Origin of the sequence: Streptomyces sp. NBC_00286, from assembly GCF_036173125.1 — a bacterium.
Classification (GTDB): domain Bacteria; phylum Actinomycetota; class Actinomycetes; order Streptomycetales; family Streptomycetaceae; genus Streptomyces.
Genome location: NZ_CP108054.1, coordinates 7057756 through 7173098, shown reverse-complemented (window position 1 = coordinate 7173098; position 115343 = coordinate 7057756). Strand labels below are relative to the sequence as shown.

The window sequence follows — 115343 nt, the reverse complement described above, 5'->3', positions numbered from 1 at the left end:
TGAGGTGGTCGCCGGTGGGCTGGACGATCACGCCGAGGTCGAGCATGCGGTCGCAGAGTTCGGCGGTTTCTTCTGTGGCGGGTTCCAGGCCGACGTGGTCCCGTACGAGTTCGAGGCCGAGGTAGAGGCCCGAGCCGTGGACGGCGCCGATGATGCCGTAGCGCTCGGCCAGTGCCTCGAGCCGGCTTTTCAGGCGGCCGCCGACGCGCGCCGCGTTGCCCTGGAGGTCTTCGTCGCGCAGGGCGTCCAGGACGGTGAGGCCCACGATGCTGGAGACGGGGCTGCCGCCGGTGGAGGAGAAGAAGTAGCCCTGGTCGCGGTACCGGTCCGCGACCGCCTTCGACGTGATGACGGCGCCGAGGGGGTGTCCGTTGCCCATGGCCTTGGCGACACAGACGATGTCGGGGACGACCTGCTGCTGCTCGAAGCCCCAGAACCAGTGTCCCAGGCGGCCGTATCCGACCTGGACCTCGTCGGCGACGGCCAGGCCGCCGTGACGCCGTACCGCCGCGTACACCTGGGCGAGATAGCCGTCGGGAAGGGCGACTCCTCCGGCGTTGCCGTAGAAGGTCTCGCCGATGAACGCTCCCGGCGGGCGGCCGGCCGCGGCCAGTTCGTCGATCACCGCGACGGCCTCGGGTGCGTAGCGCACGGCGTCCGGCCCGCGGTGGCGGCCGCGGTAGGAGTTGGGCGAGTCCACGGTGTGCACCCAACTCGGGCGGGTGGCCAGGGCGTTCGGGTTGTCCTGGAGCGAGGTGGAGACCGCGTCGGAGGCGTACGTCCAGCCGTGGTACGCCTCGCGCAGCGCGACGACGTCCTGCCGGCCAGAGGCCCCGATGGCCAGGCGAAGGCCCAGATCCACCGCTTCCGAACCGGAGTTGACGAGGAACACCGTGTCGAGAGGTTCGGGGAGGAGGGCGGCCAGGCGCTCGGTGAACTCCACCACGGAGGCGTAGTGGAAGCGCGAGTTGGTGTTGAGCCGCCGCAACTGCCGGGAGACCGCTTGCTCGACGCGGGGGTGGGCGTGGCCGAGTGGGGTGACGTTGTTGACGATGTCGAGGTACGACCGGCCGTCGGTGGACAGCAGATGGTGGCGCCAACCACGTTCGATACGCGGAGGATTGGCGTAGTAGTGCTCCTGCACGGTGGCGAACGCGGCGTCCCGCCGGTCGAGCAGGTCCCTCTCGCGCGTACGGTCGGAGTCGGCCGGGATGCCGAGGAGCGGGGCGGGGTCGGCGGTGAGCGCGAGCCAGCCGGCGGCGTACTCGGGACGGACCAGGCGCGGGACAGCGGGGCCGTCGGCGTCGCGCAAGGCGACGTGGACCGAGGCACCGGAGCCGAGGTGGGTGATGTCCTCGCCCGCCTGCACCGTCGCGCCGGTGGTGACCCGGGGCTGGACCGCGCGGGGGAAGGACAGCGTCAGCGTCTGCGCGCCGTAGGTGAGTTCCACGTGGCCCGGCGCTGCGGCGAGGACCTTCCCCGCGGCGGGCGCCTGCACCACGGCATCCCGGCCGAGCCAGAGGTCGATCCCGGTGGGCACCGTGGCGGTGGACACCGCCGACAGCGCCGGTGTCCGAGTGAGTCGCGCATGGGCGTACCGGGTCGCGACGGCGGCCGCTCCGTCCGCGAGCGCGGAGGCCACCAGCCGGGACTCGGTGCCGGCGTCCAGCCAGGCTCCGTGGTCCATGGAATCGGCGTCGGTGGACAGGTCGAGGAGGGTGATGTCGTCGGCGGCGAGGTCCCGCAGGAGAGGGCGCACCGGCGCATCGGCCTGCGCGGTCCGGGCGGTCCGGGCGGTCCGGGCGGTCCGGGCGGTCCGGGCGGTCCGGGCGGTCTGAGCGGTCCGGGCGGTCTGAGCGGTCTGAGCAAGCATGTCGGCCATGCCGGTCGCGTCCCTGATGAGGCGGGTCATCACCGGGAGGGGCAGCCAGGTGGCCTGTTCGAATATGCGCCATTCGCGGTCGAGGGCGGCCTTGGCGTAGACGTTGTCCTCGTCGACGGCGGCCTGCTGCCGCCCGCTGGCCACCAGGACGGCGGCGCGCAGGACCACGATCGGCCACACCGCCTCGGCTTCCTCGGCGGAGAGCGGCCGAACGGCGTGGAAGGCGCGGACGGCCGGCAGCACGTGGTGAGGCTCGACACCGTCGTGGTGGAGCATCGAGGACAGTGACACGGCGAGTTCGCCGACCGCCCAGCTCGTGGTCACGTCACCGAAGTCGATGACCCCGTCCGGCATGGGCGGACGGCTGTCGGGACGGCGGATCAGATTGTCGTCGGTGAGGTCCAGGTGCACGGCCTGCGACGGCAGTGTGGCGGCGAGCTTCTGGACATACGCCCAGGCCTCGGCGGTCGCGGCCAGGACGGCGGTGCGCCGGTCGGGTTCGTCGATGTGCCCGGCGAGCTTGGCGACGACGCGATCGGCGTGCTGCGGGTCCCACTGGAGTACGCGGTCGAGGCCCGGGTGCCGGAAATCGCGCAGGGCGGTGCTGACCTTTGCGACGAGCGTGCCCATGCCCGCCACGCTGCCGGCGGACAGGTGCCGTGGTCCCGAGAGCGTGCCGCCGGGCAGGTAGCGCAGCAGGCGCGCGACGGCCGGACCGTCCTCGGTGTCCACCGTCGTGCGCCGCGGGGAGCCGTCAGGGCTGCGCACGACCGTGGCGATACGCAGTTCCGGGCGGGCCGAGGCGATCAGGTCGGCCGCCGCGTCCTGGGCGTCGATCTCCACCGTGCCGAAGGCGGGGTTGGCGATCTTCAGAATCGCCGCGGGTGTCCCGTCAACGGAGTGCAGCAGGAAGTTGGCGTCCTGCTGGCTGCCCAGCGCCTGCGCGCGAGCGGTGATGCCGAGATGTTCGGCAGCGATGAGCTCAGCCTCGGTCGGCGTCATGCGGGGTGCGGGAAGGGCGTCCTCGGTGAAGAAGTCGATCGTGCGGTGCTCGTCGGGCAGCATGCGGGTTCCTCGGCTGGTGCGGGCAACAGGGGGCTGGTGCGGGCGAACAGGGCTCGGACGCTCCGACGCTCGGATGCCTCAGTCGACGTGCCACAAGAAGCGGTGCGTGTGGATCGCGAAGTAGGGGAAGCTCTCCACGGATGCGACACCCTCGACGGGCCGCACGACGTCGTTGATGAAGTCCAGAAGATCCCGGGGCTGAGGGCACACCACCTCCGCGAACAGGTCGAAGGCGCCGGCCGTCAGGACCGTGTACACGACCTCGTCGTGCCGGGACAGTTCATCGGCGACCGCCCGGGAATCGCCGTCGGTGCGCAAGCCCAGGAGTGCCATCGTCTGCCGGCCCATCGTCATCGGGTCGGTCACTCCGACGACCTGGACCGCCTTGGTGTCGATCAGCCGCTGTAGCCGGAGCCGCGCGGCCGAGGGTGACAACCCCACCTTCGGTCCCAGATCGGCGTACGGGATCCGGCCGTCGACCTGCAGCTCCCGCAGGATGGCCCGGTCGATGTCGTCCATGCAGCACCTCTCCCTCCTGCGTGAACGGCAGACGTTGCGCTTGTTTCAAGCACGATGCCGGACCTGCGTGCTCGATTCAAGTGTGGGGACGATGGAATCGAGCGAGTCGGGGGTGTACGCGCTCCCGTGCGCGCTCGAGAGTCCTGACGTTGCGTGAAGTGCTGCGTAGAAACCCGGAAGTGGACTCAGGAGTCCGCGAGGAGGCCGTCGTCCAGGAACTCCCGTACGTGGCGCAGGACTTGGACCCGGTCCGTGCCCCGCAGCCCGATCGCCACATGCACGGAGAACCCGTCGAGCAACGCCCGCAGCCGGGCGGCGAAACGGTCCGGGTCGACCGGCCGGAACTCGCCCCTCGACACCCCCTCCGCCAGCAGTGCCACCAGGTCGCGGTGCCAGGCGCCCTCGATCGCTGCCTGGCGGTCGCGGGCCGCGTCGTCGGCGTTCTGCGAGCGGTTCCAGACCTCCAGCCACAGCGTCCAGTGCGGGTCCCGGTGGCCGTCGGGCACGTACAGGTCGACGTACGCGTCAAGCCGCTCACGGGCGGACGTGGTGCGGGTCAGCAGCCGGCCGCGCTCGGCGCCGAGCCGGCCCTCGCTCCACTCCAGGGTCTGCAGCAGCAGCTCGTCCTTGGAGTGGAAGTAGTAGAGGAGATGGCCGCTGCTCATCCCGACCTCGCGGCCGAGCGCCGCCATCGTGAGCTTCTCCAGACCGCGCTCGGCGATCATGTCCATGGCGGCGGCGAGTACGTCCTCGCGGGGCGGGGCGGGGGTGCGCCGGCGGGTGGTCACTCGGCGGCCTCAGCCCGTACGGCGTCGGGCAGGAAGTGGATCTCGTACGGGACGTAGCAGTCGCTGAACAGGGTCGCGACCACCGCGCCGCAGCTGCCGCACACCTGGTTGGGCCCGTCCTGGCCAGCTACCCCGCAGCAGCCGGCCTCCGACAACTCGGGGTTGCGGGACAGCCGCCCGTCGGTGTCCTCCGGGTGTGTCACCAGGGTGTCGCGCGGCCCGGCGGACATCAGGCACCCGTCGCCGTCGGGGTCCGACATGGACAGCCCTGGGATCGCCGCTCCCTCCCACTCGGGATCCGGATGCGGCACGAAAGGCGCCCCGGACGGCTCCGGATCCACGGCGTACGTGCCGCGCGGCACCGTCGGCGGGGCGTGCCGGGAGCCGTCCGGGCCCGGCAGCCCGTCGAAATAGGGGCGCTCCGGCAGCTCGGACAGCCGGCGCAGCGGTTCGGTGAGGGGATGGCCGCAGGCCGTGCAGAGCAGCAGTACGTTCACCCGTACGTTCTACCTGACCACGACCTTCGGCTGCTGCTGAGTAATGCAGTGGATGCCGCCGCCGCCCGCGAAGATCGGCCGCGCGTCCACCAGTGTCACCGTCCGCTGCGGGAACAGCCGGCGGAAGATGTCGGCCGCGGTCTCGTCCCGGGGGTTGTCGAAGCCGCACAGGACGACGCCGCCGTTGCAGAGATAGTGGTTGATGTAGGAGTAGTCGGCCCAGTGGCCGTCGGTCTCCAGGACGGTCGGGGCGGGTACCTCGACGACTTCCAGGCGGCGGCCGCGCGCGTCGGTCTGCGCCTTCAACAGGCCGACGACCTCCTGTGTCACCTCGTGGTCGGGGTGGGCCGGGTCCGGCTGCACATGGGCCACGACCACACCGGGCCGGGCGAACGCGGCGACGATGTCCACATGGCCGAGCGTGCCGAAGCCGTCGTAGTCGCCGGTGAGGCCGCGCGGCAGCCAGATCGCCTTGCGAGTGCCGAGATGGGCGTGGATTTCGGCCTCCACCTGCTCGCGGGTCCAGTGCGGATTGCGTTCCGGCCCGAGCTGGACCGTCTCCGTCAGCAGGACCGTGCCCTCGCCGTCGACGTGGATGGCACCGCCTTCGTTGACGAGTTCCGAGGTGTACGTCTTCGCCGAGCCCGCGAGGTCGGAGACGTACTCGGCGATCTTCGCGTCGTGCTCCCAGCGCGCCCACGCCTGGGCACCCCAGCCGTTGAACGTCCAGTCCACGGCGGCGAGTTCACCGGCATCGCTGGTGAGGAACGTAGGCCCGATGTCGCGCATCCAGGCGTCGTCGAGGTCCCGCTCGACCGTGTCGATGCCGTGCCCGAGCAGAGCGCGCGCCTCGACCGACTGTCCGGGGCCGCACACCACCGTCACCGGCTCGAAGCGGCGCACCGCGCGGGCGACCGAGGCCCAGGCGACGCGCGCGGCGGCGAGGCCCTCGGGGTCGTCGAAGGTCGGATTCGGGCCCGGCCACGCCATCCAGGTGAGCTCGTGCGGGGCCCACTCGGCGGGCATGCGGAAGCCGTCGGCGGCAGCAGACATGAAGCGTCCTTACGTCCTTACGTCCTTAGAGGAAGTACAGGCGGTTGAGGGAGACGGACTCGGCCGGTTCGGAGCGCACCGGCTCTCCGTCGAGCGTGACCAGCCCCGTGCGCTGGTCCACATCGACCGCTCCGGTACGGGAGTTGAGGCGCAGGTCGGCCGGCCCGATGCCGCGCGTGCCCCGTACGGCGACCCTGCGGCGTCGGGTCGGCATCGAGTCGTCGCCCTGGTCGACGGCCGCCTGGGCGACGAAGGCGACCGAGATGTCGGCGGGCGTGGCGCCGTGGGCCCCCAACTGCGGGCCGAGGACGAGGGGTTCGCAGGTTTCGGTGGCGGCGTTCGGGTCGCCGACCACGCCGTACGCCGGGAAGCCGGACTTGAGCACCAGCTGCGGCTTGGCGCCGAAGTACTCCGGCCGCCACAGCACGATGTCGGCGAGCTTGCCGACCTCGATCGACCCCACTTCGTGCGCGAGGCCGTGTGCGATGGCCGGGTTGATCGTCAGCTTGGCCATGTAGCGCAGGACGCGCTCGTTGTCGTGGTCCTCGTCCGGGGCGCCGAACTCGGCCTTCATCTTCCCGGCCATCGCGAACGTACGGCGGACGGTCTCGCCGGCCCGCCCCATCCCCTGCGCGTCCGACGACGTGATGCCGATGGCGCCCAGGTCGTGCAGCACGTCCTCGGCGCCCATGGTCCCGGCGCGGATGCGGTCGCGGGCCATGGCGGCGTCGCCGGGCAGGTCGGTCTTGAGGCCGTGGGCGGAGACGATCATGTCGTAGTGCTCGGCGACGGCGTCCCGGCCGAAGGGGAGGGTGGGGTTGGTGGAGGAGCCGATGACGTTCGGGACGCCGGCCATCTTCAGCACGTTCGGTACGTGTCCGCCGCCGCAGCCCTCGATGTGAAAGGCATGGATGGTGCGCCCGTCCAGGACCCTCAGTGTGTCCTCGACCGACAGACACTCGTTCAACCCGTCGCTGTGCAGGGCGACTTGGACGTCGTGTTCCTCGGCGACACGCAGGGCGGTGTCCAGGGCGCGCGTGTGGGCGCCCATGTCCTCGTGCACCTTGAAGCCGGACGCGCCGCCCTCGGCGAGCGCCTCGATCAGGGGCGCTTCGTGCGAGGACGAACCCCGGCCGAGGAAGCCGATGTTGACCGGCCACGCGTCGAAGGCGTTGAACGCGTGCCGCAGCGCCCACGGCGAGTTGACCCCGACGCCCCATACGGGCCCGAACTCCTGCCCGATGATCGTGGTGACGCCGGAGGCGAGCGAGGCTTCCATGATCCGCGGCGACAGCAGGTGGACGTGGGTGTCGACGGCTCCGGCGGTCGCGATGAGCCCCTCACCGGACACGATCGAGGTCCCGGTGCCCACCACGACGTCGACCCCGTCGAGGGTGTCGGGGTTCCCGGCCCGCCCGACCGAGCAGATCCGGCCTTCCCTGACGCCGATGGAGACCTTACGGATCCCCAGCGCCGCGTCGATCACGACGACGTTGCTGATGACCAGGTCACAGGTCTCCCGGACGGCGGCCGCCTTGAGGTGCAGCCCGTCGCGGGCGGTCTTGCCGAACCCGGCGAGGAACTCGTCGCCGTAGCGCTGGGAGTCGGACTCGACGCGGATCGTCAGGCCGGAGTCGCCCAGCCGGATCCGGTCGCCCGCGCGCGGGCCGTGGGTGGCGGCGTACTCGTACGGGCCGAGGCGGCGGGCCGCTGCGGGGTGGCCTCCTGGGCGGCTCATCGCTCGACCTCCTGATCAGGTGTCTCCGGTATGCCGAGGTAGCCGCAGGCGGCGGCGCGGCGCAGTGCCTCCTCGCGGGCGCCGGGCGCGTCCAGTGCCCCGTCGACCAGACCGGCGAACCCGATGGCGACCCGGTCGCCCCCGATGGGCACCAGCCCGACCTCGAAGCTCTCCCCCGGCCCGAACCGCACGGACGACCCGGCGGGTACGGCGAGCCGCATCCCGTAGGCCCTCTCCCGTGCGAAGTCGAGCCGCGGGTTGGCCTCGAAGAAGTGGAAGTGGGAGGTGACGGAGACCGGCACGGTGGCGGTGTTGATGACCGCCAGCCGTACGACCGCCTCGGGCTCGGCGTGCTCGGGCCCCGGCAGCAGCGCGCCCGGAGCCCGCTCACCGAGACTCCCGCCGATCGGGTCGCTCACGACCGCGAGCCGCGACCCGTCGTCGAACACCGCCTCGACGTGCACCTCGGTGACGACGTCCGCGACACCCGGCAGCACATCGTCCGGGCCGAGCACGGATCGGCCGCGCTCGACGGCCTCCACGAGCCGGACACCGTCGCGGGCGGCCTCGCAGACGGCGTCCGCGATCAAGGCGGTCGCCTCCGGCACATTGAGCCGCAGACCGCGGGCACGGCGAGCGCGAGCCAGCTCGGCAGCTCCGAAGAGCAGCAGCCGATCACGCTCCGTGGGAGTCAGCCTCATGCCGCGGGCACCTCCTCGCTTCACTCACATTAGAGCAACACTCTAAGCATGGAATGCCTGGAGGGAGAAGTACTGTCTCAACCAAACGGATGCCAACATTGCACGTCGCTCTAATCGTCTGGACACCTCGGGCGGCCGAGTGGTGGGCACCCTGGCCGGCACAGCGCCTCGCATTCGAGATCGTCGACGTTCCGGGCTGCGTCCGCAGGTAGGTCTCGATGAGATGCCTCCGACCTTTCGGTCGGGGGCATCTTGCTGCGTAACCCGCGTCGTTAAAGATCTCTAGCAGTGATAACCATCAGGGCACTCAGCGAGCAGTACTCCGAAGATCCAGAAGAAGAGGACTGGCACGCTGGACACCGCTCCCATGACGGCGAAGCGCCGGCAAGCCTGCCGTCGACGCCCGACCCTCAGAGCCACGGGGGTGCCTGATGGTGGTCGGGTTTGTCATCGTCGGTACGTTGCTGGTGGCTGTCGGGGGCTGGGTCGGGGCCCAGTTCCAGGCTGCTGCCGGGACGGCGCTGATCGCCATGGGCGCGGCGATGGTCGTCGGCGCCATCGCCCGGCACCGGGGACAGCGCGCCCTCGAGGCGCAGCAGCGAGCACACCAGCCGCTGCTCAACCCCCTGGGCGGGCCGCCGCCCGCGCCCGCGTACGAGGACGCGGGCGAACTGAGCGGCTCAATGCTGGAATTGTATGGCGGCGACCGGCCGGACCCGGGTGTTCTGGAGCGCTCATTCTCTCCCTCGCGGCCGCGTGACGGGAGCCCCGAATACCTGGCGTACACGGACGGATTTGTGGTCGCGACCGACACCGGGCGGCTCGTGATCCCCTGGGATGCCATACGAGCCGTATGGCATCGCCGGGAGTTCACCGTCCCTGGGCGGACCCTCCCCGGCGTCGGGGCACGGACCCTACCCGCCCTCTGCGAGCTGGCCCTGGAGGGCACGGAAGACCGGCTGGCGCTCAGCGGATCACCCCAGCAGGAGGAGCTGTCAGCCGTGATCGTGGACCGCACCCGCGAGCGGATCGTGCGGCGAATCCGCGAGATGTTCGACCGGGAGGGCACGGTGCGGTTGGGTGAGCTGACGCTGACGCGCGAGGGGGTGTACGACCGGGAGGGCGGGCATCTGCCGTGGGGCGGCGACTGGCGGATCGACGGGCTGCCATTCCCGACGGGCGAGGGTGAGCGCCCCTGCTACAACACGGTGTACGTACACAGCGCCGACAGACGGACGTTGGCCGCGCAGGTACCAGAGCTGACCGTGGCGACCGGGGTGCTGGAGGAACTCTCAGTCTCCCTCGCCTCCTAGGCGTCTCATAGACTGCCACGGTGACGTGCACTGCCGATCCTCGCCGTTCGGCCTGGTCGAGGGCCTGGGCTCCGAGAGTGGGAGGCCCTGGAGAGCCTTCCGCTCACAGCACTTGGCCCTGCGGGGGCAGGCCAGGTAGTAGCTCTACCTTGGTGCAGCGTTTGTTGTCCCGTGCCGTTTAACCGCGGTGGGGACGAGTCGCTGCTGGACGGCTGTTGGAGTCCCGGTCCGACGTGTTGCGACGACCCCTTGAATCCGCCGATCGCGGGGGCCGTGGCCCCATTCGAGGGACGCTACTTGGCGAGCCAGACGGCGTGTTCGGGTTCCAGCTGCCTGTCCGCGACGGAGCCGCTGGCCAGCAGGATCGCGATGTGGTCGGGCAGCTGGTACGCCTCATCCGAGAGGTTGACGACACAGAGGAAGCCGGGTTCGCGGTGGAAGGCGAGGATGCCTGCGGGGGCGTCGAGCCACGTCAGGGTGCCGTCACCGAGGGCTGGGTGGTCGCGGCGTAGGCGGAGGGCGGTGCGGTACAGCTCCAGCATCGAGGTCTCGACGCCGGTCTGTGCCTCCACACTGCGCTCACCCCAGTTGGCGGGCTGGGGCAGCCACGGCTCGGCGGAAGCGCCTGCAGGACTGAAACCGAACGGAGCCACCTGCCCGGACCAGGGGAGGGGGACGCGGCAGCCGTCGCGGCCTCGGTCGGTGTGGCCGGAGCGTTCCCAGATGGGGTCCTGGAGGACGGACTCGGGCAGCTCCTCGACTTGGGGCAGGCCGAGTTCGTCGCCCTGGTAGATGTAGGCGCCGCCGGGCAGGGCGAGCATCAGGAGGGCTGCGGCGCGGGCGCGGCGGGTGCCGAGGTCCAGGTCGACGGGGCCCTGGGGCTGGTAGCGCTCGTTGGGCACCCACCGTGCGACAGTTCTGCGAGCGTAGCGGCTGGTGTGGCGCATGACGTCATGGTTGGACAGAACCCAGGTGGCCGGTGCGCCCACCTCCCTGAGCATGGCGAGGGAGTCGTCGATGACCGCGCGGAGGTCCTTGGCGTCCCAGCTGGCCATGAGGAAGTCGAAGTTGAACGCGGTGTGCAGGCCGCCGGGGCGGACGTAGGCGGCGAGGCGTTCGGGGGTGTCGGCCCAGGTGTCGGACCAGGCTTCGGCGACGAAGGCGCGGTCGCCGTCGAACTCGTCGGCGACCTTGCGCCAGGTGCGGTAGATGTCGTGGACCTCGTCGCGGTCCCAGTGCGGGTGTGCGACGTACTCCCGGGTCTGCTCGCCCGCCGACTCGGGCCGCAGGTCGGGCAGTTCGGGGTCCTTGGCGAGTCCGTGGGCGACGTCGATGCGGAAGCCGTCGACGCCCCGGCTGAACCAGAACCGCAGGATGGACTCGAACTCGGCGTGCACGTCGGGGTGTTGCCAGTTGAGGTCGGGCTGTTCGGGGGCGTACAGGTGGAGGTACCAGTCGCCGTCGGGCAGGCGGGTCCAGGCGGGGCCGCCGAAGCAGGAGACCCAGTTGTTGGGCGGCTCGGCGCCGTCGGGGCCGCGGCCGGGCCGGAAGATGTAGCGGTCGCGTTCCGGGCTGCCGGGGCCGGCGGCCAGTGCTTCCCGGAACCAGGCGTACTGGTCGGAGGTGTGGTTCGGGACGATGTCGGGGATGACGCGGATCCCGTACTCGTGGGCTTCCTCGATGAACTGCTCGGCCTCGGCGACCGTGCCGAACAGCGGGTCGATGGCGCGGAAGTCGGCCACGTCGTAACCGCCGTCCGCCATCGGAGACTTGTACCAGGGGGTCACCCAGACGGCGTCCACGCCGAGCGACTTGAGGTACGGGAGCCGGGAGCGCAGACCTGCGATGTCGCCGACTCCGTCGCCGTTCCCGTCGGCGAAGCTGCGGATGTAGACCTGGTAGATGACGGCACTGCGCCACCAGGGCGTGGTGGGGGACATGGGGCTGAAGGATCCTTTGTGAGTGGGGGAAATACGGCGACCGGTGGTTACCCGGCCACGCCTGGGGACTACTTGGCCGCGCCCGCGGTGAGTCCGGCGACGATGCGGCGCTGGAAGAGGAGCACCATGATCACCAGGGGGATGGTGACCAGGACGCCCGCGGCCATCTGGCTGCCGAAGGGGACGTCGAACTGGGTGGCGCCGGCGAACTTGGAGATGGCGACCGGCGCGGTCTGGATGCTGGGCCGGTTGGTCATCGACAGGGCGATGAGGAACTCGTTCCAGGCGGCGATGAAGGTGATGATCGCGGTGGTGAAGATGCCCGGTGCGGCGAGCGGAACGATGATCTTGCGGAATGCCTGGCCGCGGGTGCAGCCGTCGATCATGGCGGCCTGTTCCAGTTCGTCGGGCATCTGCCGGAAGAACGTGGTCAGGTTCCACACCGCCAGCGGCAGGGCGAAGGACATGCTCGGCACGATCATCGCCTGGTAGGTGTTGATCCAGCCGATGTCGGTGAACAGCTTCAGCAGCGGGACCACGATCGACACCACCGGGAACATCGAGGTGGCGATGATCAGGGTGAGGATCAGCCGCTTGAAGCGGAACTCCAGCCGGGCCATGGCGTAGGCGGTGAACGTGGCCAGCAGCAACGCCAGGACGGTGGTGATGCCGGAGACGATCAGGCTGTTGAGCAGGGCGCGGCCGAAGCCCTGGGAGGGGTCGAACACCGCCCGGTAGTTGTCGAACGACACCGGGGAGGGCAGCAGTGTGGTGTCGAAGATGTCGGAGGTGCGGCGCAGGCTGGAGACCAGCATCCAGTAGAAGGGGGCCAGGCAGTAGGCCACGACCAGGGCAACTCCCGCGTACACCAGCCAGGTTCGCCACTTCGCCGGGGTGGTCATGGTCGTCTTGGTGGTCGTGTTCGCTGTAGTGGTCATGCTGGCACCTCCGCACCGCCGGGCGCCGGGGCGCGCCGGAGCCTGCCCTTGCGCTTGGACTTGCGTGCGGTGCCGGCGCCGTCTCCGACGACGTCCGCGCCCAGCAGTCGTACGAATCCCAGGGCGATGAGGAAGACGTAGAGGAAGAGGATCACCGCGTAGGCGGCGGCCGGTCCGAAGCGGACGTTGGACGCCTCGTTCTGCGCGAGCATGGACAGGGTTTCCACCGAGTTCTTCTGGGCGCCGACGAGGAGGTAGGGCAGGTCGAACATCCGCAGTGCGTCCAGGCAGCGGAAGAGGACCGCCACCAGCAGGGCGGGCTTCACCAGCGGCAGGGTGATGTGCCAGAACTGGCGCACGGGGCTCGCCCCGTCCATGCGGGCCGCCTCGTAGACCTCCTTGCCGATCACCTGCAGGCCGGCCAGGACGAGCAGCCCGATGAAGGGGGCGGTTTTCCACACCTCGGCGATGATGACGGCGATCTTGGCGTGGAAGCCCTCGGTGGTCCACAGGACCTGGTGGCCGATCAGCGCGTTGGCGATGCCGTCGCTGTTGAAGATCCACCGCCACAGCAGGCCAGAGATGGCCGTGGGAACCGCCCAGGGGATGAGGATGCTGGCCCGCACCAGGGCGCGGCCCTGGAACGCCTTGTGCATGATCAGCGCCATGGCGACACCGATCACCGTCTCCAGTCCCACCGTGACGACGGTGAAGAAGGTGGTGTTCCAGAAGGCGTTCCAGAACCGGTCGCCGGCCTCGCCGAAGATGTCGGCGTAGTTCTGCAGTCCGACGAACGGCTCGGTGTCGCTGATGAAGCCGGTGTCCGGGTCCAGTCCCTTGGCCCCGTACAGCGATTCCCGCAGGGCCATGATCGTCGGGTAGAGCACGACGACGGTCAGCACCAGCAGGGTCGGGGACACCAGCAGGGCCGCCATCCGGCCGGAGCCTGCAGTTGCCCGTTTCTGCCTGCCTCGGGGGTTCACCGGCGCGGCGGGCCGTCTGGTGCGGCGGTCTGCCGCACCAGACGGCCGTGCCGCGGCCGTGTCGGGTGGGGTCTTGGCGTCCACCACGGCCTCCTCCTCACTTCGTCGCGAGCTTCTGCAGCTCGGACTGCAGGTCCTTCAGCGCCTGTGCGCTGGACTTGTCACCGTTCAGGGCGGCGTACGCCTCCTGCTGGATCGCGGAGGTCGCGTCGCCGTACTGGACCACCTGGGGGCGGGGCACGGCGTTGAGGATCGACTCCTTCAGCGCGGCGAGGTACGGGTACTGCTTGACCATCGCCTGGTCGCCATAGAGGGCGTCGTACGGCGGTGCCATGGAAGCGTCCTTGAGGAACGTGCTCGCGCTGTCCTGGCTGGTGAAGAACTTCATGAAGTCCAGCGCCGTGGCCTTGTTCTTGGCGAAGGAGGACAGGGCCACGTTGTGGCCGCCCAGGGTGGAGGAGCCGGCCCCGTTCAGGCCGGGCAGCGGCGCGACCGCGAACTTGCCCGCGACCTTGCTCTTCTCGGCCTGGGCGTATACGTACGGCCAGTTGCGCAGGAAGACCAGCTTGCCGGACTGGAACGCCTGGCGGCCTTCCTCTTCCTGGTAGGTGATGGCCTCCTTGGGGATGGTGCCGTCCTTGAAGGAGTCGACGAGGAAGTCCAGGCCCTTCTTGGCCTCGGGGGTGTCGACGTTCGGCTTGCCGTTGGCGTCGGTGATGACACCGCCGGCGGAGTTCACGGCCTCGGAGAAGTTGACCGTGAGGCCCTCGTACTTCTGGAACTGGCCGGCGTAGCAGTCCATGTCCTTGGCCTCGGGCAGCTTCTCGACCTTGGCGCAGGCGGCCTTCATCTCCGCCCAGGTGGCCGGCGGGGCGCTGACGCCGGCCTTCTTCAGCAGGTCGGAGCGGTAGTACGACACGCCGCCGTCGGAGTGATGCGGGACCGCGTACAGGCTGTCGCGGTACTTGGCCGTCTCCACCACCGGCTTGAGCATCTTGTCCAGCGGGAACTGCGCGGCAGGCAGCTGGTCGATCCACTGGTGGGCGGCGAACTCGGAGGTCCACACCGCGTCCAGCCAAAGCACCGTGTAGGCGTCGGACTTCGTCTCGGCGTTCTGGATCATCTGCTGGCGCTGCTGGTTCACGTCCGCCGGCAGCTGTATGAACGTGACCTTCTCCTTGGGGTGTTCCTTGTTCCAGCTGTCGATCACCTTCTGGACGACGCCGGAGCTGTCCTTGGCGGCCGCGAACGTGATGGGGCCGCGGCCCGAGAACGACGGGGACTTCTCCGAGGAGCTGCTGTCGTCGGAGGAGCCGCAGGCGGTGAGGACGAGCCCGGCGGCGACGAGCACGGCCGAGCACTGAAGGGCTCTGGTGGTTCTGGCGTTCACTGTCTCTCCTGGACGTGCGGAACCGAAGTCTCGGCGTGGTCGCCCGGTAGGGAGCAGCTGCCGAGATGCCTCTGGGATGGCTCTGTTGCGAGACTGTGCTGTCATTGGGTTCTGTAGATCAAAAGCGCAGTTCAAAGCATCGAAGGGTGACTTCGAAGTGACGACTTCGACTCCGCTGAGACAACGCTTGCACCGTAGGAGTGCACTTACTGGAAGTCAATGCGTAACGTCGCAGCAGCGAGGATGCTTTACGCAACTCTCGCCCTCTCTGTACTGGGTGTAACAGGCATGCCTTCCTCGAAAGCCGCTGAGACAGCGCTGTCACGAGGGGTCCCGCTGGAGGCTCAAACTGTGTTAACTTCCGCTCATGTCACCAGCTCAGCGGCACCCCACGTTGGCCGACGTCGCCGAACGGGCGGGGGTCTCCCCGTCCACCGTCTCGCGCACCATGCGTGGCCTGACATCGGTCTCGCCGCAGATCCGTGAGCGGGTCGAGAAGGCCGCCCGTGAGCTGAACTTCGCGATCTCGCGGCAGGCGTCGAGCCTGGTGACCGGTCGGACCGGCGTCATGGCGGTGCTCGTGCCGACGCTCGACTCGTGGTTCATGGGAGCGGCGCTCTCCAGCCTGGGCCCGCTGCTGCGCGGCGCGGGCATGGAGATGACCGTCTACGTGGTGCCCGACCTGGCCGAGCGGGCCGCGTTCTTCGAGCGGCTCCCCGCCCGGCGCAACGCGGACGCGCTGCTGGTCTTCTGCTTCGACCTCAACAAGGAGGAGACCGCCCGCCTCGACGAGCTGGGCATGCCGGTCATCTACATCAGCCAGCACGTCGAGGGCCGCCCCAGCGTCTACGTCGACGACGTCGCCGCCGCCTGCAAGGCCACCCGCCACCTGATCAACCTCGGACACCGCCGGATCGCCTTCGCGCACACCGTCAACGCCCGCGGCTTCAGCTTCAGTTCACGCGATCGCCTCCTCGGCTACCAGCAGGCGCTCACCGAGGCGGGCATCCCCCTCGACGACGACCTGGTCGTCACCACGCCGCCACGCGACAAACGCGGCACCACCCAGGCCGTCGGCAACCTGCTGAGCCTGCGCGAACCACCCACAGCGATCTTCGCCGAGCAGGACGATCTCGCCGCCTCCCTCATCCTGAGCCTGCGCACCGTCCAGATCGAGGTGCCCGAACGGATCTCCGTCCTCGGCTTCGACGACCAACTGATGGCCGAATGGCTCGACCTGTCCACCGTGGCCCAGTCCCCCTCCGACATGGGCCGTATCGCCGCCGAACTCGCCCTGGAACTCATCAACGACTCCGACGCGGACCTCAGCCGGCACATCGTCCTGCCCACACACCTGATCCCACGAGGAACCACGGCCCCGCCGCCCGCCCTTCAGGGTGAGCGGGAGGGCAACAGTCCTGCTGAAGGCCGAGACGCCTGAGCTTCGCAGCAGGCCCGAGGAACTCAAGGCAGCTTCGATCTGGCGAGGTGCGGCCGCGGGCCTGTCGTACGTTCCGGGTGAGCCACGGTGCGACACCGATGGGAGACCGCGAGGACGGAGTTCAGATCCAGGTGTCGAGCCACATTCGGGTGTGCCAGCTGGGATACGGAATCGTCAGGCCCGTGCAGATCGGGAAGAAGTAGATGAAGTTCCAGGCGATGAGCAGGACAAGCGCGCCTGCGGTCACCGCACCTTGGGTGCGGCGCTTGTGAGTTACTCCCGGCGGCCCCAGCAGGGCCCCCAGCATCATCGTCACGGCCAGGCACAGGGTCATGAGCCGCCGGGTGCGCCGGAGGACGTGCCGAACCCTGGCTGGAAAAGCGGGTGTTTACCGCGACGCCACCGATGGCGACGACAACCAAGATCACGATTGGAATCTGGTCTTGCTCCCGCCGATACGGGTTCGTGAGCCGCGTTCCGCAGACTGTGCGGTGCGACCTCGGATCTGCCCGGAGACTCTTCGAAACATTCGAAGCCCAGGCCCTCGAATTTTCTCCCAAGCACCCTCTGATCGGCGACCAAAAACCCTCTATTAAACGCTTGAAGTCTTCGAAATATTTCGTAACTGATACCGAAAGTATTGACACTTGACGAGAGCAGGCCAACACTGCGACCCACCTCCCGGAGAAGAGAGAAGGAGCCCTCGCATGGACCTCGTACCCGCACACCCGACGACCCGCAGGGCCGCCTGCGCCATGCTGTTGGGCGCCGCGTCGGCGCTGGCCCTACCCGGTACCGCCCGCGCCGCCACGGTCATCAACACGAACCAGACCGGCACCCACAACGGCTTCTACTATTCGTTCTGGACCGACGCGCAGGGCACGGTCTCCATGACTCTGGACTCCGGCGGCAACTACAGCACGAGCTGGAGAAACACCGGGAACTTCGTCGCCGGCAAGGGCTGGAGCAACGGCTCACGCAGGACCGTGAGGTACTCGGGCACCTTCAATCCCTCCGGCAACGGCTACCTGTGCCTCTACGGGTGGACGTCGAACCCGCTCGTCGAGTACTACGTCGTCGACAACTGGGGCACCTACCGGCCAACGGGCACGTACAAGGGCGCTGTCAGCAGCGACGGCGGCACGTACGACATCTACCAGACGACGCGGTACAACGCGCCGTCCGTCGAAGGCATCAGGACCTTCAACCAGTACTGGAGCGTGCGGCAGTCGAAGCGGACGGGCGGCACCATCACCACCGGCAACCACTTCGACGCCTGGGCCCGCGCAGGGATGCGCCTCGGCGACTTCAGGTATTACATGATCCTTGCGACCGAGGGTTACCAGAGCAGCGGGAACTCCAACATCACGGTGGCGGGATGAGCACCGCCCGACCGCGTCCGACCACACGCCCCTTGGCGACGACCCTGGCCGCGCTGGCGCTGGCCGCCACCAGTACCCTCACCGTCCACGCCGGCCCTGCGCAGGCCGCCGGCTGCAACGGATACGTCGGACTCACCTTCGACGACGGCCCCTCCGGGAACACGCCCGCCCTGCTGGGCGCGCTGCAGCGGAACGGGCTGCGGGCGACCATGTTCAACGAGGGGCAGCACGCCGCCGCCTACCCGGCCCAGGTCAAGGCCCAGACGGCGGCTGGCATGTGGGTCGGCAACCACAGTTACACCCACCCGCATCTGACCCGGCTCGGCCAGTCGCAGATCGACTCGGAGATCTCCCGAACCCAGCAGGCCATCGCGGCCGCGGGCGGCGGCACGCCGAAACTGTTCCGGCCGCCGTACGGCGAGACCAACTCGACGGTCAAGGCGGTGGCGGCCAAGTACGGTCTGACCGAGATCATCTGGAACGTGGACTCGCAGGACTGGAACGGCGCCAGTACGGATGCGATCGTGCAGGCCGCCGGGCGGCTTACCAACGGTCAGATCATCCTCATGCACGACTGGGCCGCCAACACGCTGGTCGCGATCCCTCGCATCGCACAGGGGCTGGCCGCCCGCGGTCTGTGCGCCGGCGCGATCTCCCCGCAGACGGGCCGCGCGGTGGCGCCCTGAGCAGCCGACCAGGCGTTACCTGAGGGCTTCGGCGCACGCAGCTTCGCCGTGGACATCACTGACCAGGAATCCACAGCCCAAGCCCTCACCGCCGTCCGACGCCTACGGCACCATCAGCGTCATGGAGCTCCTTCCAACGCACAGAACCTCCGCTCGGTACTCGGGACGCCGTGCGTCCGGCACTCGGGGCAGTGCCTCCGCCGGATGTGTCAGGCCGGCTGCGCGGCGGAGTGCAGCACCTGGGTGATGGCCGGCGCCGGGGCCTCGGGAGTGTGAGGGCAGGCGGCCGAGAGCCCTGAGAGGAGCACCAGTCGGCTCGGGGTGCCGGGGCACCCACGGCGGAGCAAGTCCATGACACCGCCGAAAACGACGCCCTGACCCCCGTGGCCGGCCGTCAGCCGTTCGCCGCAGCCTTCTTGATCGCTTCGCGGATCCGGGAGTAAGTACCGCAGCGGCAGACGTTCTCGATGTCGGCGATGTCGGCGTCCGTCGGTTGGGGCGTCTTCTTCAGCAGGGCCGCCGCGGCCATGATCTGGCCCGGCTGGCAGAAGAACGTCCGCCACCGCGGTCAGCACCTCCATGGGGGCGTGGCTGACGAAGGCGAACTCGAACTCGCCCTCCGTCTGCGCCGATCCGCGCGGCGGGTTTCCGAGCCGTGGGACGGCGGCCCACAGCCGCGAGCGGATCGCGACATCGGAGAGCGAGGCGAGAGGCCCCGGTGCCCAGGTGATCCGCAGGGCGTCCCTCGCCTTGAAGGCGTGGTGGAAAGACTCTGCCACCACGGCGACCCCACCGGCGACCTTGACGACGGCGTGGACGCCCGGCATCGCGCGTGCGACCCGGGAGTCGACCGAGACGAGCTTCCCGCCGAGCGTCGGCGGCCGGGCCATCACGGTCGGTTTGGCTCCGGCCACCGCCAAGTCCCCGGCGTACTCAGCCTTGCCGGTGACGATGTCCAGGGCGTCGAACCGGGTTGTCGGCCGCCCGATCACCCGGTGCCGGGACGCGAGCTTGGGTTTGCTCGACACGGCCGGCCGACGGATCCGGGCGGCGCTCGCGGTCAGTGAACCGAAGGTGGCCGAACGCCCGTCCGGTGCGATCACCTTCGTGTTCCGGGTGCGCAGGGACCGCGCGGGAAGGTTCCAGCGCCTGGCCGCCGCGGTCACCAGCTTGGCACGCGCCAAGGCGGCCAGCGCACGGGCCGGACCGTACAGCGAACTCACCGAGCTCGAACCGCCCGTGAACTGGTTGCCCTTGGCACGGGCGTCGGCGAGCGGGATGTCGACGTCGGCGAGCCGGGCATCCAGCTCCTCGGCGATCATCATGGCGACCGCGGTGGTGACGCCCTGGCCAACCTCGACACGCGGCAGTCGTACGACGACCTTGTTGGCTTCGGTGACTTCGAGGACCAGCATCTCCCCGTCGGTGCCGGTCACCAGGACGTCGGACGGTCGGCGCGTCGTGGCCGCGGTGGGCTCGGCGCGTTCCGCCGTCGCCGCGTCACAGCCGAGCGGCGCGGCTACGGTCAGAGTGGATGCCGCGAGCGAGTAGACCACAAACTTCCGGCGAGACCACTGACGGGCCAACGGACGCTCCTCCCCGAGCACCACGGTGGTTCGACTGGTATGAGGGGTCAGCACTCTTCGGGGTTGCCTGCGGGAGCCAAGCCGCCTGGGTGTGTTCCGCCCTGCGGTCGCTGGAGCTTCACCGCCGCCTTCCATGGCCGCCTGCTCCAAGGCCGTACGCGGGCCCGGCCGTTCTTCACCACGGAGGTGGTGTCGAGACGGTCGAGGCTGACAGTAACCGTGCCCGTGTTGCCATTGCGCCCGAGCAGCAACTTCGCCTGGAAGTCGAACAGGTTGGCGCCCGACACCCAGTTGGCGCGCAGACCATCGACTCCGGCGTGCGAACCCACCTACGCCGGCTCGGTGAACTGGTCGAACACCATCACGGCGGCCCGGGTGGCGAGGGACCAGCCGTCTTCTCCTTCCGGGTCCTCCAGGTTGGGGTGTCCGGCGATCCAGCGCATATGGAAGCCGTCGAGCAGGGCGGCGATGGTGGTGGCGAGGTGTTCGACCTTGTAGGGCGCGCGCATGCGTAGCCCGTAGGCGTCCAGCAGCGTCTGGTACGCCTCGCAGGCGACCTCGCTGAACGACTCGCCGTAGTGCCCCAGGGCGTCGCGGACGCGCGGGTTGGCGGCGCTGGCGTAGAAGCCGAGCAGTACGCGGTAGATCGGGTCCACGCGGTGGTTCTCGTGGTTGTCCGTCAGGACGTCGTTGAGAGCCTCCTGCCAGGTCGTACCGCTGTCGACCGCCTCCTTGAAACGGCGGATGCTCTCCGGCAACCCCGGGACCAGTTCGGCCTGTCGGCTGGTGAGGTGGAAGAGGAGATCTGCCTGGAAGTCGGCCTGCGCGGGCCAGATCTGGTAGATGGATCCGGTCGTGATCGCCGGTGCCGTGTCGTCGCCCAGCCTCTCCCGCATGATGCGGGTGGCTTCCTCGGTGACCCGCTTGACGCGGATATGAGCAAGGGCTGCGGAGACGGCCGCCTCGCTCGTGTCAAAGGCGCCGGCGCAGACGAGCTTGGTGGCCGCTTCCAGCATGAGGGCCCGGGTCTCTTCGGGTGAGCGCCGAGGGAGCCTGCGTCTCACGGCGTGCGCCGTCATGTCCTTCCCTCCCATTGCATGATCGTTAATTCGGTGTGAACCGGGGCGTTGACAGAGCGCAATCGTACACCTAGATTCCCGATCCGTAAGAAAGTTACGAAACTCGAAAGTGCCGATCACCTGGCCTTTCGAAGTTCCTCGGGCTGGTCCGAGGCACCGGTCACCCCGGGTGCACCGTCCTGCCTTCCTTCTGCCTTCCGTGCTCTCCCCGCATGCCGTCCCGGGCACCGCCCTGCCGTTTTCCGATCCTGGAGGATCCCGCATGCCCGCAACCTCACGCCCCCTAAGACTCGGCCTCGTCTCCGCCGCCATGGCGCCCCTGCTGGGCATCGCCGCATGCAGCGGATCGGGCACCAACGCATCCTCATCGACCGGCGCCTCCGGGGGTGGCTCCTCCGCGAGTGCGGACTCCCGCCCGGCGAGTGACGTCGTGACCGACTACCTCGGCTACGTCGGCGGAAAGGCGGGCAAGGCCGACGCCGGCCTCGAACCGGTCACCCTGGGTTGGGTGAACGTCGAGGGCGGCCCCGGCGGCAACCCCGAAGCCACCCTGGGTGCCCGTGCCGCCGTGAAGTACGTCAACGACAGGATGGGCGGCATCGGCGGGCACCCTCTGAAGCTGAACGTCTGCACGGTGGTGTCCGCCGAGGAGGAGGGGCAGAAGTGCGGCCAGCAACTGCTCGGCGACAAAGAAGTCTCCGCCATCGGTGCGGGCAACCTCTACCTCGGAGATGCCTCCTTCAACTCCGTGATCGCGGGGAAGAAGCCCGTGCTGGTCGGAGTGGCGACGGGCCCGACCATGCCCACCGCGAAGAACACCTTCAGCACGTTCGGCGACCTGCCGCACATCTTCGGTACCTGGGGCACGTACGCCCGTGATGTGCTGAAGGCGAAAACCGCGGCGGTGATCCACACGAACACGCCTGGCGACAAGATCGCCTCCGGGGCAGCGGTGAAGGGCCTGGAAGCCGCCGGTCTGAAAGTGAAGTCCGTCGGATTCGACGCGCAGTCCACCGATCTGATCGGCCCGGTCACCGCAGCCGGGGCGAACACCGCGGATGTCGTGGTGCCCATCTCCATCGGTGGCGGATGCGTCGGGATCGCCAAGGCACTGAAGCAGCTCAATGTCACCAAGCCGGTGGTCTCCACGCCACTGTGCATGTCCCCCGATGTCGCCCAGGGGCTCGGAGGGGACCTGCCCACCTGGACATACGGCGTCGCCCAGACGCTGCCGATGGACTCCTCGGCCGCCGACTCCAAGGCGTTCCTGAAGGCCTCGGCGCAGGCGGGGCTGGACAAGGACGACCAGTCCAAGGTCTTCGCGCCGCTGGGCTGGAGCACGGTCCTGACGTACGCGAAGGTGCTCAACGCCATCGGCCCTGACAAGATCACTCCCGCGTCGGTGACCGAGCAGCTCAAGAAGTTCACCGGGCCGGTCATCATGGGCGCCGCCGAGGTCAAGTGCGGCAAGTACCCGGACGCCCCCGCCGTCTGCAACGACCAGGCGAGGTTCTACCAGTACGAAGGCAAGGGCCAGTTCAAGCCCCTGACCGACTGGATCCGCCCGCCCCAGTGAGCCCCGCCCGCCCCCGCCACCACCGCCGTTGAGGCTGCACGCCCTCGCAGGACGCAGCCTCAGCAGCGCGGACTCGCGGACTCGCGGACTCGCGGACTCGCGGATTTGCGGACCCATGACAGGAGTCATGAATTGGAACAGATCCTGCTCTTCTCCGTGCTCGGCCTCGGTCAGGGGGCACTGATCGCCGGCATCGCGCTCGGCGTCGTGGTCACCTACCGGGGCTCGGGCATCATCAACCTGTCCACCGGCGCCGTCGCCATGGCCTCGGCCTATGCCTTCTGGGCCCTGACCACCGGCTTCTTCGGGTTCACGCTGCCCGTCGGGCCCGCTCTCGCCGGGGCCCTCGCGGTCGCGCTCGCCGTCGGAGTGCTCACGGAGGTGGCGGTCTTCAAGCCGCTGCGAACCGTCTCACCCCTGGCCAAACTCGCGGCCTCCCTCGGCATCCTGCTCACCCTGCAGGCCACCGTGCTCCTGGTCTTCGGGGTGCAGCCGCAGCAGGCACCGAGCATCCTTCCGGCCGACACCGTCACCATCCTGGGCGTCACCACACCCTCCGACCGCTTCATCCTGGCCGGACTGGTCGTCGTGATCGCCCTGGTCCTCGGGGCCCTGTACCGGTGGAGCCGCTTCGGCCTGGCCACCCGCGCGGCCTCGGAGAACGAACAGGCCGCTCTTCTGGCAGGCCTGTCACCCAACAGCGTCTCGATGGCCAACACACTCCTGGCCGCCCTGGTCGCCGGGCTGCTCGGTGTCCTGGCCGCGCCCATCGTCCAGGTCGACTCCATGACGCTCCCCCTGCAGGTGGTCCCGGCCCTGGCCGCCGCCCTCTTCGCCGGGTTCACCTCGCTGTGGATCGCCTGCACCACGGGCATCCTCATCGGAGTGCTCCAGTCGATCGTGTACTACCTGTCCACGCAGAGCTGGTTCCCGACCGACAACGGCAACGCCATGCCCGGGCTCCAGCAGCTCCTCGTCTTCGCCCTGATGGTCGTCGCCCTGTACGTGCGCGGCGCCGGCCTGCCGCGCCGCGGTGAACTCGTCGAAAAGCGGCTGCCCGCGGTGCCCCTGCCCGAGCGGCTGCTACGTCCCGCCTTGATGGCCGCCACGGTCGCCGTCGTCGCACTGATAGTGCTGCCGTTCGACTTCCGCCAGGCACTCACGAACTCGATGATCGGCATGGTCATCGTCCTGTCCTACGTCGTCATCACCGGCTACGTGGGACAGATCTCCGTGATGCAGCTCGCGCTCTCCGGAACCGCGGGCTTCGTCCTCTCCCACCTCTCGATCGGGTGGGGGATCCCGTTCCCGTTCTCCGCCCTCGGCGCGATGGTGCTGGCCACACTGCTCGGAGTGGCCGCGGGCGTCTCCGCCCTGCGGGTGCGGGGTGTGAGCCTGGCAGTCGTCACCCTGGCCGCGGCCCTGGCCATGGAACAGGCACTGTTCAACAACACCTGGTTCGGCGGAACGGCCGGAGTGTCCATACCCCCGCCGCGCCTGTTCGGGAACGACCTCGGACCGAAAGCGGACTTCCGCGGCCTGGACGGCAACGAACCCAGCCCCATGTTCGGCTTCCTCGTCCTGGCCGTCACTGTCGCCCTCGGGCTGTACGTCGCCCATCTCAGGCGCACCGGACTCGGCCGGCGGATGCTCGCCGTCCGCTCCAACGAGCGCGCCGCCGCGGCAGCCGGTGTCGACGTGCGGGCCGTGAAGATCGCCGCGTTCGCGATCAGTTCCTTCATCGCCAGCGCCGCCGGCACCCTCTACGGCTACAACTTCGGCTCGGTCAGCGCCGCCCGGTTCACCGCGCTGGCCGCCCTCGGCCTGATCGGTTTCGCCTACATCGGCGGCATCACCATGGTGTCCGGAGCCGTGATCGCGGGGCTGATGTCCACCGAGGCGCTGCTGCCCCACGCGCTGGACAAGTGGTTCGGGATCAAGGGGACTTGGGCCCTGCTCTTCGGCGGCGTCTCCCTGATCGTGACGCTGATCGCCAACCCCGACGGCATCGCGGGCGCCGCCCACCGCCGGAGGACGGCGAAGAGGGCGAGACGCGCGGCGGCCACGACGGGACCACCGGCCGACAACGCATCCACCGTCGGCTCCCCACATATCCACCTCGGCCGTACCACTGCCGACGCCAAGGAGGTCGCACCGTGAACGTGCTCTCTGTCCAGCAGTTGGGCGTCAGCTACGGCGGCGTCCACGCACTCAGCGATGTCTCCCTGGAGGTCGGCGAGGGCCAACTCGTGGGGCTCATCGGCCCCAACGGGGCCGGCAAGACCACCTTCGTGGACGCGGTCACCGGCCTCGTCGCCGCCCGAGGAAGGGTGGAACTGGACGGCAAGGACCTGACCGGACGGCCGCCCCATATACGAGCCCGCCGAGGACTCGCCCGTACCTTCCAGAGCAGCGAACTCTTCGAAGACCTCACGGTCGCGGAGAACCTCCAGGTCACGGCGGACCCTTCGACGTGGTGGACCGCACTCGGCGAGACCTTCGGCCGCCGCCCGTCCCCGAACCCCGCTGTCCCTCAGGCCCTTGCGGCCCTGGGACTCGAGGACCTGGCCGACGCCTCGGCACACGAACTGTCGCAGGGCAGACGCAAACTCGTCGGGGTGGCACGGGCCTTGGCAGCCCGGCCCCGCATCATCTGTCTCGACGAACCCGCGGCCGGCCTGGACACGACTGAGAGCGCCGAACTCGGACGCAGACTGCGCACGGTCGCCGACGCCGGCACCGCGCTGCTCCTCATCGACCACGACATGAGCCTCGTGATGGGCATCTGCGACCACGTCGTCGTCCTGGAGTTCGGCAAGGTGATCGCCGCCGGGACGCCGGCACAGGTCCGAACCGACCCCGCCGTCGTCGCCGCCTACCTCGGGGCATCCACCGTCGAGCCTGCCACCGCGTCCGGCACTTCGACCGGTGGCTCCGCCAAGGCCCTCACCACCACACCGGAGACACCATGAGTACCCCAGTCCTGAAGGTGGCCGGACTCACTGCCGGATACGACGGAGCCCCCGTCATCCGCGGCATCGACCTCCAAGTGGGCGCGGGAGAGGTCGTCGCCCTCCTCGGGGCCAACGGAGCGGGGAAGACCACCACGCTCAAGGCCGTCTCCGCGCTGCTGCGCCCCCTCGCCGGCACGATCACTTTCAACGGAACGGACCTCGGCAGGATCCCGGCAGCGACCCGCGCCCGCCTCGGCATCGCCCACGTTCCGGAAGGACGAGGCATCTTCTCCGGCCTCACGGTGGCGGAACACCTGCGCCTCGGTCACCGGGGCGAGCGCCTGGACCAGGCGGCCGCCCAACGTTACTTCCCCGCCCTGGCCCGCCTCCAGGACCGCAAGGCAGGCCTGCTCTCCGGCGGCGAGCAGCAGATGCTCGCCATGGGACGAGCCCTGGCCCGCGGCCCCAAGCTGCTCCTGCTCGACGAACTCAGCCTCGGCCTGGCACCCATCATCGTCGAGGAGTTGCTGCCCATAGTCAGGCGCTATGCCGACGACACCGGCTGCGGGGTGCTGCTCGTCGAACAGCACGTCGGCCTCGCCCTCGACATGGCCGACCGCGGCTACGTCCTGTCCCACGGCGAAATCACCGCGCACGCCACGGCCCAGGAACTGAGGGCCGACCAGTCCCGGATCATCGCCGGCTACCTCGGCGAACAACACGCCTGACCCGGCCGGGCGGCCACAACCGCCGTACACCACAACCACCGTGAGCCTGAACCGCTCGGGCCGGCCCACCCCCTGCACCTCGGCCGGACGCTCAGGGCTGCCCGCGTACCCAAACGCAAGACAAGGAGTCCGATGTTCACCTTCGACAGCAAAGACGGCGTCCAGATCCACGTGCACGAATGGAATCCGGACACCCCACCGCGAGCCGTCGTCCAGATCGCCCACGGCATGGGAGAGCACGCCGGCCGTTACGCCCCACTCGCGGCAGCACTGACCGCTCAGGGCTACGCCGTCTATGCCAACGATCACCGCGGACACGGGCTGAGCAGGCACGCCGAGCCCGGTCATCTCGGGGAGGACGGCTGGAACCGACTCGTCGGTGACATGGTCACCCTCTCGGAGACCATCCGCGAGCAGCACCCCGGCCTGCCCCTGGTGCTGCTCGGACACAGTCTCGGTTCCTTCGCCTCGCAGCAGTACGTCCTGGACCACGCCCACCTGATCGACGCACTCGCCCTCGCCGGTACTACCGCGGTCGACGTCATGCTCGCGGCGCAGGCGCAGGAGGCCGCGGAGGGAGGAGACCCGTTGCTCGCGCTCAACCAGGCGTTCCAGCCCATCCGCACTCCGTTCGACTGGCTCAGCCGGGACGAACCGGCCGTCGACGCCTACCTCGCCGACCGCATGTGCGGCTTCAGCCTCGACGCCCAGGGCATGGCCGACATCACCATCGCCTCGGCGTCACTTGCCCAGCCCAGGGGCATCCCGGCGGATCTACCCGTCTGCATCCTGGTTGGGGATCACGACCCGCTGAACGCCGAACTCTCACTCAGCAACCTGCTTGTCGAACGCTACGGCGAGGCCGGCCTCATCGACGTCACCTATCTCAGTTATCCCGAAGCCCGCCACGAACTGTTCCACGAGACCAACAAGCAGGAGATCGTCAGCGACCTGCTGGCCTGGCTGAACCGCGTCCTCGCCCGCTGACCCCGGCGCTGAGGACAGCGTCCCCAAGACCGCGACCGGTTATGGGGCGGGCGGCTGTTCTCGTCCGTTGTGCGCTTGGCGAGGTTGTCGATCGAGGCGATGTGGATCATGGCTTCTGAGCTGGCGGGGAGGGGCTCATAGTCGCGGGCCAGACGTCGGCGGAGCATGATCCATCCCAGGCTGGTCGCGGGCCTTGGTCGGTTACTGCGTCCTGGCGAAGCCGCCGGTGTCGATCTCGGTGAGGATGCGACACCAGAACCACTCACTCACGAACCGCTCTCTCAGCCGGGCGGCGGCGGCAGCCCAGTAATCCACAAGTCGCCCAGTATCCCGGTGGCCCACCACCACACCGCACCGACCCGCCGCCCACGGCCAGAGCAGCGTAGGCGCAGGTTCCCAGGCAGCCACTTCCGATTACCTGCGTCCTGCCAGCGTCCCGAATTCAGCGTCCAACCGCTCGCACAGGCCACTTGCGGCGGCTTGCCTCGGCGGTGGGCTAACACGTCTGCGCAGGTCAGAGAAGTTCGAACCAACGCCGATGGCAACACCATTGAACTCACGAGCAGCGGATTCAGTCCGTCCACCCAAAGTCCTGAATCCGCACGCCCGCTGAGATGTTTCCGCAGGTCACAGACCTGCACAGTGGGGCGGGTGGGACTCGAACCCACGGCCGACGGATTATGAGTCCTTTGAGGATCTTGGCGGCCCTTGCCGATCAACGCTCATTCATGACGTTTTCGCAGGTCAGATGGGGTTATCCATGCAGGTGCTCCTCAGTCCTTGTCAGTCTGTTCCTGTCCTTGTGGCCCCAACTCGGCCTCAATGAGGCCCGGCAGGATCGGACTGAAGGTACAGAGGACGATCACGCCGGCTCAAGGACGAGAATCGAACCCGCGCAGCGGATTTCCGTTCCAACGCGCAGAGCCCCTCCCCCGCGGGCAGAGTTTCGCGGCCGGGTCTCGCAGGCCGGAATCTCAACTCGCCAGCCTGGTCCGCGGCCGCCCCTTCGACATGGCCCACCTCCCGCAAGACAGTGCCTGTGCTGCCTGAATCCGCACATGGATGAGGGAATCGCGGCTGTCATAGCCGTCGGGATCGGTGCCCCGGGCGCTCTGATCTGGGCGTATCTCGACTATCGGGTGGGTCGAGCACAGGTTGACGCCACTGTTGAGGCAGTTAACGGACGGCACTGAAAACGCAGGGCTCAGGCGTCTGCAGCGCGGACGCGGTCGGCACCGTAGGCATCAGACCGCCTCGGTCACCGTCATCCAGCGCCACTGGGTGAACTGCTCCAGGTTGGCGGTGCCGCCGATGCGGGAGCCGTTGCCCGATGCTCCCATTCCGCCGAAGGGGGCGCTCGCGGCGTCCTTGGCGGAGACGTCGTTGAGGTGCACCATGCCGGTGCGCAGCTGCTCGGCGATGGCCGCCGCCCGCGCCACCGAACGGGAGTGCACAGCCGCCGTCAGGCCGTATTCGGTGTCGTTGGCGATCTCGACGGCCTCCGTGTCGGTACGGAACGCGACGACGGGGGCGACGGGCCCGAAGATCTCCTCGGTGAAGGCGGGCATGGTCCGCTCGACGTGGTCCAGGACGGTGGGCGGGTAGAACAGCCCGTCGCGGCGTCCGCCGGCCAGCACCCGTGCCCCGGCGGCCACGCTCTCGTCCACGATGCGTTCGATCCTCGCGGCCTGGCGCTCGCTGATCACGGGACCGAGGGCCACACCCTTCTCTCGGGGGTCGCCGACCCGCAGCGCCTTGGCCTGCCCGATCAGTGCCTCGGTGTACGGCTCCACGAGGTCGGCGTGCACCAGATGGCGTCCGGCGGCGACGCAAGCCTGCCCCTGATAGCCGAAGGAACTCATCGCCCCGGCTGCCGCGGCGGCGTCGACGTCCGCGTCGTCGAGCACGACGATCGAGTTCTTGCCGCCCAGTTCCAGAGCCACCTGCTTGAGCCCGTCGCCCGCGGCGCGGGCGACCGCCCGTCCTGCCTCGGTGGAGCCGGTGAACGCGACCATGGCGACGTGGGGATCAGCCACGACCGCCTCACCTGTGCCGGTGCCTCCGGGCAGGACGTGGAGCAGTCCTTCGGGCAGTCCGGCATCCTCGAACAGCCGCGCCACGACGACGCCGCCGGACACCGGTGTGTGGGGATCGGGTTTGAGCAGGACGGCGTTGCCCAACACAAGGGCGGGCGCGAGGGCCCGCATGGCGAACAGCAGGGGGGCGTTCCAGGGGTTGATGACGCCGACCACACCCAGCGGTACCCGCCATGCGTAACTGGCCTGGCCGGGTGTCGGCGGGCTCAGGATCTCGCCGCGAGGCAGCGAGGCGAGCCCGGCGGCCTGCGCCAGCTGGCTGAGTCCGGCCGCGATCTCGTAGTCGCCCTTCGCCGGGACGCCTCCGGACTCCCTAACGATCCACTCGCGGATCGCCCCGCTGTTGTCGCGCAGTACCCGGGCGGCACGAAGCAGGACCTCGGCGCGCCCCTGGGGTGCCACCTCGGCCCAGGCCCTCTGAGCCCGGGCGGCCAGGGCCCCGGCCCGGGCGACATCCGCGGGCGCCGCCACACCCACCGCCGCCAGCCGCTCTCCCGTGGCGGGTTCGTTCACCGGCTGGGTCCCGCCCCCGGACTGCCGCCAGCCCCCGCTGTAGATCTTCCCGGTCCATTCGGCCGCGTCCGGCCACGTCCCCTCGTCGGTGGCAGTCATGACACGGCCCTCCGCCATCGATACATTGATACCCTTTTTTACTCATATACCTTTATAAAACCTACATGTCCAACCACTCCCCCGGTTGCTCCTGGCCGGGCCGGGACGCACGGTGGAAAGACCAAGGTGAGGGCGGACGAACGTGATGACGGGTTCTGAAACCGCCGACGACGACCGGGCGGCGTGCCGGCCGGACGACCTCATCGACGAGTCGGACACGGCCAGAGCCACCGTGGATCCGGACGGCATCGTGACCGGGTGGAGCGAGGGAGCACGGCGACTGCTCGGATACCGGACCGCGGAGGTCATCGGCCGACCCGCGGCGCCGCTGCTCGCCGGGGAGCCGCCCTCCGAGACGCTGCGCTCCCTGCAAACGCTGCCGAGGTGGAACGGGACGGCGACTCTCCTGCACCGGGACGGCCACCGCCTCGCGGTGAACCTGCTGGCCCACCGCCGGGAGCCCGACTGCGAGGACAACGGGGGCGGCGAGTGGCTCCTGGTCTCCCCGCTGGCCCGGCCGTCGTCGCCTCTCCAGGACGACGCACTGGTGATGTGGGCGTTCACCCAGTCCCCGTCCACTACGGCGCTCTACGACACAGGCCTGCGGCTGCGGCGCGCGAACGCGGACATGGAACGTGTGATCGGCCTGCCCGAAGAGGCAATGCAAGGGCTGCGCGTGTCAGAGATCGTGGCCGACCCGGAGGGCGACCGGACGGAACAGTGCATGCGGCGGGCGCTGGAGACCGGCGAACAGCAGCATCTGCAGCAGATCCTGCACCTGACGGGCCACGAGCGCGAGAGCATCTGGACGACTTCACTCACCCCTGTGCGGGACGCGGGGGGAACGGTACGAGGAGTGCTCCTCTCCGCACACGACATGACCGAGGAGCACCTGGCCCGGGGACGTCTGGCCCTGCTCAACGACGCCAGCGTCCGCATCGGCAGCACTCTGGACCTCGCCCGTACCGCGCAGGAACTCGCCGACGTGGCCATCCCCCGGCTCGCGGACTTCGTCACCGTTGACCTGCTCCCCGCCATCGAAGGCGGAGACGACCCGCCTGCCGGGGCGCCGCCCAGCCCTGTAATGCTGCGGCGTGTCGCCACCCAGTCGGTCCTGGAGGGCCGCCCCGAGGCAGTGGTCGAGTACGGAGCGGTCGCCGCCTACCCGGACGAGTCGCCTGCGGCCGAGTGCCTGACCACAGGCCGGCCGCTGATCCGCAAGGTTACCGAACGTGCGATAGACAAGTGGGCGAGCCAGGTCCCAGCCCGGGCCGACCGGGTGCGGCGCTACGGCTTCCACTCGGTGCTGGCCGTGCCGATGCGCGCCCGCGGCATCACTCTCGGCGTGGCCACCTTCTCCCGCCACCGGCGCCCGGAACCCTTCGAGCGGGACGACCTGCTCCTGGGCGAGGAGATCACCGCCAGGGCCGCAGTCTGCATCGACAACGCCCGCCGCTACACCCGCGAGCGCCGTACCTCCCTCACCCTGCAGAGCAGTCTCCTGCCGCAGCGGCTGCCCCCGCAGTCCGCCGTCGACGTCGCCTCCCGCTACCTGCCCGCCAGCACGCAGGCCGGCGTCGGCGGCGACTGGTTCGACGTCATCCCGCTGTCCGGCGCCCGGGTCGCCCTCGTCGTCGGCGATGTCGTCGGCCACGGCATCCAGGCCTCCGCCACCATGGGGCGGCTGCGCACCGCCGTGCGCACCCTGGCCGATGTCGACCTCCCGCCCGACGAGCTGCTGACCCACCTGGACGACCTGGTCATCCACCTGTCCGCTGAGGCCGAAAGCGCAGCCGGCACCACCGGCGACATCGGCGCGACCTGCCTGTACGCCGTCTACGACCCGGTCTCCCGGCGCTGCACCCTGGCTCGCGCGGGTCACCTCGTACCCGCGGTGGCGACCCCGGACGGCGCCGTGGAATTCCCCGACGTCCCCGCGGGCCCACCGCTGGGGCTGGGCGGCCTGCCCTTTGAAGTCACCGAGATCGAACTGCCCGAAGGCAGCCTCCTCGCGCTGTACACCGACGGTCTCATCGAGGACCGTGGCCGCGACATCGACGAAGGCCTCGACGCGCTGCGCGAGGTGCTGGCCCGGCCGGCTTCGTCCTTGGAGAGCACCTGCGACACCGTGCTCCAGATGCTTCTCCCGGACCGCCCCGCCGACGACGTGGCGCTGCTGATAGCCCGCACCCGCGCCCTGGACGCGGCCCATGTCGCCACCTGGGACGTGCCGCCCGATCCCTCAGCGGTCGCCGAGACCCGTAAGAACACCTGCCGGCAGCTGGCCACCTGGGGCCTGGACGAGGCCGCCTTCGTCACCGAACTGGTCGTCAGCGAACTCGTCACCAACGCCATCCGCTACGGCGGCGCCCCCATCCAGCTCCGGCTCATCCGCGACCGCAACCTCATCTGCGAGGTCTCCGACGCCAGCAACACCGCCCCCCACCTGCGCCGCGCCCGCACCTTCGACGAAGGCGGCCGCGGCCTGCTACTCGTCGCCCAGCTCACCCAGGGCTGGGGCACCCGCCAGACGCACAACGGCAAGACGATCTGGGCCGAACAAGCCCTCCCCATCACCTGACAGCGGAGAAGCCGGAGCGACAGCGACAGCCCCTTTCGCAGACCCTTCCCATTCCCTACGTCCTGCCGACGTCCCGAATTCTTCGCGCGCCCATCACAAGGTCATTCCAGAGACGCCCCGCGAGACACCGGAGCCGAACCATCTGCGCAGGTCAGCTAAGCATCAATCCCGGTGCATGCAGACACCGTTGAACTCGCGAGCAGCGGATTTTGTCCGTTGAAGCGAAGTTGACGCTCCAACACCTCAAAAAGAACGTTTCCGCAGGTCAGAGCAACGTTTAAGGTGAGGCGAGTGGGACTCGAACCCACGGCCGACGGATTATGAGTCCATTCGGGATCTTGGCGGCCCTTGCGTTTCTCCGGCGCGGCCCGCGCTGTCCGTGGACCAGTGGCCGGCGGGGGTGATCGTCAACTTGCCGAGGTCCGACCGGAATTCACCGCCACTCGGGGCGGCCGGCAGCGGCTTCACGCGGTCCACCAGGCGGTAGGCCCGGTTCAACTCGTGCACTTTGAGCGAGTCGATGTGTGCGGTGCCGCCCTTGGCGTAGAAAGCCATGCCGTCGGCGTCCGGCCTGGGGTAGATCAGGCTCGTCACGGCTGCCTGTCCGTCCGCGCCGAATGCCTCGACCGACGACGAGTCGACGTACATGCGCAGGGTTACGCGTCCGTCGGTCGCCTTCATCGGTGCGGTGGTGCGGCCCGCGAAGTACTGCGTGAAGTCGCTCAGGCCCGATGCCGACCGGTCCACGAACAGTTCCTGCGCCTCCGCGTCGTATCCGACCGTCGTGTGCTGGTCGTCGCCTGCCCGGAGCCGGAAGCCGATCTCCGTGGCCGTGCCGACGGTGACTTCGGCCTCGATCTCGTAAGAGATGCCCGTGACACGTATGAGTGGGTTTGCGGAGTCGGGGCCGACGGTGACTTCCTTGCGGGTCGTCGTGGACGCGCGCAGGGCAGACAGCTCCGCGACCGGGCGCTGCACCAGGCGTACGCCGTCGGTGGTGGCCGTGAGGGTCAGTTCGCGGGGGCTGCTCAGCTGGCCCTTCCAGGCGCCGGTCGGGGCGCTGAACGGGTAGTCCCAATTGCTCATCCAGCCGAGCCAGACTCGGCGGTCGTCGGGCAGGCCGTAGAAGGACATGGCGGCGTAGTAGTCGCGGCCGGAGTCGGCGCGCAGGGCCGTGCCGGCCTTCTGGTCGGGGGTGTTCCTCCCCGTTGATCGGACAGGCCCTGGTCCACCGTGGGAGGCCGAATTGTGGCATCCCGCAACGTGGTGCAGCGATGCGACGTCAGTGGAGCCGCGCGCACCGTATGGCTACACCACGCGGTGGAGCGCCGCCGGCCGCATCGCGGCCGAGGGACCCGACGAGAGACGAGTACGTCCTGTATGGGCGCCGAGAGGCGTCACTGCCGGCCAGACCGAGCCCACCTGCAGCCCACCCAACCCTTCAACAAATGGCTGTGACCAGCACTTACGAAACACACCTAGTCGGCCTTCCGCCAGCGGGCGCGCAGACTGAACGCCGCGCCCTTCGGCCGACGTTCGCGGGTGAACACTCCCTTCTTGTTGCCGTCGACACGGAAGACACCGGGCGCCGTGGCGAAGTCGGCGAAGTTCCAGACCTGCTCGCCGACGACCGCGTCGACACGGTCGAACACCCGGTGATACACGTCGAGCAGTTCGGTCTGGTACTCCTCGGTCCACGGGCTGGGTACGACGCTGCGCAGTCCGGGGTAGGTGTCCGCTCCGTACTCGGTGATGATGATGGGCTTGTCGTGCGCGGCCCACTGCCGCAGTTCCGCCTCCAACTCCGTCTCGGCCGCCGCCAGGTCGTCGGGGCCGAAGTACCAGCCGTAGTAACGGTTGAGGAGCACGACGTCGAACAAGTCGGTGACCACGCACTCATCCGGTTTCCCCATGAGCGCGTTGACGTAGGCGACGGGCCGTGAGGGATCCAGTCGGCGTGCCTCGGCAGCCAGTGGTGCGAAGTAGTCGCGCGCCTCCGGTTGGACGTTGTCCGGCTCGTTGGCGATGGACCACAGCACGACACTCGGATGGTTCTTGTCGCGCGCCACGAGCTCCCTCACCGCCTGCAGGTGCGTGCGAAGTGTGCTCTCACCCACGGTGTCGGGCGAGAACGTGGACGCCTTCCGGCCGGAGCCGAAAACACCTCCCGCGATGTTCAGGTTCAGGCCGACGGCCGCCGTCTCGTCGATGACCACCACACCTTGTCGGTCCGCGTAGTCCAGCACCTCCTCGGCATAGGGGTAGTGCGAGGTGCGGAACGAGTTCGCGCCGGTCCACTCCAGCAGGGCGAAGTCGTGCACCATCAGGGTGTCGTCGTGAGCCCTGCCGCGCACGGCGGCGTCCTCGTGCTTGCCGAAACCCTTGAAATAGAACGGGACTCCGTTGATCAGGAATTCCTTGCCCCGTACCTCTACAGTGCGCACCCCCACGGGCTGCCGGTAACTGTCGACGAGGTCGCCGGAGGTGCTCCACAGCGTGGCCTCGAGTTCGTAGAGGTAGCCGTCTCCGGGCGCCCAGGGATGCACGTCCTCGATCCTGAGGGTCCCCACCGCCCCGGTGGCGGCATGGACCTCGACCCCGGAGGCATCGCGCAGCGAGACACGCACCACGTGCTCTTCGGCTTGAGCGGTGCTGTCCACGCGGTAGGCGACGAGGCCGGTCGTGTCCTTCAGGCTGGTGGTCACGGTGATGTCGGTGATGTGGACGGGGGGCGTGGTGTACAGCCACACGGGCCGGTGCAGGCCCGCGTAGTTGAAGAAGTCGAAGAAGTAGTGCTGCACCCGGCGGCCGTCCTCGCGTTCCTCCACTCGGCCGGGTGGTATCGACTCCCAGGTCAGTTCGTTGTTGACCACGACGGTGACACGGTTCTCGGCACCCGGCCGCAAGTGCGCCGTGACGTCGGCCTCGAAGGGGGTGTAACCGCCTTCGTGCCGGGCGACCTCGACATCGTTGACCCAGGCGGTGGCGCGATGCGTCGCGGCGTCGAAGCGGAGTACCGTCCGTTCCCCCGCCCACCCGACAGGAACCCATACCTGCGTCTGGTACCAGACGTCGCCGACATGGTCACGGACGGTCGTGTCCGGGAAGATGTCGTTGTAGCTGGCCGGCACAGGGATGTCCACGGCGCCCGCGAGCTGCGAGCGCCACCAGCCCGCGGCACGGCCGGCCCCCTCCGCGTCCAGGCGGAAGCTCCACAGGCCGCCGAGAGAGCGGCGTTCACGAGTGGGGCCGTCCTGAGGACGAAGCATGGTTGGTTCTCCTGTTCTGTTTGCGCCTGTCGACGCGGCGGTCGAATAGGTCGAATAGGTCGAATAGGCGGGGATGAAGGGCGCCCAGGGGACGGTCGGCACCCCCGGGGGCCGGTCGGGGCGGGCAGCGGTCCTGTCCGGGCGGGGCAGGCGGCGGTCCGGTCTATTTGATGCCGGTGTTGGCGATGCCCTGGATGAAGTGTCGTTGCAGGGCGAGGAAGAGCAGGATGATCGGTGTGACGACCGTGACCGCCCCGGCCAGCAGCAGGCCGTAGTTGGTGCCGTTGGCTCCCGTGGAGAAGAGGGCGAGGGCGACGGGCAGCGTGTAGTGGTCCTCGGTCTGCGCGATGACGAGCGGCCACAGGAAGTTGTTCCACTGCGCGAGGAAGGTGAGGATCGCCAGTGTCGCCAGCGCCGGCCGTGTCAACGGCAGGATCACCCTGAGGAAGATCCGGGATTCGCCCGCACCGTCGAGGCGCGCCGCCTCGACGAGGGCGTCCGGGATGTCCCGGATGAACTGCCGCATGATGAACACGCCGAACGGTGTCACGAGGAAGGGCAGGATGAGCCCGAGATAGGAGTTGCCCAGGCCCATGTTGCTGACGAGCACGAACAGTGGGACGAAGGTGGTGACGCCGGGGATGATCAGCATGGTGAGGACGAGGCCGAACAGCAGACGCTTCCCCGCGAACTCGATCTTCGCGAAGGCATATCCGGCCATCGAGCAGAACAGCAGGTTTCCCAGCACACAAGCCACCGCTACGAGTGTGCTGTTCAGGAAGTACAGTCCGAAGTTCTGCTTCGACAGCAGTTGTTCGAAATTGGCGAAGGTCGGGGACCGGGGGAGCCAGGAACTCGGGTGGGCGACGATCTCACCCGTCGGTTTCACCGAGCCGAGGAACATCCAGGCAAAGGGCGCCAGGGTCGCGAGGAGTCCGAGCACGAGGGCGCCGTAGAGAACGAGACGGGCCGTGGGGACTCGCCGGGACGGACGCCGGTCCTGGAAGGCTGGTCCTGTCGTTGTGGTGGTGACGGTCATGTCAGGCCTTCGCTCGGAAGATGCGGAACTGAAGAAGGCTCAGTAGAGCGATCGCGGTGACCAGCACATAGGACGCGGCCGATGCCAGTCCGTAGTTCCCGAAGCCGAATTGCTGGTAGGCGTAGTAGCTGATCGACGTCGTGCTGTCCAAGGGGCCGCCGCTCGTCATGACGAACGGTTCCTCGAAGAACTGGAGGTAGCTGATGCTGAGCAGGATGGCGACCACCAGCGTGGTGGGCCGGAGCAGCGGCAAGGTCACGCTGCGGAAGGCCCGCCAGCGGGACGCGCCGTCCACAACGGCCGCCTCGTGCAGTTCGGGCGGTATCGACTGCAGTCCCGCCAGGAAGATCACCATGGGGATTCCGAAGTGCCGCCAGACCGCCATCAGTATGAGGGCGGGCATGGACCAGTTGGGATCGTTCAGCCAGTCCGGCCCGGAGATTCCCGCTACCGACAGGACCGAGTTGATCATCCCGTCGGGCTTGTAGAGGTACCTCCACACGACCGCCACCGCCACGATGCTCGTCACGACCGGGGCGAAGTAGGCGACCCGGAAGAAGCCCTTCGCACGCTGGATCCCGGAGTTGAGTGCGACGGCGACGGCGAGAGAGAGCACCATCGTCAGTGGTATGCCCACGGCGACGAAATAGAGCGTGTTCAAAGCGGAGCGGACGAAGGTGGGATCGTCGAAGAGCGCGGTGTAGTTCTCCAGGCCGACGAAGTTGACGCTGAAGGGCGTCTGCACGTCCCTGCTGGTGATGTCGGTGACGCTCATCGACAGTGACGAGAAGACCGGCCAGATGCCGAACGTGGCGAACAGCAGGACGAAGGGTGAGCAGAAGGCCCAGGCGACCAGTGTGCGCCGCAGGTGTCCGGAACCGCGCCTCGACCGTTGAGCCGGCTGCCTGGTGGAAGACCTCTCGCGTGCGGGTTTCAGCGAGGTGGCCGTGGTCATCGGGACTGTCCCGTTCCGATCGCGGACGCTTTCGCCTGAATCCGTTCCAGGGCCGCCTTCGGCGACGAGACTCCCTTTGCCACCTTCTCGATCTCGGCATCGAGGACCGCGGAGATCTGCTTCCACGTGGTGACGTTCGGGCCGGGTAGCGCGGTCTGAAGCTGGGATCGGAAGACGGCCAGCGTCGGATCCGACTTGAGCTCCCCCTCACTCCAGGCCGGCTGCACGGCGGGAAGGTCTCCGGACAGTTCGTACCAGTCCTGCTGGACGTCGGGTTGGGAGAGCCACCGGATGAACTTCCAGGCACCGTCGCGGTTCTTCGCTTTCTTGAACACCGTCCAGTGCCCTCCCCCGATGAAGCTGGCGTTGGACTTCGGCCCCTTCGGGAGCATGGCGACCCCCACCTTGTCCTTGACGAAGTTCGCTCCGCCCGCGCCCTTCAGCAGTGCCGTTTCCCAGGGGCCGGAGATCAGTGCGGCGGTGGAACCGGCGACGAACTGCGGCTCGATCTCCCCCAGACTCACCGCCCCGTTGCGGGTCGCGGTCTTCGACGTGAAGAACGACTGGTAGTACTCCAGCCCCTTGAGTGCCTCGGGTGTGTCGAAGGTGAACTTGGTGCTGTCCTCGTTCATGAGACGCGCGCCGGCCTGCCACATGAAGGGCAGCACACCCTGCCAGCTCGCCGCCACGCCGGTGGGCAGCGCCAGGCCCCACTTCGCTCCCTGCTTCTGGAGGGCCTTGAGGAACGGGCCGTACTCCTTCCAGGTCTTCGGCGCCAAGACCCCGGCAGCCTGTGCCAGGTCCTTGCGGTAGAACAGGACGCGCGTGTCCACATACCAGGGGACGCCGTACGTACCCCCGTCGTAGGTGGTGCTCTGAGCGGCGCCTCGGTAGAAGGACGAGGTGTCGACGAGGCCGGCCGGCACCTGCTCGAGTCCGCCCGTCGAGGCGAAGTTCGTCAGGTCGGCGGATCCGACGAGCGTGGCGTCAGGCGTGTCCTGGGAGGCGATCGCCGTTTCGACCTTCTTGGCGTAGTCCTGCCACGGGATGGACGTGACCTTCACCTTCGCGTCCGGGTTGGCCTTCCGGAAGCGCGCGGCCAACTCGGGCAGGCGCTCGCCCTCGGTGCCCATGGCCCATACGTTGATCTTGCCCTTGGCAGGTGAGTTGCCGACGGGAGCGCCCGTGGCGCCCCCACCGCCTTGTGTATCGGACCGGCCGCAACCGGCCAGAACCAGTGTGGCGGCCAGACCGCCGATGAGCGCTTTCGACAAATGTGAGGTGGACATCCTTGTCCGTCTCCTCTCCACCCGGTGGATGCGTGAGCGGCTCTACCGCACGTCGTGGTGTGGGTCAGCGAGACCGTACAGCGAAAACCGAACAGCTGCCACACTTTCAGCAAGGGTGATGTTGGCGGAATATCGGCCGGACACTGCCCCGCGCCGCCCGCTTAGGGTTGGGGGTATGACCGAGAAGACGGCGGCCCGTCCGGCCACTCGCCGAGGCCCGTATGCCAAGAGCGCACAGCGCAGGGCCGAGATCGTCGCCTCGGCGACCGCCGTGTTCGCGGCTCGCGGTTACCGTGGAGGGTCCCTGAGGGAGATCGCCAAGCAGCTCGACCTCAGCCTGACCAGCGTCGTGCACCACTTTCCGAGCAAGAGCGCGCTCCTCGTGGCCGTCCTCGAGAACGCCGATTACGCAAGCATCGACTCCTTCGAGTCGGACAGCCGGGGAAAGGGTGTGGCCTACGCGGTCCTGCGGTACGTCCGCCGCAACCTGGAAAGACAGGAGATGCTGCGGCTCCTCGCCCTGATGGCCGCGGAGGCCTCGGCACCCGACCACCCGGCGCACGAGTGGTTCCGTGACAGGTACGAGCGGGTCGTCACCGCTTTCACGACCGCGGTACGCAGGGACCAGGACCTGGGTCGTATCTCGAACCGGAGGAACCCCGAGCTGATCGCGGCGGCCCTTGTCGCGATGTGGGACGGCCTCCAGCTCCAGTGGCTCATCGACCCGCGGCGTGATCTCTTGGCCGGGATATCGGCCGGCTTGGAGGATCTGCTGGGCGATCCTGCCATCGGCGACCGGCACCCGTAGCAGCACCAGGCGCTCTTCCCGACCAGACCGCCGCGCCCCCCGTCTTGTTTCACCGGTCAGGATCGGCACGCGACCGGCCACTGTTCGCGATTGCGAACTAGACCGGGATGCGGATGGGCGAGTGCTTCTCTCAAGCACTGCGACTGGCGCGTCGGCTACGTATCTCCGTACAGATGCATCGCTTCCCCTTGAGCGCGCAGGGTGGCGACACGTGTGCGGGACGAACAGAGGCGCACTGGATACAAGACCGTGCGTCCCCATCCGTGCTGCACATGGTCGCCCAGCTCACCACCGCCTGGGGCACCCGCCAGACAACGGAGGGCAAAACGATCTGGGCGGAACAGACCCTCCCTCCGTGCCCATCGGGTGCGTTTCTTCCTGAGTGAGGTTGGTGTGCCGCGGGCGCCATCCCTGGCCAGAGTGGCCCGGCGGTCTTCTCGGTCCAGCTCGGCATCCGTGGCCCCGCCCTCTTACTCCAATGCCGTTTTGCCGAGCCAGGCTGGCCTGCCTGCCAGCCCGAGTGCGGCCGCCGTGATGGAGACGAACGCAAGCACGGGGAACAGCACCGGGTAGCTGCTCAGCGCCTTCAGCCAACGCCCCCGGTGACAGGCGCCAGAGCTGAGGCAAATGCGGCCGCCGAAGCGCCGAGAAGTCCGGAGAGGTGGCCGTAGCGGGTGGTGCCTCAGCGGTCGATGACGGCGGTGGCCTGGAGCAGGGTGAGGTTGCCGCGCACCATGCCCGCGGCGATGGCGATCATCACCAGTAGCGGGAAGGAGCCGGGGACTGCCGCAAAACGCGACGGTGGTGGTCCCGGGCGAGGCCAAGGCAATCAGGACGAAGGTACGGGCGGTGACGCCGGTGTTGCGGGCGATAGTGGCGTACAGGGTGCGACCGAGGGGCTGACCTGCGCCGCTCAGGCCGAGGGCCCAGGCAACCTCACCTACTCCCCCGAACTGTTGGAGCGGATGGTCGAGCTCGGCTTCTGTCGGGGCCGTTTCCTTGGCTCCTAGGACCCTCGCCAGATGCACTCCTCGCAGGGCTACAGCCCCAGACGGTCGCCACCTGGAGCTCCTGAGCCACACGCAGACGACTCGTCGGAGAACGCCTCTCGGGTGCTCCCCCGGTACCTCCGGCCTCAGGGCGGCCTCAATACATGGCCATGTCGCAGCAGAGCCGAGCCGAATACGTCTCACCGGCTGCAGGTCTGCACGCATCCATGCAGGCCAGAAGGGCACCAGTCGACGCAGACGCACCTGGCGCCAAACCCGCGAACAGCGGATTCAGTCCGTTCAGGCAAAGTTGACGCTTCGACACCCGGAAATGAACGTTTCCGCAGGTCAGAGACCTGCACAGGTGGGGCGGGTGGGACTCGAACCCACGGCCGACGGATTATGAGTCCTTTGAGGATCTTGGCGGTCCTTGTCAGTCTGCGTCGATTCACGGCGTTCTTGCAGGTCAGGCGCGTGCATCTCTGTCGGTCTCGCACGGTCTTTGTCGGTTGGTTCCTGTCCTTGTGGTCCCTCCGTGGTCCCTGCCGCTCCTTGGAAGCCCGCCCCATACGGATTCCCGGACGTCGCTCCAGCTCAGCGGACGCGGTGGAACCATGGCGCAGCGGATTCCCCTTCCAACGCGCAAAGGCTCCGCCCCCGGTTACTCGGGGGCGGAGCCTCTGTGTGGCCATAGCCGCAGGCCAGGAATACCTACAAACAGGTTACCGACCGATGAAGGGCAAGGCGAGCGGCGCCTTCGGTGTCATCGTCGACGGTGCGGCCAGCACCGACGTCCGGCACGGGAGGACGAACGACTTCTTTCTCGTCCCCAGCTTCGTTCAACCCGGCAGCGTCTGCGCTCTCGGCGCGGCCCCTCGCGGGTGGCAGGCCGTTACCACTCCATACGTCGCTAGTGCGCTAGTGGATGCGATGATCGACACGGGCGCGCGATATCCCTGCTCGCGGGGCCAATTCATCAACTGGGCCAAGCAGGAGGGCCTTCTTTGAGACCTTTCTGTGCTCGGTTGGCTCGATCAGGCAGCTTTAAAAATAGGGGGTCTTCAAGGTTGAGCGGTGCGGAGGTGTCCGCGGGCTCGTCTTGTGGTGCCGCAACGTGTCCATAGCCGTTGGTTCTCTGCGTTGCGGGCCTCGAGCTGATCACGCGGTTAATGCCCACGCTCTTGGCGTTGTGGTGACCGGCGCGGATGAACGCTTCGATCTCGGGCCACCAGCGATCGATGGTGATGGCGAGTTGCCGGGCCTCGGGAATGTCGGAGTCCGCGCACCAGGTGAGGAACTTCCATCGGGCGTGGCCGACTTGGTGCCGGGCGGCGCCGGTTCGGGCCACGGCGAGGAGGCTGCGCAGGTTCTCCTCGGCGATCCAGGCCGTCAGCGGCTTCTGGCCGATCTTCCCCGAGCAATGCTCAAGGGATAGCCGAGGCACGCGAGTACGTCCTGATCGTGGAGCGCCACGGTAGCCCCGCCCTGCTACGTCGGATGCCGACGCTCCGCTTCCATGCTCCAGAAGGCAAGGCTGTTTTCTGTAGCCCGGGTCTCAGGGTGCTGCGGACCAAGCACACGCAATTGATCGGCGAGCAACTGGGCAAGAGCTGCCGCTGCGCCGGCAGGGTCGCCGATCCGGCCGGTCCAATGGGCGAGATGGTGGCGTGCTGAGAAAGTGTGGGGATGCTCAGGCCCCAGTACACGCAGTCGATCAGCCAGCAGTTCTGACTCTGCGACGACAGCACCTGCGGTATCCCCTGTCTCGGCCCTCCACTGTGCGAGGTTGTGGCGAGTGGTCAGTGTGTCGGGGTGGTCCTGGCCGAGGACGCGGAGCCTGTCGACCAGCAGCTCTGACGTGGCGACGACAGCACCTGCCGGATCTCCGCTCTTTCCCCGCCAGTAGGCGAGATTCGCGCGACTGGTCAGTGTGTCTGGGTTGTCTGGGCCCAGAACACGCAGGCGATCGGCCAACAGCTGCTCCAGTTCGCTGACTGCGGTGTGCGCGTCGCCGCCTTCCCCACGCCAGGACGCCAGGTCGTGGCGGGTCGTCAGCGTGTCTGGGTGGTCCTGGCCCAGCACTCTTAGTTGATCGACCAGAAGCTGCTCGAAACCGGACACAGCCGCCTCGGGATCCCCAGCTTTCCCACGCCATCGAGCCAGATCGTGGCGGGTACTCAGTGTCTGGGGATGGTCGGCTCCCACCACTCTCAGCTGATCAGCCAGGAGGTGCTCGAAATCGGAAGCGGCGCCGACCGGATCGCCTGCTTCGCCTCTCCAGATTGCGAGGTGGAGGCGGACCGCCCGGGTCTTGAGGTGGTCGGACCCCAGTAGCCCCAAAGTGTCGGCCAGCAACTGCTCGCACGCTGTCACGGCTTCAGCAGGATTGCCGGCTACTCCGGTCCAATGGGCCACGTTCAGCCGGGCGGTGAGGGTCTGGCTGTGGTCGGGGCCGAGAACCCGCAACGAGGCCTCCAGCACCCTTCTGGACGCCTCGCCGGCTCCGGTCGGGTCACCCGCCCGCCCCTGCAAGGCGGCCTTGTCGCCGCGGGTGGCCAGGGTGTCGGGGTGGTCCGGGCCCAGCACGCGTATCCGATCAGCCAGTAGCTCAGCGAAGCCTGCCTTGGCGCGGGTCAGATCTCCTGCCTCGCCCTGCCAGGTGATCAGATAGTGCCGGATGGTCAACGTGTCCGCGTGGTCGCGACCCAAGTGCTGGCAGGCTGCGTCGTAGAGATCTTGGAAGTACGTCCGTGCCGCGCTCGCCAAACCTGTCAGCCCCAGGCTCTCGCCAGTGCGAAGGAGCACGGAGTGACAGCCGGACATCCACAGCGCAGTGCCTGCGTGAGAGATCAGTGCTTCGGCGTTGGCGCGCAGGGTCTGCGCAAGGGCAGGGTCGCCCTCCGCCATGGGCCACACGGCGACCAGTGCTTCTGCACAGGTGACAACAACGGCGTCCTGTACGGAAGAAGGCAGAGTTTCACGAGTGGTGCGCTGGATGAGGCCATGGACACGGACTCGCTGATGGGGACTGTCGGTCGTGTGATCGGTCAGGCTGAGCCGGTCCAGGCACCGCAGTGCTCCGGCCGCGTCCTCCGCACTGACCGAGTCGGATGGTCCGTACACCCCCACGCGTCGGTGATCGGTGAGGTAGCGCAGGACCGGAGGGCTGGTTAGCACGGCCAAGGGGATTCCGTTGGCATCCATCACGCTAGCGAGGTGCAGCATCGGGCGGGCCAGGCCGGAAGGCCGTAGTCGATCCGCATGCTCGACGGAGAGGGACCACGTGGCTTGCAGAGCCACACGGTGATCGTCCGGCAGTCCGCTGTCGTCCGGAACCAAATCGGCGAGCCTCCGGGATCGGTCGGCAATCCGCGCACGGTATGCCGCGCAGTCCAGATCGAGATCGACGAGGTAGGCGGCTGCTTGGGCAAGGGCGAGCGGCAGGTGGCCCAAGTCTGCGGCAAGACCGGCAATCTGCACGGGGTCGTCCCGGCGGCCCAACGCAGCGAGCTGGGCGCTTAAATAGCTCGCTGCCTCGGCAGGGGTAAACAGACCTACGTCGATGCGGACGCGGCTTCGGCCGCGGAGGGCCGCGTCGCGGCGGCGGGTGGTGATCAGCACCTGGCCTCCGGGGTTGGCGGGCGGCCAAAGGCCACGGAGGTCAGCGGGGTCGGCCAGATCATCAAGAACGATCAGCCATCGGCGTTCGGTCGTCTCGGCCCACGCCAGGAAACGGGCGGCCGCTTGCTCGGGCTCCCGTGAATCCGCTGCCGCCACGTCTGCACCAAGTCGACTGTAAGAGCTGACGATTGACTCGCGGCTCGACGCAGTGACCCAGGCCATGAGGTCCACAGCCCTCTCTCGCCAAGAACGGCGAGCGTAGTGCGCGGCCAGCTGGGTCTTGCCGACACCCCCTGTCCCGGAAAGGACTTGGCACAGAACTGCCGTGCCCCCGCCTGCCACCGCACGCTCCAGCACCGCCACCGCGTCACGGTGTTGGAAGCACTCCGCTTGCCGCGGAACGACGCCGACGGCATGTGGCCACGTTGTCGGCGCTCGCGGCGCTGCGTAGTAGTCGAAGCGGTTGATGCTGTGCGCGGCAACGCTATGGTGGTGCGCATTGATCGAAGGGCCTGTGAAGTCAGGGATCGCCGGGATGGCTCCGGGAATCGTCAGTTGTGCCCCGGGCCCGGCCGCTGAGGGTTTCCGATCGTCACGTCGCCCATTACGCCGGCAGCAGCCGACCCCCGATCGGCGCGGATGTCGACTGTTCCCTCAACGGCGAGCCCGCCATCACTGGCAGACGCCCCACCGAACGGCCGCTGCCCATACCCGACCAGCTCGTTGAGATGCCGAACCAACTCCGCACGGTCCTCGTCGTCGGCGTCCTCCAGGAGATCGAGAAAGCGAGTCTGCCAGGCAGCCACCACCCTCACACGGGCTTGTTCCCTTTCCTCAGGTCCGGCGCGCTCCAACTCGACGACGGACCCGTCGAGTCGTTCCAGGAGGACCCTCCGTTCCGCCCCATCTCCACGGCCGAAGATCCGGGCCACGCGTTGGCGCAAGCCCTGCCAGGCATCCGTGCCAGCTGCGGAGGCCACGGCGCCCCCGGCCGCTGACGCCAGCGCAACCAGCGTCTGATCCAGCATGCTGTCCCCCTCGAAGCACACCGTAGTCCGATAGACCCGCCACCGAGCGTACCGATGCACCGGGCGTCAGCCCAGACGTCATTCACCCGTTGCCGACACCCCCACCGCTGTTGGCCGGTCCACCGTCGAAAGGCCGTTTTCTGTTCGGGCCGTTTCTGGACGTTGGGCTCGCTCGCCAGGGGCGTGATCGCGGAGCGGACAGTGGCAATCACAGGACCCCGGCGCATCCGACCAACAATGACCGGGATCGCCAATCAGCGCAGCAGCCTGCAGCACCGCGCCGCACTCACCGCTGGTGGTGCCACGTCGGCTCCAGCATCCGCTGCACCCCGTGAACGCGCGGCACCCCGGCCGAACGCGCTGCGGACGACGGCCCACATCCAGTGAATGAGTAGTGCCCTGATCCTGGATCCCACTCACGCGACGCATCAGAGCCGTCTTGGTCCCTGTCTGGTCCCTGGATCTTGGCGTCGAGCCGCAGCGCCAGACGTCCCGGAGGCCGACAGTAACCTTCACGCCTACTCCACTGCAGGTCAGAGCCGTCAACCCGCTTCCGAACGGCACGGCTCCCACGAGAAACCGAACTCGCGAGCAGCGGATTCAATCCGTTCAGGCCGAGTTGGCGTTTCCGCCCGCAACAAGGAACGTTCCCGCAGGTCAGGACGCTACTAAGGTGGGGCGGGTGGGACTCGAACCCACGGCCGACGGATTATGAGTCCTTTGAGGATCTTGGCGGTCCTTGCCAATCTTCGGCGATTCAAGGCGTTTTTGCAGGTCAGGCGCGTGCATCTCTGTCCGCCCTGCACGGTCCTTGTCAGTTGTTTCCTGTCCTTGTGGTCCCTGCATGGTCCCTGCCACCCCCTGAGAGACCTGCTCGACACGGAATCCTGGATGTCGCTCCAGCTCAGCAGACGGGGTCGAACCTACGCGCAGCGGAGTCCCTTACCGACGCGACGATGCTCCGCCCCTGGTCCCGGGGCGGAGCATCGTTTTCCTACGTCAAGAGGCGAGCTTGCCCCCGGGACTGCGCATGAACCTGGGTCACAGCTTGCCGATCGGGTCAGCCGAGGACGTAGGTCTCATCGCCGAAGTCAGCGACGATCTTCAGCTTGCCGCCGAGCGCCTTGACGTAGGCAGCGAGGGTGTCGACCTCGCTGCGCTCCAGTTGCCCCTTCTCGATGCGTGAGACGCGGGCCTGGGTGACGCCCATGGCTTCGGCAACCTGGACCTGTGTGGTGTGCTGCCGCTTCCGCAACTCGGCGAGGCGGTGCACACGGGAGGCCAGGACCATCGCCTGCGCCCCCTTCTGGATCTGGTCCTTTTCGGCATCGGTGAAGGCGAAATCCTCGGCCAGGTCTCCCCAGGAGACGGCCTGCGGGTCCTTGAGGTGATCAGTCATCGTGCCCCGTCCTCTCCATCGATTCGCTTCAGATGCTCCGCGTACGCCTGCTCTGCTTGGGGCACCGCGACGCGGTACCAGCCGGACCAGTTGCCCGCCTTGTCACCGCCGACCAGGATCACGGCCTGGCGGTCCGGGTCGAACACGAACAGCAACCGCACTTCCGTGGCCCCTGCCGAGCCGGGCCGGAGCTCCTTGAGGTTCGGCAGCACTGATCCCTTGATCGTGTCCACCAGGGGCCGACCCAGCGCGGGTCCTTCCTCCTGAAGAGCAGTGACAGCCTGGCTGACCTGAATCAGCGTGTCGCGGTCAGTGCGACGCAGTCCGTGAAGCCACGAAAGAGCCGGCTCGACCACGACGATCTTCCAAGCCATGCACGCGTCCCCCATCTGCGATTATTACACTGCCAGCATACACCACTGGCGTCATAATTGGAGTGGCTACCGTTTTCGCAGTGCGGACGTGCCGCCGCTGATCCTGCACGACGCCGGCGACCGCATCCTGCCGCTCGACGCCGATGTCGCGCAGCCCGAGCGGAAGCAAATACTTGGCTGGCCACATGTTTGCTGCTACGTTAATTCTGTGGCCAGCCACCTAAGTGGGTGGTGGCACGAGAGGAGTCGTCATGAAAGCCATTCTTTTCGACCGTTTCGGAGGCACGGAAGTGCTGCACGAGGCGGACATCGAGGTCCCGCAGCCCGGCCCCGGGCAGATCCGCGTCCGCGTCAAGGCGGCCGGGCTGAACGCGCTGGACGGCAAGATCCGCTCCGGGGCGCTGGAGGCCGTGTTCCCGACGCCGCTCCCCTCCGTCCCCGGTCACGAGCTCGCCGGCGTGGTGGACGCCCTGGGTGAGGGCGTGCGGGACGTGCAGGTGGGCGACGAGGTGCTGGGCTGGTCGGACACCGGCTCGTACGCCCAGTACGCGCTGGCCACCATCGTGGCCCCCAAGCCCGCCGGCCTCGACTGGCAGCACGCGGTCGCGCTGCCGGTGGCGGGCGAGACGGCCGAGCGGGTCCTGAACCTGCTGGGCGTCGCCGCTGGGGAGACCGTGCTGATGCACGGCGCGGCCGGAGCGGTCGGCACCCTGGCGGTCCAGCTCGCCACGGCCCGCGGAGCGCGTGTCATCGGCACCGCCGGCCCCGCCAACCAGGACTACCTCGCCTCGCTCGGCGCCACCGCGACCCTCTACGGCCAGGGCCTGGTCGAGCGGGTCCGGGCGCTCGCCCCCGACGGCGTGGACGCGGTGTTCGACCTGGCCGGGAAGGGAGCCCTGGAGGACTCCATCACCCTGCGGGGTGGCACCGAGCGCATCGTCACCATCGCCGACTTCCGCGCGCAGCAGCTCGGCATCACCTTCGCCAGCGGTGGCCAGGAACGCTCGGCCGCCCGCCTGGCCGCCCTGGCCCAGGACGCCGCGACCGGCAAGGTCGTCACCACCGTCAACGCCTACCCGCTCGCCCGGGCCGCCACGGCCCAGCAGGTCAGCGACGCCGGGCATGTCCGAGGCAAGATCGTCCTCACCCTCGACTGATCACACCCGCCGCTCCTTCCGCCACGCCCCGCTTTCCCGATCACCACCTGTTCATCACCGCACCGAAGGACCACTCATGCTGAACTCCCTGTGGACACCGACCACCGTCGGTGCCATCTCCCTCCCGCACCGCCTGGTCATGGCCCCCATGACCCGTGACCGCTCCACACCTGAAGGCGTACCGACCGAGCTGAACGCCGAGTACTACGCCCAGCGGGCCTCGCACGCGCTCATCATCACCGAGGGAACCCAGCCCTCCACCGACGGACAGGGCTACCTCCTCACCCCCGGCATCCACAATGACGAGCAGATCGCCGGGTGGCGCAAGGTCACCGATGCCGTGCACGCGGCCGACGGCCGGATCGTCATCCAGCTGATGCACACCGGACGCATCTGCCACCCCGACAACACCCCCCACGGGCGCCGGCCGGTCGCCCCTTCGGCGATCCCGCCGGAGGGCATGATGTTCACCGCGTCCGGGCCCCAGGAGATGCCGACACCCCGTGCTCTGTCGACGCAGGAGGTCGCGGCGACCGTCGACGACTTCCGCCGCGCCGCAGCGGCTGCCGTCGCGGCAGGCGCCGACGGCGTGGAGATCCACGCCGCCAACGGCTACCTGGTGCACCAGTTCCTGTCCGACAACACCAACCAGCGCACCGACCGCTACGGCGGTTCCCTCGACAACCGCATCCGCTTCGCCGTCGAGGTAGCCGCTGCCGTGGCCGACGAAATCGGCGACGACCGCACCGGCCTGCGCATCTCCCCCGGCAACCCCTACAACGACATCGCCGAGTCCGACACCGCCGAGCTGTATCCGGCTCTCCTGCGCGCCCTCAGCCCGCTCGGCCTCGCCTACCTCCACGTGATGCACGCGGGCGACGAGGAGCTGCTGGGCACCCTGCGCGCGCTGTGGCCGACCACGCTGATCCTCAACCGGGCCGGCACCGACCTGCCCACCCGCGCCAAGGACATCGACCACGGCACGGCCGACCTCGTCTCCGTCGGCGCCCTCGCGCTCGCCAACCCTGACCTGGTCGAGCGGCTACGCTCTGACGCGCCGCTGAATACCCCCGACCCGGCGACCTTCTACGGCGGCGGAGTGGCCGGCTACACCGACTACCCCACCCACACCGTCTGAGGAACCGAACCATGCCCGCCCCCACACCCCGCACCCCCAGCACGGCCAGCGAGGGGCCGATGAGCTACGCGATCTACCAGCTCGCCCGCGCTCACCGCGCCCGCGCCGCCGCCATGCTCCGCGAGATGGACCTGCATCCCGGACAGGAACTGCTGCTGATGCACCTCCTCGACCGGGACGGCCAGACCCAGTCCGAGCTGCTCGAAAGCGTCGACGTGGACCACTCCACCATCTCCAAGGCACTTCGCCGCATGCAGGACGCCGGCCTGCTCATCCGCGAGCCTGCCGAACACGACCGGCGCGTCATGGTCGTCCACCTCACCGACAAGGGCCGTGCCATGCGCGAGCCCATCGCAGCCATGTGGCGGGCCCTGGAGGAGACCTCCGCGCTCAACCTGTCGGCGCAGCAGGCAGAGTCCTTCGTCCGCACCGCCTACACCATCGCCGACACGATCAACAGCCGCGCTGTTCCGCGGGAAGAGTCCGAGTAACTCCCTTCGGCTTGCACCCCGGTTCCGGCCTGGAGTGCGAATCGTTTCCGGCGTTCCTGCGAAGTGGACAGTGCTGCAGCACACTCGGCTCACAGCCGCGCAACCATCAAATGGGACAACCAATCGACCCCGAGACACCGTCGGCCTGGACACGTCTGCGCGGTCCCGGCCCCTGTACGGCCCCTGGGTCTTGGCATCGGCTCTCAAGGCAGTCGCCCGGACCGCGAGCGACACCCTCGATCATCTACTCAGCCGCAGGTCAGACGGGTTGGAGCTCCCCCGAACGCCGCCGGACTCCAAACCCACGAGCAGCGGATTCAGTCCGTTCAGGCAAAGTTGACGCTCCGACACCCAACAAGGAACGTTTCCGCAGGTCAGCAGCCTGCGCAGGTGGGGCGGGTGGGACTCGAACCCACGGCCGACGGATTATGAGTCCATTTAGGATCTTGGCGGCCCTTGCCGATCAGTGCCGATTCACGGCGTTCTTGCAGGTCAGGCCTGTGCACCTGTGTCGGCCTTGCGTGGTCCTCGTCGGTTGGTTCCTGTCCTTGCGGTCCCTTTGTGGTCCCTACCGCTCCTTGAGAGAGTCGCCCGATACGGAATCCTGGACGTCGCTCCAGCTCAGCCGACACGGTCGAACCTTGGCGCAGCGGATTCTCCTTCCAGCGCACAGTGCGGCGCGCCGGACGACGAAGGGGCTCGGGCGGGCTCGGGGCCAGGCGGGATCAGCCGTGTCGACACGGCTATCGCTGAGGCAGCCGAGCGGCAGAGCCGGGCGATGCGTGAGCTCAGCGCGCGGGCGTTCCCCGAGCTGGAGGCAGGCGGGGACGACCAGCCGTCCCCGATCGAGGCGGCCCGCGCCCAACGTCGTCGGGATGCCGAGGAAACCCGCCGCCTGGCACTGAAGCGGGCGCGGGGGGACCAGGCCCGGCGCAGTGGAGCTCCGACCGAACCGGTGACGCCGGACGTGCGCCATACGGCCTGACTCCCACCCGTCAAATGTGTGATCCATGCGCGAAACACGGCGTCCGGGGAGGTGACCAGGCCCTGCATGACCGGCATCAGCGGCTGGGCGGTTCCCGCGCGGCCTCCTCACCTCGCTCCACCCCCGCCCTACGGACTCACGGCCCGCGAGGTGCAGGCCGCGGCCGCAGCCCGAGCGGCCGTCTGATCACTTGACTGCCGGGCCTCAGCTTCAAGTACGGCCCGGCCAGCCGCCCGTCGTCGCCGAGTTCGTGGAGTCGTCCTTCGAGGTCGTACGCGCCAAGCGGTGGGTCGGCACCGGCAGCTTCCACGTGACCGGCCTCTCCGACCGCGACCCGCTGCACAAGCTGCCGGTCGTCGAGCAGCTGGAGGCCGCGCTCTACACCGACGCCCTGGTCACCCTCGCCCCCACGCGCACCCTCCCGCCGAAGTAGCCGCCCTCCGGGACGCTGATGAGCGCCATGCATCACGGCGTCCCCAACCGGCATTGGACCGCCCGGGAGCCGATCACCAATAGTGCTGGGCATGGGCGCAGACGCCGTGACGGAGGTTCACCGATGACCATCTCTCCCCCACCCGGAACCACCGAGCCGGCCCGTGCCGCCTCGCCGTTGACGATCAGCGAGCAAGGCGCGTTCTGGGTCGGTGTCGGGCGCAAGCCGACCGAGGCCGGGACCGCCGCCGAGGCCGCGATGTACGTCCAGTACCAGATCCCGGCCGATCTCCGGCATCCGCTGCCCGTGGTGATGGTCCACGGGGGCGGCGGCCAGGGCTCGGACTACCTGTCGACGCCTGACGGCCGCCCCGGCTGGGCCACCCGGTTCGTCGAGGCCGGTTACGCCGTGTACGTGGTCGACCGTCCGGGGCACGGGCGCTCCCCGTACCACCCCGATGTCCTCGGGCCCATCGAGGGCGCGGCGCCGACGTACGAGTTCATCCGCTGGCTGTTCTGCGACGGGGCGGGACGACCCGGCAGCCAGTGGCCCGGCAGCGGCGAGGTCGGCGACGACTGCGCGCTGGACCAGCTGATGGCGAGCCAGGGCCCGACGCTGCCCACCTTCGCCGAGAACGAGGAGCAGATGCGGCGCTGCGGGGCCGAGTTGCTGGACCGGATCGGACCGGCCGTGCTGATCACCCACTCCATGGGGGCGCCCTTCGGCTGGTTGGTCGCCGATGCACGGCCCGGGCTGGTGAAGGCCGTCGTCTCCATCGAGCCGATAGGACCCCCGTTCGTCGAACTGCCCGGCCTCGGAAAGCTGGAGTGGGGGCTCACCGCGGCCCCGATCACCTACGACCCGCCGGTGCGGACCCCGGAGGAACTGCGCACCCGGCTGCGCGAGGCCGGGGACGAGGGGCCGCAGGACTGCCTGGTCCAGGACGAACACGCCGGCCCCGTGCGGTCCCTGCCAGGGCTGCGGGGCTTCCCGATCGCCGTGGTCGCGGCCGACACCTCACCGTTCGCGGCGTTCCAGCACGGTGTCGCCGGCTACCTCGCCCAGGCCGGTGCGGACGTCGAGTTGCTGCGCCTGGCGGACCTGGGGCTCACGGGCAACGGTCACCTGCCCATGGGTGAGAAGAACTCCGACGACGTGGCCGAGGCACTGATGACCTGGCTGAACAAGCGACTGGCGGCAGTGGAGGAAACGTCCCGATGACAACCGTGCCGACCGTGCCGACCGTCGAGACCGAGGTGCTCATCGTGGGCAGCGGCCCCGCGGGAGCGAGCGCCGCACTGGCACTGAGCACCTATGGCGTGCCGAACGTCATGGTCACCCGCTACTCACGCCTCGCGGACACGCCCCGGGCGCACATCACCAACCAGCGCACCATGGAAGTGCTGCGTGACCTCGGTGTGGAAGAGGACGTGATCGCCCAGGCCACCCCGCAGCACCTGATGGGCAACACCGTCTTCTGCACCGCCCTCGCGGGCGAGGAGCTCGGCCGGCTGAGGTCCTGGGGCAACGAGCCGCTCGTGCAGGCCGCACACGAGCTGGCCAGCCCCACCCGGATGTGCGACATGCCGCAGCACCTCATGGAGCCGGTGCTCGTGAACGCGGCCATAGCACGCGGAAGCCAACTGCGGTTCGGCACCGAGTACCTGTCGCACGAGCAGGACGCCGACGGTGTGACCGCCACGGTCCGCGACCGGCTGCGCGGCGACACGTACACCATCCGCGCCAAGTACCTGATCGGCGCGGACGGCGGCCGCAGCAAGGTGGCCGAGGACGCCGGACTGCCGATGGGCGGCCAGATGGGCGTGGCCGGCAGCATCAACATCGTCTTCGACGCGGACCTCACCAAGTACGTGGCGCACCGCCCCGCCACCCTCTACTGGGTGCTGGCGCCCGGCGCGACCGTGGGCGGCATCGGCGCCGGCCTGGTGCGCTGCGTACGGACGTGGAACGAGTGGCTGATCGTGTGGGGCTACGACGTCGACGCCGGCCCGCCGGACCTCACCGAGGAGTACGCCCTGTCCGTCGTACGCAAGCTGATCGGCGACGACGAGATCCCGGTGACCATCAGGTCGTCCTCCGCGTGGACGGTCAACGAGATGTACGCCGAGACCTACTCGAACGGCCGGGTGTTCTGCGCGGGCGACGCCTGCCACCGTCACCCACCGTCCAACGGGCTGGGCTCCAACACCTCCACCCAGGACTCCTACAACCTGGCATGGAAGCTGAAGCTGGTCCTGGACGGCACCGCGTCCCCGTCCCTGCTGGACACCTACAGCGACGAGCGCGCGCCGGTCGGCAAGCAGGTCGTCACCCGGGCCAACCAGTCCATCGGTGAGACGGCACCCGTCTTCGAGGCGCTCGGCGGCCTGGCGCCGCAGACCCCCGAACAGCTGTGGCGGAACATCGCCGCCCGCAAGGACGCCACTACGGAGGCCGAGGAGCAGCGGGCGCGGCTGCGGGAGGCGATCGCCTTCAAGGCGTACGAGTTCAACGCCCACGGCGTGGACCTCAACCAGCGCTACGCCTCCGCCGCGATCGTCCCGGACGGCACACCGGACCCCGGCTTCGCACGCGACCCCGAGCTGCACTTCCAGCCGAGCACCCGCCCCGGCGCCAAGCTCCCGCACGCCTGGATCACCTCCGGCACCCGCAATCTGTCCACCCTGGACCTGGGCGGGAACGGCCGGTTCACCCTGATCACCGGCATCGGCGGCGAGCCCTGGACGGAGGCCGCCCGCATCCTCGGCAAAGAGTTCGGCCTGGAGATCGCCACGGCGGTCATCGGCCCCGGCCAGGAGTACGAGGATCCGTACGGGGACTGGGCCCGGCTGCGGGAGATCGGCGACTCGGGCGCACTGCTGGTACGGCCGGACAACCACGTGGCCTTTCGCCGCCAGGACGCCACCGGTGATGTCACGGCCGCACTGGGCGACGCGCTCCGGCAGATTCTCGGACGGGGCTGAGCGGCCATGGACTTCACCGCGAAGACCGCGAAGACCGCGACGACGACGGCGGTGCTGGAAAGCTTCGCCCACACCTCCGATCCCAGACTGCGCGAGGTGCTGACCTCCCTGACGCGTCACCTGCACGACTTCGTACGGGACATCGAGCCGACCCAGGCCGAGTGGGAGCGGGCGATCGACTTCCTCACCGCCACCGGGCACATGTGCGACGACACCCGGCAGGAGTTCATCCTGCTGTCGGACGTCCTGGGAGTGTCGATGCTCGTCGAGACGATCAACGACCACAAGGCGGCCGCCGCGACCGACTCCACGGTGCTCGGCCCGTTCCACATGACCGAGTCCCCGATCCGGGAACTCGGGGCCACCATCGACCTGGTCGGCGCCGGCGAGCCCTGCGTGATCAGCGGACGGGTCGTCTCCGTCGACGGCACCCCGCTGCCCGGTGCGACGCTGGACGTGTGGCAGGCCGACGACCAGGGCTTCTACGACGTCCAGCAGCCGGAGAAGCAGCCGCCGGGCAATGGGCGCGGGCTGTTCACGGCGGACGCGGAAGGACGGTTCTGGTTCCGCTCGTGCGTTCCCAGCCCGTATCCGATTCCGACGGACGGGCCTGTCGGCTCCCTGCTGGAGGCGACCGGCCGCCACCCCTACCGTCCCGCCCATGTCCACTTCATCGTGGGCGCCGAGGGGCACAGCCCGGTGACGACTCACATCTTCGTGGCAGGCAGCGACTATCTGGAGTCGGACGCCGTCTTCGCCGTGAAGGAGAGCCTGGTCGAGGAGTTCGCCGAGGTGGACTCCCCCGAGGAGGCCACAGAGCTGGGCCTGGCCAACCCCTTCCGCCGGGCTCGCTTCAACATCGTGCTGCAACCGGTGATCGTGTGAAGGACGAGGCCCTGGACTTCACCTACCAGGCACAGCCGATGCGCGTCGTCTTCCGATCGGGTGCCGTGCCGGGAGCGGTGCCCGACGAGGCCGCGCTTCTAGGACTGCGCCGCGTCCTCGTGCTGTGCGACGACCATAGCCTGGACACGGCCCGTGCCGTCGCCGCGTCTCTCGGCGACGCCTGCGCCGGGCTGTACGCGGGGGCGGTGACGCACGTCCCGGTGAAGGTCGCCGACCTGGCCGTCGAGGCGGCTCGCGAAGCCCGTGCCGACGGCTGCGTGGCGGTCGGCGGGGGTTCCGTGACCGGCCTGGCCAAGGCCGTCGCACTCAGGACCGGCGTGCCGATCGTCGCCGTCCCGACGACGTACGCCGGCTCGGAGATGACCCCCGTCTGGGGCCTGACCGAAGGCGCGGTCAAACGCACCGGGCGCGACCCGAAGGTGTTGCCGCGCAGCGTCGTGTACGACCCGCTGCTCACGCTCACCATGCCGCCCCTGGGGTCCGCGACGAGCGGCATGAACGCGATCGCCCACGCCGTCGAGGCTCTGTACGCCCCGGACACCACCCCGATCGTCGCGCTCATGGCGGAGGAGGGTGTACGGGCTCTGGTCGGCGCCCTCCCCGACATCGTGTCTGCCCCCACCGAGCCGTCCGCCCGCAGCCGCGCGCTGTACGGGGCGTGGCTGTGCGGTACCTGTCTCGGCGCGACCACCATGGGGCTGCACCACAAGCTCTGCCATGTGCTCGGCGGCACCTTCGACCTGCCGCACGCCGAGACGCACGCCGTCGTCCTGCCCCACGTGCTGGCGTTCAACGCCCCGGCGGCACCCGAGGCGCTTGCGGCACTGCGCCGGGCGCTCGATGTCCCGGACCCGGCACGGGAGTTGTACGAGTTGGGCGGGCGGCTGGGCATCCCTCGATCGCTCGCCGAGCTGGGTCTGACCGCCGCCGACGTGGACCGTGCGGTCGACCTCGCGCTCGGGGCACCGTACGCGAATCCCCGCCCGGCGTCCGCCGACGATCTGCGCGCCGTCCTGCACGCGGCATGGGCGGGCGAGCCGCCGTACGGCGGCTGACCGCTTCTACCGGGCGAGTTCGGCGTACGGAACGCCGCTCGCACGTCGGGCCACCCGGCGTGCGAGCTCGGCGAAGGCCGGGGCGGCGGGCGAGTGACCGGCCTCCGGAAAGGCGACGGCGGCCACCAAGTCGAGGGGCTCCTTCGGAGCGACGGTCTCCACTCCCGGGTGCGAGAACATCCGGGCGCCCGACAGCGGCATCAGTCCCACCATGTGCTGGTAGGCGATCTTCAAGGACATGTCCAGGACCGAGCGGGCGTGGGAACCGACCGTCGGGGCGTCGTCGTCCCCGTTTCGTCCGCCCACCCAGAAGTCGAAGCCCGGCTCGGGGGTGACCCAGGGCTGGTCGAAGACCTCGGTCACGTCAACCGCGGCTGCCGAGGCCAGCGGATGCCCCTTCCACAGCGCGACGGAAGCGGGCTCGGTGAAGATCGGTACTCGTGTCAGGCCCGGCATGTCGACGTTCAGGCACAACAGCGCCACGTCGTACTCGCCGGCCAGCAGCGGGGCGAGCCCCTGGTGGAAGTCCGCTTCGTGTACCCGGATCGTGACGCTGGGATACCGCTCGCAGAACGCCTCGATGACCGGATGAGTGAGTTCGGCCAGACCCACGCCGTAGAACGCGACCCGCACCTCGTCCCGTTGCCTGGCCCGGATGGCGCCCGCGGCGGCGGAGAGCCGCTCGGCGTCGGCCAGCACCTCGCCCGCCCGTTCGAGCAGTTCCGCACCGTCGGCGGTGAGCGCCACATGCCGTTTGTCGCGGTCGAACAGCCGGACGCCCAGCTCACGCTCCAGGGAGGCGATCGAGCGCGTCAGCGCGGGCTGGGTGAGGTGCAGCCGCTCGGCGGCGACCCTGTAATTCAGGGTCTCGGCGAGCGCCGAGAAATGGCGCAGGCTCCGGAGTTCCACTCCGCCCTCCAGAAACTCAAGGTCCACGGCGTTGTGGTCCGGGTCAGGTTACAGCGCGCTTCCCCGCACGTCATCAGGCAGAAATATCCGGCTTTCCCGTCACCCCTCTGACCTGCTGTGATGCACGGCGCTCATCAGCGGCATGGGCACCGGCATTGGACGGCCCTTCGCCGCGCTGCCGACACTCCATTCAGGCCGACACAGAACAGCAGCGGATGGGGTGCGAATTGTCCGAGACAACCGAGGCAGCCGAAAAAATCATCGAGATTCCTCAGCCGGAACCGGACCTGACACCGGAGGAACTGGTGCGCCGGGCCGTCGGCATGAGGACCTGGCTGCGGGACCGTCAGGATGAGACCGAACAGCGAACCGGCATCTCCGAGGACACGCACAAGGCGTTCCTGGAGGCCGGTTTCTACCGGGCCCTTCAGCCACGCCGCTTCGGCGGTTACGAGTTCGATCTGCGGACCTACTCCCGGATGGTCACCGAGGTGGCTCGCGGCTGCCCGTCCAGCGGATGGAACCTGTGTCTGGCCGCCTCCCACAGCCTGGTGGTGGCCGGCCGCTTCCCCGAGAGCACCCAGCGCGAGGTGTTCGGGCCGGACGGCGACTTCCGGGCCCCGTTGCCGATCGCCCCGAGCGCCACAGCGACGAGGACCCCCGACGGGTACCTGGTCAACGGCCGCTGGGACTACGCCTCCGGGGTCAACGTCTCCACGCACTTCCTCGGCGGTGTGCTCATCGTCGACGAACAGGGCGGCATGCCCACGCAGGGCCTGGTGCTCGTCCCCTCCGGCTGGCGGATGCTCGACAACTGGGGCGAGATCCTGGGCTTCCGCGGCAGCGGCTCCAACAGCGTCGTGGCCGAGGACGTCCTCGTCCCGCACGAGTACGTGTCCAGGACCCACCTCCTGGCGAACGACGCCACCGACGGACCAGGTGTCGAACTGCACGGCAACCCGATGTACGCGGGCCGGCTGATGGCGTTCTTCAACATCCAGCTGTGTTCGATCGTGGCGGGCACCGCCTGGGCCGCGGTCGACGAGTACCAGCGGATCATCACCACCAAGAACAGCCCGCTGCCCCCGTTCAAGCCGCGCAGCCACGACCCGGAACACCAGCGCAACCTCGGACTGGCCACGGCCCTGGCCGACAGCGCGCAGCGGATCGTCCTGTCGGTCACCGACGACTACACCGCCTACGCGGCCCGGGGCCTGGCAGGGGGCGAGCCCTTCTCCGAACTGGACGACCAGGCCCTCTCCCTCACGGCCCGGCAGTCCGGCCAACTGGCCTGCCAGGCCGTCGAGATGCTGGCCTCGGCCAGTGGCTCCAGCGGGCTGGCGAACGGCGAGCGCATGCAGCGGTACCTGCGCGACGTCGCCACGTACAAGACGCACATCAACGCGCAGCACGGCTGGTGGGCGACGGGGTACGGCCGCTCTCTGCTCGGCGTGGAGACTCCGTCGTGAACCGGTCGACGCCCGCCGCGACGGCGCCCGGCGGCGGCCAGGCGGACGACCCCGGCCGGTTCCGGCACGTGCTCGGCCACTACCCGACGGGTGTCACGGTGGTCACCGCGACCGCACCCGACGACACCCTGGTCGGCATGGTCATCGGCTCGTTCACCTCGGTGTCCCTGGACCCCCCGCTCGTCGCGTTCTTCGCCGGCCGCTCCTCCACGACCTGGCCCAGGATCATGGCCGGCGGCGCCTTCTGCGTGAACGTGCTGGCCGCCGGCCAGGAGGACCTCTGCCGGGACGTCAGCGCCAAGGCACCCGACGTCTTCGACCGCCACCCGTGGCGCAGCGCGGCCTCGGGCAGCCCCGTCCTGGCGGGCGTCGTCGCCTGGATCGACTGCGACATCGCCGACGTGTGGACCCTCGGCGACCACTACTTCGTCCTCGGCCGCGTCCGGGAACTCGGGGTGGAGAAGACCGGCGCCGCACCGCTGGTCTTCTCCCAGGGGCGGCTCGCCCCGTTGCCCCCACACCGGGACCACGACGACTCAACCGACTACACATGGCCCGACTGGATCTGAGAGATCTGAGAGAAGAGAGACGCACCATGCGCAATCAAGGGCTCGGCTCGTGGCCCGCGCGGCGCGCCCGCATGGCACCAGAGACCACCGCCGTCGTGCACGACGGTGGATCCCTGTCCTACGGAGAGCTGGCCGCGCGCGTGACGCGGCTCGCTCACGCCCTGCGTGCCCTGGGGGTCGGACACGGCGACCGGGTGGCCTACCTCGGCGCGAACCATCCGGCCCTGGCGGAAACCCTGTTCGCCACGAGCGCGCTGGGCGCCGTCTTCGTCCCGCTCAACACCCGCCTCGCGGCACCCGAATTGGCCTTCATCCTGGGCGACTCGGGAGCGTCGGTGCTGGTGTTCGGGGCCGAACTCACCGACGTCGTCGACGCGTTCAGGGACGACGCCGAGGTGAAGCACTACGTCGAGGTGGGGACGGCGTACGAGGAGCTACTCGCGAGCGCGCCGGACGACCCCCTGGACGAGACGGTCGGCCTGGAGGAAGTGTGCATGATCCAGTACACCTCCGGCACCAGCGGCCGTCCCAAGGGCGTCATGCTCACCCACGCCAACATCGCCTGGAACTGCTTCAACATCCTGCTGGACGTGGACATCACCACCGACGACGTCGCTCTGGTGGTGGCACCGATGTTCCACACCGCCGCCCTCAACACCGTCTTCCTACCGGGCTTCCTCAAAGGAGGGACGTCGGTGCTGATGCGCGGCTTCGACCCGGAACGGGTGCTCGCCGTCATCGCCGAGCACCGGGTGACAAGGATGTTCGGCGTGCCCGCGATGTACCAGGCCATGGCCCGGTCGCCGCGGTGGGCGACGGCCGACCTGTCGTCGATCCGGATCCTGATGTGCGCGGCGGCACCCGTACCCAAGGCCCTCATCCACACGTACCAGGACCGTGGCCTGACCTTCCTCCAGGCGTACGGCCTGACCGAGACCGCTCCCGCCGCGCTGGGACTGCGCGAGCGGGACAGCATCCGCAAGGCCGGCTCGGCCGGCACGCCCTGCTTCTTCACCGACGTACGCGTGGTGCGCCCCGACCTCACCGATGTCGCACCGGGCGAGGTCGGCGAGGTGATCATCGAGGGCCTCAACGTGATGAAGGGCTACTGGCAGTGGCCCGAAGCGACCAAGGACGCCTTCGTCGAAGGAAGTTGGTTCCGCTCCGGGGATGCGGCCACCGTCGACGAGGAGGGGTACGTCACGATCGTCGACCGGATCAAGGACATGTACATCTCCGGCGGAGAGAACGTCTATCCGGCCGAGGTCGAGCAACTCCTCTACCAGCATCCCGCGGTCGCCGAATGCGCGGTGATCGGCGTACCCGACGAACGATGGGGCGAAGTGGGCAGAGCGCTGGTCGTGCCCCGCGCGGGCTCCGACGTGTCGCCCGACGACATCATGGACTCCCTGTCCGGCCGACTCGCCAAGTACAAGCTCCCCAAGTCGGTCGTCCTCGTCGACACCCTGCCCCGCAACGCCACCGGCAAGATCCTCAAGGCCCGCCTGCGCAGCCAGTACGGCTCCGTGCCGGCCCGCGGCGCCGAGGAGGCATGACGCCAGGCTCCGCGCGTGGGACGCGGGCCCAGCCCCGGCCCACCGTACGGGATCTCCTCGATGCCTCCGAGCGCGTGCAGCTCACCAGCGGAGACCACGGCGGGCCGAAGGACAAAAAGTCGAAAGGCCGGCGTAAGACCAGCAGCCTCGACGGCAAGGCCTCACGCGCCGCCCGTCTGCGCGAAGTCGAACGCTTCCGGGATCCCATCCTGTCGGCAGCCCCTCGCCACCGCTCTTGGGCGTCCACCGGTCGGCCAGGAGGTCGATTCCGTCGGGCATCGGGACACGAAGATCCCGCTCGACGACCAGGTCCCGGGTCGGCTGCGCGGCCAGCTTCAGCCGGCGCTGGACGAGGTGACTGAGCAGGCTCATGGGGGGGGTCTCCAGGTCTGGTGTGCTGGTGGTGGGGCTCAGGGCGGCGATGAGGACCGACAGCATGCGCATGAGTCGGTCGGTGAATGCCTGGGGTTCCAGCGGCTCCCGGAAGGCGTTGGTACAGCCAGTGACGTCCACACCGTCCCGAGACAGAACAACCAGGCGACGGCGAATGGATCGCGCAGCACCACCCCAGGCCCCGCGTCGCTCAGGCGATCTGTTGCGCCTGGCCGGTCTCATGAATGGTGTTCAGCTGGTCATGAGCCTGCGCACCACCTCGATCAGCGCCTCACGGTGCTCGGTGAGCCGCTGCGCCGACCAGACGTCGTCCGTTGCCCCCGAGTCGGTATCGCGTTGCGCAGCGAAGATGTGATGCCAGGCGCTGGCCAGGCCGTACAGGATGACGGCCAGGTCGACCGGGTTGAAGGTGGTGTCGATCCGCCCTTCGTCCCGCGCGGCGGTGAGCGGGGCGAGGGCGTGTTGGTAAGAGCCGATATTCTTGCCGCCTTGGCCAAGGGGGCGTTCAAGCTGTTTCCAGGCGGCCAACCGCATGAGGTCCGGGTGGGAGATGATGTAGTCGAAGAGGCGGCCTACGTAGCCCGGCAGATCGTCGGCGTCCAGCGGGACTGCCGCCATCACCTCGACGTGCCGTTGGTCCATCACCGCGTCGAACAGCCTTTCCTTGTCACCGAAATACGCGTAGATGCGCTCCTTGTTCAATTTGGCGTTGCTCGCGATGCGAGCGACCCTGGCGCCGGCCAAGCCATGTGCGGTGAACTCGGAGGCGGCGGCGTCGAGCAGCCGGGCTCTGCTCGCGCTGGAATCAGACATCATGCGCTGCAGGATAATAGAGGCGTGAAACCTTCTTGTTCACCTTTGCACCGCCCTCGGTAGTGCCTACCGGAGCAAGGTGAGTCACAGACTCTGGCTGAAGAACTCTGCCAATTTGTCGGCTGCCTGCTTGACGTACTGGTCCAGATCGTACAGGTCGAGGTGCGAGGCCCCGTCGATCAGGAAGAGCTCCTTGGGTTCCGCGGCAGCCGCGTACGTCGCTTCATTGTGAGACCGGCTGGTGGATTCGGTGCCGACAATCAGCAGAAGGGGATGTGGCGCGATGAGACTGACCACATCCAATGCGGAAAAGGTCAGCTGCTTCTCCAGCGACCAGGCCAGCGTCTTGTTCTCCCATCGGGGGTGAGCCCCGCGCGTTGAGTCGTAGTAGTAGTCCGGAGCTTCCTTGAGGGGAGCGAACGCGTTCTCGACCTCCGGGCCCGGGATGAGGGGCCAATACGTGGGTTCGTCTCCGCGTGAGAACGCCTGCCTGGCCGCACCGCAAGCCTCCAGCATGGCGACCAGAACACCGTGGTCGGAACCTGTCTGCTCGTGAAACACGCCACGCTGATCCCCCACTCCGCTCACAGTGGCGACGGCCTTGATCCGGCGATCGGTGGCTGCCGCGGCGGGCGCATAGCCACCCCCGCCGCAAATGCCCATAGCGCCGATACGGTCCGGATCCACCTCCGGGCGGTTACGGAGATAACTCACTGCGTTCTTGATGTCTTCGATCTTCGCGAACGGGTCCTCGTCGTAGCGGGGAAAGCCTTCGCTCTCGCCATACGACCGGTGATCGAAGGCCAGGGCAACGAAACCCCGGTCGCGCAATTCACGGGCGTAGCGACCGGAAGTCTGCTCCTTGATCCCGCCCCCCGGGGCCACCGTCACCACGGCGGCCCGCTTCTGACCCTCCTTGTAATCCTCCGGAAGGTAGAGGTGGCCCGCGACAGTGATACCGCCGCTGCGAAAGTGAACGTCGATAGGCACGGTGTGCTCCTTGCTCGTTTCTGGGTTCCGGGGCCGAAGGGGCCTTCCGGCTCAGCGCGGTTGGTCACGCAGCGGCTGAGCACCGAGCCAACCGATCGGATGATCCGACACTACAGAACCATGCCCAATAGGGCAACCAACCGGTTGGTTGCCCTATTGGGCATGGTTCTGTGCAATGAGGCGGCCGTTGGGCGGTGGAGGCCTCCCCGAAGGCCGGGGTAGTTAGCGTTTTCGCTGGTCACGCAAGTGGGGCTGGGGGTCATGGTGTTGCGGCGTAGAGACCGGGTCCGGACTTGTGGACGAAGCCGCTGGCGGCCCACCGATTCAGTTGCCTGTACATGCTCCCCGGGCTGACGTCGCCGAAGTGGGCAGCGATTTCACGGGGTTGCCAGAAGCGAGTGGGGTCTTCCTGGTGGAGTGTCAGGGTGCGGTGTCGGCGCCGCGTGGCAGGGGTAGCGTGCCGGTCGTCCCGGGAAAGCCGTGGGCAGCGCGGGTTGATCCACGGGTTCGGGGACGGTGACGTTGAGGCGGGTCATGGTGCGGCTGCTGTCGGGCCGGCCGGCGGCGTGGCGCTCGCTGCAGTGGGACATCGGTGACTTGACCTTGCGGGTGCTGACCCGCTGCCGCCTGGGCTGAAGCAGGCCGGCCAGGATCCGGCGGCCGATCGTCCCTAGACGGGTGTCCCGATCGGTGTCCGCGCTGACGATACCCGTGGCCTGGATCACCCGGTCACGGGTGGTGTGGAGCGTGATGCCGAAACAGCAGCGGTCCGGGCCGGCCCCGCGGAGGGACTCGGCGGCACCGACCATCACAGTGCGGAGGGCCTGGTAGAGCGTGAGCGGGGGCGACATCTCCTGCTCGATGCCTGCCGGGTCGCCCGAGCGGAGGGTGCTCCCGTTCATGATCGTGTGGCGGAGCGCGTACCAGGACCGGCTGTCCGGCGCCGTCTGTCTCCCGGGTGGACAGTCCGTGGCGGGCCCCGAGGTTCCGCCGTGGAAGGGCCGGAGCAAGGCTCGCCGACAGGATCGCGGGTGGGCAACGTCGTGGAGCCCGGAGCAGATTGCGAACCGGTTGAAGGCCGACTTCCCCGAGGACGATTCCGTGCGGATCTCGCACGAGGCGATCTACCAGGCCCTGTTCTTCCAGGGCCGGGGTGCCTTGAAGCGTGAGCTGGTCGCCTGCCGGCGGACCGGCCGTGCGCGAGCCAGCGTCAGCGCGCACGGATAGGCATAGCCACGGCGGGCGGTGGCTCCCGAACAGGGTCGATCTGCTCTGCCTTCTCCGCAGCTCCCTGTCCGATCACCTCAACCACACTCGATCTCGACGGCCCGAAAGCCGTCGAGTATCCCGGAGGGGCCGTTTTCTGTTCGGGCCGTTTCCGGACAGCCCAGGGCGCTCGACGGCGCCGCGGTCACTGAGAAGCAGTGGCGACCACCACTCTCCGGCGCAGGGATCCTCAGTACCCGGATCGCCGATCGGCCCCGCCATCAGCAACACGCGCCGTCCCGCCACCGGCAGCACCAAGACGCACCACCATCCACTACGCCCGGTGCGCCCGGCGCCGACCGGAAACATCGCGGACGGCGGCGCACAGCCAGCGGATGAGAAGCGCCCCGACCCTGGATCCCACACACGCGACGCATGGTGTCGGCACCGTCTTGGTCCCTGTCTGGTCCCTGGACCTTGGCTTCGAGCCCCCGGGGCAGCGGATCCGGAGGCCGACGACAGCCTTGAATACCTGTTCCGTCGCAGGTCAGAGCGATCAAAACACTTCCGAGCACCACAGACCGGCGAGATCCCGAACTCGCGAGCAGCGGATTCAGTCCGTTCGGGCAAAGTTGACGCTCCGGCACCCGAAAATGAACGTTTTCGCAGGTCAGAGGCCTGCACAGGTGGGGCGGGTGGGACTCGAACCCACGGCCGACGGATTATGAGTCCGCTGCTCTAACCGGCTGAGCTACCGCCCCGTCTACGGCGCGTCGCGCACATTTGTGCGCGCCGTCTGCCGCAGCATAGCCGCTCATACGATCTCCTGCTTCGGCTGGTCGGCTACGCACGACCATGAGGACTGCGGTGCAGGCCGCGCGGTTCCGCCGGGCATGAAAAAGGACCCCTGAGGGGTCCTCTTCCGCTGCTCTCCCGACTGGACTCGAACCAGTAACCTGCCGGTTAACAGCCGGCTGCTCTGCCAATTGAGCTACGGAAGATCGAGCTCCCCCGACTGGACTCGAACCAGTAACCTGCCGGTTAACAGCCGGCTGCTCTGCCAATTGAGCTACGGAGGATTGTCTCGCTGCATCGAACGTACCTCCCTGGGTATTCGCCAGAGGGCGGGCGCTCGCTGCGACACATACATTAGCGCAAGCAGGGGGGTGCTTCGCCAATCGGTTCCTCCGCCGCGACCGATGCCGACTCAAGGGAAGGGTGGCCGTCATGCGCTATCGACTGACGTTCGTTGCCGGACTGGCCCTGGGGTACGTCCTGGGCACACGAGCCGGGCGTGAGCGTTACGAGCAGTTGAAGAAGTCCGCGCGGGAGATCGCGCAGAACCCCGCGGTGCGCAACACCGCCGAGTCGGCCGCCCAGCAGGGCCGGCAGTTCGCGGGCAAGGCCTACCACGTGGTGAGCGAGCGGGTCGGTGACCGTGTCCCGGACTCGGTGGCCGAGCGCGTACGGCATCTGCGCGAGCGGAACACGAACGGAGCGGCGGCTCACGACGACTGGGGCACCAGCAACACGTAGGTGCACGGGTGGCGCGTAACACGTACAACGGAGTGCCCTGCGCCACGTGCGGGGCTCGATACCGGTGACATATAGCAGGTCAGGGCACAAGCGGTACGAGGGCCTCCGGCAGAGCGGCGCCGTGAGGTCCGGCGGTACGGCAGAATTTCCGCCATGGGGATAGTCGCCGGGCTGGACAGTTCGCCCGATTTCACTCGCATCGTCGTCTGCGACGCGGACAGCGGAGCCGTGCTCAGGCAGGGGTATGCCCCGCATCCGCTCGACGGCGCTGAGGGCGGTCGGCCCTCCGACGTGGACCCGCAGGCCTGGCTGCTGTCCCTGGGCGAAGCGGCGGGCGGCGGGCTCCTCGAAGGTGTCCAGGCCATCGGTGTGTCCGCGCAGCAGAGCGCGCTCATTCCGCTGGACACACAGGGCAATACGGTGCGTCCGGCGCTGGTCGGCGGGGACAAGCGGGCGCAGGTCTGCGCCGCCGAACTGGTCGACGCGCTCGGTGGCCGGGAGGCGTGGGCGCAGGCCGTGGGCACCGTGCCGGGGGCGGCACAGCCGGTGACGAAGCTGCGCTGGATGGTGAAGAACGAGCCGGATGCCGCGTTGCGGACGGCCATGCTCATGCAGGCGCACGACTGGCTGGTGTGGCAGTTGCTGGGCAGACCGGCCCGCCGGACCACGGACCGGGGCGATGCCTCGGGTACGGGGTACTGGTGCGCGGTGAACGGTGCGTACCGGCCCGATCTGGTCGAGCTGGCACTGGGGCATCAGGCGCTGCTGCCGGATGTGCTCGGTCCGGCGGAGGCCGCGGGGACGACGCCCGAGGGGCTGCTGATCTCGGCGGGGACCGGCGAGACGATGGCCGCGGCGTTCGGCCTGGGGATCGGGCTCGGGGACGCGGTGGTGTCGCTCGGCGCCTCCGGGTCCGTGATGGCCGTACACCATGAGGCGCTGGTCGATCCGTCCGGGATGATCACCTCGCTCGCGGACGCGACGGGGATGCATCTGCCGGTCGTCACCACCCTGAATGCCGTACGGACACTGCGCGGGAGTGCCGAACTCCTCGGGCTGCCCGACCTGGAGAGCCTGTCGGACCTGGCGATGAAGTCGACGCCGGGCGCCCATGGACTCGTACTGCTGCCGTATCTGGAGGGCGAGCGGGTGCCCGATCTGCCGCATGTGGCGGGGACGTTGGCGGGGTTGCGGCGGGAGTCGATGCGGCCCGAGCATCTGGCGCGGGCGGCGTTCGAGGGCATGTTGTGCGGGCTCGCGGACGCGCTGGACGTGCTGCGTCGGCGGGGAGTTGAGGTGCGGCGGATCTTTCTGCTGGGTCCTGCCGCCGAGTTGCCGGCCGTGCAGGCTTGCGCGCCCGCGCTGCTCGGCACGCAGGTTGTGGTGCCGCAGTCCGCCGACTACGCGGCGATCGGCGCGGCGCGGCAGGCCGCCTGGGCGCTCGGCGCCTCGCAGGGCACCCTCGATCCGCGGCAGCCGCCCGTCTGGCAGGGCGCGACCGCGCAGATCCTGGACCCCGGTGACGATGTGGCGGTGGGGGCGGCGGTGCGGCAGCAGTACACGTCGGTACGGGACCAGACGCACCCGGGCGCGGTCAGGCTCTGACCTGTCCGGGACGGGACGGGACGGGATGGTCCGGACCGGACCGGACCGTCCCGGCGTACGGCCGCACGCCTGGACCCACGGCTGTACGCCCCAACCCACGGTCGTACGCCCCAACCGGCGGCCATACGCCCCAATCCGCGGGCCACGCGCCACCGACCCGCGTGCCCCCCGACCCACAACCGCCCACCCCGACCGACGATCACCACACAAAGCCGGAGTCGGGCGTTCCGGACGGTTTGGGAGGTTCTTGGAACGCTGTTGGCTTAATTGGTTGGGGTAACGCCGGTGGAATGTTCGACGATGAGGCGTGGTGCGTCACCACTCACCCCTGTCGCCGACTCCGAGAGACCAGCGTGCTCATACGACTCCTGCGTGCCCATCTCAGGCCGTACAAGAAGGCCATCGCCTTACTGGTGCTGCTGCAGTTCCTCCAGACCTGCGCCACCCTCTATCTGCCCACCCTGAACGCGGACATCATCGACGACGGTGTGGTGAAGGGGGACACGGGCTACATCCTGACGTTCGGCGCGTTGATGATCGGCATCTCGCTGGTGCAGGTCGTCTGCAATATCGGGGCCGTCTATTACGGGGCTCGTACGGCCTCGGCGGTCGGCCGGGACATCCGGGCCGGCGTCTTCGACCGGGTGCAGTCGTTCTCCGCGCGTGAGGTCGGCCGCTTCGGGGCGCCGTCGCTGATCACCCGCACCACGAACGATGTGCAGCAGGTGCAGATGCTGGCCCTGATGACGTTCACGCTGATGGTGTCGGCGCCCATCATGTGCGTGGGCGGCATCGTCATGGCGCTCGGTCTGGACGTACAGCTGTCCGGAGTGCTCGTCGCCGTCGTGCCTGTCCTCGGTATCAGCGTGACGTTGATCGTGCGGCGGCTGCGCCCGCTGTTCCGCACCATGCAGGAGCGGCTCGACAACGTGAACCGGGTGCTGCGCGAGCAGATCACCGGCAACCGCGTCATCCGCGCCTTCGTCCGGGACACCTACGAGGAGGAGCGCTTCCGTAAGGCCAACGTCGAGCTCACCGAGGTGTCGCTGGGCACCGGGCGGATTCTGGCGCTGATGTTCCCGATCGTCATGACGGTGGTGAACGTCTCGTCGATCGCGGTGGTGTGGTTCGGTGCGCACCGTATCGACAGCGGCGGGATGCAGATCGGGGCGCTGACCGCGTTCCTCGCCTATCTGATGCAGATCGTGATGGCCGTGATGATGGCCACCTTCATGTTCATGATGGTGCCGCGTGCCGAGGTCTGCGCCGAGCGCATCCAAGAGGTCCTGGACACGGAGAGCAGTGTCGTGCCTCCGAAGGCGCCTGTACGGGAACTGCGGCGGCACGGTCATCTGGAGGTGCGCGGGGCCGGTTTCCGTTACCCCGGCGCCGAGGAGCCGGTGCTGAAGTCCATCGACCTGGTGGCGCGGCCCGGTGAGACGACCGCGGTGATCGGGTCGACCGGCAGCGGCAAGTCGACGCTTCTCGGGCTGGTCCCGCGGCTTTTCGACGCCACGGACGGTGAGGTCCTCGTCGACGGCGTGGACGTACGGACCCTTGAACCGCGGCTGCTGGCGCGGACCGTGGGCCTCGTACCGCAGAAGCCGTATCTCTTCGCGGGCACGGTGGCCACGAACCTGCGGTACGGGAATCCGGCCGCGACCGACGAGGAGCTGTGGCACGCGCTGGAGGTGGCGCAGGCCAAGGACTTCGTGCAGCGGTTGGAGAACGGGCTCGACTCCCCCATCGCGCAGGGCGGCACGAATGTGTCGGGCGGTCAGCGGCAGCGGCTCGCGATCGCCCGAACCCTCGTACAGCGCCCGGAGATCTACCTCTTCGACGACTCGTTCTCCGCGCTCGACTACGCGACGGACGCGGCCCTGCGTACGGCGCTGGCGCGGGAGACCGCCGAGGCGACCGTCGTGATCGTCGCGCAACGCGTGTCGACCATCCGTGACGCCGACCGGATCGTCGTACTCGACGAGGGGCGGGTCGTGGGGACGGGCCGCCACCACGAGCTGATGGCGGACAACGAGTGCTACCGGGAGATCGTGCTCTCCCAGCTGACGGAAGCGGAGGCAGCCTGATGGCCGGGCCCATGGCGCGGATGATGGCCGGGGGCGGCCCCGACCAGCAGTCGATGGACTTCAAGGGATCCGGGAAACGGCTGCTCGCTCAGTTCAGGCCCGAACGGGCCACGATGTACGGGATGTTGCTCGCCGTCTTCCTGAGTGTGGGCCTGTCGGTGCTGGGCCCGTGGATCCTCGGGCGGGCGACCGACCTGGTCTTCGCGGGCGTCGTCGGACGGGAGATGCCCGAGGGCGCCACGAAGGCCGAGGTGCTGGAGTCCATGCGAGAGCGGGGCGACGGCGGTGTGGCCGACATGCTCTCCGGTACGGATTTCACACCGGGCAAGGGCATCGACTTCACCGCGGTCGGTGAGGTACTGGGGCTCGCGCTACTGGCGTTCACGGCGGCCGGGCTGCTGATGGCCGTGGCGACGCGGCTGGTCAACCGGGCCGTCAACATGACCGTGTACCGGATGCGCGAGGACGTACAGACGAAGCTGTCGCGGCTGCCGCTGTCGTACTTCGACCAGCGGCAGCGCGGTGAGGTGCTCAGCCGGGCGACCAACGACATCGACAACATCGGTCAGACGCTTCAGCAGTCGATGGGCCAGCTCGTCAACTCGCTGCTCACCATCGTCGGCGTCCTGGTGATGATGTTCTGGGTGTCGCCGCTGCTGGCGCTGGTCGCGCTGGTGACGGTGCCGCTGTCGTACGTCGTCGCCAAGTCGGTCGGCAAGCGCTCGCAGCCGCACTTCGTGCAGCAGTGGCGATCCACCGGCAAGCTCAACGCGCACATCGAGGAGATGTACACCGGGCACACGCTCGTCAAGGTCTTCGGGCGGCAGGACGAGTCGGCGGCGCAGTTCGCGGAGCAGAACGAGAAGTTGTACGAGGCCGGGTTCAAGGCGCAGTTCAACAGCGGGATCATGCAGCCGCTGATGATGTTCGTGTCGAACCTCAACTATGTGCTGGTGGCGGTGGTCGGCGGACTCCGGGTCGCGTCCGGTGCGCTGTCGATCGGTGATGTGCAGGCCTTCATCCAGTACTCGCGGCAGTTCTCGATGCCGCTGACTCAGGTCGCGTCGATGGCGAACCTCGTGCAGTCGGGGATCGCGTCGGCGGAACGCATCTTCGAGCTGCTCGACGCGGAGGAGCAGGAGGCGGATCCCGTGCCCGGGGTTCGGCCGGAGGAAGTGCGGGGGCGGGTCGCGCTGGAGAACGTCTCCTTCCGCTACGACCCCGAGAAGCCGCTGATCGAGGACCTGTCCCTGAAGGTCGAGCCCGGCAACACGGTCGCCATCGTGGGCCCGACGGGGGCGGGCAAGACGACGCTGGTGAATCTGCTGATGCGGTTCTACGAGGTCACCGGTGGGCGGATCACGCTCGACGGCGTCGACGTCGCGAAGATGTCCCGCGACGAACTCCGGGCCGGGATCGGGATGGTGCTCCAGGACACGTGGCTGTTCGGGGGGACGATCGCGGAGAACATCGCGTACGGGGCCTCTCGCGAGGTGACGCGCGGGGAGATCGAGGAGGCGGCGCGGGCCGCGCATGCGGACCGGTTCATTCGTACGCTGCCGGATGGCTACGACACCGTGATCGATGACGAGGGGTCGGGGGTGAGCGCGGGTGAGAAGCAGCTGATCACGATCGCGCGGGCGTTCCTGTCCGATCCGGTGATCCTGGTGCTGGACGAGGCGACGAGCTCGGTCGACACCCGGACCGAGGTCCTGATCCAGAAGGCGATGGCGAAGCTGGCGCATGGGCGGACGTCGTTTGTGATCGCGCATCGGTTGTCGACGATTCGGGATGCGGACACGATTTTGGTGATGGAGAACGGGGCGATTGTGGAGCAGGGGGCTCACGAGGAGTTGTTGGGGGCGGAGGGGGCTTATGCGCGGCTGTATCAGGCGCAGTTTGCGGAGGCTGTGGTGGAGGTGGAGTGACGGTTCCCGCCGGGGGTTCGCGGGGGTTGGTTTCGCCCCCGCCGCCCCTACCCATTCCCGTCCACCGGGCTTCGCCCTAGACCCCACCGGGGGCTGCGCCCCTGGACCCCGCTCGGGGCTCCGCCCCGGACCCCGTTTCGGGGGCCAACCCCCGGACCCCCGGTCCTCAAACGCCGGACGGGCTGATTTTGCGCTGGCCGGGCTGATTTTCGCCGGGCCGCGGCCTCGGCGGGCAATCGGCCGAGGGCGCATGCCGAGGCCGCGCACGCGACGCCTCCCGGTCGGCGCCTTGCCCGCCCGCCGAGGGCCGCCCCGAGCCGGTGCCACCGGGCGGGCTGGCTTTCCGCCGGACGGCGCTGCTTTCAGCCGGGCGGGCTGATTTCAGCCCGCCCGGCGTTTGAGGACGAGGCCGCCAGGCCGATAGGGGCCTGGGGCGCAGCCCCAGCGGGGTACAGGGGCGGAGCCCTGGTGGGGTCCCGGGGGCGGAGCCCTGGTGGGGTCCCGCGGGCGGAACCCCGGGATGGGACGGGTAAGGGCGGCGGGGGCGACATCCCCCTCAGTCCAAGTAACCCCGCAGCTGGTCCGCGAACGCATGGTCCCGGAGCTTGTTCAGGGTCTTTGACTCGATCTGGCGGATTCGTTCGCGTGTGACGCCGAAGATGCGGCCGATCTCCTCCAGCGTGCGCGGGCGCCCGTCCGCGAGGCCGTAGCGGAGTTGAACGACCTTGCGTTCACGTTCGCCCAGGGTCGACAGCACCGCCTCCAGGTGCTCCCGCAACAACAGGAAGGCCGCCGACTCCACGGGAGATGTCGCGTCGCCGTCCTCGATCAGGTCGCCGAGCGCGACGTCGTCCTCCTCGCCCACGGGCGCGTGCAGGGACACGGGCTCCTGGGCCAGGCGCAGGACCTCGCTGACCCGCTCGCTGGGCAGGTCGAGCTGGCCGGCGACCTCCTCGGGGGTCGGCTCGTAGCCGCGTTCCTGGAGCATGCGGCGCTGGACGCGGACGACGCGGTTGATCAGTTCGACGACATGGACGGGGACTCGTATGGTCCGGGCCTGGTCGGCCAGGGCACGGGACATGGCCTGGCGTATCCACCAGGTCGCGTACGTCGAGAACTTGTAGCCGCGGGCGTAGTCGAACTTCTCGACGGCCCTGATCAGGCCCAGGTTTCCCTCCTGGACGAGGTCGAGCATGGTGAGCCCGCGCCCCACGTACCGCTTCGCGACCGAGACCACGAGCCGCAGGTTGGCCTCGATGAGGCGGCGCTTGGCCATCCGCCCCATGACCACCAACTTGTCGAGGTCCAGGGCGAGTTGGCTGTTCAGCTCGGGAGCCGGGGTGCGCGCCAGCTTCTCCTCGGCGAAGAGGCCCGCCTCGACGCGGCGCGCGAGCTCGACCTCCTCGGCGGCAGTGAGGAGGGGGATACGGCCGATCTCGCGCAGGTACTGGCGGAAGAGGTCCGAGGACGGGCCGCCGGTGTCGGCGGTACGGCCACGGGGTGGCAGCGTCTCGACGGGCGGCTGCTCGGGGGCCTCGGTCTCGACGACCGTCGTCCCTACGGCGCCGGCGGGCGGCTCGTCGGGATCGTGCGGCGGGCCTCCCGCCTCGGTTTCGGGATGGTGCGCGACACGGCTCTGTTGCGGAACCGCCGGGATGACGTCCGCCTCCGCGTCCGTCGTGGTCTCGGTCTGGGTCAGGGTCTGGGTCTGCACGGGGGCGACCTCCAGGATGATCGCTGCTGAGGCGTACGGCAGCGGTACTTCGCGAACGGACTCGGCGGCCGCGCCGCCATCCGTCCCGTACACGTTGAGCGGAACCGCGGGGATGGAGGACCCGTCGCGTTCGGGTCGGCCGCGCTCCGAGGACTCAGGCACCGGAACCAGTGTGGAGTACGACACATCCTCGCCACGAGGGGCGTGCGGTGACTTTTTGAGTCCGGTCTGTGACCGGGTGGTTACCCACACGTACGAGGAGACGTCACAGAGGGCACAAGCCCCGGTCAGAGCGCTGCCGCGCCCCGTTCACGCAAGGCCTGTCCGTACTGCTGGAGGACCCACAACTCGTTCTGTACGGCGGCCAGATGGGCCGGGTCACCCTGGGCGCTGGCCCGGGCGAGAGTCCCCTGGACCTCGTGGATGCGGCGGTCGACGGCGCGGCGGCGCACCATGACGAGCTGGTCGCCCGCGTAGAGCTCGTCGACGGTCTTGCGCATGATGGCCTCCACGGCCAGCTCCGTGACCATGGCGCGGACCGCGTTGTCCGGGGCGGCCTCGCGGACCCGGATCAGATACTCCTGGGGGTCCTGGACGCCGTACTCCGCGCCGCCCGCGTCCATGACGGCCTGACGCACGGCCGCGTACGGCGGGGCGGTGAACTCGTCGATCCCGTACGCGTCGAAGGCCGGCGATACCAACTCGGGGCGCTGGAGGGCGAGTTTGAGCAGCTCGCGCTCGGTGGCGTAGACGGGGTTGCGGAGGTTGAGGGCGGGGCCCGAGGGGGCCTGGCGCGGGGCCATGTCGTACGAGGGCTGACGGCTCGACGTCGGCGCCGGGCCCCTGCCGCCGCGGTCCCGGGCCCAGCGCGCCAGCTGCGCCACCCGCTTCACCACGAACTGCGTGTCCAGAATGCCGAGCATGCCCGCGAGCTGTACGGCGACCTCGTGCTGGGCGCCGCTGTTCTTGATACGGGCCACGATGGGCGCCGCCTCGTCGAGGGCGGCGGCGCGGCCCGCGGGGGTCTCGAGGTCGTAGCGCGCGACGATCTGGCGGAGCGCGAACTCGAAGAGCGGGGTGCGCGGTTCGGCCAGGTCGGCAACCGCCTCGTCGCCCTTCGCCAGGCGCAGCTCGCAGGGGTCCATGCCGTCCGGCGCGATGGCGATGTACGTCTCGGCGGCGAACTTCTGATCGTCCTCGAAGGCGCGCAGGGCCGCCTTCTGTCCGGCCGCGTCGCCGTCGAAGGTGAAGATGACCCGCGCGCTGCCGTTGTCCATGAGGAGACGGCGGAGGATCTTGATGTGGTCGCCGCCGAAGGCCGTGCCGCAGGTGGCGATCGCGGTGGTCACTCCGGCCAGGTGGCAGGCCATGACGTCGGTGTAGCCCTCGACGATCACGGCCCGGCTGGTTTTGGCGATGTGCTGCTTGGCGAGGTCGATGCCGTACAGGACCTGGGACTTGCGGTAGATCGCCGTGTCGGGGGTGTTGAGGTACTTCGGGCCGTTGTCCGACTCGTAGAGCTTGCGGGCGCCGAAGCCGACGACGTCCCCCGCGATGTCGCGGATCGGCCACATCAGCCGACCGCGGAAGCGGTCGATGGGGCCGCGGCGGCCCTCCTGGGCGAGGCCGGAGAGGAGGAGCTCCTTGTCGGTGAAGCCCTTGCCGCGCAGATAGCGGGTGAGGTGGTCCCAGCCCTGGGGGCTGTAGCCGACGCCGAAGTGGGTGGCGGCGGCCTGGTCGAAGCCGCGCTCGGCGAGGAACTTACGGCCCGTGTCGGCCTCGGAGCTGGTGTCGAGCTGCTCGATGTAGAACTGGGCCGCGATCTTGTGGGCCTCGACCAGGCGGATGCGCTCGCCGCGCTGGTGGGAGGGGTTGTAGCCGCCCTCCTCGTACCGCAGCGTGATGCCCGCCTGGCCGGCCAGGCGCTCGACCGCCTCCGAGAAGGAGAGGTGGTCGATCTTCATCACGAAGGCGATGGTGTCGCCGCCCTCCTGGCAGCCGAAGCAGTGGAAGAGCCCCTTGCTCGGGCTGACCTGGAAGGAGGGCGACTTCTCGTCGTGGAACGGACACAGGCCCTTGAGGTTGCCCCCGCCCGCGCCCTTCAGCTGGAGGTACTCGGACACCACGGCGTCGATCGGAACCGCGTCCCGAACCGCCTTCACGTCCTCGTCGTTGATCCTTCCGGCCACGCGTTGATTCTACGGGGCAGAACTGACACTCCTGAGGCGAGCGAGCGGCTTTTCGGCGGGGGGTCCGGGGGTTGTCCCCCGGGAATTGCAGCACGGGGGTGGTGTGGCAGTCGAGTACGTCCGAGTACGTCCGTCTGTCACGAGACCAGGCTTTCCAACGGAACATGCGGGTCCGCGAGTGCCTCCATGTCCACCTGTGCCCTTGAGCGGATCAGCTGTTGGATCGGCTCCGTGACGTCCCACACCTTGACGTTCATCCCGGCGAGCACTCGGCCCTCCTTCATCCAGAAGGCGATGAACTGCCGCTTGCCCGCGTCTCCCCGGATCACCACTTGGTCGTACGAGCCGGGGGGCGCCCAGCCCGAGTACTCGAGCCCGACGTCGTACTGGTCCGAGAAGAAATAGGGCACCCTGTCGTACGTCAGCTCGCGGCCGAGCATCGAGCGGGCCGCCGCGGGTCCGCCGTTGAGGGCGTTGGCCCAGTGCTCGACGCGCAGCCGGGTGTCGAAGAGGGCGTGGTGGAAGGCGGCCACGTCGCCGGCCGCGTAGATGTCGGGGTCCGAGGTGCGCAGCCGTTCGTCGACCGCGATGCCGCCGCCCTGGGACCGGTCGACCAGGGTGAGGCCCGCGGCTTCGGCGAGGCTCGTGCGCGGGGCGGCGCCGATCGCGGCGAGCACGTCGTGCGCCGGGTGCTCCTCGCCGTCGTCCGTGTGGGCGGCCAGGACCATGCCGTCCTGGCCGATGATCTCGGTGAGCCGGGCGCCGAAGTGGAAACGGACTCCGTGCTCGGCGTGCAGCTCGGTGAACATCTGGCCGATCTCCGGGCCGAGGACCGCGTGCAGCGGCGTCGGCTCTGGTTCGACGACGGTGACTTCCGCGCCGTACTCGCGTGCCGCCGCCGCGACCTCCAGGCCGATCCAGCCGGCGCCCGCGATCACGAGGTGGCCGTTGTCGCGGCCGAGGGCGGCGAGGACGCCCTTGAGGCGCTCGGCGTGGGCCAGGCGGCGCAGATGGTGGACGCCGGCCAGGCCCGTCCCGGGGATGTCGAGTCGGCGGGGCTCGGCGCCGGTCGCGAGCAGCAGCTTGTCGTAGCGCACGAGGGTGCCGTCGTCGCCGAAGTGGACCGTCTTCGCGGCCGGGTCGACCGCGTCTACGGTCTGGCCGAGATGCAGCTCGATGTCGTTGCGGGCGTACCAGGCGGGCTCGTGGACGAAAACGCTGTCGCGTTCCTCCTTGCCGAGCAGGTAGCCCTTGGAGAGCGGGGGGCGCTCGTACGGGTGGTCGCGCTCGTCGCAGATCAGTATCACGCGGCCGGTGAAGCCCTCCGTGCGGAGCGTCTCGGCCGCCTTTGCGCCGGCCAGCCCTCCTCCGACGATGACGAATGTCTGATCCGCGTCGACCACTTGATGCCTCCTCGTAAATATGCCGCTACGTCTGAGCCTCCCGCACGTGGCGTGGTGCGGGAAGGGGGAGTGGCCCGATCAGGCCACGGGGGTCACGCGTGGGTGGCGCCTGCGGCGGGCTTTCTTTCCCCAGCCCCGCCCCTTCCCGTAACTGGGGGCTCCGCCCCCAGGCCCCCGTATCGGCCTTCGGCCTCGTCCTCAAGCGCCGGACGGGCTAGGACGTCAGCTGTGCGTGCAATGAGCGTGCCGACGCGTCCGTCAAGGAGGCGATCTGGTCGACCAGCACGCGTTTACGGGCTCTGTCGTCCGGGGCCTCCTCGAACAGGGCGCGGAACTGGGGGTCCAGGCCCTCGGGGGCTCGGGCCGTCAGCGATTCGGCCAGTTCGGCTACCACAATTCGCTGGTCGGCTCGCAGTCGCTCCTGCTCAGCGCGTTGCATGACGTACCGGTCGGCTACCGCCTTGAGGACCGCGCACTCCAGGCGCGCGCTTCTCGGTACGACCAGCTCGGCGGCGTATCTCGTGAGCCGTCCCGTGCCGTACGCCGCCCGGGTGGCGCCCTCCGCGGCCAGGCAGAAGCGGCCGATGAGCTGGCTCGTGGCGTCCTTCAGGCGGGCCTGCGCCACGGCCGTTCCGTCGTAGCCGTGCGGCCACCACTCCTGGGCGAGGAGGCGGTCGAGGGCTTCGGCCAGCTCGGCGGGGTCGGTGTCGGCGGGTACGTACCGGCCGATCGCCACCGCGAAGACCGACTGCCGCTCGGGCTCCGCGTACAGGCAGCCGGGGTCGATATGGCCGGCGTGCAGTCCGTCCTCGACGTCGTGCACGGAGTACGCCACGTCGTCGGACCAGTCCATGACCTGGGCCTCGAAGCAGATGCGGTCGTCGGGGGCACCCTTGCGGACCCAGTCGAAGACCGGGCGGTCGTCGTCGTAGACCCCGAACTTCGGTGACATGGGGTCGGTGGGGTGGGCGCCGCGCGGCCATGGGTACTTGGTGGCGGCGTCGAGGGCGGCGCGGGTGAGGTTGAGGCCGACGCTGATGACGCTGTCGCCCGCCGCGATGGGGGTGCCCCCGCGCGAGCCACGTTCGAGCGTGGGGGAAGCTGATGTCACAGCGGGGCTGTTGACGAAGCGTTTGGGTTCGATGCGGGTCAGTAGTCGCAGGGACTGGGCGTTGCCCTCGAAGCCGCCGCAGTCTTGCGCGAACTCGTTCAGGGCCTGTTCGCCGTTGTGGCCGAAGGGTGGGTGGCCCAGGTCGTGGGAGAGGCAGGCCGCCTCTACGAGGTCCGGGTCACAGCCGAGGGCTGCGCCCAGCTCGCGGCCTACCTGGGCGCACTCCAGGGAGTGCGTCAGCCGCGTGCGGGGGCTGGCGTCCCAGGCCTCGCTCCTGGTGCCGGGCGTGACGACCTGGGTTTTGCCCGCGAGGCGGCGTAGTGCGGCGGAGTGCAGTACGCGGGCGCGGTCGCGTTGGAAGGCGGTGCGGCCGGGGCGCTTGTCGGGTTCGCCGGCCCAACGCTCGACGGCTGCCTCGTCGTACGCGCCGTCGAACGCGCCGTCGTGCGCGTTGCCTCCGGCGTGGTCTTCGGGTGCCCTTGGTGCGGTGCCTGCCATGTCTCGACATTAAGCGTCGGCAGCGACATTTGGCGCCGCCGGTTTGGGGTGCCTACTCGTCTGCCGGGTTCTGTGTCGCTGGCGGGTGCGGGTTGTATGTGGCTTGTCGCGCCCCGCGGCGGAGCCGCATATGTCACAGCCCCGCGCCCCTTTCAGGGGCGCTGCCGTCGCCCGGAGGTATTAGGCGGACGCCAGTTCCAGGCGAACGCCAGGCTCGGGCGGACGCCAGTTCCAGGCGAACGCCAGGCTCAGGCGGACGCCCCGTTCAGCCGAGCGCAAGGTTCTGGCGGGCGCCACTCCCAGCGGGCGCCGGGCTCAAGCAGACGCCAGTTGGGGTGCCGCCGTAGTGGTCTGAGCCGCTAGGGCCTGGTCGTAGCGGTGTAGGACCAGGCGGGCCATCGATGGGTGGGCGCCCAAGGGGGCCGCTGCTATCCAGGGGGCCGCCTCTGCGCACTCGGTGGAGAAGCGGCCGGGGGCTGTGAAGTAGGAGGCGATTGCTATGCGGTGGCGGCCTCGGGCGGCCAGTGCGCGGACTGCGTGCGGGACTGTGGGTGTGGCGGCTGAGGCGTACGCGGGAATGACCGGGACGCCTAGGCGCTCGGCCAGGAGGCCCGCGGCGCGGCGGGTGTCGATGGCCGCTTCGGGGTCGCGGGAGCCGGCGGCGGCCAGCACGATTCCGCTGGTGCGGCGGTCCGTGTCGGTCATCCGCGTTCGCCAGCCGGCCTCGACCAGACGCTCGTGCAGCGTCTCCACGAGGAGGGGGTGGGGGCCTAGCGGCGCGGCGACCCTGGTGTTCGCCGGGGCGGCGGCCGCGGCCTCCGGGATGTCCTGCTTGACGTGGTAGCCGCGGCTGAGCAGCAGCGGTACGAGGACCGCGTCGCCGGTGCCGAGGGAGGCGAGCGTGTCGGGCAGCAGGGGCTCGTTCAGCTCGATGTGGCCGAGGTGTACGGGCAGGGAGGGGCGCAGCTCGCGGACCTTCTCGATGAGCGCACGGATGGTGCTCAGCGCCCTCGGGTCACGGCTGCCGTGGCCCACCAGGACGAGCGCGGGCGGCGCGGAACGCCGCGTCCCGTCGGGCGAGACGAGGCTGAGCTGGCTGCCGAGCTGGCTGGTGATCCGGTTCATCAGTTGCGCCGTACTGTCGAGGTGAGCGCCCCAGAGATGCTGGCCACCGGGGCGTGTGGTGGACTCGTCGCGCGGAGGGTTCGACGCCGTCATGAACTGATGGTGGCGGTACGACGTTGCCGCCCCGTTGCGCGGGAATGACAGGTGTTTTCCGGGGGTTCACGGCGGGGCGAGGGCGGTCGTGAGGTGGCCCGGGGCCGGAGGGGAACCGGATCACCCTCCCCCACGTTCTCTACGACGAGGCCACTGACCTGGGAGGATACCGGATGCTGCAGCTGAGGCCGGCCCGGCTGCGGTGGCGTCGACCGCGGCTGCTGCGCCTCCTTCCGCTGCTGAAACCGCGGCTGCCGCGCACCCGTACGGGGCAGCGCCGGACCGTGCAGGCGGTGATGCTCGGGTGCGTACTGGCGCTGCTCCCCTCGACCTGGCTGTTCCTTGCGGCGGACGACCGGCTGGGCACGATCGGGGACGTGCCGCGGACCGACGTGGCGATGGTGTTCGGCGCCGGACTGCGGGGCGAGCGGCCCTCCCCGTACCTCGCCCACCGTCTGGACGCGGCGGCCGAGCTGTACCGGTCGGGCCGTATCGAGGTCGTCCTGGTCACCGGCGACAACAGCCGGGAAGACTATGACGAGCCCGACACCATGCGCACCTACCTCACCGAGCGCGGCGTCCCCGACCGGCGCATCGTCAGCGACTACGCCGGCTTCGACACCTGGGACTCCTGCGTCCGCGCCAAGAAGATCTTCGGCGTCGACGAGGCCGTGCTCATCAGCCAGGGCTTCCACATCCGGCGGGCGGTAGCCCTGTGCGAGGAGGCGGGCGTCACGTCGTACGGCGTCCCCGCCCAGGGCGACCGGCGTGACGGAGTCTGGTACTACGGCGCCGTCCGCGAACTCTTCGCGGCGAGCAAGGCGGCGACGGAGGCGGTGTTCGAGCCCAATCCGCGGTTCCTGGGTCGGGAGGAACCGGGGGTGTCGCGAGCCCTGGCGACGGCCAGGTAGCCGGTAGCCGAGGCACACCTCCCGCAGTGACCCGCGTGAGAGCACGGCGCCCCTTCTTCTTCGTCCTAGTCCCCGATGTCGTCATGCTTCGACGATCTCGGTCCGAGGGCACCCCGGGCATCCGGGCACCGCCCTGACCCGACCCCCGCCTTCCCCCTACGGGACCCGGCCCCACAACCCGCACATGACGCGGGGGCGGCGGACCGAAACCCCGTCCGCCGCCCCCGCTCACTCACCGGGATCAGCTCACCCCGCTCACCGGGTCAACTCACCCGACTCGCCGGACTCGCCCGACTCACTCCTCAGCGCCCCTTGAAAACAGGCGCCCTCTTCTCCATGAACGCGCTCATCCCCTCCCCCTGGTCCTCCGTCGCGAACAGCGCATGGAACACGCGCCGTTCGAAAAGCAGCCCGTCGCGCAGGCCGGTTTCCAGGGCGCGGTCGACCGACTCGCGGGCCGCCGTGACGGCCGGGCGGCCGTAGGAGGCGATGGTCTCGGCGGCTTCCGTCGCCTCGGCCAGGACCCGTTCGTCGGGAACGACGCGCGACACGAGGCCCGAGCTCTCCGCCTCACGGGCGTCCATCGTGCGGCCCGTGAGGATCAGGTCCATGGCCTTGGCGCGGCCGACCAGGCGGGTCAGCCGCTGAGTGCCGCCGATGCCGGGGATCACGCCGAGCTTGATCTCCGGCTGGCCGAAGACCGCCGACTCGCCCGCGATGATCAGGTCGCACATCATGGCGAGTTCGCAACCGCCGCCCAGCGCATAGCCGTTGACGGCGGCGATCTTCGGCGTACGGAATCCGGCGAACTCCTCCCAGCCCGCGAAGTAGTCCTCCGCGGCCATGTCCACGGCCGACTTCCCGGCCATCTCCTTGATGTCGGCACCGGCCGCGAAGACCTTCTCCGAACCGGTGACGACGAAGCAGCCGACGTCCGGGTCACGGTCCAACGGGCGCAGTACGTCGAGGAGTTCGGCCATCAGCTCGCTGCTGAGGGCGTTCAGGACGTGCGGCCGGTGGAGTCGTACGGTGACGACGCGGCCATGGCGTTCGATCTTGAGGTTGTTCATCAGCTTCCCTTCCCAGACAGTCCGTTACGAGTCCCAGATCGCGCCGTACGCGGGAATGCCGCGCCGTTCGAGACCGTGCACGACCTGCCAGGTCAGCTTCTTGTTGGAGATGCAGATGACAGCTTCGGCACCGAAGTCGCGGTACGCGGTGTACGCGAGTCGCACCATGTCCGGTTTGCCGTGTTGCGAGGTGTCCCAGACCAGTGCGTTCGGCTGGACGGCGAGGATCTCGTCGACCAGGTCGTCGCCGTAGGTCTTACGGGGATCGCGCGTCGCCCACACGAGCCGTGAGGGCACCTCGGCGGCCAGCAGATGGGGCAGGCAGGGACCGATACCGCTGCCGGTGGCGACGTAGATCACCTTGCTGAACAAGGTCTCGATATTGGCGACCCCGGCCGTGGTGATGCCCTTGACCCAGACCTTCGGGGGCGCGTCGTCGATGAACGAGCCTGTCCAGTCGCCCGCGCGCGAGATCGTCAGCCGGAAGCCGGGCCGGCCGGGCGAGGGCACGTTGGCGAAGGAGTGCCACTCCTTCAGCGGGCTGCGGCTGATGGCGGTGGAGGACCCCGCGAAGGGGGTCACACCGTGGTCGAAGCGGGCCAGCGCGACGTGCGAGGAGGGCCGTTCGATCCGTACGTCCACCTTGCGCAGCCGCAGCCAGGGCAGGGCGACGCTGAAGGTGACCACGGCCAGGACGCCGAGGGCGACCGGGCCCTGGGCGCCCAGCAGTGTGTGCGTCCAGAACAGTGCGAGGGCGCTCCAGCCGCCGAAGCGGTGGATCTTCTCGAAGTGGTCGTGGAAGCGGGAGCGGAAGGGCGGCAGGGCGGTGGCGACGATGCCGACGAGCAGCGCGACGAGTATCCAACTCACCGTGATGAGCGGCGCGTTGGCGCCGTCGACGGTCACCACGACCGCCCCCGCGAGGAACCACACCGCTCCCGCCAGTGCCCCGCCCACGTGCAGTCCACCGAAGTGGTACACCTTCCCGAGCGTCCACCGCACCTTCAACGGCCAGCTCGTCGGCGCCCAAGTGGCCAGCCGGAAGAAGAGGTTGATGACGTACTGCTGCCGTACGACCACGGCGAGCGCGAGATTCACGAGGGACGCGTAGCCGATGGCTTCGGCGCTCGGCGCCCAACTCACCGCCAGAAAGCCGAGGTTGGCGAACAGCACCAGGGCCGCCAGGCGGTTGTAGTGCATCAGGCGGGGGTGCTTGAGGAGGCGACGGGGTGCGGAGGTGAGCGGAGGAAGCTCGGCGATGTCCGCGGGAGCGGACGGGGCTCCGGCGGACGAGGCCCTGGGGGTCTCGACGGCCAAGGCCTCGGCGCGCGCCGCCCCGACGGCCGGGGCCTCGACGGCCGAGGGCTCAGCCGCCCGGGACTCAGCTGCCCGGGGCTCGACGGCCGAATGCTCAGCGGCCCGGGACTCAACTGCCCGGGGCTCGACGGACGGAGCCTCGACGACCGGTGGCTGGACGGCCGGGGACTCGGTGGCCGAGTTCCCGGCGGCCAGAGGCTCGACGGACGACCTCTTCGGGGACGAGGTCTCGACGGACGACGTCATCAGGCCGCCCCCTCTCGCACCACAGACACCTGCAGCAGAGGTGCTCCCTCGTCACGAACCGTCGCCGCCCGCGAGGCCTCGCGCGGGCCCTCGCGCACAGCCTCCCGCTCCTCCGCCAGCCGCAGCAGTGCCGCCCGGTCGACCTTGCCCCGGTCCGTCTCCGGTAACGCGGCCAGTGGGAGGACCGTGGCCGGCACGCAGTAGTACGGCAGCGCGTCGGACACCGCGCGCCGGGCCGTGTCCGGGTCGACGTCGGCCGGGCAGACGAAGGAGACCAGGCTGCGGGCGTCCCGCTTGAGCGTGACGGCGCGGGAGCAGCCTGGCACCGACTCCAGTACCGAGGAGACGGAGTCGAGTTCGACGCGGAAGCCGCGGACCTTGACCTGGTCGTCCGTACGGCCGAGATGCTCGAGTTCGCCGTCGGGCGTCCAGCGGCCGAGGTCGCGGGTACGGAACATCCGGCGTCCGCCGCCGAGGAAGGGGTCGGGGGCGTACCGCTCGGCGTTGAGCGCGTCGTTGTGCAGGTAGCCCGCCGATACGCAGTCGCCGCCGGCCCACATCTCGCCGACCTCCCCGATGGGCAGGGGACGCCGGTGCTCGTCGAGGACGTACACCGTGTTGTTGGGGGTGGGTCGGCCGATCGTGAGCAGCGGGTCGTCCACTTGGTGGCGGCGCATCGTGTTGACGATCGTCGTCTCGGTCGGCCCGCAGGAGTTGTGGAACGCGGACCGCCGGGCCCAGGCGTCCGCGAGCGGGCGGGGGCACGGCTCCCCCGCGACCGCCACCGTCCGCACATGGGGGCAGCTCGCCGGGTCGATCCCGGACAGCACCGTCGGCGTCGCGATCAGCACGTCCGCCGTACGGGCCGCCGCCGCGACGTCCTTGCCGCGGACGACGAGCGTGCCGCCGTGGGCGAGGCAGCCGAGGATCTCCCAGGCGGCCATGTCGAAGGCGATGTTGAGGAGCTGGGCGACCCGGTCGCCGGAGCGGATGCCGAGGTCACCGGGGGCGGTGAGGAGGATGTTCGCGACGTTGCGGTGGGTGACCTTCACGCCGTTGGGCTTGCCGGTCGTGCCGGAGGTGAACAGGACGTAGCACCCGTCGTCCGGGCGTACGGGCCGCTCGAGCCGGACCGGCCCCTCGGAGGCGAGGTGATCGTCGTCCAGCGTGATCAGCCGGTGTCCGGTGTCAGGCAGAGGCACCCGCAGCGTGTGCTCTGTCTGAGTGAGGACGACCCGCGTTCCGGCGGTACGGATGACGTGCCGTAACTGGGTGGCGGGAGTGAGGCCGATGTCCTGCGGTACGTACGCGGCGCCGGCCTTCAGCGTGCCGAGCAGTCCGACGAGCATCGGGATGGAGCGGCGTACGAAGAGGCCGACGTGATCGCCGGGCCGTACGCCCTCCCGTACGAGTCTGGCCGCGAGCCGGTCGGCACGGCGGTTGAGCTCGCCGTACGTGATCGTCGTGCCCTGGTGCTCGGCGGCGACGGCGTGCGGCGCGGTGGCGGCCCGCCGTTCGACGGCGTGGTGGACGAGGGGGTCGGGGACGGGGACTTCAGGGCCTTGGCCGAACTGCCAGAAAAGGGCCCTGTCTTGGGGGGACAGATGGCTCAGGGGCATGCTTCACAGACCTCCTGGCTGTGTGGGGAGAAGGTGCCTCGGGCGACTGAACGCTGACACACGGCGTTCGACATGCCGAACACCGTTCGGAGATATTGCAGGCCGCACCACACGTGCGCGATGGCGACCCGAACAGCTTCAACGTTCAATGTGGTCCGCGTCACTGGCAAAACAAGTCACATGACTGGACCGACAGCACATCGACAGCTTCTGAACAGGTTCACGACAGGAACCTCAGGCGTCGCGCTTCCGGCCCCTCACGCCGCCTGCGCCCCCACGGGGAGGTCCCCGTGCCTGCCGTGTAACGGGACGCGTTGCGGTGCGTAACACGTGCGACGCACGCTGGACGGTATGCAGAACACCGTGACGCCCACCCACTGCCCGTACTGCGCCCTGCAGTGCGGAATGAATCTCACGCCCGAGCAGGACGGGGGCGTCGCGGTGGTCGAGCGCCCGGACTTCCCGGTGAACCGCGGCGCGCTGTGCGGCAAGGGCCGTACCGCGCCGGCGGTGCTCTCATCGAGCGTCCGCCTCACCTCCCCGCTGGTCCGGAACTCCGGGGTCCTGGAGCCCGCCACCTGGGACGAGGCGCTGGGCCGTATCGCCGAGGCGCTGTCCCGCACGCGTACGGAGCATGGCCCGGACGCGTGCGGGGTGTTCGGCGGCGGCGGGCTGACCAACGAGAAGGCGTACACGCTCGGGAAGTTCGCCCGCGTGGTGCTCGGCACCTCGCAGATCGACTACAACGGACGTTTCTGCATGTCGTCCGCTGCGGCCGGCGGGATCAAGGCGTTCGGTCTGGACCGGGGGCTGCCGTTCCCGCTGGAGGACATCCCGAAGACCGGCTGCGTCATCCTCGTCGGCTCGAACCTCGCCGAGACGATGCCGCCCGCTCTGCGCTATCTCACCGAGCTCAAGGCCAACGGCGGCAAGCTGATCGTCATCGATCCGCGCCGCACCCGGACCGCCGAGCAGGCGGACCTGCACCTCGCCCCCCGCCCCGGTACGGACCTCGCCCTCGCGCTCGGCCTGCTGCACCTGGTGGTGGCGGAGGGGCGTACGGACGAGGCGTACATCCAGGAGCGTACGAGCGGCTGGGAGGAGGCACGGGCCGCGGCGATGGCGCACTGGCCGGAGCTGGTGGAGCGGATCACGGGGGTGTCCGTGCCTCAACTCCGGGAGACGGTACGGCTGTTCTGTGAGCCGGAGTCAGCGATGGTGCTCACCGCGCGCGGGCCCGAGCAGCAGTCGAAGGGTACGGACACGGTGGGCGCGTGGATCAACCTGTGCCTGGCCACCGGGCGCCCCGGGCGCCCCTTCTCCGGCTACGGCTGTCTGACCGGGCAGGGCAACGGGCAGGGTGGCCGTGAACACGGCCAGAAGGCCGACCAGTTGCCCGGCTATCGCAAGCTCGACGACCCGGCGGCGCGCCGCCATGTGGCCGAGGTCTGGGGCGTGGACCCGGACTCGCTCCCGGGTCCGGGCCGCAGCGCGTACGAGCTCCTTGACGCCCTCGGTACGGACATCCGCGCGCTGCTGCTGATGGCCTCGAACCCGGTGGTGTCGGCGCCGCGTGCCGCGCACATCGAGGAACGTATCAAGTCGCTTGATTTCCTGGCCGTTTGTGACGTGGTGCTGTCCGAGACGGCGGCCCTGGCGGATGTCGTACTGCCGGTGACGCAGTGGGCCGAGGAGACAGGGACGATGACCAACCTGGAGGGCCGGGTGCTGCTGCGGCGGCGCGCGATCACTCCTCCGGAGGGCGTACGCAGCGACCTGGAGGTCATGCACGAACTGGCCTCCCGCCTGGGCGTGGAAAAGGGCTTCCCGACGGACGCCGAGGAGATCTTCGAGGAACTCCGCCGGGCGAGCGCGGGCGGACCCGCCGACTACTCGGGGATCACGTATCGCCGCCTGGCGGAGGAGAACGGGGTGTTCTGGCCGTGCCCGGCCGAGGCTCCGCAGGTTCAACAAGCGGGCGCCGACACCCCCGCGCCCCCGGCAGAGAAGCCGCTGGGCGGCACAGCGAGCGCCGCGGCGCAGGACGGCGAGGACGCCGCCCTCGACCTCTGGCCGGACGATCCGGCGGGCGAGGCCGGGCCCACGGGCCCAGCAGGCACCTGGCCGGGCGACGCCGAGCCACCGGCTGCAGCCGCCGCCCGGCAGGGCGATGCCAGGCCGCAGGCCCCGTCCGGTGCGCTGCCGGGTGAGCCCGGCGCTCTGCCGAGTACGGCCCCGACCGCTGCAGCGTCAGGGTCCCAGCCGGGCGAAGCCACGGCCGCTGGTGCGCCGGACACCCGGCAGGGCGAAGCCACGGCCGCTGGTGCGGCGGCCCAGCCGGGCGACGCCGAGCCAAAGGCCGTAGCCGAGGTCCACCCCGGCACCCCGCGTCTCTTCCTCGACCGGTTCGCCACCCCCGACGGCCGCGCCCGGTTCGTTGCCGTGACGCATCGGCCGCTTGCTGAGGAGCCCGATGACGAGTACCCGGTGCTGTTGACCACCGGGCGGGTCGTTTCGCAGTACCAGTCGGGGGCGCAGACCCGGCGGGTGGACGAGTTGAACGCCGCCGCCCCCAGCGCCTTCGTGGAGCTGCACCCGAGGCTCGCCGAGCGGCTCGGTGCCAAGGAGGGCGACGCCCTTGCCGTCGTCTCCCGGCGCGGACGCGCGACCGCGCCCGCGCGGATCACCACCTCCATCCGCCCGGACACGGTCTTCATGCCCTTCCACTGGCCGGGCGAGGGCCGGGCCAACACCCTGACCAACCCGGCCCTCGACCCGACGTCCCGCATGCCGGAGTTCAAGGCGTGCGCCGTGCGCGTTGAGCGAGCCGACCGCTCCGCGGAGGGGGCGGTTTGACGCTGCGGGTGCATCGTGGCTGGTCGCGCCCACGCGGCGGAGCCGCATATCGACACAGCCCCGCGCCCCTAAAGGAAGGCCTCCGGCCTCCACAGGGGCGCGGTGCTGCACCCAACTAGCCCAGTACCGGCGCCAGTTCCACCCTGTCGATGTTCGGCGCCCAAGCCGACGCATTGGCGAACGTCACCGCGTTCGCGCCCTTCTTCAAGTCGACCGGAACCCCCACCGTCCAGTAGTCGTCCCAGCTCCACGTGTTCTTGAAGGTCACCTTCCGCGTGGTGTCGCCCACCGTGACATCCGCCGTGCGGGACACGATGTCCGTGTTGTACGCGTGCCCGTTGTCGCGGCGGTCATTGTTGGCGTACGAGATGACCAGCATGTAGCGCCCCGCCTTGGGGGCATCGACCGTGAACTGCGCCGTACTCCCCGCCGAGTTGCCCAGCCAGCCGATGTACGAGCCCGCCGAGGCGTACGTCGAGGACTCCAGGCGTGCTCCCCCGGCCAGGGTCGCGTCCGCGCCCTCGAAGGCGAGCGTGCCCGAGGACGAGCCCGCCCCCGACACGTCCAGCGAGCGCAGTCCGACGCCCGAACCGGTCGCGGTCACCCGGTTGTTGCCCGCGACCAGGTACAGCCTCAGCGCCCGGTCGGGCGGTGCCGTCACCGACTGGCCGTGCAGGGACAGCTTCACGGCCGCCGAGGCCCGCGAGGTCAGCGTGTAGTAGCCGTCGCTCGGCGCGTACACGTCGAAGACCGCCTTGTCGCCGGAACCGAGCCGCAGGGTGCCCGTCCCGGTGCCGGCCGAACTCCCGTAGTCGTACGCCGGCTTGCCCGAGATGTCCGCGAGCGTCGCTTCGTACCGCGCCGAAGGCGTAGTGCTCGCCGTCAGGTCGACGCGGTCCAGCGTCACCTCCTTGCTGTCCTTGGCCAGCGTCAGGGTGTGGCTGCCCGCCGTGAGAGAGACGGGGACGGTCTTCAGGGCGCGGTACGTCCAGTTCTCCGTAGAGGGATACGTCACTGTCGTCGCCGTGCCGCCGTCCACGGAGAGCTTCTGTGTGGCGGGCGTCCCGCTCTGGTTGCCGTACAGGATCCCCAGGTCGTACGTCCCCGTGCGCGGCACCGAGACCGTGAAGTCCACCTTGCTGGAAGCGGTGTTGAGCGAACCGACGTCCTTGGTGCCGGAGGCGGCGTACCCGTTGGCGTTGGACACCGTGCCCTGGGTGTAGACCTGGCCGCCGGTGATCGCCGCGTCCTCCGCCTCGTACGACGCCGACCAGGGCACGGACGGCGCGGCGGGTGTGCCGGAGCCGGCCGGGTTGAGGACGACGCGGTACGCCGACATCTTCCGCATGCCGGTGAGCGGAACGGTGACCGTGCCGTCCTTCGCCACCTTCAGCTTCACGCGCTTGAGCACCTGAGGCGCCGCGTGCGCGCCCTCGTACCCGGACCAGGCCGCCTCCGCCACGGTCGCGGTGACCGAGGACCCGAAGACCTTGCGGTAGACGCTCCTGACGACGACGTCCGCGTCGCCCGCCGCGCCGCCGAGCACCACCTGCGCCTGCCGGCGCTTCGTGTCGTACGAGGCGAGGCCCTGGAGCGTGTCGATGGTGTTGGCCTGCGGCGGGGTCACCTTGACGGTGTCGCCGGTCAGGCCCGCATACCAACGGAACAGCCACCAGCCGCCGTTGGGGATGTTGGAGCGCACGACATGGCCGCTGAGATTGCCGGCGGCGTCCCAGTACGCCATGTTGCCGTACACCTTGTTGCGCTCGAACATCGAGACCCACTGCACGAGTTGCCCCGGCACGGACAGATCGCGGCGGTTGGCGTACTCATCGATGTTGATCTTCAGCGGGGCGATACCCAACTCGTGCTCGATCGAACGGTAGTTGTCGTAGTGCCCCTGGAAGTCCCGCAGCGAGCCGGAGCCGAGCTCGTGCCAGGTCATGATTTGCGGCAGTACGTTCTCGCGCTCGGCGAAGGCGAGGAAGTCCGTCAACAGGCGTGTGTGATACGCGGCTTCGTTCGGGCCGGCGATCCTCGCGTCCGGGTCGATCGCGCGGATCCGCTGGTACACCGTCTTCCAGTCCTGGAAGAACCGGTCGCGGTTCTTCTCGTACGTCGCCTGGTCCGCGACGCCGAGGTTGTACCAGATCTGGTCGGGCTCGTTGAACGGGATGTAGACGAAGCGGTCGCTGTTCGGGGCGGCCGACACCTCCTTGGCGATCTTGTCGACCTTGGGGAGGTAGTCGTCGATGCCGAGGTCCTCGTACGGCCACTTGGCGTAGATGTCCTGCATCATCACGTTGATCTCGCCGCCGCCGTTGCGGAAGAACGACTTGGAGACGGTGATGGCGTCCCCGTTGGGGTGCTGGGCGCCGCCCTCCGGCTTCTGCGAGATGCTGGTGACCTTCAGCGGCTCCAGCGCGGCGTCGCTGGGCACGCCGTCGTCGCTGAGCCCGTACAGCGCGCCGTTCGCGCCGCGCATCACCGGCCCCTCGGAGTCGGCGAGGTCGACGGAGAGGCGGGGCGCCGCCCGTTCCGCGCCCTGGGCCGCGGACAGCTGGGCCGCCGACATGGCGCCTCCCATCAGTGCGAGCGTGAGGAGCGTGGTGGTCCACCGTCTGATCCCTGTGATCCCTTTGGTCCCTTGTGTCGTGCGCGTTCTCCGAGTCATCCATCGGCTCCTGGACTCTTGTGTGAACGGTCACATCAGCGCATGATTCTCCCGCCGCAGTAACATCTGTCAACACCTGTTGCAGCAATAAGCAGCACCAACACTGAAGTGGCCAGTGCGGTAACCAGGGAGTGACCGTTCACATGAGGAGCGTTCAAGAGCCCACCATCAGGGACGTCGCCCGCGCGGCCGGCGTCTCGTACCAGACCGTCTCGCGCGTCATCAACGGCAACGAACGCGTCGCCGAAGCCACCCGCCGACGGGTGCAGACCGCCATCGGCGAACTCGGCTACCGGCCCAACCGGGCCGCCCGCGAACTCGCCGGCAAGGCGGTCCGCTCGCTGACCGTGCTCACCTCCGACACCTCCCTGTACGGCAACGCGGCGGCACTGCGCGGCATCGAGGAGGCCGCGCGCACGGCGGGGTTCGCGGTCTCGATCAGCGTGCTCGACCGCCACGCGTCCCTGGACGCCGAGGAGTTGCGGGCCCGGTTGGTACGCCCCGGCGAGCCCGTGATCGTCATCGCCTTCGACGCGGCGGGCGTCCGGGCGCTGGAGCTGCTGCCCGCGGACGTACCCGTGACGGCGCTGGTCGAGCGCCCACCGGGCGACGACCCGGACCCCCGGCACGTATGGCTCGACGACCGCCTCGCCGCCACCCGCGCCACCCGCCACCTGCTGGGCCTCGGCCATCCGACCGTGCACTGCCTCGCCCTCCCCTCGTCCACGGCACACACCGCACAGCGGACGGAGGGCTGGCTGGACGCCCTGTGGGAAGCGGGAGTCGACGCCCCTGCGCCGATCGACGGCGGCTGGACGCCACGCTCCGGTCACCTCGCGGCGCGCACGCTCCTGGAACGCCACCCCGACGCCACCGCCGTACTGTGCGGCAACGACGACCTCGCGCTCGGGATGCTGCGTGCGGCACGGGAGGCCGGGCGCCGGGTGCCCGACGAGCTGAGCGTCGTGGGCTTCGACGACACGCCCGCGTCCGCGTACCTCGCTCCGGCGCTGACCACGGTGCGGCTGGACTTCGAGGGGCTCGGGCGTACGGGTTTCGGCTTGCTGCATCGTCTGCTGGATCCGTCGGCTCCGGGGCAGGAGCCTTGTGCGGAGCCGGAGTTGATCGTGCGGGAGAGTACGGGGCCCGGTGGCAGGGGTAACGGTTGACTTGTTGACTTGAAGATCACGGCATCACGGCATCACGGCATCAGGACATGAGTCATCAGGGCTATCGCGGGGAGATCGGGTGACGCAGGACCACGGCAACGGCGTACGGCACTATCGCTGGGGGCATTCGGAGCTCGCGGTCGACTTCGATTTCGGCGGGGCCGGTGGGGTCGAGGAGGCAGGTGAGGCTGGGACCGGCGGGGCGAGCGGGGCCGCCTGGGCCGCCGGTGTCGGCGGGGAGTCGCCTCGGTTGCTGCGGGTGGCGCGGCCCGGTGATCCGGAGCCCAAGGATGAGGATGCCGAGGTCCGTGATGCCGGGTTGCCGCTGGTCGATCTGGTGCTGGCCGGTGAGGGTACGGGGTTTTCGGGGCCGCGGTTCACAGGGACGGCGCTCGGGCCGCGGCTGAGATACCGGGCACACGTTGCCACGTACGACGACGACGGCTGGCATCGTCTGACCGTCGAACTCCACGATCCCGCAAGCGAGTTGGTGGTCTTCGCGGAGTATGCCTCGCCCGACGGGGTGCCGGTGCTGCGCTCCCGGGTACGGCTCCGCAACAACGGCTCCGCGCCGGTCACCGTGCGCTCGGTCAGCAGTCTGCTGCTGGGCGCCCTGCCCTCCCCCGACGATCTGCTCGTGTTCCGGGCGCGCAACGACTGGCTCGCCGAGTGCCGTTGGTACGCCGAGCCGCTGCGGGCGTCCGTGCCCGACATCGGCCGGGACGTCCACGAGCACGACAGCCGGGCCGCGGTGCGCCTGGCCGGGCGGGGCAGCTGGCCGACCGACGGGCACTTGGCGATGGGCGCCCTCAACCACCGTACGGACGAACGCAGTTGGCTGTGGCAGATCGAGTCCGCGGCGAGCTGGTCCTGGGAGGCGGGGGAGGCCGGCGGACACACGTATCTGACGCTCGGCGGTCCGACCTCGGACGAGCACGGCTGGCGTGAAGTCCTGGAGCCCGGCGGGGAGTTCAGCAGCGAGTGGGGGGCGCTGGCCCTCGGCGTGTGCTTCGACGGAGCGCTGGCCGCGCTGACGACGTACCGCCGTCTCGTCCGCCGCCCGCACCCCGACCACGAGCGGCTCCCCGTCATCTTCAACGACTACATGAACACGTTGATGGGCGACCCGACGACGGAGAAGCTGCTGCCGCTGATCGACGCGGCGGCCTCGGCCGGGGCGGAGTACTTCTGCATCGACACCGGCTGGTACGACGATGACGCGGCGGGCTGGTGGGACAGCGTCGGCGCCTGGCTGCCGTCCGCCGGGCGGTTCCCCGGCGGGGGGCTCGGGGCGGTGCTCGACCGTGTCCGCTCGCGCGGGATGGTGCCGGGGCTGTGGCTCGAGCCGGAGGTCGTGGGCGTCCGCAGCGACGTCGCGCGCTCGCTGCCGGATGAGGCGTTTCTGCGGCACGAGGGTGGCGTGCGGGTCACCGAACAGGGCCGTCATCAGCTGGACTTGACGCATCCGGCGGCCCGGGCGCACCTCGACGAGACGGTGGACCGTCTCGTGGGTGAGTGGGGTGTGGGTTACCTGAAGCTGGACTACAACATCACCACGTCCGTGCCGGGGTTGCTCTCGCATACGCGGGCGTGGCTGTCCTGGCTGTCGTCGGTACTTGACCGCCACCCATCGCTGGTGATCGAGAACTGCGCGTCCGGCGGTATGCGCATGGACGGCTCGTCCTTGGCGGTGGCTCAGCTGCAGTCCACGTCCGACCAGCAGGATCTGCTCCGCTATCCGCCGATCGCGGCGGCTGCGCCTACGGCTGTGCCGCCGGAGCAGGGGGCGGTGTGGGCGTACCCACAGCCCGAGTTCTCGGACGACGAGATCAACTTCACGTTGGGTACGGCGTTGCTGGGGCGGGTGCATCTGTCCGGGCATCTGGATCGGATGTCGACGGGGCAGCTTTCGCTGGTACGGGACGCTGTGGCGACGTACAAGTCGATCCGGGGGGATCTGCGGGCGGGGGTGGCGTTCTGGCCGCTCGGGTTGCCGGGGTGGGGGGATGAGTGGGTGGCTTTGGGGGTGCGGGTGCGGGTGCCTCCGGCGGGGGTGACGTATCTGTCGGTGTGGCGCCGGGGCGGCGAGGCCGAACAGACGCTCTCCGTGCCGCACTTGGCGGGTCGGGGGGACGTACGGGTGGACGTCTTGCATCCCTCGGCGCCGACCGGCACGGCGGAGTGGGACGGGGAAGCGGGGGTGCTGCGGGTGGTGTTGCCGGTGGCTCCTGGGTCACTGTTGGTGCGGGTTGCCTCCGGCGGTTGAGCAGGTGGGTTCGTTTTTGCTGCGGCGCCGTCGTGGCTGCTCGCGCCTACGAACCGAACGCACCTCCCGGTAGGCGCCCCGCTCAACCGCCGGGGGCTTCGCGGCGGAGCCGCACATTGGTACAACCGGGGAGGGGCGGGGCTGGGGACCGGACCAGGTGATCACTTTCGGGTGAACGGGCCGGAACGGGACAGGGTGTCTGCAGCCTGCCTACGATGATGCTCTCGACACCAGCCCACGGGAGGCACGTGATGTCCGCAGCATCCATCGAGCGGCCCCATGAGCACCGCCCTCTGATCACGGAGGCGAACCGGCTCATGGACCGCAATCCGGGCTACCGCGTCGAGATCATCGGAGGACAGATCCTCGTGACCCCGCCACCGGACGGCCCGCACGCCGTAGCCCTGACCGATCTCATGTTGCCCTTCCTGACCGCCGGTCTCCACGGGACGGAGTCGAGGGTGGTACAGGGAGTCGGCCTGTGGCTGCCGACCGGCACCGAGGACTACGCGATCCCCGATCTCTCTCTAGTGGACGCCGACTTCCAGGACCATTACGTCGAGAACAACTGCTACGACCCCGTCTGCTTCCGCCTGGTCCTGGAGGTCACCTCCAGCAACTACCGGACCGACCTGCGCGACAAGGTGAAGGCATACGCCAGCGCCAAGATCCCGGTCTACGTGATCGTCGACCGTAAGCACCAGCGCCTCCACGTCCTGACCGACCCCGCCGGGGACGATTACGAGAAGCACCGCCCGCACTCCCCCGGCGAGGTCGTCACCCTGCCCGAGGCAGTCGGCGCCGAAGTCACCCTCGACGTCAAGCAGATCCTGCAGGCCGGTCGCCGGTCAGCCGAAGGCTGAGTGAACGCCTCCATACGCCCCCACCCCACCCACCCGTAGTGGCACCCTCGGCGATACCGAGGGTGCCACTACGGGTGGGTGGGGCTGTCCCCTTCGTCACCGGCGGTGGTGGGCGAGGCGGCGGGCCAGTACGGGGATGATCACTGCGGCTGCGACCACGTGGGACACGGCCAGGACGATCTGGGTGGACGTGGCGGTGTGCGGGGCGGCGGCCGGGCCCGCGAGGGAGAGGGCCGTGAGGGCGACGGTGATCGTCACGAAGGTACGGGCGGGACGCTTGGCCCAGCGGGCGAGAACCACCGCGAGGACGATCCCGGCGATCGACCAGAACACCACGCCTCCGGCGAAGCCGCCGACCGGAATCTCCGCGGCCTCCTTGGCCCCGGGACTGGCCGCGTCCATCGGTACGCCGACGCCGCGAGCGATCAGCCCGAAAACTTCGGTCACAACGGCCCCGGCGAGGGTGGCCAGCACACCGACCAGCCACACGGGCCGCGTGGCGAGGGACCGGATCGAGGAGGGGGAGGAGGACTGGGCGATGGTCTGGGTCTGGGGCGCGGTCGCGGTCATGGCTCTGACTCCTGTTTGTCGTACGGGGGTTGGTGTTCCTTTCGTAGATGTAGACCGGGGGGCGTCAGAAAACTGAGCGGTGACTGGACGACATTTTTTGCCCGCTCCTCAACAACCCCGCGCCCGCCAGTCCCCGCCCTCGATGAGCTTGCCGCGGATCCGCAGGCGGGCGGCGACGGTAGGTGCGGCCACGTACACCCAAGCCTGGAGGCTCGTGCCGTCCTCCCGCATCACGTCCCGGGCCACGCGCTCGTACAGGTTGCTTGGATCCCCCGGTGCGTAGTCCTCCAACCGGTCGAGGGCGAGCAGGAGTTGGTCGTACCGCTCGGGGACGGGAGTGATCAGCTCGCCGCAGACCATGCCACCGGGCTCCTCGACGGCGTACGGGTAGCCGGGCCCCTCGTACAGCACCGCCCCCGCCAGCCGCCCCGGCACCTCGGAAACGGTGTGCCCGAGCAGGAAGAGGTCGTGGTTGGGCTCTCCGGGGCGGAGCGTTCCGTACACGAAGATGGGTGGGCGACTCACCCCGCCGTCTCCTGCTCAAGCCACTCGAGATACGCCGCGCTCCCCCGCACGATCGGCGTGGCGATGATCTCCGGCGTGTCGTAGTCGTGTGCCTCGCGCAGGTACACCTCGAGTTCCGCGTACCGCGTTTCCGTGGTCTTGAAGAGCACCTGCCACTCGGACGCGGTCTCGATCTCCCCCTTCCACCGGTAGACGGACGTGACCGGCCCGGAGATCTGCGCGCACGCGGCCACGCGTGCCGCGACCGCGCCGCGCGCGAGTGCGTCCGCCTTCTCCGGGGCGTCGGTCGTGGTCAGGACGGTGAGCCAGTCGGGCATGGCCATGATCGATCTCCTTTGCAGACCTTCGCAGAACGATTCTCGCTCCTCACACGTACGGTCGCTTCGGGCTTACCTCCGGGGCGACGGCCGTACGCCGGGAAACGCGGGCGTCACACGGGTGTCCGTCCTGGCGTCCTCCATGTCGTCCGCGGTCGCCTCTCGCAGGGTCGGCAGCACCTCGCCCTTCGGGTCGGAGACGGAGACGCGTACGGCTCGCTCGGTGAGGGCGAGTTCCACCAAACTGCCCTGCTTGCCAAGCAGTTGACGACCAGACCCGCACACTGAGCTTTTCCAGCCTCGCCAGAGGGGGCCGAGGAGTCACCCTGGAGCCGGTGGCCGGATGCCCTCGGGGCAGGTGTCACCGCAAGCCCAGGAGCCGCCCCTTGCCCGATCGAGCTGAACCGGCCTCGCATGCACTCCCGACCGAACGGCTCCACCCCTACGACGCCAGGCGGGCCGTGGTGACGAAGAAGGTCGCCGTGGCGGTGAAGGCGTTCCGGCGAGAGAGATCGCTCAGGTCGTCCTTCCACCGCGCCGCCGCCTCCTCGCTGACGGCGCCTTGGGCGAGAGCCGCCGTCAGGGCCGGCTCCAGTACGACGCCGAACGCGGACGCGTGGTCGTTCAGAGCCGCCATGACGGGAACGACCTCGATGTCGGTGAATCCCGCGTCGGCGAGGTGGTAGGCACTGCAGGTGCCGGCGTGGGGATTCGGGACGGCTGAGCAGAACGCGTCCTTGACCGCGTCGGTCGTCTCCGGGATCCGCGAACTCAGCACCATCGACCCGAGATCGGGGTCCGCGAGAACGATTGTCCCGCCCGGCCTCAGCACCCTGCGGGCCTCGGACAGTGCCTCGGCGGGATCGCCGAAGTGGAGGAAGGTCCGCTCGGACCGGTACCACGACAGTTCACCGTCCTCGAACGGCAGCTCGAAGGCGCTGCCCCTGACGACGCGACAGTGCGGGAACCTGGCCAGGGCCGCGTCAACCATGGCCTGGCTGCTGTCGACCCCCACGGCGTCCTTACCGAGCCGTACGAGATCCGCGACGGCGCGGCCGGCGCCGCACCCGATGTCCGCTCCCTTGCCCTCGGCGGCCTCCAGGGCGCGGTAGGTGATTTCCCGCACTGCGCGGCCGCTCTCGCTCTCCTCCATCTTCTGCAAATAGGCGATGAAGTCCTCGGGGACGCCGGACGAGTCGACGTCGTGGAAGCGTGCGGCAAGGCTTTCGGCGGTGCGTGGTCCGGTGGTGTCCACGTGCTGATATCTCCCGTCAGGGGGTGCCTGATGCTTCAGTGCGGATAGCGCTTGTCGATGAGCCAAATCAGCTTATGTGCTACGTAGGGTCGGAACAGGGCCTGGTAGTCGGGTCGCCGGGGGATGATTGTCCGGGCGACCCGGACGGGCATAGTGCAAGGACCCCTTAGTCAGCTGCGCGGAGATGAAGCCGTTCCCGGAGCAGGTTCTTCCGCACCTTGCCGGTCTCGTTGCGCGGCAGTTCGGGCAGGAGTTCCAGGCGGGATGGCCGGCACCATTCACTCATGCCGAGCCCGCCGAGCCAGTCGCGCAGGCCCTCGAGGGTGGGCGTCCGCTTCCCCGGGACGACGACCGCACAGGCGAGCTCGCCGCCGTGGCCGTCCGGGTAGCCGACCAGGGCGACATCCCGAACGTCGGGGTGGTCCAGCAGTGCCGACTCGACATCACTGACCGGGATCATGATGACGCCGATCCGGTCTTCGGCACGGCCGTGCAGCCGGATGCCGCCGTGGCCGTCCGGTGCCGCGAGGTCACCGGTGTCGTACCAGCCGTCGTTGTGCTCGGCGAGCACGGTCAACCGACCGTCGTCCCGGCCCCAGGTGGCCAGACACAGCGAAGGACCGCGGACGAAGAGACGCCCGGGTTGGTCGTCGCTGATCGGGTGGTCGGCCCGCAGGTCGATCTCATGGCCCGGGGCGGGGCGCCCGACGGTGCGTCCAGCCAGCTCCGGGTGTTCTCCGGAGCGGGTGAAGACATTGGCGCCCTCAGTCATGCCCCAGCCCACATCCAGTGGGATTCCGAAGGTCTCGGTCACCCGCCTGAACAGCGGCTGCGGGACCGTGGTGCCTCCCGCGCGGATGATCCGCACGGTGGGCAGCCGCAGCGAGGTGCGTTCCATCGCGTCGATCAGGGCGGAGAGGAAGACGGGGACGATGACTATCCAGCTGACCTGGGCCTCGGCCAGGAAGGGAATGACAGCCTCCGGCTCCCAGCGGTCCGTGATGACCGCGCAGGCGCCGCGGTGCAGCGGCATGAAGATCCCCATGGTGAGGCCGACGATGTGCGTCGCCGCGTTCGGTGAGTAGACGCGGCTGGCGGGGCCGATTCCGTCGGCGGCCGCAACGGCGGCGTACCAGGCGTAGCAGGTGTTCATGGTGTGCAGCACGGCCTTCGGCTCGCCGGAGGTGCCGGAGGTGAACAGCACCAAGGAGACCCGGTCCGGGTCCACGACGGACGCATCCGGCAGGGTGCTGTGCTCTGTGTGCTCGAAGTACTCGCGGAAGTCGAGTTCCCCGTCGTCCCCGTCGTGCCCGTCTGCGGGCCGCTCGCCGAGCACCACACGGTGGCGCAGTGCGGGCAGCCGGGGGGCCATCTCGGCCAGCGCCGCGGCGTGTTCGAAGTTGTCCAACCGATCGATGGTCACGCAGACGACGGCATCCAGCCGGCGGAGCATCCGCTCCAGCTCACGGGGGCGGAACGCGCACATGATCGGCGCGGCGACGGCCCCGAGCCGGGCGCAGGCCAGTACCAGCGGTCCGACCTGCCAGAGGTTCGGCAACTGCATCGCGACAACCTGACCGCTGCGCACCCCCAGCGCGTGCAATGCGCCGGCGAAGCGGTCCACATACTCGGCGTACTGCGCGTAGCTCAGCTGCAGGAGGCCCCGGCCGGCCTCCGACACGAGAAGGGCGGGGGCGTCGGGAGTCTCGGCACGCCACCGCGCCAGGTCGTCCAGGATGGTGTCGGCGCGCCAGAGGTCCTCCTTGCGGTACTGCTCCACGGTGGTGGCGGAAGGGCGCAACCTGGTGATCGGGTTCACAATTTCCACGTCCAATAAGGTAAATCCGTAAGTTTATTTCGTTTGGTTCCGTTGGGGCCGGTCATTCCTGGCCCAGCCCGTCGCGCCAGCTGGGCCGCAGCGGCTTCCAGCCCAGCGTCGTACGGGCCCGGTCGTTGGACGCGCCGTGTGCCGCGGTGAGTTGATGGGTCATGTACCAGCCGAGCAGCCGGGGCGCGTGGTCCGCCGGGATCGTCCGCGGGGACGGGCCGCCGAGCACCTGGGCGTAGTGCGGGAGCCATTGCGCGGCCGGGGCCGGCTCGTCGTCCGTCACATGGAACACCCCGATGGCCTCCGATTCGACGGCAGCGACCGTGGCCCCCACGGCGTCCTCCACGTGCAGGAACGACGTGATCCCGGCGCCGTCCCCGGGCAGCGGGAACTGTCCGGCCAGCACCGCTTGGGCAGCCCCGCCGGTACGGGCATACAGGGTGCCGGGGCCGTACAGCGTGCCGTACCGCAGCACCACGCCGGCGAGCGGCCCGCTGTCCAGAACCAACCGCTCCAGCTCGGCGACGGCCCGTACGGTGGCAGCCCAGCCCGGGTCGGGGGCGTCCACATACAGCGGCGCGTCCTCGTCGAGGACCGACTCCCCGGCCGGGGCGGCGGCGAAGGCGATGGACTGCGCGACCAGCCGCCGCGCACCGGCCGCCCGGGCCGCCTCGATGAGGTTGGCGGTGCCCTCGGTACGCAGCCGCGCGGTCAGCGCGAAGGCCGCCACAGGGTCGTCGCCCAGCAGCCGTAGCGCCGACATCTGATGGACGACCACCTCGGGCCGGGCGGCCGACACTGCCGACAACACGGCCTCGCGGTCGAGGGCGTCGGCGACCACGATGCTGTCCGCCTCCGGGCTCCGCTCCCGCGATTCCTGGCGTACCAGCGCGCTCACCTCATGACCCCGCGCCCGCAGCGCGCCCACCAGGGGGTGTCCGATCACTCCGGTGGCCCCGGCGACGAGAATGCGCATGGTTCAGTCCTCCGTATTGGTAGAGAGGGGAATGGCGACCCGCATCAAACGAAATAATTTGCCAGTTATCAGCATGAGTAATGCGCCTTCCCGGCCCAGCGGCCGCACGGCAAGGGCCGGCGGCGACTTCGAGCGAAACATTCCGGAAAGCCCAGCCACTGCACCCCGTCACCTGTGCCCGAAAAGCGGCGGTCGTATAACTTTCAAGCCTTGCCACGCATCAGCATTCCCCCCGTGATCACTCGTTGACAAGGTGACGCCGCTAGTAAATTTTTATGCGAACTACCGCATGATTATTGATAATAAATCGACAGGAATGCCAGCCTTGACGACGCCGAGCAGGGATGTTCGTGGGCTGTTGTGCGGAAATTAGCGAGGTGACACGTCGCTGTGTGCTCTGCACCTGTTTGGGAGACCTGTCCGCACCCATAACTGCATCGGATATTTTGTGGCTGTTGTGATGCGCAGAGGGCGCCTAATTCCTTTCCCCCCGCGCGACCTCCTCCCGGTTAAAACGTACGAGTCCATGGAGCATGGTGATGATCGTGCGGGGGCATTCGGCTGCGAAATCGAACCGGACCGACCCCGTCCCCTATGAGTGAGCCGTCCCGGGAGCCTGGATCAGCAGTTCGGCAACCGTGTCCGGTCACGCGAACGCCGGCATGATCCGCTCCTGAATGAGGCGGAGCTGGGTGTTCACGTCTGCCACCTCCGCCAGGTCCCGGCCCGTGAAGGCCTTGACCAAGGCGCGGTCGGTGAGGGCGCAGATCATGTGGTTCACGCCGGTGGGGGCGATCTCGCGCTGGATCTTGTCGCGGCATTCCTCGGGGGTGCCCGCTATGGAGAGGCGCTCGGCTATCTCCGGCGTCGTCAGTTCGATGCCTCGGGCCAGGTCGCCGGCGGCGATGGCGTCGATGATCGGCTTGAGTTCGGTGGGGTCGACGCCGTTGCGGCGTAGTTGTTCCTCGGGCATCGAGGAGGCGTAGATGCCGACCATGCTGCGTGCCGCGTCCTTGGCGGCGGCGGAGTCGGGGCCGGTCGCGAAGACGACCCAGGCGCCGATGTCCAGGGACTGCCAGTCCTTGCCGGCGCGCTCGGCCCCGGCCCGGATGTGCCGCACCGCGTACTCGTACGCCTCGCGCGTGTAGCTCAGCGCGTGATGGCAGCCGTCGGACAACTCCCCTGCCGCTTCGAAGGACTTGGGCCCGCGCATCGCACCGAGCTTCAGCGGCACCCGGCTCTGGACCGGTCGCGCGAACGTGAACAGGCCTTCGTACGAGGAGAATTCGCCGTCGTACGAGATCGTGCCCTCGTCCAGCAGCGTGCGCACCACATGCAGCGCTTCCTTGACGCGGGACAGCGGGCGGGTGCGGGACCAGTCGATCTTGTACTGGGCGAGAAGCCCGAAGTTGCCGCTGGAGAGCACGGCCTCCGCGCGTCCGCCGGACAGTTCGTCGAGTGTGGCGACGGCCTGCGCGATCAGGGTCGGTTCGCGGAGGGTCACCGGGGAGACGCTCGGGCCGAGGCGGATGCGGCTGGTCTGCCCGGCGGCCGCGGCGAAGAGGAGCCACAGGTCCTTGTGCCAGGTCTCGTCGGCGGCGTAGCAGGCATGGAAGCCGAGTTCGTCGGCGAGTTTGATCGAGTCCAGGGACTCCGCGAGGGGATAGTCGGGGAGCAGCGCGTAGCTGAACTTCACGATGTCACCTTCCGAAGAGGGGGACGGCGGTCAGTACGGGTCTCTCCACGAGGATGGGAAAAACGGCGCCCAACTGTCCAGCGTTTTCAAGCCTGTTGGCTACCCCTCGTCCGATGCGGCCGTCGTGAAGCCGGCCTCGGTCAGTACCGTCGCCGCGACCCCACGGCCGACCCGGATGAGGCCCGTCAGCAGGTGATCGCAGTCGATGAGGGCGGAGCCCGCTTGCTCCTCCGCCAGGGCGATGGCCTTGCGGGAGTAGGGAGTCCAGGCGATCCGTTCGGCGGCTTGTGAGGCGCCCATGCTCAAGTGCGCCTCGACCGAGCGGTGTACGACGTCGGGGGCGACTCCGGACGCCTCGAGGAGCCGGGTGGCGTTGTTGGGCTTCGCGGTGAGGCCCCACAGCAGGTGCTCGGTGCCTATGTAGTTGTTGCGGTGCTGCACCGCGGCCCGCTTGACGTGGGTCATCGCCTCGCGGAGGTCGTCGGTCATCGTCTCGGGGGCGTATCGCTTGTGGGGGGCGTGGAAGCGCTGCTGCACCGCCTGCCGAGTGACACCCAGCGCGGCCCCGATGTCGGTCCACGAGCAGCCGTGCATCCGGCAGTGCTCGACATAGTCCTCGACCAAGTCGTCTGCCAGGGCCTGCAGTTGGCCGGAAAGCTGCGCGGCCACGGTCAGCAGGGCGAGCCAGTCCGGCTGCTCCGTACCGCCGCCGGGTCGGTGTGCGGTGTCGCAGGTGCGGTCGACTTCCGCGATGAGTTCGTCGAGGTCTGGGAGAGGCATGAGGCAAGTGCGCCTTGACAGTTGAGGATTGTCAAGGAGCGCTTGCCTATCCGTCGGCGCGAGGAGCGAAAACGCGTCACTCGCCGTCGGAATCGTCGGAACCTTCGGACAGCCGACCCCCCGTCACCGTCATCCCGCGTACGGGCGCACCTTCTTCGCCTCCTTCAACGTCCGTCCCCACCACTCCAGTTGGTCCAGCATTCCCTTCGCGGCGGCGTTCGGAGTCGCCGGGTCCTTGTGGCGGCCCTCGTCGTCGAAGTGGGCGCCGGCGTTATGGAAGGAGACGGTGTCGCGGACGGTGACGGCGTGGAGTTCGGCGAAGACCTGACGGAGGTGCTCGACGGCACGGAGGCCGCCGGAGAGTCCGCCGTACGAGACGAAGGCAACGGGTTTGGCCTGCCACTCGGTGTAGTGCCAGTCGATGAGGTTCTTCAGGGGCGCCGGGAAGGAGTGGTTGTACTCGGGGGTGAGGACCACGAAGGCATCGGCGCCGGCAAGCTTCGGCCTGACCTTGGCGAGCTCGGCGGTCACCTCGGCGGACGGCGAGTGGGACAGGGCCGTCGGCAGTCGCAGGTCGGCGGTGTCGACGACGTCGGCCTCGATGTCGTCGCGCTCGCGGATGCGGCCCAGCAGCCAATCGGCGACCACGGGTCCGAAGCGGCCCTCGCGGTTGCTGCCGATGATCAGGGCGACGCGGATGGGTTCGTCTGTGGTGGAGTGCGTGGGGTTCATGGAGTTCACGAGGACAGGCTCTTATCTCAACCAAAGTTGAGGTCAAGTGTTGCCGGGCAGCTTGTCGGGACCGCCCGATCGGGCCACCAATGGAGCCGTTCATCGGCGAGTGCTGGTCACCCGTTCACACCCGCGCCCCACGCACCGCCGGTACTTTTTACTCGTACGTCCGTGACCTGCCGAAACGCTGTCGGGCACCCTGGCCGACGCAGCTGCTGACACCTCTTCTGACGCCTCATCAGGAGGCGTTCCGGGCGGACTGGCACTTACCTCGACAGTGCAGGGATGCGACCGAGGTGGAGGAGCGAGCACGATGCGCACAGGGCGTCTGCTGACCGGTACCGCGCTGGCGCTCGCCGCTGCGGGCCTCCTCGCCGCGCCTGCCTATGCGCAGGCGTTCGCGTTCGCGCTGGGCTCGGACACCGGTCCGCTGGAGGTGTATCCGGCGACCGTCGCGCCTGGTGCCGAGGTCACGGTGAACACGGCGTTGTGTGGTGCGGATGGGGCGATGACGGGGGACGCGAGTGCGGTCGGCGCGGGGGCGTTTGCGCTGACGCCCAGCGCGCACGAGCGGAACGCGGTCGGGCGGTTCCGGGTGCCGGCGTCTGCGCAGCCCGGAACGTACGAGATTGTCGCGCTCTGTTCCAGCGGTACGCGGCTGACGGGGGATCTGGAGGTCGCGCTGGCCCATGTGAAGGGGGCCGAGGAGGAGGCCGGGGAAGCGGTGCGGCCGCGAGGGGGTGTGAAGACGGGCGTCGGTGGTGCGGTTGGCTCCGGCCCTGTGCAGGCTGCGGCGGGAGTGGCGGTGGTTGCCGTCGCCGCCGCGGGCGGTACCTGGTTCCTGGTTCGCCGGGCGAGAGGCGACGGGGCCTGACGGACACCTCCGCTGTCCATCAGTACCGCTGTCCCCTTCCCCTTCGGGTCCGATGCCCCTCGCGGCCCGCGGGGGAGGGGGTTTTCTTTCCCCGGCCCCGCCCCTTCCCGGCTGTATCAATTTTGCGGCTCCGCGTGGGGGGCTGCGCCCCAGGCCCCCCTGCCTCCGGCGGGGTGGGTGGGGCGTGCCTACCGCGGGTTCGTGGGTGGGTGAGTGCCTACCGGGGCGGGGGTGACAGTCGTGTCGCGGCTGCGGGTGCGTTGTGGCTGGTCGCGCAGTTCCCCGCAGCCCGGAAAGCCCGCCGGGAGGGAGCCCGCACCCCCATGGCCCCGCAGCCGCCCACGGCGGCAAGGGGACGGGGCGGGGGTGTGCGCCCGCAGCGGCCGGCGCGCCAACACCGGCACCCCCTACCAGCCGACAGCAACGCGCGCCGGTCCGAGGACGGACACCCCCGACGCGGCCCCGCACCCACCACCCACCCAAGCGGCGCGGGGCTGTGACATATGCGGCTCCCCCGCGTGGGCGCGACCAGCCACACTCAACCCGCAGCCGCCCAACCGCCGGAGGCAACCCGCGTGGACGCGACCAGCCACAACGGCGCCGTCAGCCGACAACGAACCCAACCGCCCAACCGCCGGAGGCACCCCGCGTGGGCGCGACCAGCCACAACCGGGCCGCCAGCCGACAACGAACCCAACCGCCGGAGGCACCCCGCAGGGCTGCGCGACCAGCCACCACGGCGCCGCTGCCGAAAGCGAACCCAACCCTCACACCGCCGGAGGCACGTCGCTGAGGGCAGCGTTCCCCGCGGGAAACAACCGTGATGCCACCGGGTAACACCCACCCCGCACCCTCGACACCATGACCTCGAATACGCGTGTGGTGGTGATCGGCGCCGGCCTCGCGGGCGTGCGGCTCGCCCGGCGGCTCGGCGAGCTCGGGCTGCGCGCCACGCTCATCGGCGAGGAGGAGCACACCCCGTACAACCGGGTGCTGCTCGCCGAAGTGCTGGCCGGCCGGTACGCCCCCGAGGTGATCGCCCTGCCGGCACCGGCGGACCTGGTCCGCTCCCGAGTCACCCGCATAGACCGCGCGGAGCGCCACGTGCACTGCGAGGACGGCTCCGTGATCGCATACGACACGCTGGTCCTGGCGACCGGGTCGAACGCGAAGCTGCCACCCCTCCGCGGGCTCTTCACCGAGGACCACGTACTGCCGGAGGGCGTCCATGCCTTCCGTACGATGGACGACTGCCTCGGCCTGTCCAAGGCCGTACGCCCGGACGCCCGAGCCGTCGTCATCGGCGGCGGCCTCCTCGGCGTCTCCGCCGCCCGCGCCCTCGCCGCCCGCGGCGCGCAGGTCATGCTCGCGCAGCAGGCCGAACGCCTCATGGAACGCCAACTCGACCCGTCCGCCTCGAAGTTGGTCCTCCGCCACCTGAAGGACCTCGGCGTCGAGGTGCACACCGAGTGCCGCGTACGGGACGTGCGCTGCGTCGGCGGAGCCGTCCGCTCGGTCGAGCTGGCCGACGGGTACGCGCTCGACGCCGACCTGGTGGTGCTGACCTGTGGCGTGCACCCGCGCGTCGGTCTGGCCCAGGACGCGGGTCTCGCCGTACACAAGGGCGTCATCGTCGACGACGAGCTTCGTACGTCCGACCCGCACATCCGGGCGATCGGCGACTGCGCGCAGCACGCGGGCACCGTCTACGGTCTCGCGGCGCCCGCCCTCGAACAGGCCGAAGCGCTCGCCGAACTGCTGGCGACGGGCGCGGGCGCCGCCCGCTACACCGGCACCCGCGCCCTCACCCGCCTGACCCTCGCCTCCGGCACCCCGCTCGACCTCGCCGCCTTCGGCGAGCCCACCCCGCAGCCCGGTGACGACGTCATCCAGCTCGCCGACGCGACCCGCGGCACCTACCGCAAGGTCGTCGTCCGCAACGACCGCGTGGTCGGCGGCGTACTCGTCGGCGAACTCGGCACCGTAGGCGCGCTCGCCCGCGCCTGGGAGGGAGCAGAGCCGCTCCCCCAGACCGGCCCTCTGCTCCACCTGCTCACCAACGATGGAGGCTCCTGATGACCGCCACTGGGGCGACCCCCACGATCGTGCTCGTCGGCCATGGCATGGTCGGCCAGCGCTTCCTCGAGGCGCTCGCCGAGCGCGGCCTGACCGCCACGCACCGCGTGGTCGTGCTGTGCGAGGAGCCGCGCCCTGCGTACGACCGCGTGGCGCTGACCTCGTACTTCTCGGGCAAGACGCCCGAGGACCTCTCGATGACGGACATGGCGTTCATCGAGAAGGAGGGCATCGAGCTGTACGTCGGCGACCCGGCGGAGACCATCGACCGTGAGGCGCGCAGGGTGACCGCCCGTTCCGGTCTTGTCGTCGACTACGACGTCCTCGTCATGGCCACCGGCTCGTACCCGTTCGTGCCGCCGGTCCCGAACAAGGACGCCGAGGGCTGCTTCGTCTACCGCACGATCGAGGACCTGCTCGCGATCGAGGAGTACGCGAAGACGAAGGCGACGACCGGTGCCGTGGTCGGCGGCGGTCTGCTCGGTCTGGAGGCCGCGGGCGCGCTCAAGGGTCTCGGGCTGAACGCCCACATCGTGGAGTTCGCGCCGCGCCTGATGCCGGTGCAGGTCGACGACGGCGGTGGCGCCGCCCTGCTGCGCACGATCGCGGACATGGGCCTGTCCGTCCACACGGGCGTGGGCACGCAGGAGATCGTGACCGACGACTCGGGCGCCGTGACCGGCATGAAGCTGTCCGACGGCTCCGAACTGGCCACCGACATGGTGGTGTTCAGCGCCGGTGTACGTCCCCGCGACCAGCTCGCCCGAGACTGCGGCCTGACCGTCGGCGAGCGCGGCGGCATCACGGTCGACGAGCAGTGCCGTACGGTCTCCGACCCGCACGTCTTCGCGATCGGCGAGTGCGCGCTGGCCTCCGACGGCAAGGTGTACGGCCTGGTGGCCCCCGGTTACGAGCAGGCCGAGACCGTGGCCGCGACGATCGCGGCGGACGAGGCCTCCTTCACCGGTGCCGACATGTCGACCAAGCTGAAGCTGCTCGGCGTGGACGTGGCCTCCTTCGGTGACGCGCACGGAACGGCCGAGGACTGCCTGGACGTCGTCTACTCCGACTCCCGCTCGGGCCTGTACAAGAAGCTGGTCATCGGCCGCGACGGCGAGCTGCTCGGCGGCATCCTGGTCGGCGACGCGGACGCGTACGGCACGCTGCGCGCGCTGACCGGTTCCGTACCGCCCGTCTCCCCCGAGCAGCTGGTGCTCCCGGCGGGCTCGGGCGGCGGCGCCCAGCTCGGCCCCTCCGCACTGCCCGACGAGGCGGTCATCTGCTCCTGCCACAACGTCACCAAGGGCACCATCCGCGGCGCGGTCACCGACCACCAGTGCACCACGGTGCCCGAGGTCAAGAAGTGCACCAAGGCCGGTACGGGCTGCGGCAGTTGCGTCAAGGTCCTCGGCCAGCTCGTCAACGCCGAGCTGGAGGCCAGCGGCGTCGAGGTCGACAAGGGCCTGTGCGGCTGCTTCTCGCAGACCCGCGAGGAGCTGTACGAGATCGTCCTCGCCCTGCGCATCAACAAGTACCAGGACCTGCTGGACCGTTACGGCCGTGAGGGCGCCCGAGGTGGCGACGGCTGCGAGATCTGCAAGCCGGCCGTGGGCTCGATCATCGCCTCCCTCGCCCCCACGATCGGCGCGAGCGGCTATGTTCTGGACGGCGACCAGGCGGCCCTGCAGGACAGCAACGACCACTTCCTCGCCAACCTGCAGAAGAACGGCTCGTACTCGATCGTGCCGCGCATCCCGGGTGGCGAGATCACCCCCGAGAAGCTCATCGTGATCGGGGAGGTGGCGCGCGACTTCGGCCTCTACACGAAGATCACGGGCGGCCAGCGCATCGACATGTTCGGCGCGCGCGTCGAGCAACTCCCCCTGATCTGGGCGCGGTTGGTGGACGCTGGCTTCGAGTCCGGGCACGCGTACGGCAAGGCGCTGCGTACGGTGAAGTCCTGCGTCGGCCAGACCTGGTGCCGTTACGGCGTCCAGGACTCCGTACGCATGGCAATCGACCTGGAGCTGCGCTACCGGGGGCTCAGGTCCCCCCACAAGCTGAAGTCGGCCGTCTCCGGCTGCCAGCGCGAGTGCGCCGAGGCCCAGTCGAAGGACTTCGGCGTGATCGCCACGGCCAACGGCTGGAACCTGTACGTGGCCGGCAACGGCGGCGCCACCCCGCGCCACGCGGACCTGCTCGCACAGGACCTCTCCGACGCCGAACTGATCCGCCTGATCGACCGATTCCTGATGTTCTACATCCGCACGGCCGACCGCCTGGAGCGCACCTCGACCTGGCTGGAGCGGATCCCCGGCGGCCTGGACCACGTACGCGACGTGGTCGTGGACGACTCCCTGGGCATCTGCGAGGAGCTGGAGTCCCTGATGGCCGCGCATGTCGCGAACTACCGCGACGAGTGGGCCGAGACCATCAACGACCCGGAGAAGCTGTCCCGTTTCGTCTCCTTCGTGAACGCGCCGGACACCCCCGACCCCGTCGTCGGCTTCGTGCCCGAGCGCGACCAGATCAAGCCCGACCTGCCGCTGCTGACCATCGGCACCCGTCCCCTGGAAGGAAGCGCCCAGCGATGACCCTCGCACCCGAGACGACGACCCTGAAGGTCCAGCTTCGCGTCGACGACGCGGCGGACGACTGGTTCACGGTCTGCGACATCAGCGCGCTGATGCCCGGCCGCGGGGTGGCGGCCCTGCTCCCCGACGGCCGCCAGATCGCCCTCTTCCAGGACCGCGCGGGCCGCCTGTACGCCATCGACAACCGCGACCCGTTCACCGGCGCCGCCGTCCTCTCCCGCGGCCTCCTCGGCTCCCACCAGGGCCGCTCCTTCGTGGCCTCACCCCTGCTCAAGCAGCGCTTCGAGCTGGAGTCGGGGCGGTGCCTGGACGACGACGCGGTGACGGTGGCGACGTACGAGATCCGCACGACATAGAGCCATTACTTGACCGATCGTTTCAGAAAAACCTAGGCTGCTCCCCGTGGCCAGGACCAAGGAGTTCGATCCCGACGCCGCGCTGCAGTCAGCCCTCCGGCTGTTCTGGCGGCGCGGCTACGAGGCGACGTCGATGGCCGATCTCGAGAAGCACCTCGGTATCGGCCGCGCCAGCATCTACGCCACCTTCGGCAACAAGCGCGAGCTGTACCTGAAGGCGCTGGACCGCTACCGGCAGGCAACCGGTCCGCAGTTGCTGCGCGAGCTGTCCCAGCCGGGACCGGCCCTGCCCGGCGTGCGGGCGGTGGTACGCCGTTTCGCCACGGAGGCGACGGCCGAAGACCACCGCCTGACCGGCTGCTTCATCGTCAACTCGGCCGCCGAGCTGGCGCCGCACGACTCGGCGGCATGCCGCCTCGTGGAGGACAGCTGGGACCACCTGGAGACCCTGCTGCACTCGACCCTGGTCCGCGCGCAGACACAGGGCGAACTGCCCGAGGACCGCGATCCGCGCACCCTGGCCCGCATGCTGCTGGTCCTGCTGCAGGGACTGCGGGTCGTCGGCAAGGCGTCGACGGATCCGGGCCGGGTCCGGGACGCGGCGGAGCAGGCTCTGGCACTGCTCGACTGAGATTCAGGCACCCATGAGGGTGTCTTTCTCAGGCCCTCATACTGAACCGATCAGTCAAGAAAAGAGGAGATCATGACCCACCGCTTCACCGACAGGACCGCCCTCGTCACCGGTGCGGGCTCCGGCATCGGACGGGCCGTCGCGCTGGCCTTCGCCGCCGAGGGCGCGCAGGTCGTCGTCGCCGGGCGCCGACGGGAGCCGCTCGAGGAGACGGTCACGCTGATCGAGCAGGCGGGCGGCAAGGCGCTGGCCGTCACCGCCGACGTCACCCGGTCCGCCGACGTCCAGACCCTCGTCGACGCCGCCGTGGACCAGTTCGGCTCGCTCGACCTGGCGGTGAACAACGCGGGCGTCCTGGAGGCCGGCGGCCGGCCCGTCGCGGACGTCCCCGAGGACGCCTGGCGCCGCATGCTCGACATCAACGTCACCGGCGTACTACTCGCCCTCCAGGCCGAGGTCCGCCGGATGCGCACCCAGCCCGGCGGCGGCGCCATAGTCAACGTCGCCTCGCGGATCGGCGTGCACGGCCGCATCCCCGGCACCACCGCTTACGCCGCCACCAAGGCGGCCGTGTCGGTCCTCACCCGCGGCGCCGCCCTGGACCACATCGCCGACGGCGTCCGCATCAACGCCGTCAGCCCGGGCGCCTCCGCCACGCCCATGTCCCTGCGGCCGGGCGAGACGGAGGCCGACCGCGCGGAGCGCATGAAAACCGACGTGCCGCTCGGCCGGGTCTCCACGGTCGAGGAGATCGCGGCCGCGGTGCTGTACCTGACCTCGGACGACGCGGCGTCGGTGGTGGGCGCGGACCTGGTGGTGGACGGTGGCTCCACAGCCTGAGCGCACCCCCGCCACTCACCCCTTGAGGACGTCGTACGTCACTCCCGTGAGGCGTTCCGATTCCGCCCAGAGCCGTTCCCCCGCCGCGTCGTTGAGCGTCCACTTGGCGCGGCGGGACTTGGCGGGTGAGCCGCGCCAGTTGGCGAACGAGGGGCCCGTGAAGGAGTCCGGTTCGACGCCGGGTGCGGTGGCCGCGTACAGGATGGGCAGGGCGCCGGCTTCGGCGGACTGGGCGAAGAAACGGTTGCCGGTCCGCATGAACAGTTCGGCGGCCTTGCGGCGCTCCAGCCTGGGGCCCTTGGTCTGCAGGTTCGTGGCCGCGTAGCCGGGGTGGGCGGCGGCCGCCACGACGTCCGAGCCGGTCGCGGCGAGGCGGCGGGCGAGTTCGTGCGTGAAGAGCAGGTTGGCCGTCTTGGAACGGGAGTAGGCGAGCCAACGGTTATAGCGGCGCTCGCTGTTGAGGTCGTTGATGTCGATGTTGGCCACCGAGTGCATGGTGCTGGACACGGTGATGATCCGCGCGCCCGGCGTCTTCAGGAGCAGCGGCAGCAGAAGCCCCGTGAGCGCGAAGTGCCCGAGATGGTTGACCCCGAACTGGGTCTCGAAGCCGTCCACTGTGCGCCCGTGGGGCAGGGCCATCACCCCGGCGTTGTTGATGAGCAGATCGAGCCGCTCGTGATCGTAGGAGGCCACGAACTCCCTTACGGATTCCAGGCGCCCAAGATCAAGAGCCCTCAACTCGACCCGCGCATCGGGGATTTCCCCAAGGATCCGCTCCCGAGCACGGGCCCCCCGCTCCTCACTCCGGCAGGCAAGCACCACCTGGGACCCCCGCCGAGCCAGCTCCCGCGAAGTGGCCAGCCCGAGCCCACTGTTGGCACCGGTCACCACGGCGATACGACCGCCCTGCTCAGGAATGTCCTGCACACTCCAGCCGGCCATGACGGCTCCTTCTCACGGCGCCTTGAGGACCTCTCAACTCAGTACAAGACGTGCAGTCTCAGGCTAGCGGCGGTTCCGCTTTTCTACAGGTGCTGGTGGGTGCATCCCCAGATCCGCGAACGCGCGGAAGCTGCGCGGCGGGCGGCCGGTGAGGCGCTGGACCGTATCGGTGGTGCGGTCCTCGGCGCCTTCGGCGATGGCGCGATCCATGCCGGCGAGCATCGCAGCGAATTCGGCGGGCATGTCGGCGGCCAGGCGATCGCGCATCTGCTCGTAGGTCAACCGACGGTGGGTGGTGGTCCGGCCGGTGACCTGGGTGAGGATGGCGGCGATGTCGTCGTAGCTGAGCGCTTGCGGCCCGGTGATGATCAGGTCGGTGTTCGGGGCCCGCGTCTCGGTCAGTGCGTGCACGGCGACGGCGGCGATGTCGTCGGCGTCGACGAATCCGACGCGGCCGTCGTCGGCTGCCGTGTGGATGGTCCCGTACGCCTTGATGGTCCGGGCGTGCATGAGGGTGCCGGTGAAGTTCTGCATGAACCACGAGGGCCGCAGGACCGCCCACTGGTCGAACAGGCCGGGCAGGGCTTGGTGAACCTGTCCCACGGCAGGGCCTCCGGCGGGGATCGCCGACGAGCTGAGCAGGACGGCGCGCTGGACGCCTGCGGTGCGGGCTTGCTGGAGGAAGGGCAGCATGACGGCTGCCGGGTCCGAGGAGCCGAGCGGCGGGATGAGATAGACCCGGCCCACACCTTCGAGGGCGCCTTCGAAGGAGGCGGGGTCGCCCCAGTCGAACCGCACCGGACAGGACCCGTCCACGGGGGTGGCACGTCGGCTGGCGGCCTTGACGCGCCGGCCTGCGGCGGCCAGTCGGGCGGCGACGCGGCTGCCGGTGGTGCCGGTGGCTCCGATGACCAGGGTGGACTCCTGGGAGGCGCTCATCAGTTGCCCCCGGCGAAGTTGGTGGCGGGATCCTGGACGGCGAGCGGGTTCCAGTAGTCGCGGTAGCGGGCGATGAGGCCGTCCTTGACGGTGACAACGGCGATGTACGACATGTCGAAGGGGCGGTCGGTGTCCACCAGACGGCCCACACCGCGCATCTCGACCACGATGGTCTCCGGGGCGAGGGTCTGGTGGATCTCGACGTAGGGGAAGTCGTGCAGGTCTATGTGGTCGGGGTAGGCGCGCATGTACTCGGCGACGGCCGCCTTGCCCTCCAGTCGCTTCGGCCAGCCTTCCGGCGCGAAGGGGAACTCGAAGATCCCGTTCTCGTCCCACAGGTCGACCCAGGCGGGGATGTCCTTGTCCAGCAGTAACTGCAGGCCGTGACGGTACAGGTCCGCCGGTGCAGTGATCGCGCTCATGGGTTTACTCCATCCCGTACGATACGGACCGCGGGTCCGTTTCAGGAATGGTCGACGATACGGACCCGGGGTCCGCTTTGCAAACGGAGGAACCGCATGCCCGGACGCAAGCCACGCGCGGACGCAACTCGCAATCGGGAAGCCGTCCTTGCGGCTGCCGACGCACTCTTCGCCCGCGAGGGGAGCCCTGAGTCGGTCACCATGGCCGACATCGCGGCAGCAGCCGGCGTCGGCAAGGCGACGCTCTTCCGCGGCTTCGGTGACCGCACCGGCCTGATCCGCGCGCTGTACGAGATGCGGCTCGCCCCGATCAGGCTCGCCGTCGAAGAGGGGGCACCACCTCTGGGGCCGACCACTCCGCCGGCCCAGCGCGTGCCCGCCCTCCTCGAGGCCGTCCTGTGCTTCAAGATCGACAACCGCCACCTCGCCCTGGCCCTGGAGGGAACCGGCGGCGACAGCCCGTATGCGGCAGAGCACTACGAGCGGTGGCACGGCATACTCCAGACCGCGCTGGAGCAGATCCCCGGCCTCACCGACAGCAACTTCACCGCGCATGCTCTACTGGCCGCCACCCGCGCCGACCTCGTCGAACACCTCGCCGGCCAACAGCGGATGACTCGCGAGCAGATGCGCTCTCAACTGGCGGCCTTCACCGCCAGGGTCCTGGACTCCTGTCCGCCGCGGGATTGAACGCCAGGTCGGATTACCGCCAGCTTCCGGCGCTGGTGCCAGCGATGCTCAACGTCATGAAACGACTTGAGGGAAGCGTGGCTTTGATCACGGGTGGAAGCCGGGGTATCGGTGCCGCTGTGGCGTTGCGACTGGCCGAGGAAGGCGCCGACGTCGTCCTGACCTATGAGAACAGCGCGGAGCGCGCCGCCGAGGTGGTGGAGCAGGTCAAGACCCGGGGGCGCCGGGCTCTTGCCATCCAGGCTGACAGCGCGGTCCCTGAGGCACTCACCGCCGCGGTGGACGAGGCCGCCGCGACGTTCGGCAGACTCGACATCCTCGTCAACAACGCCGCCGTCTTTCTCGTCGGCCCACTTGAAGAACTGGGGTCGGCAGAGATCGATCGCACTCTGGCGGTGAACGTCCGGGCGCCGTTCGCGGCGTCCCAGGCGGCCGTGCGTCACATGGGCCGGGGCGGCCGCATCATCAGCATCGGCAGCAATGTCGCCGAGCGTGCGGTCTTCCCCGGACTGGCGCTGTACTCGATGAGCAAGACGGCTCTGGCCGGGATGACGAAGGGCCTGGCCCGAGAACTCGGCCCGCGTGGAGTCACCGTCAATCTGGTGCATCCCGGCCCCACCGACACGGATACCAATCCCGCCGACGGGCCGAACGCCGCGGTGATCGCCGGCTTCACGGCTGTTGGCCGCTATGCGGAAGCGGCCGAGATCGCGGCCACCGTCGCCCACCTGGCGAGCACGGACGGCGCGTACATCACCGGAGCCTCGATCCATGTCGACGGCGGCTTCACCGCCTGACACGCGACTTCGATTTCGCAATCAAGCTGAGGCAGAGTGTGTCGGCTGTGGGTGTTACACGTCGGGGAAATCTGTAACGTTCGCAGATCCACCTGCCTGCGCGCAGGTGCCCTGCACCGCACTGGATGCGCGCACCGGGTCGGGGCCCCGGGAGGGGCCCCGACCCAGTCCGCTTTCCAGGCGCCCACAGCCTTCCGGACGGAGCCCTTCCTCAGCCCCGGTCGGCCGTTGACCGGCCGCGGCGGAACAGGGGCATGACGGGCGGTGAGGGCGTGCCCGGCATCGGCTCCGTGTCCAGGTAGAACCACTCCGCTGTCGGGCCGGGGACGGGGGCCGGATCGGCGGAACGGTCGGCGGTGGCTCGGTCATGGGGTGGATTGGTGAGCCGGTCGGCGTCCTGGGCCCGGTCCGTGGTCCAGGAGCGGTCGGTGTCCCATGCCTGGCCGGTGTTCCACGCCTGGTCGGAGTCCCAGGGCGCAGGCCCGTCCAGAGTCGGGCTCGTGTCCCGGCCGGAGGTGGCGTCCCAAGCCGAGCCCGTGGACGCGTCGGTGTTCCACGCCTGGCCGGGGTCCCGGGGCCCGGTCCCGCTGTCGCGAGCCGGGTTCGTTTCCCCGCCGGGGGCGGCGCCCCAAGCCGAGCCCGTGGACCCGTCCGCTTCCCCGCCGGGGGCGGCGTCCCAAGCCGAGCCCGTGGACCCGTCCGCTTCCCGAGCGGAGCCGAGAGAAGAGTCCGGATCCCACGTCCGGTTCGCTCCCCCGTCGAGTGCCGCATCCTGGGCTGCCCGACCGACGGAGTCGGACGCTTCCCAGGCCCGGCTCGTACCCCCTTCCCAGGCCGGACTCGCCGCCCTGGACGCACCTCCCGCTCGGGCGAAGCCGAGAGC

The 115343-nt window shown here is 69.3% G+C and carries 91 protein-coding genes, 4 tRNA genes and 5 pseudogenes (1 of these 100 running past the window's edge); 41 read left to right on the top strand and 59 right to left on the bottom strand.

All coding sequences use genetic code 11. From position 1 onward, the window contains the following. The 7 genes from OHT21_RS32570 to ureA form a co-directional block, all read right to left on the bottom strand. On the bottom strand, positions 1-2947 hold the 5' portion of the coding sequence (locus tag OHT21_RS32570; protein WP_328771840.1) for an aminotransferase. Its footprint begins 104 nt before the window's first position; 2947 of the gene's 3051 nt are visible here — the first part of the coding sequence; it begins with the start codon at positions 2945-2947; its stop codon lies beyond the left edge, outside the window. Between the two features lie 78 nt (positions 2948-3025). After that, entirely contained in the window at positions 3026-3466 is a 441-nt protein-coding gene (locus tag OHT21_RS32565; protein WP_328771839.1) for an Lrp/AsnC family transcriptional regulator, read from the bottom strand. A 185-nt stretch (positions 3467-3651) separates the two neighbouring features. Continuing rightward, positions 3652-4197 (bottom strand): TetR/AcrR family transcriptional regulator, encoded by a 546-nt coding sequence (locus OHT21_RS32560; RefSeq protein ID WP_328774306.1) that lies wholly within the window; start codon positions 4195-4197, stop codon positions 3652-3654. A 53-nt stretch (positions 4198-4250) separates the two neighbouring features. After that, entirely contained in the window at positions 4251-4751 is a 501-nt protein-coding gene (locus tag OHT21_RS32555; RefSeq protein WP_328771838.1) for a hypothetical protein, read from the bottom strand. A gap of 9 nt (positions 4752-4760) precedes the next feature. After that, the gene (locus OHT21_RS32550; RefSeq protein ID WP_328771837.1) at positions 4761-5804 is read right to left on the bottom strand and encodes an agmatine deiminase family protein; all 1044 of its coding nucleotides are present in this window, start codon (positions 5802-5804) and stop codon (positions 4761-4763) included. Positions 5805-5829: 25 nt separating this feature from the next. After that, the gene (locus tag OHT21_RS32545) at positions 5830-7542 is read right to left on the bottom strand and encodes an urease subunit alpha (protein ID WP_328771836.1); all 1713 of its coding nucleotides are present in this window, start codon (positions 7540-7542) and stop codon (positions 5830-5832) included. Next, the gene (gene ureA / locus OHT21_RS32540; protein ID WP_328771835.1) at positions 7539-8243 is read right to left on the bottom strand and encodes an urease subunit gamma; all 705 of its coding nucleotides are present in this window, start codon (positions 8241-8243) and stop codon (positions 7539-7541) included. Before ureA ends, OHT21_RS32545 begins: the two co-directional genes overlap by 4 nt. Before the next feature lie 431 nt (positions 8244-8674). Between ureA and OHT21_RS32535 the strand changes: the two genes are divergently transcribed. Further along, on the top strand, positions 8675-9556 hold the full coding sequence (locus OHT21_RS32535) for a hypothetical protein (protein WP_328771834.1): 882 nt from the start codon (positions 8675-8677) through the stop codon (positions 9554-9556). Positions 9557-9849: 293 nt separating this feature from the next. Here the strand turns inward: OHT21_RS32535 and OHT21_RS32530 are convergent, their stop codons facing one another. From OHT21_RS32530 to OHT21_RS32515, 4 genes are all read right to left on the bottom strand, one after another. After that, entirely contained in the window at positions 9850-11496 is a 1647-nt protein-coding gene (locus OHT21_RS32530) for a glycoside hydrolase family 13 protein (protein WP_328771833.1), read from the bottom strand. A 68-nt stretch (positions 11497-11564) separates the two neighbouring features. Then, a complete protein-coding gene (locus tag OHT21_RS32525; protein WP_281399426.1) occupies positions 11565-12434 on the bottom strand; it encodes a carbohydrate ABC transporter permease in 870 nt (289 codons plus the stop codon). Beyond that, positions 12431-13504, bottom strand: coding sequence for a carbohydrate ABC transporter permease (locus tag OHT21_RS32520; RefSeq protein ID WP_328771832.1), 1074 nt, complete (start codon positions 13502-13504; stop codon positions 12431-12433). Before OHT21_RS32520 ends, OHT21_RS32525 begins: the two co-directional genes overlap by 4 nt. Before the next feature lie 10 nt (positions 13505-13514). Further along, positions 13515-14807, bottom strand: coding sequence for an ABC transporter substrate-binding protein (locus tag OHT21_RS32515; protein ID WP_328771831.1), 1293 nt, complete (start codon positions 14805-14807; stop codon positions 13515-13517). Positions 14808-15174: 367 nt separating this feature from the next. On the opposite strand from OHT21_RS32515, the gene OHT21_RS32510 reads away from it, so the two are divergent. After that, positions 15175-16248, top strand: coding sequence for a LacI family DNA-binding transcriptional regulator (locus tag OHT21_RS32510; RefSeq protein ID WP_328771830.1), 1074 nt, complete (start codon positions 15175-15177; stop codon positions 16246-16248). Between the two features lie 121 nt (positions 16249-16369). Here OHT21_RS32510 and OHT21_RS32505 read toward each other — a convergent pair. Further along, positions 16370-16576: pseudogene (locus OHT21_RS32505) on the bottom strand (phospholipid carrier-dependent glycosyltransferase); the annotation flags it as partial. Between the two features lie 379 nt (positions 16577-16955). On the opposite strand from OHT21_RS32505, the gene OHT21_RS32500 reads away from it, so the two are divergent. Both OHT21_RS32500 and OHT21_RS32495 read left to right on the top strand, forming a co-directional pair. Further along, positions 16956-17630 (top strand): glycoside hydrolase family 11 protein, encoded by a 675-nt coding sequence (locus OHT21_RS32500; protein WP_328771829.1) that lies wholly within the window; start codon positions 16956-16958, stop codon positions 17628-17630. Beyond that, entirely contained in the window at positions 17627-18316 is a 690-nt protein-coding gene (locus OHT21_RS32495; RefSeq protein ID WP_328771828.1) for a polysaccharide deacetylase family protein, read from the top strand. The genes OHT21_RS32500 and OHT21_RS32495 overlap by 4 nt, the downstream gene beginning before the upstream one ends. Before the next feature lie 394 nt (positions 18317-18710). On the opposite strand, the pseudogene OHT21_RS32490 reads toward OHT21_RS32495, so the two are convergent. From OHT21_RS32490 to OHT21_RS32475, 4 genes and pseudogenes are all read right to left on the bottom strand, one after another. Further along, positions 18711-18866: pseudogene (locus OHT21_RS32490) on the bottom strand (2Fe-2S iron-sulfur cluster-binding protein); the annotation flags it as partial. A 493-nt stretch (positions 18867-19359) separates the two neighbouring features. Then, a pseudogene (locus OHT21_RS32485) lies at positions 19360-19731 on the bottom strand (molybdopterin cofactor-binding domain-containing protein); the annotation flags it as partial. A 218-nt stretch (positions 19732-19949) separates the two neighbouring features. Then, positions 19950-20231 carry a hypothetical protein gene (locus OHT21_RS32480; RefSeq protein WP_328771827.1) on the bottom strand — a complete coding sequence of 94 codons (282 nt, stop codon included), beginning with the start codon at positions 20229-20231 and terminating at the stop codon, positions 19950-19952. Further along, positions 20232-20981, bottom strand: a complete 750-nt coding sequence (locus tag OHT21_RS32475) for a hypothetical protein (protein ID WP_328771826.1) — start codon at positions 20979-20981, stop codon at positions 20232-20234. A 262-nt stretch (positions 20982-21243) separates the two neighbouring features. Here OHT21_RS32475 and OHT21_RS32470 point away from each other — a divergent pair, with 262 nt between their 5' ends. The 5 genes from OHT21_RS32470 (at position 21244) to OHT21_RS32450 (ending at position 27226) form a co-directional block, all read left to right on the top strand. Beyond that, positions 21244-22557 (top strand): ABC transporter substrate-binding protein, encoded by a 1314-nt coding sequence (locus OHT21_RS32470; RefSeq protein WP_328771825.1) that lies wholly within the window; start codon positions 21244-21246, stop codon positions 22555-22557. 132 nt (positions 22558-22689) lie between these two features. Then, positions 22690-24717: a branched-chain amino acid ABC transporter permease gene (locus OHT21_RS32465; protein ID WP_328771824.1), complete on the top strand. Its 2028-nt coding sequence runs from the start codon at positions 22690-22692 to the stop codon at positions 24715-24717. Beyond that, positions 24714-25529: an ABC transporter ATP-binding protein gene (locus OHT21_RS32460; protein WP_328771823.1), complete on the top strand. Its 816-nt coding sequence runs from the start codon at positions 24714-24716 to the stop codon at positions 25527-25529. Before OHT21_RS32465 ends, OHT21_RS32460 begins: the two co-directional genes overlap by 4 nt. Further along, on the top strand, positions 25526-26239 hold the full coding sequence (locus tag OHT21_RS32455) for an ABC transporter ATP-binding protein (protein WP_328771822.1): 714 nt from the start codon (positions 25526-25528) through the stop codon (positions 26237-26239). Before OHT21_RS32460 ends, OHT21_RS32455 begins: the two co-directional genes overlap by 4 nt. A gap of 132 nt (positions 26240-26371) precedes the next feature. Then, positions 26372-27226 (top strand): alpha/beta hydrolase, encoded by an 855-nt coding sequence (locus OHT21_RS32450; protein ID WP_328771821.1) that lies wholly within the window; start codon positions 26372-26374, stop codon positions 27224-27226. A 53-nt stretch (positions 27227-27279) separates the two neighbouring features. On the opposite strand, the pseudogene OHT21_RS32445 reads toward OHT21_RS32450, so the two are convergent. Together OHT21_RS32445 and OHT21_RS32440 are read right to left on the bottom strand one after the other, a co-directional pair. Beyond that, positions 27280-27408 (bottom strand): annotated as a pseudogene (locus tag OHT21_RS32445) (IS5/IS1182 family transposase); the annotation flags it as partial. Positions 27409-28470: 1062 nt separating this feature from the next. Then, complete coding sequence (locus tag OHT21_RS32440; RefSeq protein ID WP_328771820.1) at positions 28471-29934, bottom strand: aldehyde dehydrogenase family protein; 1464 nt, start codon at positions 29932-29934, stop codon at positions 28471-28473. A 145-nt stretch (positions 29935-30079) separates the two neighbouring features. Here OHT21_RS32440 and OHT21_RS32435 point away from each other — a divergent pair, with 145 nt between their 5' ends. Then, on the top strand, positions 30080-32515 hold the full coding sequence (locus tag OHT21_RS32435; RefSeq protein ID WP_328771819.1) for a SpoIIE family protein phosphatase: 2436 nt from the start codon (positions 30080-30082) through the stop codon (positions 32513-32515). A 283-nt stretch (positions 32516-32798) separates the two neighbouring features. Here OHT21_RS32435 and OHT21_RS32430 read toward each other — a convergent pair. From OHT21_RS32430 to OHT21_RS32405, 6 genes are all read right to left on the bottom strand, one after another. Next, a tRNA-Met gene (locus tag OHT21_RS32430) sits at positions 32799-32874 on the bottom strand. Beyond that, positions 32834-33685, bottom strand: coding sequence for a glycoside hydrolase family 32 protein (locus tag OHT21_RS32425; RefSeq protein WP_328774305.1), 852 nt, complete (start codon positions 33683-33685; stop codon positions 32834-32836). Before OHT21_RS32425 ends, OHT21_RS32430 begins: the two co-directional genes overlap by 41 nt. Positions 33686-33993: 308 nt before the next feature. Then, on the bottom strand, positions 33994-35784 hold the full coding sequence (gene uidA, locus OHT21_RS32420; RefSeq protein ID WP_328771818.1) for a beta-glucuronidase: 1791 nt from the start codon (positions 35782-35784) through the stop codon (positions 33994-33996). Between the two features lie 163 nt (positions 35785-35947). After that, positions 35948-36823 (bottom strand): carbohydrate ABC transporter permease, encoded by an 876-nt coding sequence (locus OHT21_RS32415; RefSeq protein WP_165343707.1) that lies wholly within the window; start codon positions 36821-36823, stop codon positions 35948-35950. Between the two features lies 1 nt (position 36824). Beyond that, entirely contained in the window at positions 36825-37778 is a 954-nt protein-coding gene (locus OHT21_RS32410) for a carbohydrate ABC transporter permease (RefSeq protein WP_328771817.1), read from the bottom strand. Further along, on the bottom strand, positions 37775-39067 hold the full coding sequence (locus OHT21_RS32405) for a sugar ABC transporter substrate-binding protein (protein ID WP_328771816.1): 1293 nt from the start codon (positions 39065-39067) through the stop codon (positions 37775-37777). Before OHT21_RS32405 ends, OHT21_RS32410 begins: the two co-directional genes overlap by 4 nt. Positions 39068-39242: 175 nt before the next feature. On the opposite strand from OHT21_RS32405, the gene OHT21_RS32400 reads away from it, so the two are divergent. Further along, entirely contained in the window at positions 39243-39875 is a 633-nt protein-coding gene (locus OHT21_RS32400; RefSeq protein ID WP_328771815.1) for a TetR/AcrR family transcriptional regulator, read from the top strand. A 682-nt stretch (positions 39876-40557) separates the two neighbouring features. Here OHT21_RS32400 and OHT21_RS32395 read toward each other — a convergent pair. The 6 genes from OHT21_RS32395 to OHT21_RS32370 all read right to left on the bottom strand — a co-directional run bounded on the left by OHT21_RS32395 (position 40558) and on the right by OHT21_RS32370 (position 47286). After that, the gene (locus tag OHT21_RS32395) at positions 40558-40704 is read right to left on the bottom strand and encodes a hypothetical protein (RefSeq protein ID WP_328771814.1); all 147 of its coding nucleotides are present in this window, start codon (positions 40702-40704) and stop codon (positions 40558-40560) included. A gap of 1136 nt (positions 40705-41840) precedes the next feature. Further along, positions 41841-42308 carry a transposase gene (locus tag OHT21_RS32390; RefSeq protein ID WP_328771813.1) on the bottom strand — a complete coding sequence of 156 codons (468 nt, stop codon included), beginning with the start codon at positions 42306-42308 and terminating at the stop codon, positions 41841-41843. Between the two features lie 44 nt (positions 42309-42352). Beyond that, complete coding sequence (locus OHT21_RS32385; RefSeq protein ID WP_328774304.1) at positions 42353-44827, bottom strand: tetratricopeptide repeat protein; 2475 nt, start codon at positions 44825-44827, stop codon at positions 42353-42355. Positions 44828-45036: 209 nt separating this feature from the next. Continuing rightward, entirely contained in the window at positions 45037-45513 is a 477-nt protein-coding gene (locus tag OHT21_RS32380; protein WP_328771812.1) for a hypothetical protein, read from the bottom strand. Positions 45514-46573: 1060 nt separating this feature from the next. Further along, the gene (locus tag OHT21_RS32375; protein WP_079662454.1) at positions 46574-46912 is read right to left on the bottom strand and encodes a helix-turn-helix domain-containing protein; all 339 of its coding nucleotides are present in this window, start codon (positions 46910-46912) and stop codon (positions 46574-46576) included. Next, positions 46909-47286, bottom strand: a complete 378-nt coding sequence (locus OHT21_RS32370; protein ID WP_328771811.1) for a type II toxin-antitoxin system RelE/ParE family toxin — start codon at positions 47284-47286, stop codon at positions 46909-46911. The genes OHT21_RS32375 and OHT21_RS32370 overlap by 4 nt, the downstream gene beginning before the upstream one ends. A gap of 251 nt (positions 47287-47537) precedes the next feature. Between OHT21_RS32370 and OHT21_RS32365 the strand changes: the two genes are divergently transcribed. The 9 genes from OHT21_RS32365 (at position 47538) to OHT21_RS32325 (ending at position 56435) form a co-directional block, all read left to right on the top strand. Further along, positions 47538-48443, top strand: a complete 906-nt coding sequence (locus OHT21_RS32365; RefSeq protein WP_328771809.1) for an NADP-dependent oxidoreductase — start codon at positions 47538-47540, stop codon at positions 48441-48443. 76 nt (positions 48444-48519) lie between these two features. Continuing rightward, positions 48520-49581: an alkene reductase gene (locus OHT21_RS32360; protein WP_328771808.1), complete on the top strand. Its 1062-nt coding sequence runs from the start codon at positions 48520-48522 to the stop codon at positions 49579-49581. Positions 49582-49592: 11 nt separating this feature from the next. Next, a complete protein-coding gene (locus OHT21_RS32355; RefSeq protein WP_328771807.1) occupies positions 49593-50072 on the top strand; it encodes a MarR family winged helix-turn-helix transcriptional regulator in 480 nt (159 codons plus the stop codon). 778 nt (positions 50073-50850) lie between these two features. Continuing rightward, positions 50851-51057, top strand: coding sequence for a hypothetical protein (locus OHT21_RS32350; RefSeq protein WP_328771806.1), 207 nt, complete (start codon positions 50851-50853; stop codon positions 51055-51057). A 190-nt stretch (positions 51058-51247) separates the two neighbouring features. Continuing rightward, positions 51248-51490, top strand: coding sequence for a hypothetical protein (locus tag OHT21_RS32345; RefSeq protein WP_328771805.1), 243 nt, complete (start codon positions 51248-51250; stop codon positions 51488-51490). 123 nt (positions 51491-51613) lie between these two features. Then, on the top strand, positions 51614-52711 hold the full coding sequence (locus tag OHT21_RS32340) for an alpha/beta hydrolase (protein WP_328771804.1): 1098 nt from the start codon (positions 51614-51616) through the stop codon (positions 52709-52711). Further along, on the top strand, positions 52708-54474 hold the full coding sequence (locus OHT21_RS32335) for an FAD-dependent oxidoreductase (protein ID WP_328771803.1): 1767 nt from the start codon (positions 52708-52710) through the stop codon (positions 54472-54474). Before OHT21_RS32340 ends, OHT21_RS32335 begins: the two co-directional genes overlap by 4 nt. A 6-nt stretch (positions 54475-54480) precedes the next feature. Continuing rightward, the gene (locus tag OHT21_RS32330; RefSeq protein WP_328771802.1) at positions 54481-55359 is read left to right on the top strand and encodes an intradiol ring-cleavage dioxygenase; all 879 of its coding nucleotides are present in this window, start codon (positions 54481-54483) and stop codon (positions 55357-55359) included. Between the two features lie 38 nt (positions 55360-55397). Beyond that, the gene (locus tag OHT21_RS32325; RefSeq protein WP_328774303.1) at positions 55398-56435 is read left to right on the top strand and encodes a maleylacetate reductase; all 1038 of its coding nucleotides are present in this window, start codon (positions 55398-55400) and stop codon (positions 56433-56435) included. A 6-nt stretch (positions 56436-56441) separates the two neighbouring features. Here the strand turns inward: OHT21_RS32325 and OHT21_RS32320 are convergent, their stop codons facing one another. After that, positions 56442-57371: a LysR family transcriptional regulator gene (locus OHT21_RS32320; RefSeq protein WP_328771801.1), complete on the bottom strand. Its 930-nt coding sequence runs from the start codon at positions 57369-57371 to the stop codon at positions 56442-56444. 200 nt (positions 57372-57571) lie between these two features. Between OHT21_RS32320 and OHT21_RS32315 the strand changes: the two genes are divergently transcribed. The 3 genes from OHT21_RS32315 to OHT21_RS32305 are packed head-to-tail and all read left to right on the top strand — an operon-like array spanning position 57572 to position 60938. Then, on the top strand, positions 57572-58813 hold the full coding sequence (locus OHT21_RS32315) for an acyl-CoA dehydrogenase family protein (protein WP_328771800.1): 1242 nt from the start codon (positions 57572-57574) through the stop codon (positions 58811-58813). Further along, positions 58810-59382: a flavin reductase family protein gene (locus tag OHT21_RS32310; protein WP_328771799.1), complete on the top strand. Its 573-nt coding sequence runs from the start codon at positions 58810-58812 to the stop codon at positions 59380-59382. Before OHT21_RS32315 ends, OHT21_RS32310 begins: the two co-directional genes overlap by 4 nt. A gap of 26 nt (positions 59383-59408) precedes the next feature. Continuing rightward, positions 59409-60938, top strand: coding sequence for an acyl-CoA synthetase (locus OHT21_RS32305; protein WP_328771798.1), 1530 nt, complete (start codon positions 59409-59411; stop codon positions 60936-60938). 624 nt (positions 60939-61562) lie between these two features. On the opposite strand, the gene OHT21_RS32300 is transcribed toward OHT21_RS32305, so the two are convergent. From OHT21_RS32300 to OHT21_RS32290, 3 genes are all read right to left on the bottom strand, one after another. Further along, positions 61563-62147: a TetR/AcrR family transcriptional regulator gene (locus OHT21_RS32300; RefSeq protein ID WP_328771797.1), complete on the bottom strand. Its 585-nt coding sequence runs from the start codon at positions 62145-62147 to the stop codon at positions 61563-61565. 81 nt (positions 62148-62228) lie between these two features. Next, on the bottom strand, positions 62229-63134 hold the full coding sequence (locus tag OHT21_RS32295) for an alpha/beta hydrolase (RefSeq protein WP_328771796.1): 906 nt from the start codon (positions 63132-63134) through the stop codon (positions 62229-62231). Positions 63135-63511: 377 nt separating this feature from the next. Continuing rightward, positions 63512-64036, bottom strand: a complete 525-nt coding sequence (locus tag OHT21_RS32290) for a hypothetical protein (protein WP_328771795.1) — start codon at positions 64034-64036, stop codon at positions 63512-63514. Between the two features lie 10 nt (positions 64037-64046). Between OHT21_RS32290 and OHT21_RS32285 the strand changes: the two are divergent. Beyond that, positions 64047-64334: pseudogene (locus tag OHT21_RS32285) on the top strand (IS30 family transposase); the annotation flags it as partial. Between the two features lie 693 nt (positions 64335-65027). Here the strand turns inward: OHT21_RS32285 and OHT21_RS32280 are convergent. The 3 genes from OHT21_RS32280 to OHT21_RS32270 all read right to left on the bottom strand — a co-directional run bounded on the left by OHT21_RS32280 (position 65028) and on the right by OHT21_RS32270 (position 65419). After that, positions 65028-65101, bottom strand: a tRNA-Ile gene (locus OHT21_RS32280). Between the two features lie 167 nt (positions 65102-65268). Further along, positions 65269-65341 (bottom strand) — tRNA-Asn (locus tag OHT21_RS32275). 5 nt (positions 65342-65346) lie between these two features. After that, a tRNA-Asn gene (locus OHT21_RS32270) sits at positions 65347-65419 on the bottom strand. A gap of 148 nt (positions 65420-65567) precedes the next feature. On the opposite strand from OHT21_RS32270, the gene OHT21_RS32265 reads away from it, so the two are divergent. From OHT21_RS32265 to OHT21_RS32250, 4 genes are all read left to right on the top strand, one after another. Further along, on the top strand, positions 65568-65876 hold the full coding sequence (locus OHT21_RS32265) for a YtxH domain-containing protein (RefSeq protein WP_328771794.1): 309 nt from the start codon (positions 65568-65570) through the stop codon (positions 65874-65876). Positions 65877-66029: 153 nt separating this feature from the next. Further along, positions 66030-67481, top strand: coding sequence for an FGGY family carbohydrate kinase (locus OHT21_RS32260; RefSeq protein ID WP_328771793.1), 1452 nt, complete (start codon positions 66030-66032; stop codon positions 67479-67481). Positions 67482-67834: 353 nt separating this feature from the next. After that, positions 67835-69568 (top strand): ABC transporter ATP-binding protein, encoded by a 1734-nt coding sequence (locus OHT21_RS32255; protein WP_328771792.1) that lies wholly within the window; start codon positions 67835-67837, stop codon positions 69566-69568. Further along, positions 69568-71496, top strand: coding sequence for an ABC transporter ATP-binding protein (locus OHT21_RS32250; protein ID WP_328771791.1), 1929 nt, complete (start codon positions 69568-69570; stop codon positions 71494-71496). The genes OHT21_RS32255 and OHT21_RS32250 overlap by 1 nt, the downstream gene beginning before the upstream one ends. A 556-nt stretch (positions 71497-72052) precedes the next feature. Here OHT21_RS32250 and OHT21_RS32245 read toward each other — a convergent pair. The 5 genes from OHT21_RS32245 to OHT21_RS32225 all read right to left on the bottom strand — a co-directional run bounded on the left by OHT21_RS32245 (position 72053) and on the right by OHT21_RS32225 (position 79629). Continuing rightward, positions 72053-73372, bottom strand: a complete 1320-nt coding sequence (locus OHT21_RS32245; RefSeq protein WP_328771790.1) for an RNA polymerase sigma factor — start codon at positions 73370-73372, stop codon at positions 72053-72055. Between the two features lie 125 nt (positions 73373-73497). Beyond that, positions 73498-75399, bottom strand: a complete 1902-nt coding sequence (gene dnaG / locus OHT21_RS32240) for a DNA primase (RefSeq protein ID WP_328771789.1) — start codon at positions 75397-75399, stop codon at positions 73498-73500. Positions 75400-75536: 137 nt separating this feature from the next. Continuing rightward, the gene (locus OHT21_RS32235; RefSeq protein ID WP_328771788.1) at positions 75537-76802 is read right to left on the bottom strand and encodes an NAD(P)/FAD-dependent oxidoreductase; all 1266 of its coding nucleotides are present in this window, start codon (positions 76800-76802) and stop codon (positions 75537-75539) included. 214 nt (positions 76803-77016) lie between these two features. Next, positions 77017-78411, bottom strand: a complete 1395-nt coding sequence (locus tag OHT21_RS32230; protein WP_328771787.1) for a deoxyguanosinetriphosphate triphosphohydrolase — start codon at positions 78409-78411, stop codon at positions 77017-77019. Between the two features lie 315 nt (positions 78412-78726). Then, the gene (locus OHT21_RS32225) at positions 78727-79629 is read right to left on the bottom strand and encodes a sirohydrochlorin chelatase (protein WP_443050461.1); all 903 of its coding nucleotides are present in this window, start codon (positions 79627-79629) and stop codon (positions 78727-78729) included. 296 nt (positions 79630-79925) lie between these two features. On the opposite strand from OHT21_RS32225, the gene OHT21_RS32220 reads away from it, so the two are divergent. Next, positions 79926-80540, top strand: coding sequence for a SanA/YdcF family protein (locus tag OHT21_RS32220; protein WP_328774301.1), 615 nt, complete (start codon positions 79926-79928; stop codon positions 80538-80540). 302 nt (positions 80541-80842) lie between these two features. On the opposite strand, the gene OHT21_RS32215 is transcribed toward OHT21_RS32220, so the two are convergent. From OHT21_RS32215 to OHT21_RS32205, 3 genes are read right to left on the bottom strand one after another with little or no spacing between them, the layout of a single operon-like run. Continuing rightward, entirely contained in the window at positions 80843-81610 is a 768-nt protein-coding gene (locus tag OHT21_RS32215; RefSeq protein ID WP_328771786.1) for an enoyl-CoA hydratase-related protein, read from the bottom strand. A gap of 24 nt (positions 81611-81634) precedes the next feature. Beyond that, the gene (locus tag OHT21_RS32210; RefSeq protein WP_328771785.1) at positions 81635-83173 is read right to left on the bottom strand and encodes a hypothetical protein; all 1539 of its coding nucleotides are present in this window, start codon (positions 83171-83173) and stop codon (positions 81635-81637) included. Further along, on the bottom strand, positions 83173-84792 hold the full coding sequence (locus OHT21_RS32205; protein WP_328771784.1) for an amino acid adenylation domain-containing protein: 1620 nt from the start codon (positions 84790-84792) through the stop codon (positions 83173-83175). The genes OHT21_RS32210 and OHT21_RS32205 overlap by 1 nt, the downstream gene beginning before the upstream one ends. A 351-nt stretch (positions 84793-85143) precedes the next feature. On the opposite strand from OHT21_RS32205, the gene OHT21_RS32200 reads away from it, so the two are divergent. Then, positions 85144-87648 carry a molybdopterin-dependent oxidoreductase gene (locus tag OHT21_RS32200; protein ID WP_328771783.1) on the top strand — a complete coding sequence of 835 codons (2505 nt, stop codon included), beginning with the start codon at positions 85144-85146 and terminating at the stop codon, positions 87646-87648. A 115-nt stretch (positions 87649-87763) separates the two neighbouring features. On the opposite strand, the gene OHT21_RS32195 is transcribed toward OHT21_RS32200, so the two are convergent. Further along, positions 87764-90235: a CBM35 domain-containing protein gene (locus OHT21_RS32195; RefSeq protein WP_443050460.1), complete on the bottom strand. Its 2472-nt coding sequence runs from the start codon at positions 90233-90235 to the stop codon at positions 87764-87766. 230 nt (positions 90236-90465) lie between these two features. On the opposite strand from OHT21_RS32195, the gene OHT21_RS32190 reads away from it, so the two are divergent. The 3 genes from OHT21_RS32190 to OHT21_RS32180 all read left to right on the top strand — a co-directional run bounded on the left by OHT21_RS32190 (position 90466) and on the right by OHT21_RS32180 (position 94620). Beyond that, positions 90466-91491, top strand: coding sequence for a LacI family DNA-binding transcriptional regulator (locus OHT21_RS32190; RefSeq protein WP_328771782.1), 1026 nt, complete (start codon positions 90466-90468; stop codon positions 91489-91491). 79 nt (positions 91492-91570) lie between these two features. After that, complete coding sequence (locus tag OHT21_RS32185) at positions 91571-93757, top strand: glycoside hydrolase family 36 protein (RefSeq protein ID WP_328771781.1); 2187 nt, start codon at positions 91571-91573, stop codon at positions 93755-93757. A 251-nt stretch (positions 93758-94008) separates the two neighbouring features. Further along, positions 94009-94620: a Uma2 family endonuclease gene (locus tag OHT21_RS32180; protein WP_328771780.1), complete on the top strand. Its 612-nt coding sequence runs from the start codon at positions 94009-94011 to the stop codon at positions 94618-94620. A 96-nt stretch (positions 94621-94716) separates the two neighbouring features. On the opposite strand, the gene OHT21_RS32175 is transcribed toward OHT21_RS32180, so the two are convergent. The 10 genes from OHT21_RS32175 to OHT21_RS32130 all read right to left on the bottom strand — a co-directional run bounded on the left by OHT21_RS32175 (position 94717) and on the right by OHT21_RS32130 (position 103299). Next, positions 94717-95190, bottom strand: a complete 474-nt coding sequence (locus tag OHT21_RS32175) for a DUF6069 family protein (protein WP_328771779.1) — start codon at positions 95188-95190, stop codon at positions 94717-94719. A 108-nt stretch (positions 95191-95298) separates the two neighbouring features. Then, positions 95299-95715 (bottom strand): gamma-glutamylcyclotransferase family protein, encoded by a 417-nt coding sequence (locus OHT21_RS32170; protein ID WP_328771778.1) that lies wholly within the window; start codon positions 95713-95715, stop codon positions 95299-95301. Continuing rightward, the gene (gene cutA, locus OHT21_RS32165) at positions 95712-96038 is read right to left on the bottom strand and encodes a divalent-cation tolerance protein CutA (RefSeq protein WP_328771777.1); all 327 of its coding nucleotides are present in this window, start codon (positions 96036-96038) and stop codon (positions 95712-95714) included. The genes OHT21_RS32170 and cutA overlap by 4 nt, the downstream gene beginning before the upstream one ends. Positions 96039-96104: 66 nt before the next feature. Beyond that, positions 96105-96275 carry a hypothetical protein gene (locus OHT21_RS32160; protein WP_328771776.1) on the bottom strand — a complete coding sequence of 57 codons (171 nt, stop codon included), beginning with the start codon at positions 96273-96275 and terminating at the stop codon, positions 96105-96107. Positions 96276-96474: 199 nt separating this feature from the next. Next, on the bottom strand, positions 96475-97287 hold the full coding sequence (locus tag OHT21_RS32155; protein WP_328771775.1) for a methyltransferase domain-containing protein: 813 nt from the start codon (positions 97285-97287) through the stop codon (positions 96475-96477). A 166-nt stretch (positions 97288-97453) separates the two neighbouring features. Continuing rightward, on the bottom strand, positions 97454-99115 hold the full coding sequence (locus OHT21_RS32150; protein WP_328771774.1) for an AMP-binding protein: 1662 nt from the start codon (positions 99113-99115) through the stop codon (positions 97454-97456). A 52-nt stretch (positions 99116-99167) separates the two neighbouring features. Continuing rightward, positions 99168-100091 carry an NAD-dependent epimerase/dehydratase family protein gene (locus OHT21_RS32145; protein WP_328771773.1) on the bottom strand — a complete coding sequence of 308 codons (924 nt, stop codon included), beginning with the start codon at positions 100089-100091 and terminating at the stop codon, positions 99168-99170. A gap of 646 nt (positions 100092-100737) precedes the next feature. Then, positions 100738-101787: an LLM class flavin-dependent oxidoreductase gene (locus tag OHT21_RS32140; protein ID WP_328771772.1), complete on the bottom strand. Its 1050-nt coding sequence runs from the start codon at positions 101785-101787 to the stop codon at positions 100738-100740. A 99-nt stretch (positions 101788-101886) separates the two neighbouring features. After that, a complete protein-coding gene (locus OHT21_RS32135) occupies positions 101887-102567 on the bottom strand; it encodes a Clp protease N-terminal domain-containing protein (RefSeq protein ID WP_328771771.1) in 681 nt (226 codons plus the stop codon). Positions 102568-102696: 129 nt separating this feature from the next. Next, a complete protein-coding gene (locus OHT21_RS32130) occupies positions 102697-103299 on the bottom strand; it encodes an NADPH-dependent FMN reductase (protein ID WP_328774299.1) in 603 nt (200 codons plus the stop codon). Positions 103300-103612: 313 nt separating this feature from the next. On the opposite strand from OHT21_RS32130, the gene OHT21_RS32125 reads away from it, so the two are divergent. The 6 genes from OHT21_RS32125 (at position 103613) to OHT21_RS32100 (ending at position 110670) form a co-directional block, all read left to right on the top strand. Next, complete coding sequence (locus OHT21_RS32125) at positions 103613-104173, top strand: hypothetical protein (protein WP_328771770.1); 561 nt, start codon at positions 103613-103615, stop codon at positions 104171-104173. Between the two features lie 861 nt (positions 104174-105034). Continuing rightward, positions 105035-106249: an NAD(P)/FAD-dependent oxidoreductase gene (locus tag OHT21_RS32120; protein WP_328771769.1), complete on the top strand. Its 1215-nt coding sequence runs from the start codon at positions 105035-105037 to the stop codon at positions 106247-106249. Further along, positions 106249-108843, top strand: coding sequence for a nitrite reductase large subunit NirB (nirB, locus tag OHT21_RS32115; RefSeq protein ID WP_328771768.1), 2595 nt, complete (start codon positions 106249-106251; stop codon positions 108841-108843). Before OHT21_RS32120 ends, nirB begins: the two co-directional genes overlap by 1 nt. Next, on the top strand, positions 108840-109199 hold the full coding sequence (gene nirD, locus OHT21_RS32110) for a nitrite reductase small subunit NirD (protein ID WP_328771767.1): 360 nt from the start codon (positions 108840-108842) through the stop codon (positions 109197-109199). Before nirB ends, nirD begins: the two co-directional genes overlap by 4 nt. Before the next feature lie 46 nt (positions 109200-109245). Continuing rightward, positions 109246-109830 carry a TetR/AcrR family transcriptional regulator gene (locus tag OHT21_RS32105; RefSeq protein ID WP_328771766.1) on the top strand — a complete coding sequence of 195 codons (585 nt, stop codon included), beginning with the start codon at positions 109246-109248 and terminating at the stop codon, positions 109828-109830. Between the two features lie 72 nt (positions 109831-109902). Continuing rightward, positions 109903-110670: an SDR family NAD(P)-dependent oxidoreductase gene (locus OHT21_RS32100; protein ID WP_328771765.1), complete on the top strand. Its 768-nt coding sequence runs from the start codon at positions 109903-109905 to the stop codon at positions 110668-110670. A 15-nt stretch (positions 110671-110685) separates the two neighbouring features. Here OHT21_RS32100 and OHT21_RS32095 read toward each other — a convergent pair whose 3' ends face one another. From OHT21_RS32095 to OHT21_RS32085, 3 genes are all read right to left on the bottom strand, one after another. Next, positions 110686-111612 (bottom strand): oxidoreductase, encoded by a 927-nt coding sequence (locus OHT21_RS32095; protein WP_328771764.1) that lies wholly within the window; start codon positions 111610-111612, stop codon positions 110686-110688. Positions 111613-111675: 63 nt separating this feature from the next. After that, complete coding sequence (locus tag OHT21_RS32090) at positions 111676-112551, bottom strand: NmrA family NAD(P)-binding protein (protein WP_328771763.1); 876 nt, start codon at positions 112549-112551, stop codon at positions 111676-111678. Further along, on the bottom strand, positions 112551-112973 hold the full coding sequence (locus OHT21_RS32085) for a nuclear transport factor 2 family protein (RefSeq protein WP_328771762.1): 423 nt from the start codon (positions 112971-112973) through the stop codon (positions 112551-112553). Before OHT21_RS32085 ends, OHT21_RS32090 begins: the two co-directional genes overlap by 1 nt. 96 nt (positions 112974-113069) lie before the next feature. Between OHT21_RS32085 and OHT21_RS32080 the strand changes: the two genes are divergently transcribed. Both OHT21_RS32080 and OHT21_RS32075 read left to right on the top strand, forming a co-directional pair. After that, complete coding sequence (locus OHT21_RS32080; protein ID WP_328771761.1) at positions 113070-113663, top strand: TetR/AcrR family transcriptional regulator; 594 nt, start codon at positions 113070-113072, stop codon at positions 113661-113663. 56 nt (positions 113664-113719) lie between these two features. Further along, positions 113720-114460, top strand: coding sequence for an SDR family NAD(P)-dependent oxidoreductase (locus tag OHT21_RS32075; RefSeq protein ID WP_328771760.1), 741 nt, complete (start codon positions 113720-113722; stop codon positions 114458-114460). Positions 114461-115343: the final 883 nt, after the last annotated feature.

What these genes read in the sequence shown, in the direction of transcription:
- OHT21_RS32260 (WP_328771793.1), top strand. Translation starts at nt 66,030, where the DNA reads ATGGGGATAGTCGCCGGGCTGGACAGTTCGCCCGATTTCACTCGCATC.
- OHT21_RS32565 (WP_328771839.1), bottom strand. Translation starts at nt 3,466, where the DNA reads ATGGACGACATCGACCGGGCCATCCTGCGGGAGCTGCAGGTCGACGGC.
- OHT21_RS32230 (WP_328771787.1), bottom strand. Translation starts at nt 78,411, where the DNA reads ATGGCAGGCACCGCACCAAGGGCACCCGAAGACCACGCCGGAGGCAAC.
- OHT21_RS32365 (WP_328771809.1), top strand. Translation starts at nt 47,538, where the DNA reads ATGAAAGCCATTCTTTTCGACCGTTTCGGAGGCACGGAAGTGCTGCAC.
- OHT21_RS32500 (WP_328771829.1), top strand. Translation starts at nt 16,956, where the DNA reads ATGGACCTCGTACCCGCACACCCGACGACCCGCAGGGCCGCCTGCGCC.
- OHT21_RS32145 (WP_328771773.1), bottom strand. Translation starts at nt 100,091, where the DNA reads ATGCGCATTCTCGTCGCCGGGGCCACCGGAGTGATCGGACACCCCCTG.
- OHT21_RS32125 (WP_328771770.1), top strand. Translation starts at nt 103,613, where the DNA reads ATGCGCACAGGGCGTCTGCTGACCGGTACCGCGCTGGCGCTCGCCGCT.
- OHT21_RS32090 (WP_328771763.1), bottom strand. Translation starts at nt 112,551, where the DNA reads ATGAGCGCCTCCCAGGAGTCCACCCTGGTCATCGGAGCCACCGGCACC.
- OHT21_RS32510 (WP_328771830.1), top strand. Translation starts at nt 15,175, where the DNA reads ATGTCACCAGCTCAGCGGCACCCCACGTTGGCCGACGTCGCCGAACGG.
- OHT21_RS32415 (WP_165343707.1), bottom strand. Translation starts at nt 36,823, where the DNA reads ATGACCGTCACCACCACAACGACAGGACCAGCCTTCCAGGACCGGCGT.
- OHT21_RS32195 (WP_443050460.1), bottom strand. Translation starts at nt 90,235, where the DNA reads ATGGGAGGCGCCATGTCGGCGGCCCAGCTGTCCGCGGCCCAGGGCGCG.
- OHT21_RS32120 (WP_328771769.1), top strand. Translation starts at nt 105,035, where the DNA reads ATGACCTCGAATACGCGTGTGGTGGTGATCGGCGCCGGCCTCGCGGGC.
- ureA (WP_328771835.1), bottom strand. Translation starts at nt 8,243, where the DNA reads ATGAGGCTGACTCCCACGGAGCGTGATCGGCTGCTGCTCTTCGGAGCT.
- cutA (WP_328771777.1), bottom strand. Translation starts at nt 96,038, where the DNA reads ATGGCCATGCCCGACTGGCTCACCGTCCTGACCACGACCGACGCCCCG.
- OHT21_RS32440 (WP_328771820.1), bottom strand. Translation starts at nt 29,934, where the DNA reads ATGACTGCCACCGACGAGGGGACGTGGCCGGACGCGGCCGAATGGACC.
- OHT21_RS32175 (WP_328771779.1), bottom strand. Translation starts at nt 95,190, where the DNA reads ATGACCGCGACCGCGCCCCAGACCCAGACCATCGCCCAGTCCTCCTCC.
- OHT21_RS32325 (WP_328774303.1), top strand. Translation starts at nt 55,398, where the DNA reads ATGCGCGTCGTCTTCCGATCGGGTGCCGTGCCGGGAGCGGTGCCCGAC.
- OHT21_RS32200 (WP_328771783.1), top strand. Translation starts at nt 85,144, where the DNA reads ATGCAGAACACCGTGACGCCCACCCACTGCCCGTACTGCGCCCTGCAG.
- OHT21_RS32215 (WP_328771786.1), bottom strand. Translation starts at nt 81,610, where the DNA reads ATGAACAACCTCAAGATCGAACGCCATGGCCGCGTCGTCACCGTACGA.
- OHT21_RS32095 (WP_328771764.1), bottom strand. Translation starts at nt 111,612, where the DNA reads ATGGCCGGCTGGAGTGTGCAGGACATTCCTGAGCAGGGCGGTCGTATC.
- OHT21_RS32205 (WP_328771784.1), bottom strand. Translation starts at nt 84,792, where the DNA reads ATGCCCCTGAGCCATCTGTCCCCCCAAGACAGGGCCCTTTTCTGGCAG.
- nirD (WP_328771767.1), top strand. Translation starts at nt 108,840, where the DNA reads ATGACCCTCGCACCCGAGACGACGACCCTGAAGGTCCAGCTTCGCGTC.
- OHT21_RS32190 (WP_328771782.1), top strand. Translation starts at nt 90,466, where the DNA reads ATGAGGAGCGTTCAAGAGCCCACCATCAGGGACGTCGCCCGCGCGGCC.
- OHT21_RS32370 (WP_328771811.1), bottom strand. Translation starts at nt 47,286, where the DNA reads ATGGCTTGGAAGATCGTCGTGGTCGAGCCGGCTCTTTCGTGGCTTCAC.
- OHT21_RS32350 (WP_328771806.1), top strand. Translation starts at nt 50,851, where the DNA reads ATGCGTGAGCTCAGCGCGCGGGCGTTCCCCGAGCTGGAGGCAGGCGGG.
- OHT21_RS32330 (WP_328771802.1), top strand. Translation starts at nt 54,481, where the DNA reads ATGGACTTCACCGCGAAGACCGCGAAGACCGCGACGACGACGGCGGTG.
- OHT21_RS32495 (WP_328771828.1), top strand. Translation starts at nt 17,627, where the DNA reads ATGAGCACCGCCCGACCGCGTCCGACCACACGCCCCTTGGCGACGACC.
- OHT21_RS32305 (WP_328771798.1), top strand. Translation starts at nt 59,409, where the DNA reads ATGCGCAATCAAGGGCTCGGCTCGTGGCCCGCGCGGCGCGCCCGCATG.
- OHT21_RS32335 (WP_328771803.1), top strand. Translation starts at nt 52,708, where the DNA reads ATGACAACCGTGCCGACCGTGCCGACCGTCGAGACCGAGGTGCTCATC.
- OHT21_RS32360 (WP_328771808.1), top strand. Translation starts at nt 48,520, where the DNA reads ATGCTGAACTCCCTGTGGACACCGACCACCGTCGGTGCCATCTCCCTC.
- OHT21_RS32435 (WP_328771819.1), top strand. Translation starts at nt 30,080, where the DNA reads ATGACGGGTTCTGAAACCGCCGACGACGACCGGGCGGCGTGCCGGCCG.
- OHT21_RS32220 (WP_328774301.1), top strand. Translation starts at nt 79,926, where the DNA reads ATGCTCGGGTGCGTACTGGCGCTGCTCCCCTCGACCTGGCTGTTCCTT.
- OHT21_RS32180 (WP_328771780.1), top strand. Translation starts at nt 94,009, where the DNA reads ATGTCCGCAGCATCCATCGAGCGGCCCCATGAGCACCGCCCTCTGATC.
- OHT21_RS32290 (WP_328771795.1), bottom strand. Translation starts at nt 64,036, where the DNA reads ATGAACGGGAGCACCCTCCGCTCGGGCGACCCGGCAGGCATCGAGCAG.
- OHT21_RS32075 (WP_328771760.1), top strand. Translation starts at nt 113,720, where the DNA reads ATGAAACGACTTGAGGGAAGCGTGGCTTTGATCACGGGTGGAAGCCGG.
- OHT21_RS32545 (WP_328771836.1), bottom strand. Translation starts at nt 7,542, where the DNA reads ATGAGCCGCCCAGGAGGCCACCCCGCAGCGGCCCGCCGCCTCGGCCCG.
- nirB (WP_328771768.1), top strand. Translation starts at nt 106,249, where the DNA reads ATGACCGCCACTGGGGCGACCCCCACGATCGTGCTCGTCGGCCATGGC.
- OHT21_RS32450 (WP_328771821.1), top strand. Translation starts at nt 26,372, where the DNA reads ATGTTCACCTTCGACAGCAAAGACGGCGTCCAGATCCACGTGCACGAA.
- OHT21_RS32080 (WP_328771761.1), top strand. Translation starts at nt 113,070, where the DNA reads ATGCCCGGACGCAAGCCACGCGCGGACGCAACTCGCAATCGGGAAGCC.
- uidA (WP_328771818.1), bottom strand. Translation starts at nt 35,784, where the DNA reads ATGCTTCGTCCTCAGGACGGCCCCACTCGTGAACGCCGCTCTCTCGGC.
- OHT21_RS32265 (WP_328771794.1), top strand. Translation starts at nt 65,568, where the DNA reads ATGCGCTATCGACTGACGTTCGTTGCCGGACTGGCCCTGGGGTACGTC.
- OHT21_RS32130 (WP_328774299.1), bottom strand. Translation starts at nt 103,299, where the DNA reads ATGAACCCCACGCACTCCACCACAGACGAACCCATCCGCGTCGCCCTG.
- OHT21_RS32530 (WP_328771833.1), bottom strand. Translation starts at nt 11,496, where the DNA reads ATGTCCCCCACCACGCCCTGGTGGCGCAGTGCCGTCATCTACCAGGTC.
- OHT21_RS32375 (WP_079662454.1), bottom strand. Translation starts at nt 46,912, where the DNA reads ATGACTGATCACCTCAAGGACCCGCAGGCCGTCTCCTGGGGAGACCTG.
- OHT21_RS32405 (WP_328771816.1), bottom strand. Translation starts at nt 39,067, where the DNA reads ATGTCCACCTCACATTTGTCGAAAGCGCTCATCGGCGGTCTGGCCGCC.
- OHT21_RS32475 (WP_328771826.1), bottom strand. Translation starts at nt 20,981, where the DNA reads ATGACGGCGCACGCCGTGAGACGCAGGCTCCCTCGGCGCTCACCCGAA.
- OHT21_RS32525 (WP_281399426.1), bottom strand. Translation starts at nt 12,434, where the DNA reads ATGACCACTACAGCGAACACGACCACCAAGACGACCATGACCACCCCG.
- OHT21_RS32225 (WP_443050461.1), bottom strand. Translation starts at nt 79,629, where the DNA reads ATGACGGCGTCGAACCCTCCGCGCGACGAGTCCACCACACGCCCCGGT.
- OHT21_RS32560 (WP_328774306.1), bottom strand. Translation starts at nt 4,197, where the DNA reads ATGGACATGATCGCCGAGCGCGGTCTGGAGAAGCTCACGATGGCGGCG.
- OHT21_RS32100 (WP_328771765.1), top strand. Translation starts at nt 109,903, where the DNA reads ATGACCCACCGCTTCACCGACAGGACCGCCCTCGTCACCGGTGCGGGC.
- OHT21_RS32455 (WP_328771822.1), top strand. Translation starts at nt 25,526, where the DNA reads ATGAGTACCCCAGTCCTGAAGGTGGCCGGACTCACTGCCGGATACGAC.
- OHT21_RS32135 (WP_328771771.1), bottom strand. Translation starts at nt 102,567, where the DNA reads ATGCCTCTCCCAGACCTCGACGAACTCATCGCGGAAGTCGACCGCACC.
- OHT21_RS32300 (WP_328771797.1), bottom strand. Translation starts at nt 62,147, where the DNA reads ATGATGTCTGATTCCAGCGCGAGCAGAGCCCGGCTGCTCGACGCCGCC.
- OHT21_RS32550 (WP_328771837.1), bottom strand. Translation starts at nt 5,804, where the DNA reads ATGTCTGCTGCCGCCGACGGCTTCCGCATGCCCGCCGAGTGGGCCCCG.
- OHT21_RS32535 (WP_328771834.1), top strand. Translation starts at nt 8,675, where the DNA reads ATGGTGGTCGGGTTTGTCATCGTCGGTACGTTGCTGGTGGCTGTCGGG.
- OHT21_RS32355 (WP_328771807.1), top strand. Translation starts at nt 49,593, where the DNA reads ATGCCCGCCCCCACACCCCGCACCCCCAGCACGGCCAGCGAGGGGCCG.
- OHT21_RS32470 (WP_328771825.1), top strand. Translation starts at nt 21,244, where the DNA reads ATGCCCGCAACCTCACGCCCCCTAAGACTCGGCCTCGTCTCCGCCGCC.
- OHT21_RS32410 (WP_328771817.1), bottom strand. Translation starts at nt 37,778, where the DNA reads ATGACCACGGCCACCTCGCTGAAACCCGCACGCGAGAGGTCTTCCACC.
- OHT21_RS32250 (WP_328771791.1), top strand. Translation starts at nt 69,568, where the DNA reads ATGGCCGGGCCCATGGCGCGGATGATGGCCGGGGGCGGCCCCGACCAG.
- OHT21_RS32210 (WP_328771785.1), bottom strand. Translation starts at nt 83,173, where the DNA reads ATGACGTCGTCCGTCGAGACCTCGTCCCCGAAGAGGTCGTCCGTCGAG.
- OHT21_RS32400 (WP_328771815.1), top strand. Translation starts at nt 39,243, where the DNA reads ATGACCGAGAAGACGGCGGCCCGTCCGGCCACTCGCCGAGGCCCGTAT.
- OHT21_RS32085 (WP_328771762.1), bottom strand. Translation starts at nt 112,973, where the DNA reads ATGAGCGCGATCACTGCACCGGCGGACCTGTACCGTCACGGCCTGCAG.
- OHT21_RS32340 (WP_328771804.1), top strand. Translation starts at nt 51,614, where the DNA reads ATGACCATCTCTCCCCCACCCGGAACCACCGAGCCGGCCCGTGCCGCC.
- OHT21_RS32380 (WP_328771812.1), bottom strand. Translation starts at nt 45,513, where the DNA reads ATGCTGGATCAGACGCTGGTTGCGCTGGCGTCAGCGGCCGGGGGCGCC.